This is a genomic window from Dyella marensis, assembly GCF_049532885.1.
GTDB lineage: Bacteria > Pseudomonadota > Gammaproteobacteria > Xanthomonadales > Rhodanobacteraceae > Dyella_D > Dyella_D marensis.
This window is the reverse complement of the sequence record NZ_CP064029.1, coordinates 4,602,525-4,713,934: the sequence shown is the minus strand read 5'-3', so window position 1 is coordinate 4,713,934 and position 111,410 is coordinate 4,602,525. Positions and strand designations below refer to the sequence as shown.

The following is a 111,410-nucleotide window of genomic DNA, read 5'->3' as shown; positions in this document are numbered from 1 at the left end:
CGCGCCGTACGCCGGCTGCGCCATGGGCGAGTACTTCCGCGACCGCGGCGAAGACGCGCTGATCATCTATGACGATCTGTCCAAGCAGGCCGTGGCCTACCGCCAGATCTCGCTGCTGCTGAAGCGCCCGCCGGGCCGCGAAGCCTATCCGGGCGACGTGTTCTATCTCCACTCCCGTCTGCTCGAGCGCGCCGCGCGCGTGTCGGAGGAGTACGTCGAGAAGTTCACCAACGGTGAAGTGAAGGGCAAGACCGGCTCGCTGACCGCGCTGCCGATCATCGAGACCCAGGCCGGCGACGTGTCCGCCTTCGTGCCGACCAACGTGATCTCGATCACCGACGGCCAGATCTTCCTCGAGACCGACCTGTTCAACGCCGGCATCCGCCCGGCCGTGAACGCCGGTATCTCGGTGTCGCGCGTGGGCGGTTCGGCGCAGACCAAGATCGTCAAGAAGCTGTCCGGCGGCGTGAAGCTGGCCCTGGCGCAGTTCCGCGAGCTGGCTGCGTTCGCGCAGTTCGCCTCGGACCTGGACCCGGCCACCCGCGCCCAGCTGGACCGCGGCCAGCGCGTCACCGAGCTGATGAAGCAGAAGCAGTACGCGCCGCTGTCGATCGCCGAGCTTGCGCTCTCGGTGTACGCCGCCGAGAAGGGCTACCTGGACGACCTGGCGGTCGACAAGGTGCTGCCGTTCGAGAAGGGCCTGCATGCGTTCTTCCACCAGAACCACGCCGAGCTGATGAAGAAGATCGTCGCCACCGGCGACTGGAACAACGACATCGAAGCCACCTTCAAGTCCGGCCTGGACGAGTACAAGAAGACCGGTAGCTGGTGAAGTACCGGGAATAGGGAATAGGGAATCGAAGAGCGCGAGCTCGCATCCCTGTTCCCGATTCACCATTCCCGATTCCCCCGAGCAAGCGCAGCGAGCGAGAACATGGCAGGCGGACGCGAAATCAAATCCAAGATCAAGAGCACGCAGAACATGCGCAAGGTGACGCGCGCGCTCGAAATGGTCTCGGCATCGAAGATCCGCAAGGCGCAGGATCTGATGAAGGCCTCGCGCCCCTATGCGCGCCAGATGCGCAAGGTGATCGCGCACGTCGCCCAGGCCAGCACCGACTTCAGCCATCCGTTCCTGGTGCAGCGCGAGAAGGTCGCGCGCGTCGGCTACGTGGTGGTGTCGACCGACCGCGGCCTGTGCGGCGGCCTGAACTCCAACCTGTTCCGCCGCCTGCTGCCGGCCATCCGCGAGTGGCAGGACAAGGGCGTCGAGGTCGACGTGGTGGCGGTGGGCCAGAAGGCCACGCAGTTCTTCCGCCGCATCAAGGGCGTGAATCTGGTCGGCAGCGTCACCCACCTGGGCGAGAAGCCCAAGCTCGAGCAGCTGGTGGGCGTGATCAAGGTGGTGCTGGACGCTTATACGGCCGGCAAGCTGGACCGCGTGTTCCTGGCCTACAACGACTTCGTCAACACCATGACGCAGAAGCCGACCCTGGACGCGCTGCTGCCGCTGCCCCTGGTGGCGGCGGAGCTGGAAGCGCACCAGTCGGCCGGCGAGTCGGCCTATGCCGGCATCAAGCTCGAACAGTCGCACGACTGGGACTACATCTACGAGCCGGACGCCGCCACGGTGCTGGAGTACGTGCTGGGCCGCTACATCGAGTCGGTGGTCTACCAGGGCGTGCTGGAGAACCTGGCCAGCGAGCATGCCGCGCGCATGGTCGCCATGAAGGCGGCCTCGGACAACGCGAGCAAGGTCATCGGCGAGCTGACGCTGGTCTACAACAAGGCCCGTCAGGCCGCGATTACCCAGGAAATCTCCGAGATCGTGGGCGGCGCCGCGGCTGTATGAGTGCGATCATCCATGATCGCTAAGATCAAACGGGCGGCCATCCATGGCCGCACTCTTCACTAAAACCACGCGACCAGAACGGGCGCGGTTAAACCAGACATTCAAAGATCCATCCGGAGCATTTCCATGAGCCAGGGTAAAGTTGTACAGATCATCGGCGCGGTCATCGACGTCGAGTTCGCACGCGATCAGGTGCCGCAGGTTTACGACGCGCTTAAGATCGACGGCACCGACATCACGCTGGAAGTCCAGCAGGTGCTCGGCGACGGCGTGGTGCGCACCATCGCCCTGGGTTCGCCGGACGGCCTCAAGCGCGGCCTGGCCGTGCGCAACACCGGCGAAGGCATCAAGGTGCCGGTCGGCAAGGCCACCCTGGGCCGCATCATGGACGTGCTCGGCAACCCGATCGACGAAGTCGGCCCGATCGAAGCCGAAGACCAGTGGGTCATCCACCGCGAAGCGCCGTCGTACGACGACCAGGCGCTGGCCAACGAGCTGCTGGAAACCGGCATCAAGGTGATCGACCTGGTGTGCCCGTTCGCCAAGGGCGGCAAGGTCGGCCTGTTCGGCGGCGCCGGCGTGGGCAAGACGGTGAACATGCTGGAGCTGATCAACAACATCGCGACCCAGCACTCGGGCCTGTCGGTGTTCGCCGGCGTGGGCGAGCGTACCCGCGAAGGCAACGACTTCTATCACGAGATGCAGGACGCGGGCGTCGTCAAGATCGACAACCTGCCCGAGTCCAAGGTGGCGATGGTGTACGGCCAGATGAACGAGCCGCCGGGCAACCGCCTGCGCGTGGCGCTGACCGGCCTGACCATGGCCGAGTACTTCCGCGACCAGAAGGACGAGCACGGCAAGGGCCGCGACGTGCTGTTCTTCGTCGACAACATCTACCGCTACACGCTGGCCGGTACCGAAGTGTCCGCGCTGCTGGGCCGCATGCCGTCCGCGGTGGGCTACCAGCCGACGCTGGCCGAGGAAATGGGCGTGCTGCAGGAGCGCATCACCTCGACCAAGACCGGTTCGATCACCTCGATCCAGGCCGTGTACGTGCCCGCGGACGACCTGACCGACCCGTCGCCGGCCACCACCTTCGCGCACCTCGATTCCACCGTGACGCTGAGCCGCCAGATCGCCTCGCTGGGCATCTACCCGGCGGTGGATCCGCTGGACTCGACCAGCCGCCAGCTCGACCCGAACGTGGTCGGCGCCGAGCACTACGACGTGGCCCGCCGCGTGCAGGGCACGCTGCAGCGCTACAAGGAACTGAAGGACATCATCGCGATCCTCGGCATGGACGAGCTGTCCGAGGAAGACAAGCAGCTGGTGTACCGCGCCCGCAAGTGCGAGCGCTTCTTCTCGCAGCCGTTCCACGTGGCCGAAGTGTTCACCGGCGCCCCGGGCAAGTACGTGACGCTGAAGGAAACCATCCGCGGCTTCAAGATGATCGTCGACGGCGAAGTCGACCACATCCCGGAGCAGGCGTTCTACATGGTCGGCGGCATCGACGAGGCCATCAAGAAGGCCGAGGACATGGCCGCGAAGAAGGCGGCTTGATGGTGAGGGAATAGAGAATAGGGAATAGGGAACAGTAAGAGCCTCGCAACTGAGCGCGCTTCTCCCGATTCCCTATTCCCGACTCCCTATTCCCTAGCGAGCGAAGCGAGCAAAAACCAATGAGCCATACCCTTCGAGTCGACATCGTCAGCGCCGAGGCCGAGATCTTCCACGGCGAGGCGACGATGGTGATCGCCACCGGCGAAATGGGCGAGCTGGGCATCGCGCCCCGCCACGCGCCGCTGATCACCCGCCTCAAGCCCGGCCACGTCGACGTGGTGCTGGCCAACGGCGAGCGCCAGCAGTTCTGGGTCTCCGGCGGCATTCTCGAAGTGCAGCCGCAGGTGGTGACCGTGCTGGCCGATACGGCCGCGCGCGCCGCCGACCTGGACGAAGCGGCCGCGCAGCGCGCCAAGCAGGAAGCCGAGGACGCCCTGGCCAACCGCACCGACGCCGAGGACATCGCCGAGGCGCAGGCCAAGCTGGCCCAGGCGCTGACCCAGCTGCAGGCGCTGGAGCGCCTGCGCAAGAACCTCAAGCACTGATCTCCCGCGCCGGCCACGGCGGAAAGAGATATGCGGAACGCCGGCCTTGTGCCGGCGTTTTCGTTTGGGCATGTTGCGCCGGTGCATCCGAGGGAGCCGCGCGTGGCAAAGCGTTTCCGCATCGTGTCATCGGGTCTGGCGGCATGCCTTGCCGCCTGCGGCCAGGTGCCGCCACAAACATCGGCCACGCGGCCGCAGGGCGATGCCACCTGGCATGCCGTGGTGCCCGCAGGCACCGCGCGCTACGAGCTGGCGCTGGGCGAAGTCTCCAGCGGCGCCGCGCCCGAGCATCGCGTCACGCCCGTGTATCCGGCCTCGCTGCTGGCAAGCTGCCCGCCGCCCGAAGAAGTACGCGCGCTGTTCATCGTCAGCGCCACGGGCAAGGTCGACGACGTGCGCATCGACGACGAAGCCAGCGCGGGCGCCGACCGCCGCCTCTATATCGCCGCGGTGAAGGCGGCCGCCAGCCAATGGTTCTTCCTGCCCTTGAAAGTCGAACGCTGGGCCGCCGACGCCAACGGCGAAAGCCACCTCGTCGACAGCCAGGCGCGTCCGTTCAGCCTCGCCTACGATTTTCACTTCGAATGCCACGGAGGTGCGGCGCGCGTCACGGCCGGCGACGCTGCGTCAGCCCCCGGTCATGGAGCGAAATGAGCGGCTGCTATCCTGCTTCGCTGACCCAGGCTCCAAGGGACCGACATGAAGAACATGCCCCTGCACGTCATTGTCCTCGCCGCCGGCGAAGGCAAGCGCATGAAGTCCAAGAAGGCCAAGGTGCTGATGCCGCTCGCCGGCCGCCCGCTGCTGGCGCACGTGCTGGCCGCTGCGCGCGCGCTGTCGGCGCAGCAGATCCACGTGGTCTACGGCCACGGCGGCGACCAGGTGCTCGCCGCCTTCGAAGGCCAGCCTGACCTGCGCTGGGTGCTGCAGGCCGAGCGCCTGGGCACCGGCCACGCCGTGGCCCAGGCCCTGCGCGACGTGCCGGACGATGCCGCGGTGCTGGTGCTGTACGGCGACGTGCCGCTGACCCGGCCGTCCACCCTGCAGCGCCTGATCGATACCGACGAAGCGCTCACCGTGCTCGCCACCCGCGTGGCCGACCCGAAGGGCTACGGCCGCGTGCTGCTGGACGGCAACGGCTTCGTGCGCGCCATCGTGGAAGAAAAAGACGCCAGCGACGAGCAGCGCGCGATCGACCGCATCAACACCGGCATCGTCGCCGCGCACGCCGCCGCACTGAAGCGCTGGACCGCGAAGCTCGACCGCAACAACGCGCAGGGCGAGTACTACCTCACCGATATCTTCGCGATGGCCGCGGCGGAAAACCGCCCGGCCTTCTGCGTGGAATGCGACGACGAGATGGAAGCGGCCGGCGCCAACAATCCCTGGCAGCTGACCGAACTCGAAGCGGTCTACCGCCAGCGCGCGGCCAAGGCGCTGGCGCTGGAAGGCGTGCGCATCGCCGATCCGGCGCGCATCGATATCCGCGGCCGCGTCACGGTGGAGCGCGACGTGGACATCGACATCGACGTGATCCTGGAAGGCGACGTGCAGCTGGGCGAGGACGTGCGCATCGGCGCGTTCTGCCGCCTGAAGGACGTGCAGCTCGCCGCCGGCACCGTGGTGCAGCCGCACTGCGACCTGGAAGGCGTGGTCACCCACGGCCCCTGCACCATCGGCCCGTTCGCGCGCCTGCGCCCCGGCACCGAGCTGGCCGCCGGCGTGCACGTGGGCAATTTCGTCGAGACCAAGAAGGCGAAGCTGGGCGAGGGCAGCAAGGCCAATCACCTGAGCTATCTGGGCGACGCGGTGATCGGCGCGAAGGTCAATATCGGCGCCGGCACCATCACCTGCAACTACGACGGCGTGAACAAGAGCGTCACCCGCATCGACGATGGCGCGTTTATCGGCTCCAACAGCGCGCTGGTGGCGCCGGTGCGGGTGGGCGAGAACGCGACGATCGGCGCGGGCTCGGTGATCACGCACGATGCGCCGGCCGGGCAATTGACCGTGGCGCGTGGACGCCAGGCCACCTTGCATGGGTGGAAGCGTCCCGAGAAAAAATGAGCTTTGTCCTCACTGGATGCCGGCCTGCGCCGGCATGACGGTTTTTGATCGTCATTCCGGCGCAGGCCGGAATCCAGTAGCGAAGCGCCACATGGAGTGAGCGGCCCCAGAGCGTTGCTCTTTCCGCCAAAATGATCCAAAGACAAGGAGTGTCTTGCATGAACTTCCCCCTGCGCCTCTGTGCTGTGCTGCTTTCATCGCTGGCCGTCGTCGCCACTGCCGGCGATGCGCCGCACCGCGCACTGACCGGCCCGCCCTCGCACTACCTCTCCGTCTCCGGCAAGGACTATCGCCTGGCACCGGCGCATCCTCGCGACGCCGCCGGCCATGCCATCGACGGCGTCCATGCCACGCGCATCGAAGTCCAGGATGGCGAGGGCGACTGGGAAACGGTGCAGGACAACGAACTGCCCGCACTCGCCATCGCGGCTCCGCCGGAACTGCGCGACAAGCTCGACTGGTTCTACGCCAACGCCACCGGCTGGCTCGCCGTGCCGCGCGGCTGGAAACCGCAGCGCACGGCGGTAGGCGTCGACGGCAATACCGTCTTCAGCTTCGTCGCGCCGGAAGGCGCCGAAGCGGGATGGATGAGCTGGGAACTGTTTCCCGCCTGCCTGGGCTGCATCTACGAAGCGGCGCAGGGCGTGTTCCCCGGCGCGCACAAGCAGCTCGATACGCTGATGGAAACCTCGACGCCGGAACCGGTGCTCGAACCGAAGCCGGACCAACTGCAGCGGCTGGACCGCTGCACCGCGCGCCTCGCCTACCGCGTGCCGAAATCGCCGCCGGTGCGCGCGCTGATGGTGCTGGACCAGACCGGCGATCCGTTCTTCCGCGAACTGGCGATCGCCGCACCGGCTTCCTCGGCAGCGGTGGCGGATTTCCTGCTCGCCTCGTTCAAGGACGCGCACGGTGGCTGCGGCAAGCCCTGATCAGGCGTAGCGCCAGCCGTCGATCTCCACCAGCAGTTCGCGGCGGCAGACGTCGCCGTGCAGCAGCAGCACCGGTACGCCGGGCAGGCGCGCGGCGAGGAAGCCGAGCACGCGCGGCGCATCCGCCGCATGGCGCACATAGGCCTTCAGCGGCGAATGCGTGTCGAAGCCGGCCGGCATGCCGGCGTGCGCCAGCAGCGTTTCCAGGTTGGCCAGCGTTTCGGCCAGCTGCGCATCGAGGTCGTCCTCGTGCGCGGAACTGTGGCCGACCACCGCGGCGGTGCCGGAAATCGCCAGCACGTCCTGGCCCGGCAGCGACATGGCGCGGGCGAAGCTCGGCGGCGTGCGGCCGTACTGGCGCGGATAGCGCCAGGCGCTGACCTGGCGCGGATTCTCCACGCGCTGGCCGGGCTGGTCGCAGGCCAGCAGATAGACCTGCAGCTGCTGCTCGCCAGCGCGATGGCCAGCTCCATGATGGCCCGCTCCATGATGGCCAATCGCCGTGGCGGCGGGAAAGCCTTCGCGGAAGAACTCGCCCATGCCGGCCGCGCGGCCTTCGCAGAACAGCTTGTAGCGCTCGGCGTCGCCGTCGCCCTGGTTGATCGCGCCGAGGTAATTCCAGATGCGCTGCACGTGCTGTTCCGGCCGGCGCGCGAGGAATTCGCGCAGCAGGCGGTAGGCCAGTTCGGCGGTAGCGCGCGGGCCGCCATGCGCGTGTTCGTCCAGGTCCACCGCGGCGAACAGCCAGCCCGCGCCGGCGGACCAGCGCAGCGCGCCTTCGCGGCCGTGTTCGACTTCGCCGTCGACCTGCCAGACCTCCAGCGGCGTCGGCGCCTCCATGCCTTCGAGCGGCACGGGCAGATAGCGCGGATCGTCGTGCAGCGGCGCGCCGGCGCCGAAGCCCAGCGCGGCCAGCGTGCCGGTTTCGGCCAGCACCGCGGCCAGGGCCTCGTGGCGGTAGGAGATGCGGGGGGCGCGCCTTTCCAGGGCGGCCGGCTGGATGCTTTCTGAACCGGGAACCATGCACCGTAACCAGGGACGACAAGGCCGCCATGTTACACTGCCGCCCCATGCCAGCCGGGGGGGAGGGCATGTCCAGAGCAGTACGGAACGAGCATGGCAGAGCAGACCGCGGCACAACGTGAACTGGCGATCCTGATCGTCGAGAGCCTCAACCTGGAAGACCTGCAGCCCGGGCAGATCGACCCCGACACCCCGTTGTTCGGCGGCGAGCTGGGCCTGGATTCCATCGATGCGCTGGAGATCGCGCTGGCGGTGTCCAAGCAGTACGGCTTCCAGCTGCGTTCGGACAATCCGGACAACCGCGCCATCTTCGCCAGCCTGCGCTCGCTCGCCGAGCACATCGAAAAGCACCGCGCGGCCGCCTGAGCCATGCCGGCGATGCCCGCACGCCCGGCATCGTTCCCACGTTTGCGCACGCGCATGCCGGTGGCTGCATGAGCCCGACCTATCGCACCTGCGTGCGCATCGATCCCACGCATCCGTCGCTGCCGGGCCATTTCCCCGGCCAGCCGCTGGTGCCCGGCGTGGTGCTGCTGCAAGCCGTGGCGGACGCGTTGCGCGCCTGGCGCGGGCAGCGCCTGGCGCGCATCGCCGAAGCGAAATTCATGGCGCCGCTGCTGCCCGGCGAAGAGGCCGAGCTGCTGCTGAGCGAAAGCGGCGCGCGCGTGCGCTTCGAACTGCGCCGCGGCGAGCTGCTGCTGGCGCGCGGCGCGATCGAAGGCGAGGCGGCATGACCGAGCATTGGCAAAGCCGGCCCGAAGGCGGCGGGCGCTTCGCGCTGTGGCTGATCCGCAGCATCGCCCTGCATGGCGGGCGCGGTTTCGCGCGGCTGTTCCTGTATCCGATCACGCTGTACTTCTACTGGCGCCGCAAGCTGGAGCGCGAGGCCTCGCAGGCTTTCCTGGCGCGCGTGCTGCCGCATCGCGTCACCGCCTGGCATGTGCTGAAACACATCCACTGCTTCGCCTCGACCATGCTGGACCGCGTCTTCCTGCTGGCGCGCGGCGAGCGCGGCTTCGCCATCGAAGTGGAAGGCCTGGAGGCGCTGAGCCGCTACATGGACGAAGGCCAGGGCGTGCTGCTGTTCGGCTCGCACCAGGGCAGCTTCGAGGCGCTGCGCGCGATCAGCGCGCGCCGTCCCGAGGTGAACCTGCGCGTGCTGCTGGACAAGCAGAAGACGCCCGCGCTCACCGAACTGCTGGAAGCGCTGGCGCCGGAGATCGGCGACAAGGTCATCGACGCGTCGCAGGACGGCACCTCGGTCGCCATGCAGATGGCCGAAGCCTGCGGCCAGGGCGCGCTGGTGGCGATGCTGGCCGACCGCGGCCGCGAACACGAAGTGCTGCGCCGCGCCGAGCTGCTGGGCAGCCCCGCGCCGTTCCCGATCAGCCCCTGGCTGCTGGCGCATACGCTGCGCGTGCCGGTGGTGCTGTGCTTCGGCCTGTACCTGGGCGGCAACCGCTATCGCCTGGTCTTCGAAGCCTTCGCCGACCGCGTGGAGATCCCGCGCCCGGGCCGTGCGCAGGCGCTGGACGCGGTCATCGCCCGTTATGCGCAGCGCGTCGAGCATTACATCCACGCCGCCCCCTACAACTGGTTCAACTTCTATGATTTCTGGCAGCAAGACACTGGCGCTCCTGTTCGGCCTGAGCCTGTCGTGCTGGGCGAACGCCCAGGAGCCTGAGGCGCGCGCGGCCGGGTCGAGTTCGGCCGATGCACAGGCGCTGATCGCTTCGCTGGCCCGTCCCGCGCCGTCGCGCACGCCGTTCGCCGAAGCCCGCTTCATGAAGGTGCTGGAACAGCCGCTGGTGGTCTCCGGCGAACTGGCCTGGCTGGGCGGCGATCGCCTGGAGCGCCGCGTGGAGAAGCCGGCCAGGGAAACCGCCACCATTGCCGACGGCGAGGTGACGCAGCAGCGCGAAGGCCGCAAGCCGCGCAGCTTCTCGCTGCGCCGCGCGCCGCAGCTGCAGGTGCTGCTGGACAGTTTCGTGGCCCTGCTCGGCGGCGATGCCGGCCGGCTCAACCAGGCCTTCGACGTGCGCCAGGAAAGCCATGCCGGCGGCTGGACCCTGACCCTGGTGCCGCGCGATGCGCGCGTGGCGAAAGCCATCGCCAGCATCCAGATCGACGGCCGCGGCGGCGAGCCGCGCTGCATGCGCATGCAGGAAGCCGACGGCGACCTGGCCGTGGACCTGCTCGGCGACCTGGCCGCGCGCATGCCGGCGGCGCCGACGCGCGACGCCCTCGCGGCGCTGTGCAAGGGCGGCTGAACGTGAAGCGCGGCGTGCTGCTGGCCGTGTGGCTGCTGGCGCTGGCCGGGCTCGGCCTGCTGGTGTCGCAGCGGCTGAAGGTGAGCGGCGACCTGCGCGACTTCATGCCCGCGCCGGTCGATGCCGATCAGCGCCTGCTGATGGAGCAGGTCGGCGACGGCCCCGGCTCGCGGCTGCTGCTGCTGGCGATCGATGGCGGCGACGACGCGGCGCTGGCTGCGTTGAGCCAGGGCCTTGCGGGTGCGCTGCGTCCTGATCCGCGCTACACCCAGGTGCTCAACGGCAGCTTCGACCTCACCGCGCTGGACGAAAAGCTGCTGCCGTACCGCTATCTGCTTTCGCCGACGCTGGATCAACAGCGCTACGACAAGGCCTTCCTCGCCGACCAGCTCGACCAGCGCCTGGACGATCTCTCTTCGCCCGCCGCCGCGCTGCTGAAAGGCCTGCTGCCGCGCGATCCCACGCTGGAAGTGCTGAAGCTGGCCGAACGCTGGACGCCCGCGCGCACGCCGGAGACGCGCGAAGGCGTGTGGTTCTCGCCGCGGCGCGAGGCGCTGCTGGTGGTGCAGACGCGCGCAGCGGGTTTCGATCCGGCGGCGCAGGGCGAGGCGGTGAGCGGGATCGAGCAGGCGTTCCATCGCCTGCCCGGCGCGGGCGGCGCGCGCCTGACCATCAGCGGCCCCGGTTATTTCAGCGTGGTGGTGGGCGAGCACACGCGGCGGGAGGCGGAGTGGATCGGCAATGTGTCCACCGCCGGTTTCATCCTGTTGCTGCTGCTGGCGTATCGCAGCATCGGCTCGCTGCTGCTGTCGGCCTTGCCGATCGCCAGCGCGGCGCTCGGCGGCATCGCGGCGCTGGTGCTGGCGTTTCCGCAGGTGCACGGCATCACGCTGGCCTTCGGTTTCACCCTGCTGGGTGTGGCGCAGGAATACCCCATCCGCGTGCTGAGCCACCGCCGCGCGGGCGAGGACGCCGTGGCCAGCGTGCGCGGCCTGTGGCCGCTGCTGCTGACCGCCATCGCTTCGGCGTGCATCGCTTATCTGGCCTTCTACGCCTCGGGCGTGAACGGCCTGCAGCAGCTGGCCGTGTTCACCATCACCGGCCTGCTGGTGGCCGGCCTGTGCACGCGCTATCTGCTGCCGCGCCTGCTGCCGGCGCAGGTGCGCGACGTGGCGCAGATGCCGTGGCTGGCACGCGCGCGCCGTTTCTTCGACCGGCTGCCCCGTCCGCGCTGGCTGCCGGTGCTGGTGGCCGTCGCCATCGTGGCCGCGCTGGCGCTTGCGCCCGGGCCGTTCTGGCAGAACAACCTCGCCGCGCTGACGCCGCTGCCGCAGGACCTGCTGCAGCGGGATGCGCGCCTGCGCGAAGCCCTGGGCGCGCCGGACGTGCGCTATCTGCTGGTACTGCAGGCGCCCGATGCGCAGGGCGTACTGCGCCTGTCGGAGCAGCTGGAGCCGAAGGCCACCGCGCTGGTAGCCGGGCATGCCGCCGATGCCATCGAACTGCCTTCGCGCTATCTGCCAAGCATCGCCACGCAGCAGCAGCGCCAGCGCCAGTTGCCCGATGCCGCCAGCCTGCGTGCCGCACTCGCGGAAGCGACGCAGGGCATGCCGTTCCGCAAGGATCTGTTCGAGCCGTTCGTGGCCGATGTCGAGCAGGCGAAGACCTTGCCGCCGTTGACGCCGGAAGTCTTCGCGCAAAGTGCGCTAGGCCAGCGCTTCGCCGCGATGCTCGTGCAGCGCGAAGGCCAATGGCTCGGCCTGGCGACGCTCAGCGGCGTGCACGACGTGGCCGCGCTCGAAGCACTGGCCAAGGACAGCGGCGGCAACGTGCGCGTGCTCGACCTGAAAGCCGCCGCCGAATCGCTGGTGGCCGATTACCGCGTGCGCATCCTGCATGCGCTGGCCATCGCCGCGGTGCTGCTGGTGCTGACCGTGTCGTTCGCGCTGCGCGGCTGGCGCCGCGCCTGGCGCGTACTGGCGCCGATGACGCTCGCCACCTTCCTGGTGCTGGCGGTGGAGCGCGCGGCCGGCGTGGAGATCTCGCTGTTCCACCTGGTGGCGCTGACCTTGGCCGCCGGCCTGGGCCTGCACTACGCGCTGTTCTTCGAGCGCGATACGGACGACGCAGCCGAACAGCGCCGCACCCTGCACGCCACCCTGGTATGCGTGGCTTCCGCGCTGCTGGTGTTCGGCATGTTCGCCTGGAGCAGCATCCCGGTGCTGCGCGCCATCGGCCTTACGGTGAGCCTGGGCGTGGCCTTCCATTTCTGCCTTTCGACCCTGATGGCGCCGCATGCTCGACCGGACTGACTGGGCCCGGCTGATTCCGCATGCGGGCCAGATGTGCCTGCTCGATGCGGTGCTCGCGTGGGACGCCGCCACCATCCACGCCATGAGCGAAGGCCATGCCGCCGCGGCGCATCCGCTGCGTTCCACGCACGGCTTGCACGCACTGCACTTGTCCGAATACGGCGCGCAGGCGATGGCGGTGCACGGGGCGTTGAGCGCCAGGGCGCGCGGCGACACCGCGGTGCGCCAGGGGCGTCTGGTCAGCCTGCGCGACGTGGTGCTGGCGGTGGAGTACGTCGACCCGCAAAGCGGCCGGCTCGACATCCACGCGGAACAACTGTTCGCCGACGAAGCCGGCGCGCAATACGCGTTCCGCGCGGAGCAGGCCGGGCGCGTCCTGGCCAGCGGACGCGCCGCGGTGATCTACGTCGCCGGCTGACTCAGCGCGCCGGCGCCGCCGTATCGAACACGATCGGCCGGCTCGCGCGCGAACGCCGGTAGCTGGCCCACACCTCGCCGTAATGCAGCACGCGGCCCACCGTGTAGGTGGTGATGCGCACCACGTCGCGCACCGGATTGAAATGGCTCAGGCGGAACTCGCCCTGGTAGCGCGAGGCGATCGGCACCGAAGCCATCCCTAAGCCCTTCTCGCGCGAGGCGGCGATCAGGATGGCCGCTTCGAACACGAAGTTCTCCGCGGGCAGTTCCACCAGGTCCAGCGCGGCGCGCGGATACCAGCGCTGGCCGCTCTGCGTGTCGGCCACCGGCTGCGCGCAGGCCCAGGAAATGCCCCAGTCGGCGATCGCGTTGGCGATGCGGCGGGCCTTGGGCTGCTGTGCTTTGTCGAGCAGGCGGGCGCCGATCACGATGTGGTGCGGATAGCGCTGCGCGGCGGCGACGATGCGCGGCACGTCGCTGGCCAGGTGCTGGCCGTCGCCGTCCATGGTCACCACCGCGTCGAAGCCCTGGCGCAGCGCTTCGCGGAAACCGGTGCGCAGCGCCTCGCCCTTGCCGCGGCGCCGTTCGTGGCGCAGCAAGGTCACCGGCAGGCGCGCGACGATGTCCGGCGTGCGGTCGTCGGAGCCGTCATCGACCACGATGACCGGCGCGCCCAGCGCGATCGCCGCGCCGACCACGGATTCGATGGCCGCCTCTTCATTGAGGCAGGGGATAAGTACACACCAAGGGTTGGCCCGGACATTCAAGCGACGTTCTCCATGAGGATTTCCAGGCCGAGCCCTCCCGCTGCGGCCATCTGACAATGACGATCCCGGCCCGCCAGAACGACAAGCAGCGGCAGCGCCGCGGCGGCCGTGGCATTGGCCTCGCTCCAGGCGGCCGGCAATGCGCCGCCGTCCATAGGCGTTGCCGCGCGCGGCGCCAGCTGCAGCGACAGCGTGGCGAGCGTGCGCGGCGAGGTTTCCGGTGCGAGCACGAAGGCGCAGCCGAAGGCCTGGGTACTGCGGGTGATCGGCGCCAGCGGACCGGCGCCGGCGACGTCGCTGCACACGAACAGCACCGGGCGCTGGTCGGCCAGCGCCATGGCGGCCGCTTCCAGCAGGCCGGCGCCGGTGCTGTCGTGCCAGGCGCACACGGCCGAGGACGGCGCGTGGCAGCCGGTGGCGATGGTCCAGTAGCCGGCGGCGGCGTTGTGCACCGAGTTGTGGAAGCGCGTGGGCGACAGCTCGGTCGGCGCGTGCGCCAGCGTCTCGCACATGTAGTCGGTGATGCTCAGGTCGCCGAAGGCGGAGCCGAACACGCAGGCCAGCTCCGCCGGCGCGCGTCCGCTCATGGCCACCGCCTGGCCGGCCACTTCGACGGCCAGCAGCACGCTTTCCGGCGCGCGCCGGCGTTCGTTCGCCGGCAGCGTCGATGCGGGCGGCTTGCCCGCAGGCGCGGGCGGCGGCGTGCCCTGCAGCTGCGCGTGCAGCGCGGCGAAATCCGCCAGCTGCGGCGACCACAGGCCGATGCCTTCCACGTGAACCCGCATGCTCATGCCGCCGCCTTGCCGAACGCGAGGCAGGCATTGTTGCCGCCGAAACCGAAAGAATTGCTCAAGGCGATGCGTACGTCGCGTCGTTCGCCGCGCCAGGCGAACTGCGGTCCGCAGGCAGGGTCCGGCTCGTCGCCGCCGAGGTTGCCGGGCACGAAGCCGTGTTCCAGCGCGAGCAGGGCGAACGCGGCCTCGACGATGCCGGCCGCGCCCAGGGTGTGGCCGGTATAGCCCTTGGTGGAACTGGCGCGCGTGCTGGCCGGGAAGATGCGGCCGATCAGCGCGGCTTCGACTTCGTCGTTCTTCAGGCTCGCGGTGCCGTGCAGGTTGATGTAGTCGACCTGCGCGGCGTCGAGGCCGGCGCGCGCCAGCGCATCGCGCAGCGCCAGCTCGGCGCCGAGTCCTTCCGGATGCGGCGTGGACATATGGTGAGCGTCGCTGGCTTCGCCGTAGCCGAGCAGGCGCGGCGCGGCGGGCGCGGCCCCGGCGCGCTCGAGCAGGGCGAAGCCGGCGGCCTCGCCCAGCGACAGGCCGCGGCGCGCGCGGTCGAACGGGCGGCAGCGTTCCGGCGATACCAGTTCCAGCGAGTTGAAGCCGAACAGCACGCTGCCGCACAGCGTGTCGACGCCGCCGACCACGGCGGCATCGACCAGGCCTAAGCGGATCAGCCGCTCGGCGCTGGCGAACACCTTGGCGCTGGACGAGCACGCGGTCGACACCGTCAGCGCCGGCCCCTGCAGGCCCAGCGCTGCGGCGACGAAGGCGGTGAGCGAGTGCGGCATGTGCACGCCGGAGCGCTCCAGGTCGGCCGGCATGCGGCCGTTTTCCAGGCGCCGGTAGCCTTCCTCGGTGGCGCCGATGCTGGCCGTGGAGGTGCCCAGCACCAGCGCGATGCGCGCGGCGCCGTAGCGCGCGATGGCCGCTTCGGCCTGCGCCAGGAAGCCGTCCTGCTGCAGGCCCAGCCAGGCCAGGCGGTTATTGCGGCATTCCCAGGCGGCGAAGGCGGCGGGCAGGGGCGCGTCCTCGACGCCGTCGACGCGGCCGATCCAGCAGGCCAGCGGTGCGTCGCCGAAATCGTTGGGGCGCAGGCCGCCGCGCGCCGCTTCGAGCGCGCGAAGGTGATCGGCAACGCCGTGGCCCAGTGCGGACGTCACGGTGTATGCACTGACGGCAAGTGGATGAATGGGTTGGGGCATCGCGGGAGCCTAGCGGGCGGCCGCTGGGTGCGCCCAGTGCGGCCGGTTCTTGCGTTCATATTTCCGCCTATTTTTTTCCATTGCGGCTTTCATAAGCCTTGCCCACACTGCTGGCCTTTTGCCGGACCCAGCCTTGTCCTCCCTGCCCGCACCCCTCAGACGCGGCCCCTGGCGCCATGCGCGCCGGCGTGACCTGGTGCACGTGGCAGTGGTAGTGGGCGCGGCGATGCTGCTGAGCCTGGGCCTGGTGTGGCTCGGTTATCTGCTCTACGTGTGGCGGGTGGCGGCGCGCAGCCCGCTGGCGCCGCCGCAGCGGCGCGACCTGCTGGTGTTCGGCCGCAAACTGATCGGCGACCGGCCGGAGCAGGACTACCAGCAGCGCCTGGCCCGCGCGCTGGCCCTGGTGCATGAAGGGCGCGTGGAGCGCATGTTCCTGCTCGGCGGCTGCAGCGGCGGCCGCATCAGCGAGGCGGAAGCCGGCCTGGCCTGGCTGCGGGCGCACGGCCTGCCGGACGCCGTGGCGCCCAGGCTCGAACAGGCCTCCACCGATTCGCTGGACAACCTGCGCCACGCCCGCAGCCTGCTGCGCCACGACGATCCCGGCCATGCGATGCCGCCGGTGGCGCTGGTGACCAGCCGCTATCACCTGCCGCGCTGCCTGCTGCTGGCGCGCTGGCTCGGGTTTACGGCGAGCGTGCCGGTGGCGGCGGAGGAACGCCTGCGCCTGGACCGCCGCATCGCGCTGCGCCTGCTGGCCGAGGCGGCCTATGTGATGTGGATCGACCTGGGCCTGCGCTGGGCGCGGCGCATCGGCCATGCGCGGCTCTTGATGCGCGTGCGCTAGGGCGCGGCGCACGGTCGCAGTCCCGGCGCCGGAGGGCTTGCTAAGCTCGCGGTGTTTTCCCCTCCCCGGACGCCTAGATGAGCCAGCAAACCGACCGAGTCGAACAGTTCCTGCGCGCATTGCAGGACCGCATCTGCGCAGCGGTCGAACAGTTGGACGGCAAGGCGAAGTTCGTCGAGGACGCCTGGACGCGCCCCGCCGGCGGCGGTGGCCGCACGCGCGTACTGCGCGACGGCGCGGTGTTCGAGCAGGCCGGCGTGAATTTCTCGCTGGTGCACGGCAGCCAGCTGCCGCCCAGCGCCACCGCGCACCGGCCGGAGCTGGCCGGCGGCGGTTTCGTCGCCACGGGCGTGTCGCTGGTTCTGCATCCGCATAATCCTTATCTGCCGACCACGCATGCCAACGTGCGTTATTTCGAGGCGGGCAAGGACGGCCTGGAGCCGGTGTGGTGGTTCGGCGGCGGCTTCGACCTCACGCCGTTCTATCCTTTCGACGAAGACGTGGCGCACTGGCATACGGTGGCGCGCGACCTGTGCGCGCCGTTCGGCGCCGACGTCTATCCGCGCTATAAAAAATGGTGCGACGAGTATTTCTATCTCAAGCACCGCGCCGAGACGCGCGGCGTCGGCGGCCTGTTCTACGACGACTTGAACGAAGGCGGCTTCGAGCGCTGCTTCGATTTCACCAAGGCCGTGGGACAGGGTTTCCTCGACGCCTACCTGCCGATCGCCGAGCGCCGCAAGGACACGCCGCATGGCGAGCGTGAACGCGAATTCCAGCTGTACCGGCGCGGGCGCTACGTGGAATTCAACCTGGTCTACGACCGCGGCACGCTGTTCGGGCTGCAGTCGGGCGGGCGCACCGAATCGATCCTGATGAGCCTGCCGCCGCGCGTGCGCTTCGAATACGCCTATACGCCGGAGCCGGATTCGGCCGAGGCGCGGCTGGCGGATTACCTCAAGCCGCGCGACTGGCTTTGACAAAAAAAGCGGGCGGCCCGGTCGGGCCGCCCGCATCGGTGGATCAGTCGTCCGAGGACGGCATGTCGCCGGAGAACTTGGTCGGCGTGGCGCCCTTGATCGTGCCGACCTGGGCGCTGTCGCTGATCTGCAGGATCACCTCGCGGCGGAATTCCAGCGTGCCCTGCACCACGGCGTGCGGGCCGATCACCACGTGCGGCGGGCGGTTGTTGCTGTTGAACCAGCCGCTGGGCTTGTCGACCAGGATGCCGCCTTCGACGCGCGAATTGGCGCCGATGTAGATGCTGCCGTTGACCGTCTCGATGCCGTGGCCGATATGGCCGCCGTCGAGGTTGATGCGGCCGTTGACGTTGCCGACCTTGCCGGCCACGTCCGCGCCCTTGCCCAGGCGAATCGCGCCATTGGTGGTGCTGACTTCGCCGCTGACCTTGGCGCCGGCGCCCAGCGTGGCCGAGCCGTTGACCGTTTCCACCTCGCTGGCCTGCGCGCGCTCGCCCAGTTCCACCGAACCGTTCACCGTGCTGGCCTTCTGTACCACGGCGCGCTCGCCCACGTGCACCGAGCCGTTGACTGAGCTGACGTCGCCGGCCTGCTGGCCGGCCTCGACGCGGACCGCGCCATTGACCTTGTCGATATCGTTGTCCCGGGCCTGGGCGGCCAGCGGCAGCGCGAGGACGAGGGCCAGGGTGAGCAGGGTGCGGCGCATGGCGGAACTCCTTGAGTGAATGACCTGCCTAGGATGCTCCGCCGCGGCACGGGGTTTAGCATGACCTTCGACAGGGGCGCGATTTGACGGGCAGCAGGGCGGCCTGCACCATCCGGTCTTTCCCCGCAGCCCTTTCATCGCCATGCACAAACTCGTACTGATCCGCCACGGCCAATCCCAGTGGAACCTCGACAACCGCTTCAGCGGCTGGGCCGACGTCGACCTCACCGCGCAGGGCATGGAAGAGGCCAGGGAAGCCGGGCGCCTGCTGAAAGAGGCCGGCTACAGCTTCGACGTGGCGCACACCTCGGTGCTCAAGCGCGCGGTGCGCACGCTGTGGGGCGTGCAGGACGAGATGGGCCTGATGTGGATCCCCGTGGTCACCGACTGGCGCCTCAACGAGCGCCACTACGGCGCGCTCACCGGCCTCAACAAGGCGGAGACCGCGGCGAAGTTCGGCGAGGACCAGGTCAAGGTATGGCGCCGCAGCTACGACATCCCGCCGCCGGCGCTGGAGCGCGCGGACAACGAGTCGGTGCAGGACCCGCGCTATGCGGGCCTCGATCCTTCGCTCATTCCCGACACCGAATGCCTCAAGGACACCGTGGCCCGCGTGCTGCCGTACTGGCACGACGCGCTGGCGCCGGCGATCCGCTCCGGCCAGCGCGTGGTGGTGGCCGCGCACGGCAATTCACTGCGCGCGCTGGTGAAGTACCTGGACGGTATGTCGGACGACGACATCGTCGAGCTCAACATCCCCAACGGCGTGCCGCTGGTGTATGAGTTCGACGAGCACCTCAAGCCGCTGCGCCACTACTACCTGGGCGACGCCGAGGCGATCGCGGCGAAGATGGCCGCGGTGGCCAACCAGGGCAAGGCGAAGTAAGCGCCGCGCCGCGCGGGTGACACGCGTCACCCGCGATGGCTGTGCGGCGTCAATCGCCGTGCAACACCGCGGGCGTTAGGCTGCGCCAACTTCCACCGACGAGTGCCGGCCATGATGGCTCCGAACATGATTCCCGCGCTGATGGTTCCACTGGCCGCGTTCGCCATCTACCGGCGCGTGCGCGGCAATTTCGGGCCGCAGCCGATCCGGCGCAAGCGCATGATGGCGCGCGTGGCCATCTTCGCCGTGCTGGCCGTGGTGTTCGCCCTGACGGGCCTGTACGACCCCATGCTGCTGGCGGGACTGGCCGGCGGCATCGCCGGAGGGGCGGTGCTGGGCCTGGCGGGCCTGCGCCTGACCCGCTTCGGGCAGAACGAGCAGGGCGCGGACGTCTATATCCCCAACCCCTGGATCGGCGCGGCGCTCACCGTGCTGCTGATCGGCCGGCTGGCCTGGCGCTTCCTCGAAGTGATGCCGCAGATCAAGGATCCCGCGCTGGCCGCGGCCGCGGGCCACGCGCCGCCGGTGGGCAGCCCGCTGACCCTGGCGGTATTCGGGCTGATGGTGGGCTACTACCTGGTGTATTTCATCGGCCTGCTGGTGCACCACCGGCGCTTCCAGCGCGAGCGCGGCATCGCCGCCTCGGCCGACTGAGCGGGGGCGCCCTCAGAGCGCGTCGTTGTCCAGCTCGCCGGTGCGGATGCGGATGACCTGGTCCAGCGCGCTGACGAAGATCTTGCCGTCGCCGATCTTGCCGGTGCGCGCGGCCTGGGAAATGGCTTCGACCACGCGGTCCAGCTGCTCGTCCGCCACCGCCACTTCCAGCTTGATCTTGGGCAGGAAGTCGACCACGTATTCGGCGCCGCGGTAGAGCTCGGTGTGGCCCTTCTGGCGGCCGAAACCCTTCACCTCGGTCACCGTGATGCCCTGCACGCCCACTTCGGCCAGCGCCTCGCGCACGTCGTCGAGCTTGAAGGGTTTGATGATCGCCACCACCAGCTTCATGGGAACCTCGTCACTTAAGGCAGCGGGCGGCAGGCGCCCCCGGGGAGCGGCATTTTGCCCGTCCCGGGGCGGATTTGTCGCCTGTGACGATGGTGTGTAGGAAAATCCCTACATAAAGCAGCGGAGCAGGCCGATGGCGTACAAACTAGGCATTTACTTAGACTTCTTTCCGACGAGTTCGAGGTGCTATCCATGATGGATAGGCAGGATATCGATCAGCTTGCCTTACGACTTGCCTCGTTGGTTCCGCCAGGATTGGCTCAGGCGCATGAGGACCTCCGCGCCAACTTTTCCGATGTCCTTGCGCAGGGACTGCGCCGCCTCGACCTAGTCACCCGCGAGGAGTTTGACGTCCAGAGCCTCTTGCTCGCCCGTACGCGAGCCAGAGTGGAAGCCTTGGAGCGACGAGTGGCCGATCTGGAGGCGCTCGCCGCATCGCGCGGGGGCTAGCCCTTCTCCCTCCCGGGAGCCGTCCCCGGTCCGTCACCCTCACCCCGAGAACGACCGGGGGCGGTCATTCTCTTTGCCCGCTCCGGAAACGCCGTCGCCATGAGTCTTGCCGTCACCCTCAGTCGAGCCCAGGAGGGGGTGGCCGCGCCGCAGGTGATGGTCGAGGTGCATCTTTCCGGCGGCCTGCCCGGCACCAATATCGTCGGCCTCCCCGAAGCCGCCGTGCGCGAAGCGCGCGACCGGGTGCGCGTGGCGATCCAGAACACCGCCTTCGAATACCCCAACCGCCGCGTCACCGTGAACCTGGCCCCGGCCGAGCTGCCGAAGGACGGCGGGCGTTTCGACCTGGCGATCGCGCTGGGCATCCTCGCCGCCGGCAACCAGGTGCCGCGCGAGCGGCTCGACAACTGCGAATTCCTCGGCGAACTGGCCCTGTCCGGCGCCTTGCGCGGCGTCTCCGGCGTATTGCCCGCGCTGATGCGCGCCCGCGCACGCGGCCGCAAGGTGGTGGTGCCGCGCGCCAATGCGGCGGAGGCGGCGCTGGTGTCCGATGCCGACGTGCGCGTGGCCGATTCGCTGGCCGAGGTCTGCGGCTGGCTGCGCGGCGTACAGGACCTGCCCACCCCAGCCGCCGCCCCCGCCAACGACGAGCTGGCCGGCGACGGCCCGGACCTGCGCGACGTGCGCGGCCAGCGCCATGCGCGCCGCGCGCTGGAAATCGCCGCCGCGGGCGGCCATCACCTGCTGCTGGTCGGTCCGCCCGGCACCGGCAAGACCATGCTGGCCGAACGCCTGCCCGGCATCCTGCCGCCCTTGAGCGAATCCGAGGCGCTGGAAACCTGCGCCGTGCTGTCGGTAGCGGGGCAGGCGGTGGAAGCCGGGGAATGGCGGCGCCGGCCGTTCCGCGCACCGCACCACACCGCGTCCGGCGTGGCCCTGGTCGGCGGGGGTTCGCAGCCGCGGCCGGGGGAGATTTCGCTGGCCCACCATGGCGTGCTGTTCCTGGACGAACTCCCCGAATTCAGCCGCCACGTGCTGGAAGTGCTGCGCGAGCCGCTGGAATCGGGCTCGATCGTGGTCTCGCGCGCGGCGCGGCAATCCACGTTTCCGGCGCAGTTCCAGCTGGTCGCGGCGATGAACCCCTGCCCCTGCGGCTATGCCGGCGATCCGCGCGAACGCTGCCGCTGCACGCCGGACCGGGTGCAGCGCTACCGCGGCAAGATTTCCGGCCCGCTGCTGGACCGCATCGACCTGTGCGTGGACGTGCCGCGCCAGCCGCTGAGCGAACTGGGCGCCGCCCGCGGCGAGCACGACGAGGATTCCGCCACCGTCCGCGCCCGCGTGATGAAGGCGCGCAACCAGGCCTTGCAGCGCGCGGGGCGCAGCAACGCCGAGATCAACACCCGCGAACTGGAGCGCGACTGCGCCCTGGCCCCGGCCGAGCGCGCCTGGTTCGAGGCCGCGCTGGAACGGCTCGGCCTGTCCGCCCGCGCCTATCACCGCACCTTAAGAGTGGCCCGCACCATCGCCGACCTGGACGGCGGGGCGGCTTCGCTGGCCCGCGCGCATCTGGCCGAAGCGCTGCAGTACCGCCGTTTCTAGCCTTGCCGGCCAGGCTGCCGGGCCTGATCCGGCGAATTTGTGTACCGATCAGTATTGACTTGGGTCCGATACGGGCTAATATCTGCACCGACGAGTTCTCTTATGGACTCCGTCCCCCGCCACCCCGGTATCGGTCCCTCCCTCCCTCCCCCCGTCCGATACCGGGGTTTGGCCTTTCCCCCGCCGAACCTTCTCGTTTCGTTCCGGAATACTCCTATAGCGTCCACGCCTGGCCGCCTGGACACTGCGCGCCCTGCCGGCGCGGGTACCCTGTTGCCGCACTCGACGAAGGAACGCGAATGAGCACGCTCCAAATCAGCCTGATGCTCGCGGGCATGCTCGGCATCGGCTTCCTGGCGCAGTGGCTGGCCTGGCGCGTGCGGCTTCCCGCCATTCTGTTTCTGCTGCTGGCCGGCATCCTGCTGGGGCCGGTCTCCGGCCTGCTGCAGCCGGACCGCCTGCTCGGTGAGCTGCTGTTTCCGGTGGTGTCGCTGGCGGTGGCGGTAATCCTGTTCGAAGGCAGCCTCACCCTGCGTTTCGACGAGCTGCCCGGCATCGGCCATGCCGTGCGCGGGCTCGTCAGCTATGGCGCCGTGGTGGCGCTGGTGCTGCTGGCCGTCGCCGGCCATTACTTCGCCGGGTTGCGCTGGGAACTGGCCTGGCTGTTCGGTGCGCTCACCTGCGTCACCGGCCCGACCGTGATCGCGCCGATGCTGCGCACCTTGCGGCCGAATGCGCGCATCGCCAACACCTTGCGCTGGGAAGGCATCGTGATCGACCCGCTCGGCGCGCTGTTCGCCGTGCTGATCTACGAAGCCATCGTGTCGCGCCACCAGGGCCACACCATCGGCGTCTTCCTGGCCACCGTGGTGTGCGGCAGCGTGGCCGGCGCGCTGGCCGCCTGGACCATGGGTTTCCTGCTGCGCCGCCAGCTGATTCCCGATTACCTGCAGAACTTCGGCGTGCTCGCCGCGGTGCTGCTGGCGTTCTGTCTTTCCAATGCGATCGAACACGAATCGGGCCTGCTCACCGTCACGGTGATGGGCATCGCGCTGGGCAACATGCGCGGCGTGCATATCGACGACATCCTCGACTTCAAGGAAAGCCTCACCACCTTGCTGGTCTCCACCTTGTTCATCCTGCTCGCCGCGCGGCTGGAATGGCCGCTGCCGGACGGCATGCTGTGGGCGGGCATCGCGATCTTCATCGCGGCGCAGCTCATCGTGCGGCCGCTCACCGTGGCCATCTCCAGCATCGGCAGCGCGCTGAACTGGCGCGAGCGCGCGCTGATCGCCTGGGTGGCGCCGCGCGGCATCGTGGCGGCTTCGGTGTCCGCGCTGTTCGCGCTGAAGCTCGAAGCGCTGGGCATGCAGGATGCGCGCGCGCTGGTGCCACTGGTCTTCATCCTGATCATCGGCACCGTGGTGTTGCAGAGCGCCACGGCGCGTCCGCTGGCACGCTGGCTGAAGGTGTCGGAGCCGGACCCGAACGGCGTGCTGATCGCCGGTTCCGACAGCGTCGCGCGCGCCATCGCCAAGGCATTGAGCGATGCGGGCTTCCGCGTGGTGCTGGCGGACGACGCCTGGGAAGGCGTGCGCATCGGGCGCATGGAAGGACTCGGCACCTTCTTCGGCAACCCCGCCTCCAGCTATGCGGAACGCAATCTCGACCTCACCGGCATCGGCACCCTGCTGGCGCTGTCCACCCAGCGCGAGCGCAACTCGCTGGTGTGCGTGCACTACCGGCAGGAATTCGGCCGCGACCGGGTCTACCTGCTGCGCGTGCTGCCGCCGCAGGAATCCAACGGCCGCGCCATGCTCGCCGGCACCTTGATGGCGCCGCCGCTGTTTGCCGAAGACATGACGCACGCGCGCTTCGCCGAGCTGCTTGCGCAGGGCTGGCGCATCAAGTCCACGCGCCTGTCGGCCACCTTCGACTGGCCGCATTTCATCGAGCAGTACGGCTCCGGCACGGTGCTGCTGTTCGGCGTGGACGAGAAGAGCGTGCTGCGCGTGGTGTCCGCGCATCGCGAGGTGGAGCCGCGCCCCGGCTGGCTGGTGATCGCCCTGGTGCCGGCCGAGTAAGCGTCCCTGCATGGCGGGAGCCGGCGGGCGGACCCGCCGGCTCCCGCGCCGGCATCCCTGCCGGCGCCACGCCAAGTGGTGCTGGCCCGATCAGGCCGCCGAAGCGCGCCGTGCGTGGAACTGCGCTTCCTCGGTGGAACCCTTCAAGGCCGTGGTGGACGACTGCCCCTGCTGGATCGCCTGCGTCACCTGGTCGAAGTAGCCGGTGCCCACTTCGCGCTGATGCTTCACCGCGGTGAAGCCGCGCTCGGCAGCGGCGAACTCGCGCTCCTGCAGCTCCACGAAGGCGCTCATCTGGCGGCGCGCATAGCCGTGGGCCAGGTCGAACATGCCGTAGTTGAGGCTGTGGAAGCCGGCCAGGGTGATGAACTGGAACTTGTAGCCCATCGCCCCGAGCTCGCGCTGGAACTTCGCGATGGTGGCGTCGTCCAGGTTCTTCTTCCAGTTGAAGCTGGGCGAGCAGTTATAGGCCAGCAGCTTGCCGGGGAACCGCGCATGGATCGCCTCGGCGAACTTGCGCGCTTCTTCCAGGTTCGGCTTGCTGGTCTCGCACCACACCAGGTCGGCGTAAGGCGCATAGGCCAGGCCGCGGCTGATCGCCTGCTCCAGGCCGGGACGCACGCGGAAGAAGCCCTCCACGGTGCGCTCGCCGGTGACGAACGGACGGTCGTTGTCGTCGATATCGGAAGTGAGCAGGTCCGCCGCATCCGCGTCGGTGCGCGCCACCAGCAGGGTGGGCACGCCCAGCACGTCGGCGGCCAGGCGCGCGGCGGTGAGCTTGTCCACCGCTTCGCGCGTCGGCACCAGCACCTTGCCGCCCATATGGCCGCACTTCTTCACCGAGGCCAGCTGGTCTTCGAAGTGCACGCCGGAGGCGCCCGCTTCGATCATCGCCTTCATCAGCTCGAAGGCGTTGAGCACGCCGCCGAAGCCGGCTTCGGCGTCGGCCACGATCGGCACCATCCAGTCGATCTCGTCATTGCCTTCGGCGTGATGCAGCTGGTCGGCGCGCAGCAAGGTGTTGTTGATGCGCTTGACCACCTGCGGCACCGAATTGGCCGGATACAGCGACTGGTCCGGATACATCTCGCCGGCCAGGTTGGCGTCGGCGGCGACCTGCCAGCCGCTGAGATAAATGGCCTTGAGGCCGGCCTTCACCTGCTGCATGGCCTGGTTGCCGGTCAGCGCGCCCAGCGCGTTGACGAAGTCTTCCTGCTGCAGCGATTTCCACAGCCGCTCCGCACCCTGGCGGGCGATCGAATGCTCCACCGGCACGGTGCCGCGCAGGCGCACCACGTCGGCGGCGGTGTAGTTGCGGCGCACGCCGTTCCAGCGCGGGTTGTTCTGCCAGTCGAGGGTGAGCTGGTCGGCGGTGGGCAAGGCGTTCTTCATGAGATGACTCCTGGTAACAAAGGGCTTCGATGCGTCGCGCTCAGGCGAGGCGGTCGTAGGCGGGCAGGGTGAGGAAGTCGCCGAGCTGGGCGGCGTGCGTGAGCGAGGCGAGCAGCGCCGCGGCGTCGTCGGCGCGCGCGGCGCCGGGATGCGTGCTGGCGCGCAGGCGGTGGGTGTGCGCCGCGAGCGCCTGGTCGAACAGGGCGAAATCGATCGGTGCGTGATCGGTGAATTCCACGCCGCCGTGATGCAGCCACTGCCACAGCTGGGCGCGCGCGATTTCCGCGGTGGCCGCGTCTTCCATCAGGTGATGGATCGGCACGCAGCCCAGCCCGTCCAGCCACGCGGCGGTGTAGCGCAGCGCCACTTCCACGTTGTTGTCGAAGCCGGCGCGGCTGATGGTGCCGGCGCAGGGCGCGATCAGCTGGTCGCGCGACACCTGCACGTCGGCGCGCGCCACGTTGAGCTGGTTCGGCGAGGGCATGTACTTGTCGAAGATCTCGCGCGCCACCGGCACCAGCGCCGGATGCGCCACCCAGGTGCCGTCGTGGCCGGCCTGCACTTCGCGCAGCTTGTCGGCGCGCACCTTGGCCATGGCCGCTTCGTTGGCGGCTTCGTCGCCCTTGATCGGGATCTGCGCCGCCATGCCGCCCATGGCGAAGGCGCCGCGGCGGTGGCAGGTCTGGATCAGCAGTTCCGAATAGGCCTTCAGGAACGGCACCGTCATCAGCACCTGGCCGCGCTCGGGCAGCAGGCGGTCGCGGTGGCCGCGCAGGGTCTTCAGGTAGGAAAAGATGTAGTCCCAGCGGCCGCAGTTCAGGCCCACCGCGCGCTCGCGCAGCGCATGCAGAATCTCGTGCATCTGGAACACCGCCGGCAGCGTCTCGATCAGTACGGTGGCCTTCATGCAGTTCGCCGGCAGGCCGAGTTCGTCCTCGGCGGCAGCCATCACCTCATGCCACAGCGCGGCTTCTTCCATTGCCTCCAGCTTGGGCAGGTAGAAGTACGGGCCGCGGTCGCGCTGCTGCAGGCTACGGGCGTTGTGGAAGGCGTACAGGCCGAAGTCGACCAGGGCGCCGGACATCGGCTCGCCGTCCACCGTCAGGTGGCGCTCCGGCAGGTGCCAGCCGCGCGGGCGGACCACCAGCACGGCCGGGTCGTGGCCAACGCGGTAGGTCTTTCCCTCCGGCGAGGTGTAGCCGATGGTGCCGTTCACCGCGTCGCGCAGGTTGATCTGGCCGTCGAGCTGGTTGGCCAGCGTCGGCGCGCTGGAGTCCTCGAAGTCGGCCATGAACACCTTCGCGCCGGAATTGAGCGCGTTGATGATCATCTTGCGCTCGACCGGGCCGGTGATCTCCACGCGGCGGTCCTGCAGGGCGGCGGGGATCTTGCCGACCGTCCAGTTGCCTTCGCGGATGGCGCGGGTGTCGGCGCGGAAATCCGGCAGCACGCCGGCGTCGTAGCGGGCCTGCCGGGCACGGCGGGCGGCCAGCAGGTCCAGGCGGCGCCGGTTGAAGCGGCGGTGCAGGCCGGCCAGGAAGGCCAGGGCCGCCGGGGTCAGGATGCTCTCGTGGCCGGGACCGGTCCGGCCTTCGATCCGGACGGACGGCTGGGGCAGGCGTTCTTGGGGGACGGCCATGGCGCTTCTCCATCGATGACGATGGGGCGACACTAGGTCGCCGAGCTTGGCTTTGACAAAGCGAATGTTTCAATTTTAGATATTGGCAATGCTAATGATCTTTCCAACTCATTGAGCAAAAAGCCGTGCCGAAGGCGTCCGACAAGCTGAACAAGCCTCGCAAGGGCCGCAAATCGACTCCGCGGCGCCGCGCCGGCGACGTCGCCCCGGCCGAGGGCACCGCGCGCTTCTACTACAAGGGCAACCGCCAGAAGCAGCTGCGCGCCTTCGTCTACACCGTAAAGCTGGGCACCCTCACTCGCGCCGCCGAGGCGCTGTACCTGTCGCAGCCCAGCGTGAGCCTGCAGCTGCAGGCGCTGGAACGGGAGCTGGGCACGCGCCTGCTGGAGCGCAGCCGCCGCCGCATCAACCTCACCGATGCCGGAGAAGCCCTGTACGAGCTGGCGCGCCCCCTGGTGGAAGGCTGGGAATCGCTGGACCGCGACTTCCAGGCCAAGGTGAAGGGCCTGCAGAGCGGCCGCCTGACCATCGCCGCCGGCACCTCCACCATCCAGTACCTGCTGCCGGACCTGGTGCGCCGCTACCGCGAGCGGTACCCGGCCGTGCAGCTGCAGCTGGCCAACGTCACCGGCAAGGACGGCCTGGCCCTGCTGCGCGCGGACGAGGCGGATTTCGCCGTGGGTTCGATGCTGGACGTGCCCAACGACATCGCCTGGGCGCCGGTCTACCACTACGACCCGATGCTAATCACGCCGCCGGATCATCCGCTGGCGGGCAAGGACAGCATCCGGCTGGAGGATCTCTCGCCCTACGGCCTGATCCTGCCGCCGCAGCGCCTGTCGACGTACCGCATGGTGGACCTGGTGTTCCAGCAGCGGCAGGTGCCCTACCAGGTGGCGATCGAGGTGGGCGGCTGGGACGTGATCAAGGAATACGTCGCGATGGGCTTGGGGATCTCCATCGTCACCGGCATCTGCATCACCGAGGCCGACCGCGCGCGTTTGGCCGTGCGCAATCTGCGGCAGTACTTTCCGCAGCGGGCCTACGGGGTGGTGATGCGCAAGGGGAAATTTCTAAGCGCGGAAGCGCGGGCCTTTATCGATCTGATCCGGCCTGGCCTGCTGACCCATCGCGATTACGACGAATCGGGGCATTCCGAACGGTAGGTTGGGGTGAGCCGCAGGCGAACCCCAACCTCGGGCGCATCGCGTCGTTGGACGTTACTGCTGCCGCTGCATCGCCAGCCGGATACCGAAGCCCAGCAGCACCGTCCCGCACGCACGATCCATCCACTGCCCGAAGTGCGGCCGCGCATCCAGCAGCCGGTGCACCTGGCCGCCCAGCATCGCCAGCACCATCGACCACACCAGGCCGACGCCGATAAAGCTCAGGCCCAGCACGGCCAAACCCCACTGCGGATGCGCCGCCTGCATCGACACGAACTGCGGCAGGAAGGCGAGGAAGAACAGCGCCACCTTCGGATTCAGCACATTGGTCAGCATGCCCTGGCGGAACGCCGCGCCCAGGCCGCGGCCGCGCGTCACCGTCGGCTGCCGCGCACTCTGCTTCGCCAGCAGCATGCGCACGCCCATCCACACCAGATACGCCGCGCCCAGATACTTCAGCGCCGCGAACGCCAGCGCCGAGGTCATCAGGATCGCCGAGATGCCGAGCACGGCCGCCAAGGTATGCACCAGGCAGCCCGTATTGATGCCCAGCACCGCCGCCACGCCCACCGTGCGGCCTTCGCGGCCGCTGCGGGCGAGGATGTAGAAGGTGTCCAGGCCGGGGGTCAGCGCCAGCGCGATGCAGGCCAGGACGAAGGCGCCGAAATGCTGGATGCCGAGGGATTCCATCGGGTCACTCCGTATTGCGGTGCTTGCCGCGATAGGGGCGGAACAAGGCGCGGATCTTCAGCATGTCCGCGTCGTGGTCTCCCGTGGCGTGTACCACCGGCCCCAGGGTGAAAGTCTTGGTCGGATAGTCGATAAACAGCGTCTGGATCGGCACGTTCGCCTCGTGCGCGATGCGCAGGAAGCCGGACTTCCATTCCTTCACCTGCTTGCGCGTGCCCTCGGGCGTGATGCCCAGCCACATGCGCTCGTTCTGCTGGAAACGCTCCACCATCTGCCCCACCACGTTGAGCGCGGCCTTGCGGTTGATCGGGATCATGCCGATCGGGCGCAGGATGATGCCGAGCGGGCCGTCCAGCACCTCGCGCTTGATCATGATGTTGATCTCGGCGCCCACGCCGATCTTCATCAGCAGGCCCCACAGGCCGTCCCAGTACGAGGAATGCGGCGCGCCGATCAGGATCAGCTTGGGCACGTCCGGCAGCTCGCCCAGCAGGCGCCAGCCGCTCAGCCGCAAGATGCCGCGCGACAGCCACGGCCAGAAGCGGCTCTTGAGCCTGGGCGCCGAGGGCGGCGTCGGCGGGACCACGGGTGGGCTCATTCGGAACTCCAGTTGCGCGAGCGCGTCTGCTTGATCTTCCCGCGTTGCTGCTTGCCGGCCAGGCGGCGCTCCTTGGAGGCGCGCGACGGCTTGGTGGCGACGCGCGGCTTGGGCGGCACCAGCACGTCGCGGATGATCTCGACCAGGCGCTCGCGCGCGTCCTCGCGGTTGCGGCCCTGGTCGCGGAAGCGGCGGGCCTGGATCACCAGCACGCCGTCGTCGGTGAGGCGGCGGTCGCGGCGCGCCAGCAGGCGTTCGCGCACGGCGTCGGGCAGCGACGGCGAATGCGCCACGTCGAAGCGCAGTTCCACCGCGCTTTCGGTGCGATTGACGTGCTGCCCACCGGGGCCGTCGGCGCGCAGGAAGCGCTCGGTCAGCTCGGTCTCGGGCAGCGCTAGGGAACGGCTGACGATAAGCATGGCGCGCAGTGTAGCGGGGGCCGGGCGGGCCGCCCACCGGCGCTCAGGGAATCCCGGGCAAGGCCCAGCCGAAGCGCTCCAGCACGCCGGCGAAGGCGGCATCGAGCGGCGCTTCCAGCCGCATCGGCGCGCCGCTGAGCGGATGCGCGAAGCTCACCCGCCACGCATGCAGCAGCATGCGGTGGCAGCCGAAGTACTGCTTGTACAGGCGATTGTGGTCGCTGCGGCCGTGCTGGCAGTCGCCGATCACCGGATGGTGGATGTGCGCCATGTGCTTGCGGATCTGGCGGAAGCGGCCGGTCTCCGGTTCCGCCAGCACCATCCCGTAGCGCTGCTGCGGATAGCGGCCCAGCGCGATCGGCACCTCCACCGTGGCCAGGCGGCGGTAGCGCGTGCGTGCGTCGCGGCGCGGGCCGGTGTCGCGCGATCCGGGCAGCGGATAGTCGATCAGCGCGGCTTCCGGCTCCGGCCAGCCGCGCACTACGGCGAGGTATTGCTTGTGCACGTCGCGGCCCATGAACTGTTCGCCCAGCGCCGCGGCGACTTCCGCCGAGCGCGCCACCAGCAGCACGCCGCTGGTGGCGCGGTCCAGCCGGTGCGCCAGGTTCACGGTGCCGCCGACCTGCTCGCGCAGCAGGTCGATCAGGAACTCGTCGGCGGGGCCGACCAGCTTGGAGCGATGCACGGCCAGGCCCGCGGGCTTGTTCACCGCGATCAGGGCGTCGTCCTGGTAGATCAGTTCGAGCACGGTCATGCGTGTGGCGCGTGCTTCAGCGCCTCGGCCACGCGGCTGCGAACGCGCACAGGCCGGCCACGGCCGCGACGACCGGCAGCCACGCGCCATGCTGCGGCGCCTGCGTCCACAGCAAGGTGGCGCTGACCAGCAGCGCACCGCCGAGCAGGCCGGCGCCGAGCGTGCGCTGCTGCCGGCGCGAGGCTTCCTGGCGCTGCGCCAGTTCCAGCGGATCGGCCAGCCCGCGCTGTTCGCCGCGCGCCACCTGGCGCAGCGCGTCGCGGATCAGTTCCGGAAACTGCGGCGCCGCATGGAACCATTCCGGCAGCCGCTTGCGCACTTCGCGCAGGGTGCGGCGCGGGCTGTAGCGCTCGCGCAGGATGCGCTTGAGCACCGGGTGCGCCACCGCCCAGATATCGATATCCGGATCGAGCATGCGGCCCACGCCTTCGATATTCAGCAGCGTCTTCTGCAGCAGGATCAGCTGCGGCTGCAGGGTGAGCTCGAAGCGCCGCGCGGTCTGGAACAGCTTGACCACCAGCTCGGCCAGCGAGATCTGCGACAGCGGACGGGTGAAGTACGGCTCGCACACCGTGCGCACCGCCGCTTCCAGTTCGTCCATGCGCACGGTGTTGGGCATCCAGCCGGCATCGACGTGCAACTGCGCGATGCGCGCGTAGTCGCGCTCGAACAGCGCGATGAAGTTCTGCGCCAGCCAGTACTGGTCCGCTTCCGGCAGCGAACCCATGATGCCGAAGTCCAGCGCGATGAAGCGCGGCTCGCCGGTGCGCGCCACGTCCACCCAGATGTTGCCCGGGTGCGCGTCGGCGTGGAAAAAGTTGTCGCGGAACACCTGCTCGTAGAACACGCGCACGCCCTTGGCGGCGAGCGTCTTGCGGTCCACGCCGGCGGCGTCGATGGCGGCGACGTCGTCGCAGCTCACGCCGTTGACGCGCTCCAGCGTGAGCACGCGTTCGGCGGTGAGTTCCCAGTGCACTTCGGGCACGTAGAGATCCACGCCGCTGTCAAAATTGCGCCGCAGCAGGCTGGCGCTGGCGCCTTCGCGCTGCAGATCCAGCTCGTTCTCCAGCATCTTCTCGACTTCGGCCACCACGTCCAGCGGGCGGATCTTGTCGGCGTTCGGATGCCAGCGCTGCGCCAGCTCGCCCAGCGAATGCAGCAAGGCGACGTCGCGGGCGATGCGCGCGTCGATGCCGGGACGCAGCACCTTCACCACCACCTCGCGGCCATCCGGCAGCGCAGCCGCGTGCACCTGCGCGATCGAGGCCGAGGCCAGCGGCGTTTCGTCGAAGCGCGCGAACAGCTGCGTCACCGGCGCTTTCAGTTCGCGCTCGACGATGGCGCGCGCCTCGGCGCCGGGGAAGGGCGGTACCTGGTCCTGCAGCAGGGCCAGCTCGTCGGCGATGTCGCCGGGCACCAGGTCGCGCCGGGTCGACAGCACCTGGCCGGCCTTGACGAAGATCGGGCCCAGCTCGGTCAGCGCCAGGCGCAGGCGCGCGCCGCGCGGCAGATTCGCCACGTCGGCGCGCGGCCTGGCCAGGAACGGGCGCAGCAGTTTCAGCGGGCGGAACAGATGGGCGGCGTCGACCAGCTCGTCGAGCCGGTAGGCCAGCAGCACCGAGGCGACGCGCAGCACGCGCGGCACGACTTTCAGCGGCGTCACGCGGCGTTTCCTTTGAGCTTCTGTTCCAGCCGCGCCAGGCGCGATTCCAGGCGTTCGCTGCGTTCGCGCAAGCCGTCCACGCCGTCGAGGAAACCTTCCACTTCGCCCGGCGCCGCGGCCACGCGCACTTCGTCGCGCAGCCAGTCGGCGGTGTCCTCGGCCAGGTGGCTGCCGCTTTCGCGCGCATGCGCCAGCGCTTCGCGCACGGCCTTGGCCAGCGGCACGCCGAGCACGTCGCCGAAGGTGCGGGTGAAGGCTTCTTCGAAATCAGGGGCGAACTTCGCGGCGAGTTTTTCCAGGCGGCGCGCCAGTTCCGCATCGCCGGCGATGTCCACCTTGCCCGGCGCCACGCCTTCGTCGTCGCGCCGCAGCGCCATCGCCAGCAGGCTGCCGGGCGTGGCGCGCACGCGCAGCTGGCTGTCGTCGCGGCCGGGGCCGACCTGCAGGCGGCCTTCGTGCACGGTGATCGCCAGGGTCAGCGCGGGGCCTTCCAGATGCAGCTGCACGCTGCGTCCGTCCAGCGCGGACAGGCGCTGCACGGTGTCGGGATCGAGCGAGAGCACGTGGTTCAGCGCGGTCTCGAGCGCGCGGCCGGCGATCACGCGCAGCGGGCGCGGCAGCAAGGGGCGGGGAGCGGGTGCGGTCATGGGCCGGCATTGTAGCGGCAGGGCGCGCGGACTCGCCCTGCGGCCGGTCAGCCCGCGCCGTCGAAGCCCAGCTGGCGCCATGCCTCGTACACGGCGACGGCGACGGTGTTGGAGAGATTCAGGCTGCGGCTCTGTGGACGCATCGGCAGGCGCAGGCGGCAGTCTTCCGGAATCGCATCCAGCACCTCGCCGGGCAGGCCGGCGGTTTCGCAGCCGAACAGGAAGGCGTCGCCGGGCGCGTAGCGCGCATCCACATGGGCGACGCGGCCGCGGGTGGAGAAGGCGAACACGCGCGGATGCGCCAGGGCGGCGAGGCAGGTGTCCAGGTCGTCGTGAACCGCGAGGCTGGCGTACTCGTGGTAGTCCAGGCCGGCGCGGCGCAGGCGCGCATCGTCGAGTTCGAAACCCAGCGGCCGGATCAGGTGCAGCGAGGCGCCGGTGTTGGCGCAGAGGCGGATGACGTTGCCGGTGTTCGGCGGGATTTCGGGATGGAACAGGATGACATGCAGCATCCGGCCATTATCTGTGCGGGGCGCCCGCCGGAACAGCGCCCCGTCCGGCGTTCAACCGCCCAGGCGGGGACAGACCACGCCATCGGCCGGCAGCAGGCACTGCGCATGGGCGGCCGGGGCGAGCTGGCCGGCGCTGCCGCTGGCGGCCAGGCGGATGGCGTCGGGCGAGGCATTGACCATCGCCACCAGCAGCAGGGCGCACACCAGCAGGCAGCCGGCGAACAGACCGCGCAACATCAGGGCTTCGAATTTCATGGGGTGTCTCCGACAAGGCTTGGGGTCCTGCGTCCTTGGAATGGCAAGCGCCGTGCCAAGCCCGGCCGGATCACAAGGGCTTGATTTGGCGGAACTTAGGATGCGCGGCCGGATCTGTTCCGCTGTCCGCGGACACTGTGCGCACGCCAGCGGACACTGTCCGGACGCCCGAGGTGTCCGATCGGCCGTCCTTTCGGGTCAATCGGCCGAAGGTCATTTGCGGTTCCCCCCATGCATGACTAGCCTCGGAGGTTCTGTGAAACAGGAGGTTCATCCATGCGCAAGCCCCTTGCCCTGCTTATTGCCGGGCTTCTGTCCGCCGGAGTCGCCATGACAGCGCCCTCGCCATCCCTGGCCGCCCCGGCCACGCAGACCGTCCCCGAGATCGCCTATACCCGCTTCACCCTGCCCAACGGGCTGACCGCGGTGGTGCACGAGGACCACAAGGCGCCGGTGGTGGCGGTGAGCATCTGGTACCACGTCGGTTCCGGCGACGAACCCAAGGGCAAGACCGGCTTTGCGCATCTGTTCGAGCACCTGATGTTCTCCGGCTCGGAGAACCACAAGGGCACTTACTTCGCCCCGTTCGAGCTGGCCGGCGCCACCGACATGAACGGCACCACCTGGTTCGACCGCACCAATTATTTCGAGACGGTGCCGACCACCGCGCTGGACATGGCGCTGTGGATGGAATCGGACCGCATGGGCCACCTGCTCGGCGCGATCGGCCAGAAGGAGCTCGACACCCAGCGCGGCGTGGTGCAGAACGAGAAGCGCCAGGGTGAGAACCGCCCCTACGGCCGCGTGGACCAGAACATCCTGTCCAACACCTACCCGGCCAACCACCCGTACCAGCACGACACCATCGGCTCCATGAAGGATCTCGATGACGCCTCGCTGGCCGACGTGAAGCAGTGGTTCCACGACTACTACGGCGCCGCCAACACGGTGATCGTGCTGGCCGGCGACATCACGCCGGCGCAGGCCAGGGAAAAGCTCACCAAGTATTTCGGCGACATCCCCGCCGGCCCGCCGGTGCCGCGCCAGCAGCCGTGGATCACGCCGCTGGCCAAGTCCAGCCGCGGCGTGCAGCACGACCACGTGTCGCAGCCGCGCGTCTACCGCACCTGGGTGGTGCCGCAGCTGGGCACCGACGACATGGTCTCGCTGGACCTGGCCTCCACGGTGCTCGGCGGCGGCAAGACCTCGCGCCTGTACCAGCGGCTGGTCTACCAGGACAAGCTCGTCGACGACATCTCCGCCAGCGTCTCGCCGTTCGCCCTGGCCAGCCAGTTCCAGATCCAGGCCGACGTGCGCGAAGGCGTGGATCCGGCCAAGGTCGAAGCGGCGGTGGCCGACGAGCTGAAGAAATTCCTCGCCGACGGCCCGACCCAGGACGAACTGGATCGCGCCAAGGTCGGCAACCGCGCTTCGTTCGTGCGCGGCCTGGAGAAAGTCGGCGGCTTCGGCGGCAAGGCCGTGATCCTGGCCGAGGGCCAGGTCTATCGCGGCGATCCGGGCGCCTACAAGAAGGACCTGGAGCGCATCGACGGCGCCACCATCGCCAGCGTGAAATCCGCTTCGGCCAAGTGGCTGGCCAAGGGCGACTACCTGCTGACCGTGCTGCCGGCCGGCGACGGTTTCGATCCGGACCAGGAAGACGCCAAGGTCGTGGCGCTGCCGGATGCGCAGGGCCGCCCCGACGCCAAGCTGCCGGCCGCGCAGCAGTACAGCGTGGGCAAGAACGAAGTGGACCGCGCCAAGGGCGTGCCGCAGGTCAACCAGTTCCCGGACCTGAGCTTCCCCAAGCTGGAGCGCGGCAAGCTGAAGAACGGCATCGAAGTGGTGCTGGCGCAGCGCCACACCGTGCCGGTCACGCAGATCCAGTTGCAGTTCGACGCCGGCTACGCGGCCGACCAGGGCCACAAGCTCGGCACCGCCAGCTTCGCCACCACGCTGATGAACGAGAGCACCAAGTCGCTGGACTCGGTGGAAGTGTCCAAGCGCAAGCAGCGCCTGGGTGCGATCACCAGCATCGGCTGCGGCCTCGACACCTGCACCGCCTCGCTCAATGCGCTCAACGATCAGCTGAAGCCTTCGCTGGAGCTGTTCGCCGACATCGTGCGCAACCCGGCCTTCAAGGCCGAGGACATCGAGCGCGTGCGCGGCCAGTGGCTGGCCGGCATCGCGCAGGAGAAGACCCAGCCGACGGGCCTCGCGCTGCGCACGCTGCCGCCGCTGCTGTACGGGCAGGGCCATGCGTACGGCATCCCGTTCACCGGCACCGGCACCGAGGCGGCGATCAAGTCGCTCACGGCGGACGACCTGGCCGGCTTCCAGCGCAACTGGCTGCGGCCGGACAACGTGAAGATCCTGGTCGCTGGCGACACCACGCTGGAACAGATCATTCCGCAGCTCGACGCGGTGTTCGACGACTGGAAGGCGCCGGACAGCGCGCTGCCGAAGAAGAACATCGCCAAGGTCGCCGCCCAGGCCAAGCCGCGCGTGTTCCTGATCGACCGGCCGGATGCGCCGCAGTCGCTGATCCTCGCCGGCCTGCTGGCGCCGTCCAGCAAGGCGCCGAACGACATCGACATCGACGTGGCCAACGGCGCCTTCGGCGGCAGCTTCACCTCGCGCCTCAACATGAACCTGCGCGAGGACAAGCGCTGGGCCTACGGCGCCTTCAGCTTCCTGCGCGATGCGCTCGGCCAGCGGCCGTTCCTGATGTATGCGCCGGTGCAGACCGACAAGACCGCCGAGTCCGCGCGCGAAGTGCAGAAGGAAGCCGTGGCCGTGGTCGGCGCCAAGCCGCTCACCGCGCAGGAAGTGGACAAGATCAAGTCGTCCAACGTGCGCGGCCTGCCGGGCAGCTTCGAGACCACCGCGTCGGTGCTCGGCGCACTCAGCGAGATCGTGCAGTACGGCCGTCCGGACGACTACGTGCAGACCCTGAAGCAGCACACCGAGGCGGTGAACCAGGCCAGCGCGCAGAAGGCGATCGGCGAGATCGTCCATCCGCAGGCGCTGACCTGGGTGATCGTCGGCGACCTCAGCAAGATCGAGCAGCCGGTGCGCGCGCTGAACCTGGGCGAGGTGCACGTGATCGACGCCGACGGCAAGCCGGTGGCGGCCAAGGCGGCGCCGAAGGCCAAGGCCGGCAAGTAAGCGAAGGGCGGGAGGCGTTGCCTTCCGCCGTTCAGCCGGGCGTGGGCTGCCGTCATCGCCGCACGTTACGATGGGGGCCGGGCAGGGGACTGCCCGGCCCTTCTTACTGGACATCCATGGAGTCACCCATGCGCAAGACCCTGCTGCTCGTTCCCGTGGCCCTGCTGCTCGGTGCCTGCACCTGGGGCATCACCCTGGACGATGCCGCCAAGAACGTCCGCACGGTATGGAGCGGCGACGTGTCCTCCTGCCATGAGCTGGGCAAGGTCACCGTGTCGGTGATGAACCGGGTGGGGCCGATCAACCGCAACGACATCAAGGTGCGCGACGAGCTGGAAGTGATGGCGCGCAACGAGGCGGCCAAGATGCACGCCGACACCGTCAAGCCGCTGGCCGAGCCGTCCGAGGGTTCCCAGCCCTGGGGCGCCTACCAGTGCGGCGCCAACCGCCCGTCCGCCGGCCGCCCGGGGGCGGCCCCCGCGCCGGCGCAGTCGGCCGGCGGCAATACGGAGACCTTCCCGATCAAGGGTTGAGACACGCCGCAAGCCATTGGAAATACGAGAAAAGCGCCCCCATCGCGGGGCGCTTTTTTTGTGCCCTGGAAAAAGCCGGTTGCGCCGGTTCTCTCACAGGCATAATATTCACAAATAAGTTGTACATAAATGTACTAAATGATCGATCCCCGCCGAGATCCGCGCATGAGCAGCTTCGCCCCCACCGAGCAGCGCCTGGCCATCACCTGCCGCCGCTATCCCCAGTTCCCGCGCGACCCGGCCGTGCTGGTGCGCCTGGTCAAGCACATCTACAAGCGCGTGCACGACGAGGCCAACGCGCTGCTCAAGCCGTTCGGCATCAACCATCCGGAATACAACCTCCTGATGATGCTGTACGGCACCGAGGGCTATACGCTCAATCCCTCGCAGCTGGCGGACGCGGCGGGGGAGAAGTCCGCCAACATCACGCGGCTGACCAACGAGCTGTGCGACAAGGGCCTGATCGAGCGCACCGCCAGCGACGAGGACCGCCGCAAGGTCACGCTTACGCTGACGGCGAAGGGGCTGACGATGATCGAGAGCTTCCTGCCTGGCATCTGCGGCCTGCTCGAACGGCAGGCCGGCGGGCTGCAGCCGCGCGAATCCGCGCAGCTGGAGCGGCTGCTGAAGAAATTCCTCGACCACGTGGACCCGGCCTGAGGCCATGGCTCCCGAAACCGCACCCGCCGCCCCGCGCTGGGCCTGGCTGCCCGCCTTCCTCGCCGAGGAGCAGGTGTCGTGGGTGTTCGTGGCCAAGACCCTGCTGGCCATGTACGTCACCTGCTGGCTGGCCATGCTGTTCCAGCTGGAGCAGCCGGCCACGGCGATGATCACGGTGGCCATCGTCATGCATCCGCAGAGCGGCATGGTGCTGGCCAAGAGCTTCTACCGCGCGCTGGGCACCTTCGCCGGCAGCCTGTTCGGCCTGGTGCTGATGAGCCTGTTCCCGCAGCAGCGCGAACTGTTCCTGCTGTGCCTGTCGCTGTGGGTTGCCATGTGCGCCGGCGGCGCCACGCTGTACCGCAACTTCGCCGCCTACGGCTTCGTGCTGGCCGGCTATACCGCGGCCATCGTCACCCTGCCGGCGGTGAGCAATCCGCTCAACGTGTTCGACTCCGCGGTGATGCGCGTGAGCGAAGTGATGCTCGGCATCATCGTTTCCGGCGTGGTCAGCGACGTGATCCTGCCCGAGCGCCTGCGCCCCCTGCTGCGCCGCAGTGCGCGCGAGCATTTCGCGCACTTCATCGACTTCGCGCGCGGCAGCACCGGCGGGGCCATCCCGCGCCGCGAGATGGAGAAGGCGCACCTGCGCTTCGTGCGCGCCGCGGTGCAGCTGGAAGACCTGCGCGCCTCGGTCATCTTCGAAGACCCGGAAGCGCGCGCCCGCAGCAGCCGCATGCGCCTGCTCAATCAGCGCTACATGGCCGCGTCCACCAGCTTCCAGTCGGCGCATCACCTGATCAACCGCCTGCAGCGCGCCGGCCGCGACAACGTCGCCGCCGCGCTGATCGCGCTGTACGCGCCGATCGGCGAAGCGCTCTCGCCCGACCCCGCGCAGCAGCAGGACCCCGCCGTGCTCGCCCCGCGCCTGAAGGCCTGCGAAGACGTGCTGCCGCCGCTGGCCGCGCGCCTGCGCGCGGAACTGCCGGCCGACGCCTGGCTGGAGTTCGACACCGGCGCCGGCCTGCTGCGCCGCTTCTGCAGCGAGATGCGCGACTTCACCGCGCTGGAAGCCTCGCTGCGCGAAGGCAATCTCAAGGGCGCGGTGGAGATCGTGCACTTCCGCCGCGGCAACGACGTGCCCGGCGCCGCGGTGAGCGTGCTGCGCACCTTCCTCACCATGGCGGTGCTCAGCGTGTTCTGGCTGAGCAGCGGCTGGACCTACGGCTCCAGCGCCATGCTGCTGGCCACCATCTTCAGCGGCCTGTTCGCGGCGTCGGCATACCCGATGATCGCGGTGACCAATACGCTGGCCGGCTATGTCAGCGGCATGGTCGGTGGTTATCTGGTGACCTTCTACGGGCTGCCCGGCGGCGACGGCTTCGCCATGCTGATCATCGCCACGCTGCCGTTCCTGCTGATCGGCCCCTACCTCACCACGCGCAACCAGACGTTGCCGGGCGTCGGTGCGGGCTTCACGCTGGGCTATGTGTACATCCTCGCGCTGAAGAACCCGATGGTGTACGACCCCACGCGCTTTCTTAATGACGCCATCGCCCAGGTCGTCGGCATAGCCATGACGGCGGTGTTTTTCATCTTCGTGCCGGCGGTGACCGGTTCGCTGTGGCAGCGCCGCCGCCAGCTGGTGCAGCTGCGCCACCAGGTGGTGCTGGCGGCGAACGCGCCGCTGCCGGGGCTGCTGTACAGCTTCGAAAGCATCAACCGCGACATCGTGCAGCAGGTGGTCAACTACACGCGCCCCGATACCGACGAGTCGCGCAGCCTGCTGGCCTGGGCACTGTCGGTGCACGAATGCGGCCGCGCGGTGATCGAGCTGCGCCAGGACGTGGCGCGCAGCGGCATGCCGCATTCGGTGGTGGGTCCGGTACAGGACGCGGTGCACGCCATCGGCGCGCTCTACGCGCAGCCCGGCGCGGAGCGCTGGCGCCTGGCCGATCAGAGCGTCACTCACGCCATCGCCATCACCAACGCCCACCTGGCGCAGTCGCCGTCGACCTGCCAGGCCGCGCTCACCCACCTCTACCTGTTGCGCAGCGCGCTGCGCGACGACGAATCGGCCATGGCGCCCTATATCGAGGCGAACAAGGCCGCGGAGACTCCCCATGCCGCATAGATGGATACCTCATGAAGTCGCGCTCGCCGACGCCCTGGTGCCCGGCCTGCTGGTGGTCTTTATCGGCTGCCTGCTGGCGCTGTGGCTAGTCGATACCGTGGTCGGCCGCTTCGGCCTCTATCGCTTCGTCTGGCATCCGCCGCTGTTCCGGCTGGCCCTTTTCGTGTGCATGTTCGGCACCGCCGGACTGCTGCTGTTTCCCTGAGCCCGCAACCATGAAAATCACCTCGCTGCTCCGTTTCGCCCTTACCGCCGCCGTCGTCGTCATCGCCGCGCTGCTCGGCCATGCGCTGTGGCGCCACTACATGTATTCGCCGTGGACGCGCGATGGCCGCGTGCGCGCCGAAGTGGTGCGCATCGCGCCGGATGTCTCCGGCCTGGTCACCCGCGTTGCCGTGATCGACAACCAGCAGGTGAAGAAGGGCGACCTGCTGTTCTCCATCGACAAGCCGCGCTTCGAATACGCCGTGGCCCAGGCCCAGGCCAATCTCGCCGCGGCCGAAGCCAGCGCGCGCGCCGCCGGCGCCAATATCAACGCGGCCCTGGCCAGCGCCGCCGCGCGCAAGGCCGACTACGAGATGGCTTCCTCGCAGGCGCAGCGCCGCCAGCGCCTGGGCGACGTGGTCTCGCAGGAAGTGCGCGCCGACGCGCAGTCCTCCGCCAACGCCGCGCGCGCCACCTGGCAGCAGGCCCAGGCCAGCGGCAACCAGGCCAGCGCCGCGCGCCAGCAGGCCGAGGCCGCGGTGGAGCAGGCACAAGTAGCGCTGGACCGCGCCAAGCTCGATCTGGAGCGCACCGACGTGCGCGCGCCGGTCGACGGCTATGTCACCAACCTGGATATCCGCGTCGGCGACTACGCCTCCACCGGCTCGCCGCGGCTGGCCCTGATCGACAGCCACAGCTACTACATCTACGGCTATTTCGAGGAAACCAAGCTGCCGCACCTGCGCGTGGGCGACCCGGTGCACATCCGCCTGATGGCCGGTGGCGCGCGGCTGGACGGCCAGATCACCGGCATCGCGCGTGGCATCACCGACCGCGACAATCCCACCGGCAGCGACCTGCTGGCCGACGTGAACCCCACTTTCAACTGGGTGCGCCTGGCTCAGCGCGTGCCGGTGCGCATCGCCATCGACACTGAACACCTGCCGCCGGACGTGCTGATCGCCGCGGGCATGACCGCGACGATCGAGGTGCAGCCGCGCGCGGATGGACGCAAGCCGGTCGACTGAGCGGCGTAGGTTGGGGTGAGCGCCAGCGAACCCCAACGTTGCGCGACGTTGGGATTCGCCTCCGGCTCACCCCAACCTACGGTCAGCGCGGCGCTACGTCGCGCAGGCGCATGTCCAGCACCTTGCCGCCATCCAGCGTGAGCTTCAGCGGCGTGCCTTCCGGCAGATTCATGACGGCATCGCGCAGCTCGCCCAGTCCGATCGACTTCGCCGCTTTACCGTTCACCGCGACGATGAAGTCGCCCGCCTTCAGTCCGGCCTCGGCGGCGGGACTGCCGGCCAGCACCCAGCTCACCTTGTAGCGATCCGGCTGCGCCGCCGACTTGCTGGCGCGGAAGCCGGCCATCGCGTACTGCGCCGGCACCGGCGGTTTGCGCGGCAGCAGCACCATCTCCGCGCGGCGGTAATCGAAGTGCACGTTGAAGCGCGACAGGATGTCCTGCCCGATATTGCCCGCCTCGGTGGGATTGCCGGTGGCGCCGGCATCGGCGCGGGTCAGCATGGCCACCACGTTGTCCAGCTTCTGCGTGCCAAGCTGCAGGCCCTGCGCATGCGCGAAGTGCGCGGTGAACAGTCCGCCCACGCCGCCGGTCGGCGCCGGTGCGCCATGCTCGTAATGTGCGGCGATGCCGTTGCGCGCGGCCCACTGCGGGAACAGCAGGGTCAGGCCGCCATTGCCGGTATCGATGCCGAACACGCCCTGCTTGCCGTCGAGGCTGGCGTCGACCAGCGGCATGTCGTAGGTGAACGTCACCGGCAGCCGCTCGCCGTGCTCGGCCGGCGGTGCGTCGCCGCGGTCGTAGGCCTGCAGCACCAGCTGGTTCTTGTCGTAGTCGAAGGTCACCGCGAAGCGCTCGAAGATCTCCAGGCCAAGGATGCCGGCGATCGGCTCGCGCCCTTCGCCGCGCTCGTAGAACTCGTGCGGGTAGGGCATCACCAGGAAGGCGAGGTCGCGGATGTCCGCGCGGCCCATGCCGAGATGGCCGACCCGCGCATAGGCCATTTCCATCGAACCCGGCCCGGAGCCGGTGCTCACGCCCGCGCCCTGGGTGGCGAGGCCAAGCTTCTTCGCCGCATCGGTGGTGAGGATGGCGTGGCCGCCGGTGTCGAGAATGAAGGGCATCGGGCCCTTGCCATCGATGCTCGCATCGACCAGCAGGAAGCCGCCTTCCAGATGCATCGGCACCGTGGTGCGGCGTGCATCGCCGGCCATGCTCACGTCGCGCACCGTGTTGTCGGGACGCGCCAGCGCATCGGCCGGCGCGCGCTCCAGCCAGCGGTAGCTCTGCACGATGTCGGTGCTGCCGTTGTCCTCGCCGCCGCCGGCGGTCACCGCGCTGGCGGTGATGCGGAACGGCAGCTGCACGCCGTCGACGTCGCGATAGTCGGCGAAGGCTTCCGTCGCCAGCAGGAAGGAGCTGGCATAGGTGGCGTGGTCCAGGCGATGCGTGGCCGGATCCAGCCACAGCGTGATCGCGCGGCCGCCGGCCGGCGTGGCTTCCAGGCGCTGGTAGCGGTGGCCGTTGGCGTCCGCATCCGGCAGGCGGCGATAGCCTGTGCGGTCGTCGGCGGCGAGGAAGGCGAAGCGGCGCAGCCAGTCTTCGTTGGCGGCGACGGTCGCGGCCTCGGCCGAGTCGTAAGGGTGGCTGAGGCCGGTGATGTCCTGGTGCCAGCGGCCTTGTGCGTCGGCGCCGTCGGCGCGGGTGAACAGCGGCGTCTTCGCGTGTTCGGCGTAGTGGCCGTTGCGCAGGTCCACCGCCATGCGCCACTCGCCGGTAAAGCCGTCGGCGTCTTCGCGGCCTTGCGCGAGCAGCGCGCCGTGGCGGCGCCAGGCGTCGGCGCCATGTGCGTCGCGCAGCTGGCGCAGCAGGGTGTCGGTGTCGTCGGCGCAGGCCAGCGTGGGCAGCAGCAGGCCGGCGAGCAGCAGCAGGCGGGGCAGGGATGGTTTGAGCATGGTTCGTCTCCGTGGCGTACGGAACCCATGCTGCCGGCCGCGTCGCGTGCCGACTAGGACGAACCTGAGGTATCAGGACGCGTGTTGCGTTTTATGCCGGTAGTCACGCGGCGTCTGGCCGGTGACGCGCTTGAATACGCGGGCGAAATGGCTCTGGTCGGCAAAGCCGGCGCCGGCGGCGACCTCGGCGATCGGCCGCTCGCCATCCGCCAGCTCGCGGCAGGCCTGGCGGATGCGCAGCGTGCGCCGGTAATCACCGACCGACATGCCCTGCGCCTGCTGGAAGCGCCGCGCCAGATGCGCCGGATGCACGCCGGCCAGCCGGCCCAGCTCCGGCAGCGACAGCTCGGCCAGCGGGTCGTCGTGCAGCCGCTGCAGCACCTTGGCCAGCCAGGCGGGGCGCTTGTCCTCGCGCTCGTTGCGGCAGGCCAGGGCGACCAGTTCGAACACCGCCGATTGCAGCGCCAGCGGCGCGGCATCGTCATCGGCCGCCAGCTCGCGCTCGATGCGTGCCAGCAGGCGTGCGGCGTCGGGCAGGCGCAGTGCGCGGTAATCGCCGAGCAGCCGCTGCAGGCCGCCGCTGTCGGCCAGTTCCTGGCCCGGGAAGATGCTGAGGCAGCGCGCGCCGCGCGGCGAAAAACGGTTGGCGTGGCGATGGCCCCGCGGATGCGCCAGCAGCAGGCCGGGCGCGCAGTCGGTATCCGCGCCGGACGCCTGTTGTGTATAGGCGCCGTCGGCGACCAGGCACAGATAGGCCTCGTCATGCTCGTGCAGCGGCAGCACGCCTTCGCCCGCATATGTGGTGGCGGTGACCAGCATGCCGCCGAACGACTGGCGGTGCTGCGGGGATCCGAAGTTGGCGCGCCCTAGGTGCTGCATGGCTTGCAGTGTACGGAGCCGCGGCGCGGCGCCGCGTGCCGTTGGTCAGGGGCCGAGCTGGGCCGAAGCCCAGGCGGCGACGGCCTGCGGGTGTTCCAGATGCAGGTGATGGCCGCCCTGCAGGTGGCTGACCGCGATGCCGGCGACGCAGGCCGCACGCTGCATCATCGGGCCGCTGGGCAGGTACGACGTGGCCGGTTCGGCCAGCAGCAGGGCGGTGGGCGCGTCGATGCCGCGCAGCAGGGCGTGCACCTGCGTCTCGGCGAGGCGCAAGGGCGAGGTGCGGGTAAGCCGCGGATCGCTGCGCCAGCACCAGCCGTCCGCCACTTCGGCCAGGCCGCGCTCGACGATCGGCCGCGCCAGCTCCGCGCGCAGGCCGCCGGCGATGGCGCGGGCGGCCACGGCCTGCTCGATATCGCGGAACACGCGCAGCCCCTTGCCGTTCGGCGCGGTGGCGATGCCGTCGCGGAAACGCTGCAAGGTATGCGTGCCGTCGTCGCCGAGCGGCCCCAGCCCTTCGATCAGCAGCAGGCGATGGACGCGCGACGGCGCCGCGGCCGCCGCCAGCGCGGCGATGCCCGCGCCGAGCGAATGGCCGAGCAGGTCGAAGCGTTCCAGGCCCAGCGCATCGGCGGCGGCCAGCACGGCGCGCACGTAGTCGACGAAGTGGTAGTGCAGGCCGGGCGGCAGGTGATCGGAGTGGCCATGGCCCGGCAGTTCCAGCGCAATGACCTGGCGATGTGGCGCCAGCAGCGGCGCGAGGCGTGCATAGCTGCCGGCATTGTCCAGCCAGCCATGCAGGGCCAGCAGCGGCGGCCGATGGCCGCCGCCCCAGACCAGCGCGCGCAGCGCCAGCGCCGGCAGTTCGATCGCGCGCTCGGCGGGGCCGCTCATGCGCCGCCGCGTTCCGGCCAGCCCTGCATATGGCGCAGGGCCAGTTCGGCCAGGCTGTCCACCTGGTGCCGGCTATGGTTGAGCGCGGGGATATAGCGCAGCTCCTGGCCGCCGGCTTCGAGGAAGAAATCGCGGTTCTGCATCGCGATCTCCTCCAGCGTTTCCAGGCAGTCGACCGCGAAGCCGGGGCAGGCCACGTCCAGCCGCTTCACGCCCTGCGCCGCCAGTTCGCGCACGGTGGCGTCGGTGTACGGCTGCAGCCACGGCTCGCGGCCCACGCGCGACTGGAAGCTGACGATCAGCTGCGCCGGTTCCAGGCCCAGGCGCGCGCGCAGCAGCGCCGCGGTGCGCTGGCATTGCAGGAAATACGGGTCGCCGGCTTCCGTGTAGCGCTGCGGAATGCCGTGGAAGGACAGCAGCAGCCGGTCGCCGCGCCCGTGTTCGCGCCACCAGCCTTCGATGCTGCGCGCCAGCGCTTCGATATGGCCGGGGTCGTCGTGATAGTCGTTGACCACGCGCAGCTCCGGCGGCCAGCGCAGCGTCTTGAAGCTGTCGGCCACCGCATCCAGCACCGAGCCGGTGGAGGTGCCCGAATACTGCGGATACAGCGGCAGCACCAGCAGCCGGCGCACGCCTTCGCGCATCAGCTGCTCGATCTGCGCGGCCACCGTGGGCTGGCCATAGCGCATGGCCAGGGCCACCTTGACCGGCCCCGGCATGCGCTGCGACAGGGTTTCCTGCAGCGCGGCGGCCAGCGCCTCGCTGCCCACCCGCAGCGGCGAGCCCTGCGGCGTCCACACGCGCTGGTAGGCATGCGCCGAGCGCGGCGGCCGGATGCGCAGGATCACCCCGTGCAGGATCAGCCACCACAGCCAGCGCGGATACTCGATCACGCGCGGATCGCCGAGGAACTCGGCCAGATAAGGACGCAATGCGCGCGCAGTCGGCGCTGCGGGCGTGCCCAGGTTGACCAGCAGCAATCCGGCCTTAACCGGCAGGTCATCGGAAAGTCCGGTCAGGCCGGTATAGTGGCTGAGAGGCATGGTAGCGACGTGGACAATTCAACCATGAAGTGTGCCACAAGCCATCCGGCGCCCCCTGTGACCCGCGGTCGCGGGCGCTACTGACGGAACCCGTACAGGAGTCACCCATGTTCAAAGCATCGCTGCGCCGCCTGCTGCTCGCCGCCCTGGTTCTGCTGCCGGCCATGGCCGTCCACGCCGAGGACCCGCCGCTGGTGCGCGCCGAGAACTCGGTGCGCGTGCTGAAGGAGATCATGGAGGCGCCGGACAAATCGATCCCGGTCGACCTGCTGAAGGAAGCCCACGCGATCGCGGTGATCCCCGACATGGTCAAGGCCGGCTTCATCTTCGGCGGCCGCCGCGGCGAGGGCCTGATCTCGGTGAAGAGCCCGGACGGCACCTGGTCCAACCCCAGCTTCATCTCGCTCACCGGCGGCAGCGTCGGCTTCCAGGCCGGCGTCTCGTCCACCGATGTGATCCTGGTCTTCCGCACCCAGCGCGGCGTGGATTCCATCGTCAACGGCAAGTTCACCCTGGGCGCCGACGCCGCGGCCGCGGCCGGCCCGGTCGGCCGCACGGCCACCGCCTCCACCGATTCGCAGTTCAAGGCCGAGATCTACTCCTACTCGCGCTCGCGCGGCCTGTTCGCTGGCGTGGCCCTGGATGGCTCCGCCCTGCGCATCGACTACGACGCCAACGAAGCCATCTACGGCAAGGGCATCACCCCGCGCCGCATCTTCGAAGGCGGCGTCAGCAATGTTCCCTCCCAGGTCGTCGATTTCCGCGACCGCCTGGAGGAGTACACTCAGCGATGATTCGGAAAGGCCGGCGTACCCGCGTGCGATCGTTTTCCGGTCTTCTTCCGACTTGAGGCCATCCCCATGAGCATGACCCATCTCCTTATCCTGCTGGTCGTCGTAGTGCTGATCTTCGGCACCAAGAAATTGCGCAATATCGGCTCGGACCTCGGCGGCGCCGTGCGCGACTTCAAGAAAGGCCTGGACGGCGGCGAAGAAAGCGCCGGCAGCAGCAAGCCCAAGGACGAGCGCCTGCAGGCCGACCCGCCGCCGGCCAGCAGCCAGAGCCAGTCGCAGCACGACCACAGCGAAACCAAGTAAGCCCCGGCGGATCCTCAAGGCATGATCGAGATCAGCTTCGGCAAGCTGGTGCTGCTGGCGCTCGTCGCGCTGATCGTGCTCGGCCCGGAAAAACTGCCCCACGCCGCCCGCACCGCGGGCGCCCTGCTGCGCCGCGTGCGCCTGGGCTGGGACAGCGTGCGGGCCGAGGTGGAGCGCGAGCTGCAGTTGGAAGAAATCAAGCGCCAGGCGCGCGAGGCGGCGGACCGCGCCCAGGCGGCGCAGTCCGAGCTGGACGCCACGCTGCGCAAGGTGCGCGACGCCGGCGCCGAAACGGTCGGGCCCGCCACCATCGCGCCGGCTTCCGGCGAAACCATGCCCGTGAAGGAGGAGCCGGCCCTCGGCTCCGAGACGCCACCCAAGGATCCGAAGGACTCCCCGCATGGCGGCGCCTGAGCAAGAACAAGAACCCGACGCAGTCGAAGAAGGCCTATTCTCCCACCTGATCGAGCTGCGCTCGCGCCTGATGCGCGCGATCGTCACCATCGCCCTGGTGCTGCTGGCGCTGATCCCGATCGCCAACCGCCTGTACGCGGAGCTGGCTGCCCCGCTGGTGGCGCGCCTGCCGCAGGGTGCGCATCTGATCGCCACCGAAGTGGCCAGCCCGTTCGTCACGCCGCTGAAGCTGGCCTTTTACGCGGCGCTGTTCATCAGCATGCCGATGATCCTGTACCAGCTGTGGGCCTTCGTCAGTCCCGGCCTGTACAAGCACGAGAAGCGCCTGGCGCGCCCGCTGCTGGCGGCGGCGCTGGTGCTGTTCTACACCGGCTGCGCGTTCGCCTATTTCCTGGTGCTGCCGGCGGCGTTCCGCTTTCTTACCGCGGTGACGCCGGAAGGAGTGGAGATGATGACCGACATCACCCACTACCTCGACTTCGTGATGCTGATGTTCTTCGCCTTTGGCCTGTGCTTCGAGGTGCCGGTGGCGGTGGTGATCCTGGCCGCGATCGGCGTGGTGAACCTGCAGCAGCTGCGCGACGGCCGGCGCTACGCCATCGTCGGCGCCTTCACCATCGCCGCCTTCATCACGCCGCCGGACATCACCTCGATGATCATGCTGGCGGTGCCGATGTGCTTCCTCTACGAAGTCGGCCTGCTGGCCGTGCGCTGGCTGGTGAAGCCGGCGGCGGCGACGCCGTGAGCGGGTCCGGGCGCGCGGCGGAACTGATCGCCGAGCTGCGCCTGGAGCCGCATATCGAAGGCGGCCACTACCGCCGCTTCCACACCGCCATCGCACCGCATGGCGAGCGGCCGGCGCTCAGCGCCATCCATTACCTGATCGCCGCCGGCCAGGTCGGCGCCTGGCATGCGATCGACGCCGAGGAAGCCTGGCACTACGTGGAAGGCGATCCGCTGGAGCTGCTGATCTACCACCCCGCCGAGCGCCGGCTGGAACGCCACCGTCTGGGGCCGCTGGCGCAGGGCGCCGTGCCAGTGCGCGTGGTGCCGGCGAACGCCTGGCAGGCTTCGCGTCCGCTGGGCGCCTATACGCTGGTGACCTGCACGGTGGCGCCGGCATTCGAGTTCGGCGGTTTTCGCCTGCTTGCCGACGAGCCGTTCGCCAACACCTTGCGGCAACAGCTGGCGTAGGTTGGGGTGAGCCGCAGGCGAACCCCCAACGATGCCACGCGCCTGAAGGTGGCGACGTTGGGGTTCGCCTGCGGCTCACCCCAACCTACGTCAGAATTCCAGCTGCGCACCCAGCATCGCGGTGCGCCCGGGCGAGGGTTCGTAATAGCGGCCGTTGCTCTCGTTGACGATCACCGAGCCGATCACGCGGCGGTCGAACAGGTTGTCCACGCGCGCGCTCAGGTGCAGCTTTGCCGTGCCCAAGGCCAGGCCGTAGCCGATATCGGCGCCGGTCAGCACATAACCCGGCGCGCGTTCGCTGCCGCGGTCGTCGACCGTCACCGCGCCCACGCCCTGCCACTCCACGCCCATGCGCCAACCCAGGGCGCCGCCGCGTTCGATACGCAGCGAGCCGTAATCGTCGGGAACGCCGGGAATACGCGTGCCGGCGGGAATACGCACCGCCGGCGTGCCGCTCAGGAACGCGTCGCGGAAACGCGCCTGCAGATGCGTCGCGCCCAGCAGCATCCGCCAGCCGCCGCCGAGCTCGCCCTGCAGCGCAAGCTCCGCGCCCTGGCGCCGGCTGCGCCCGATATTGCGATAGCTGGAACGCCCGCCGCTGTTGCTGGCCACCGCCAGCTCGTGGCGCGTATCGGCGCGGAACAGCGCCGCTTCGAGCTGCCAGTCCGCCGCGGCCTGCCATTTCATGCCCAGCTCGCCCTGGCGGCTGCGCGCCGGCTGCAGGTCGAAGGCCAGGCCGGCGCCGCCGTCGGTGCGGTAGCCGAGTTCGGCGAAGGTCGGCGTCTCGAAGCCTTCGCCGTAGCTGGCGTAGAAGCGCAGCCGTTCGCCGGGGCGGTACTGCAGGCCGAGCACCGGCGTGGTCGCGCCGTAGCTCATGCTGCCGCTGTCGTCCGGATTGCCGGGCGCGATGTAATGATCGGTCGCGCGAAAGCGCACCTCGCTGTGGCGCACGCCGGCCAGCAGCGACCATCGCTCGGCGAAGCGCCAGTAGAGCTGCGCGTAGGGATCGAGATTCCACACCCGGTCGTCCTCGTCGCGGCGCAGCCGGCCGCTGACGCCGAGCACGCTGCCGGCGAAATTCTCGTAGCCGCGGCGGCGCTGCTGCTGGTCGTCCCAGGACAGGCCGAGCACGGCTTCCAGCGGACGGCCGGCGAGTTCGGTGCGGCGGGTCCAGCGCGCGTCCAGGCCGCCGTAACTCGTATCCAGATCCACCACGCCGCCGGCGCTGAGCGGATTGCGCTGCGCCGCCACCGGCACGGAAAGCATCTGCTGCACGCCGCGCTCGCCGTAGTAGGCCATCAGGCGCCATTGCGTATCGGCATCGGGCGACAGCTCGTAGATCGCGCCGCCCTGCGTCTGGTGCACGCTTTTGCGGGTGTCGAACTGGTCGGCGGCGGCGATCGCCTGGCGCGGATCGGCCATGGCCTGCGCTCGGGTCAGCCCCAGCGGATCCTGCGCCTGCGGCAGGGCCATGGTGTTGAGCACCACGGTCAGGTGCCCGCGATTCCCAAGCTCGAAACCGAGCCGCGCATTGCCGGATTCCCGCTTCGCGCGGCTGTGCTCGCGATAGCCGTCCGTCTGGAAGTGCGACAGCGCGAGGTTGTAGTCGAAGCCGCCGTCCTTGCCGCGCGTCGACACGCCCACCCGCGCCGTGCCGTTGCTGCCGCCGAACAGGCCCACCCGCGTCACCGGCGGGTCGCTGCCTTCGGCGCTCCACAGCTGCACCACGCCGCCGGACGCATTGCCGTACAGCGCCGAGAACGGGCCGCGCAGCACTTCCACCCGCTCGGCCGCATCCAGGCTGAAATGCGAGACCTGGCCCTGGCCGTCCGGCATGGTCGCGGGAATGCCGTCCGCATACAGCCGCACGCCGCGCACGCCGAAGGTGGAGCGCGCGCCGTAGCCGCGCAGCGAGATCTGTTCGTCCTGCGCGTAGTTCTGGCGGTCGCGCGCCAGCACGCCGGGCACGCCGATCAAGGCCTCGGAAAGATTCACGCCCGGCTTGCCGCTGTCGCCCGGCGCCACCACCACCACGCTGAGCGAGGCGGGCAGGTCCAGCGGCGGAATATCCAGCCGCGTGGCATTGACCCGCACCGGCGGCAGTTCGGTGGTGTCGTCCGCCTGCGCCGCGCAGGCCAGGCACAGCAGCAGGGCGCTCGTGATTATCGACTTGCCGCTGCCGCGCATCGCCGCTCCGAACCGGAAGACCAGCCCGCGATGGTAGGGGATGCGCCGTGACCGGTCAGTGGCGTCGTTCCGCCTCTCGCCACGTTCAGCCCGCCCCCGCATAATCGCGCGATGCCACATGCCCGCTGCTCCGTCCGCCTGATCGGTGCCATCGCCCTGTCGTTCGCGGCGCTCGCCGGCGTTCCCGCGCACGCGCAGGAAAAGACCAGGGCCGAACAGGCCGAGGCGCAGAAGAAGCTGGCCGAAGTGCGCAGCAAGATGGAGGAACTGGCCAGGGAGCAGGCCGAGACCGCGAGCAAGCGCGACTCCGCCAATGCCGAACTGGCCAAGCGCGCCAACGCCGTGGCCGGCGCCGCCAAGGCGGTGCGCCAGACCGACGCGGAACTCTCTTCCAAGCAGCGCGAGCTGGAAAAACTGCAGCAGGACCGCGCCGCCCTGCAGAAGAACCTCGACGGCCAGCGCGCCGCGATTGCCGATCTGCTGCGCGCCACCTACACCCTGGGCCGCGGTTCCGACCTGCGCCTGCTGCTGGGCGACGACGACGTGGCGCGGGTGGCGCGCGCGCTGGCCTATTCGAAGTACTTCCAGGAAGACCGCGTCCAGAAGGTGCAGAAGCTGATGGGCGACCTGGCCCGGCTGCAGGACCTGGAAGCGCGCATCGCCACCGAACAGCAGGCCCTGCAGGCCACCAAGGCGCAGCGCCAGGAGCAGGCCAAGGCGCTGGAGCAGCAGCGCGCCGAACAGGCCAGGCTGGCCGCCCAGACCGACGCCCAGTACAAGGACCAGGGCGAGCGCCTGGCCCAGCTCAAACAGAATGCGCAGTCGCTCAACAGCCTGGTCGACAAGCTGCAGAAGGCCATCGACGACGCCGCGCGCGAGGCGGCCAAGGCGGCCCGGGCCAACCCGGCCGCGCCCAGCGTGTCGCCGGGCAAGGGCAGCGCCAATATCCGCGGCAACCTGCCGTGGCCGGCCAACGGCGTGGTCAACACCTATGGCAACGGCGTGCTGATCAAGGCCGGCGGCGGCAGCGAAGTGCGCGCGGTGGCGCGCGGCCGGGTGGTCTATGCGGCCTTCCTGCGCGGCTACGGCATGCTGCTGATCCTCAACCACGGCGGCGGCTGGATGAGCATGTACGGCAACAACGAAACCCTGCTGCACGGCGTGGGCGACGAGGTCGACGCCGGCCAGGCGGTGGGCACCGCGGCGGCGCCCACCGGCGTCAATACCGGCGTGTATTTCGAACTGCGCCAGAACAACAAGCCGGTCGATCCGCGCAGCTGGTTGTCACGCCAGCGTTGACGCGGGGCGTACGCCGCAGCAGGCTAGCCTGCGTTGAATTCCGGTGTCCCCCCGTGGTCCAAGCGGCCTGCCGCCGTCCGCGGTGCACCCCCAAGCTTTCCCGGAGCAAGTTCATGCGGTTTTCCTCCCTGACCCTCGTCGCGCTGCTGCTGGCGGCCCCCGCGCTGCCGCTGCAGGCCCTGCCCGCGAAGGGCGCCAAGCCGGCGGCCGAGCCGGCCAAGGCCGCTTCCGCCGCCGCGCCGGACGCGGTGGACATGGACGACATCCGCAACTTCAGCCGCGTCTACGAGATGGTGCGGCAGGCCTATGTCGAGAAGGTCGACAACAAGACCCTGATGAAGGCCGCGATCAGCGGCATGCTCACGGGCCTCGATCCGCACAGCGAATACCTCGACAAGGACGGCCTGGCCGAACTGAGCGAAGACACCACCGGCCAGTACGGCGGCTTGGGCATCGAAGTGCTGCAGGTGGACGGCACCCTGCGCATCGTCGCGCCGATCGACGACACCCCCGCTTCGCGCGCCGGCATCAAGCCGGGCGACACCATCGTCAAGATCGACGGCACGCCGGTCGACTCGGAAAACATCGACGACATGTTCAAGAAGCTGCGCGGCGACCCGGGCAGCAAGATCGTGCTGAGCATCCTGCACGAGAAGAGCGACAAGCCGGTGGACATGAGCCTGGTGCGCGAGCGCATCTCGGTCACCAGCGTGAAGGTGCGCGAGCTGGAGCCGGGCTATGCCTACGTGCGGCTCAGCCAGTTCCAGGACGACACCGCCGCGGACCTGGAAAAGAAGCTCGGCGAGCTGGTCAAGAAGAACGGCGCGCAGCGCGGCGTGGTGCTGGACCTGCGTTCCAATCCCGGCGGCCTGCTCACCGCGGCCGTGGGCGTGAGCGACGAGTTCCTCGACAGCGGCACCATCGTCACCACGCGCGGCCGCCTGCAGGACGCCAACCTGAGTTTCAGCGCGCATCCGGGCGACCTGCTCAACGGCGCGCCGATGGTGGTGCTGGTGGACAACGGCACGGCCTCGGCGGCGGAGATCGTCTCCGGCGCGCTGAAGGACAACCACCGCGCCCTGATCATCGGCCGGCGCACCTTCGGCAAGGGCGTGGTGCAGACCGTGCTGCCGCTGGATGCCGAGCATGCGGTGAAGATCACCACCGCGCGCTACTACACGCCCAGCGGCACCTCGATCCAGGCCGAAGGCATCAAGCCGGACATCGCCCTGGCCGACCTGGCGGTGAACAAGGCCGACAGCGCCGCCAGCCTGATCGGTTCGGAAGCGGACCTGCGCAACCACCTCGCCAACGAGGACGGCAGCAAGGACCGCAAGGCGATCGACAACGACGGCAGCGCCGAGAACGCCGAGCTGGCCACCAAGGACTATGCGCTGTCGCAGGCACTGAACGTGCTGAAGGGCCTGTCGCTGAACCGCGGCAAGGCCGTGCAGACCGCCAGGCAGTAAGGCTTCGGCGTGGCCGCAGCGTGAAAGAAAGCGCCGCCTGCGGCGCTTTCCGCTTTATTACGCCAACCTCCAGTTGGCACGCGTTACCATGCGGGCCTTCTATTGCCCCGGCGCGATCATGGCCAAGCTCTATTTCTACTATTCGGCAATGAACGCCGGTAAGACCACCACCTTGCTGCAGAGCGCCTACAACTATCACGAGCGCGGCATGCGCACGCTCATCCTCACGCCGGCGCTGGACAACCGCTACGGCGAAGGCGTGGTCGCCTCGCGCATCGGCCTGAAGGCCAATGCGCGGCGCTTCCGCCCCGACGAAAACCTGCTGGCGCTGGTGGAGGCCGACATCGCCGCGCGCGGGCCGCTGCATTGCGTGTTCATCGACGAGGCGCAGTTCCTCGCCAAGGCGCAGGTGTGGCAGGCCAGCGACGTGGTGGACAAGCTCAACATCCCGGTGCTCGCCTTCGGCCTGCGCACCGATTTCCGCGGCGAGCTGTTCGAAGGCAGCCGCTATCTGCTGGCCTGGGCCGACAACCTGGAAGAGATCAAGACCATCTGCCATACCGGCCGCAAGGCCACCATGGTGGTGCGCGTGGACGAACACGGCCGCGCCGTCACCGAAGGCCCGCAGGTTGAGATCGGCGGCAACGACCGCTATGTCTCGGTCAGCCGCGCCGAATTCAAGAAGATCACCGAAGGCCACGGCCGCATCGAATTGCAGCAGCCGGTCTTGCCGCTGGGCGAACACTGACCCGCGACGCGGCATGGCCGCCCACCACAAGGAATTCCCCATGAATGCACCGATCCGCATCCCCGCCTGGCAGCGTCCCCACTGGCATCCCGGCGGCGAGGAGATCTACCTGCACTACTACGTGTTCGGGAATTTCCAGAACGTGCGCGTGCCTTCCGCGCCCTATGGCAGCGATGGCCTGCCGCACGGCATCGAGGTGAGCAACCACCATCATTCGGCGCTGCGCTCGTGGGAGGGCTATCCGCTCAAGGGCGAGCTGGGCCGTTTGTTCAAGGATGAAGCGCCTGACGCCTACCGCGCCGCGGTGGATGCGCCGCAGGTGATGATCCTGCGCGGCACCCTGCCGGACCAGGGCGACGTGGGTTATCTGCGCGACACCCTGGGCGTGGTGGCGGGCCTGCTCGATATCGGCGGCGTGGCCGTGCTCGATCCGCAGATCGTCACGCTGTTCGGCGCCGATGCCTGGCGCAGCCATTACCTGGTGCGCGACGGCGCGCCGATCCGCAACCACCTGCTGATCCTGCGCGACGACGAAGACAACGGCGACGGCTACTGGATCCGCACCCGCGGCATGCGCAAGTTCGGCCGTCCGGATGTGAGCCTGCGCCATGTGCCCGAAGGCGACAGCGACCGCGCCGGCATGCTGTGCGAGCGGCTGGCGGAGATGCAGGCGCTGGGTGCGCACTTCGTCGACGGGCAGGCGCTGGAAGCCGACGGCCTGCGCGGCTTCGTGGCGAAGCTCGGCGGCAGCGCGGTGGAAGCGCCGTTCTACAACACCTACGTCGAATTCCGCTGGCCGCATTGAACCTGGCCGCCAAGTAGGTTGGGGTGAGCGCAGCGAACCCCAACGATGCGCTGCGTTTGAAGGTCGCCATGTTGGGGTTCGCTGCGCTCACCCCAACCTACGCCGGACCTTGCGGGCCGGAGTTTATTTCTGGCAGCGCGGGCACCAGAACGTCGAACGCTGCCCCAGCACCACCTGGCGGATCGCCGTGCCGCAGGTCCGGCACGGCTCGCCTTCGCGGCCGTACACCTGCAGCTCGCGCACGAAGTAGCCGGGCATGCCGTCCGGATTGATGAAGTCGCGCAGCGTGGTGCCGCCACGCTCGATCGCCCAGGCCAGGATGCGCTTCACCTCGGCGGCCAGGCGCGCATAGCGCGCACGCGAGACGGAACCGGCCGCGCGGCGCGGATCGATGCCGGCGGCGAACAGCGCCTCGCTCGCATAGATATTGCCCACGCCCACCACCACGGCGTTGTCCATCAGGAACAGCTTCACCGCCGCCGTGCGGCCGCGCGACATCCGCCATAGCAGGTCGCCGTCGAAGTCGTCGGTGAGCGGTTCCGGGCCGAGGTTTTCCAGCAGTTCGTGCGTGGTGCCCGGCGCTTGCCACAGCAGGCAGCCGAAGCGCCGCGCGTCGGTGAAACGCAGCACGCGCGCCCCGGTGGCGGCGGCTTCCAGCCCGAGATCGACGTGGTCGTGCTTGCCCACCGGCGCATCCGCCGGCAGCACGCGCAGCACGCCGGTCATGCCCAGATGCAGCAGCGCGCTGCCGACAGCGGTATGCAGCAGCAGGTATTTCGCGCGGCGCTCGACGTCCTCGATGCGCTGCCCCGGCAACAGCTCGCCGATCTCCGGCGGAATCGGCCAGCGCAGATCCGGCCGGCGCAGCACCACCGAGGTGATGCGCCGGCCGATCAGATGCGGGGCGATGCCGCGCCGGGTGGTTTCGACTTCGGGCAGCTCAGGCACGGCGCGCGCTGCTCAGGACCAGTCGGCGTGGAAGCTGCCCGGACGGTCGATACGCTCGAACGTATGCGCACCGAAGTAATCGCGCTGCGCCTGCACCAGGTTCGCCGGCAAACGTTCGGCGCGGTAGCTGTCGTAGTAGGCGATCGCCGAGGCGAAACCCGGCACCGCCACGCCGGCCTGCACCGCGGCGGAGACCACGTCGCGCAGCGCCTGCTGGTATTGCGCGGCGATATCGCGGAAGTACGGATCGAGCAGCAGGTTGGCCAGCGCCGCGTCGCGCGCGTAGGCGTCGGTGATCTTCTGCAGGAAGCGCGCGCGGATGATGCAGCCGGCGCGGAAGATCTTGGCGATGGTGCCGTAGGGCAGGTTCCACTTGTACTCGTCGGAAGCCGCGCGCAGCTGCGCGAAGCCCTGCGCATAGGAGACGATCTTGCTCAGGTACAGCGCGCGGCGCACCGATTCGATAAACGCCGCGCGATCGCCCGCGAACGGCTTCGCGTCCGGACCGGCCAGCACCTTGCTCGCGGCGACGCGCTCGTCCTTCAGCGCGGACAGCAGGCGCGCGAACACCGATTCGGTGATCAGCGGCAGCGGCACGGCCAGGTCCAGCGCGCTCTGGCTGGTCCACTTGCCGGTGCCCTTCTGCGCGGCGCGGTCGAGGATGATGTCGACCATGGCCTTGCCGGTGTCCGGGTCTTTCTTGCCGAAGATGGCGGCGGTGATGGCGATCAGATAGCTGTCGAGTTCGCCCTGGTTCCAGTCGGTATAGACCTTGCCCAGCTCTTCGTTGGACAGGCCCAGCACCTGCTTGAGCACGGCGTAGCTCTCGGAGATGAGCTGCATATCGCCGTACTCGATGCCGTTGTGCACCATCTTCACGTAATGGCCGGCGCCGTTCGGGCCCATGTAGGCCACGCAGGGTTCGCCATCCGGCGCGCGCGCGGCGATCTCGGTCAGCACCGGCGCCACCAGGTCGTACGCATCGCGCGGGCCGCCCGGCATGATCGACGGTCCGTGCAGCGCACCTTCCTCGCCGCCGGACACGCCGGTGCCGATGAAGTGCAGGCCGGCGTCGTTCAATTCGCGTTCGCGGCGGATGGTGTCCTGGAAGAAAGTATTGCCGCCGTCGATCAGCACGTCGCCTTTATCCAGCAGCGGCTTCAGTTCCGCGATGGTGGCGTCGGTGGGTTCGCCCGCCTTCACCATCAGCAGGATGCGCCGCGGCTTCTGCAGCGAGTCGACGAAGTCCTGCACGCTGTAGGTGGGCACCAGGCGCTTGTCCGGATGCTCGGCCATGACCTCGTCGGTCTTCTCGCGGCTGCGGTTGTAGATGGCCACGGTGTGGCCGCGGCTCTCGATGTTGAGCGCGAGATTGCGGCCCATCACGGCCATGCCGACGACGCCGATGACAGGTTGCTCGACCGAACGATTCATGCGGATGCTCCCAGGGAGGATGACGGGAATGCCTCGGATATGGGGAGGTCGCCGGGGCATGCAAGGTGCCCCGCATCATACGCAGGCCGGTGCGCGCTCAGGGCGCCTTGGCGGTATTCGCCTTGGCCGGGCGCGGCGTGAAACGCACCGGGACCAGGGCCACGCGATCGCCCGCGCGCACGTAGCGCAGCGGGCCGGTGACGGCGACTTCGCCGAAACCCAGCGCCTGCCCGTCCAGCGTCAACACCACCGGCGGCGGCGCCAGGCCGATCTTCGCCGGATCGAATTCCGCCAGCGGCCGCCAGCTCTGCACCGGCGCGGCGGCGGTGGCGGCGAGATCTTCCAGGCGGCCTTCGTCGACCGGCAGGGTGGTGCCGTCGACGGCCTGCCAGTGGCCATCGCGCCTGGCGTAGTGCTCGGTGACGCCGCCGTGCCAGGCAAGGTCGATGCGCTGCACCGCGGCCGGATCGAGATCGAGCAGGCTGCCCAGTGCCTGCGCGCGGTCGTGCCGCCATTGCCAGCCGGCGCCGGCCAGCAGCGCTGCGGCGATCGCCACGAACACCAGCGTGCCGCGCTTCATGCGCGGCGCCGGCGCCAGGCGATCAGCCCGCCGAGCAGCAGCAGGCCCAGCGGCAGCGCCAGCAGGAAACCGAACGTGACCGCGTTCAACTGGCCCTGGCTGAGCTGCATCGCGCGGTCCGGCGCGCCGCGCGGCGGCAGGTTGACCAGGGCGTCGTCGCCCAGCAACCAGTCGAACACGCGCTCGCCCAGCGCGCGGTTGCCGCCGTTGCCGAGGAACGTGTTGGAGAGGAAATCGCCGTCGCCGATCATCGCCACGCGCTGCTCGCTCTTGTCCGGGCTGGGCGAGAGGCGCGCGAAGGTCAGGCCGAAATCGAGCGGGCCTTTCAGCTCGCCGGCATCGGCGTCGTAGCGGATGCTGCTGCTGCCGTCGTTGCCGATCGGCTGGAATTCGGTCCAGCTCTGCGGCCCCGAGCGCAGGAACGGCTGCACTTCCCACTCGCCCCGGCGCGCCAGCGCCAGTGCCGACACCTGCGGGAACAGCGTGGTGAGCGTGAGGCCGCGGGTGATCGCATGCACGGGATAGCTGCCCACGGTGATCAGGCGCGGGTCCTTCAGGCCCAGCGCGGCGCCCTGGCCGTCCACCAGCACGCCGGGCAGCACGTGCACGCCCAGCGCATCGGCCAGCGGCTGCAGGCCGAGGTCGTCGTTGGACGGCTCGGTCAGCCACAGCAGGTTGCCGCCGGCGGCGACGTAGTCGGTGAGCGCCTTTACCGCGCCTTGCGGCAGCGCCAGCGTCGGTCCGGCCAGCACCACCAGGTCGGTGTGCTGCGGCACCGCTGTCACCTGCGCGAAGTTCAGCGGCACCGCGCGCATGCCGCGGCTTTCCAGCTGCGTCATGAACATGCCCAGGTCCGCATTGGCCTTGCCGTCCGCGCGGCGCTCGCCGTCGCCGGTGACGAAGGCCACGATGCGCTCGCCGCCGCGCGCCAGGCGTTCCAGCGCATTGGTGAGGCTGCGTTCGGACAGCTCGTCCAGGCGCTCCTCGCGGTTGCCGTAGTGCAGGATCAGCGCGCCGTCGACGGTGATGCCGAGCTCGCGCATCTTCGCCGGGTCCTGCTGCGGATCGACGAAGCGCAGGGTGAGGTCGTGCTTGAAGCGGCGGTAGCGCTCGATAAAGCTGGCCACCGTCTGGCGCAGGTCGCCCTGCGGGTTCGCATAGCTGACGATCTCGACCGGGCCCTTGAGCGCGTCGAGCACGGCACGGCTTTCGGGCGAGAGGCTGGAGCGGCTGTCGTGGCTCCAGTCGGCGACGTAGTCGTGGCGATAGGTGAGATAGCCGGCCGCGCCCGCGGCGGCGAACAGCGCCAGCGCGAACAGCCAGCCGCGCAGGGTTCCGGTCAGGCGCATCAGCCACGCCCCTTGTCGGCGGCGACGCGGCGTATCGCCAGCGTCAGCGCGATGGCGATCACCAGCGCGAACCAGGCCAGGTCGGCGCTGGATACCAGGCCGCGCAGCAGGGCTTCCAGGTGCGTGCTCAGCGACAGCCAGTTCCACAGCCCGTTGCCGATGCCGGCCTTCTGCGCCGCCAGGTTGGCGGTGAACAGCGCCAGCCCCAGCGTCAGGCTGGCGGTGGCGGCCACGGCCGGCAGCGAGGCGAAGGCCGAGCAGGCCACGCCGAGCGCGCCCAGCGCGGCGAGCGTCAGCGCCAGGCCCAGCACGGCGGCGGCGAACTTGCCCCAGTCCAGTTCGGTGCCGTGCGCCAGGCTCAGCGGCATGGCCACCGTCAGCGCCAGCCAGCCCAGCAGCCACAGCAGCACGGCCAGGTACTTGCCCAGCACGATGGCCGCCGGCGAGGTGCCGCTGGAGGCCAGCAGGGGCAGGGTGCCGTTGGCGCGGTCGCCGGCCAGGGTCGACATGGTCAGCAGCGGCACCACCAGCAGGGCCAGCTCGGTGAGGCCGAACGGCAGCACGCCCATGGTCAGCGTGCTGCCCAGCAGCGGGACGCCGACCAGGTCGGTATAGCCGGGGCCGCCGGGCAGGGCGGCCAGCTTCACCTGGTTGTCGAGGAAGCTGCCCAGCAGCAGCACGAAGCGCCAGGCCAGCTGGGCCAGGGTCAGCGCGGCCAGCACCCAGGCCAGGGGACGGACCAGCAGGCGGCGCAGCTCCAGGCGGGCCACGGACAACGTCGAACTCATGCGGCCTGGTCCTTCCCGCTCATCGCGATCTCGAAAAACGTCTGTTCCAGCGCCTCGTGCCCGCCGTCCAGCGCGGCATCGTGGCGCAGCTGGCCCTCGTGCAGGATCGCCACGCGGTCGCACACGGCGGTGGTTTCGGCCAGCAGGTGGGTGGACAGGATCACCGCGGCGCCGGCGGCGGCTTCCTCGCGGATGACTTTGCGCAGCGCGGCCACCTGGACCGGGTCCAGCGCATTGCCGGGTTCGTCCAGCACCAGCAGCTTCGGCTTGTGCAGCACCGCGCAGGCCAGGCCCAGCCGCTGGCGCTGGCCCTGCGACAGCACCCCGGCCAGGCGGCGCAGCAGCGGGGCCAGTTCCAGGCGCTCGATGGTGGACTCGCAGGCCTGCTTCAGTCCGCTGGCGCGTAATCCGCGCAGGCGGCCATGGGCTTGCAGATGTTCCAAAACGGTCAGTTCCGGCCAATGCGGGGCACGTTCGGGCAGCCAGCCGATCAGTCCGCGGGCCCGTTCCGGGTGCTCGGCGAACACCTCTCCGTCCAGCTCGATATGGCCTTCATGCGGCTGGAGCGCACCGGCGATCATGGCCAGCGTGGTGGACTTGCCCGCCCCGTTGACGCCCAGCAGGCCAAGGATCTGGCCGCGGTCCAGCGTCAGGCTGAGACGCTCCACGGCCGGACGCCCGGCGCGCAGGCGCCGAACCTGATCAAGCTTTAACAGGGGGTATGGCAGAGTCATTGCATGATTGTCACGGCGCCCCCACCGTTTGAACAGACGGCGGGGGCGTTCTTGCGCGCTGAAACACGTTCTGCGGCATCGTGGCGCAGGCATGATTTCCCATGCTGGTGGGTACGGAAACCCTCGATTAGACTGACTTTTCACCCTACTGAGTGTTTCCCATGCTCGACGCAGTGCTGAACTTCCTGTCCAACGGCCTCACCGGGGCCAGTTGGGTCGCCATGCTGGTCTTCCTGCTGGTGATGACGCAGCTCACCATCTTCACGGTGACGCTGTACCTGCACCGCAGCCAGACCCATCGCGGCGTGGACTTCCACCCCGCCCTGGCCAACTTCTTCCGCTTCTGGGGCTGGCTCACCACCGGCATGGTGGTGAAGGAGTGGGTGGCCGTGCACCGCAAGCACCACGCCAAGGTGGAGACCGAGGAAGATCCGCACAGCCCGCAGATCTACGGCATCAAGAAGGTGTTCTGGGACGGCGTGTCGCTGTACCGCGACGCCAGCTACATCAAGGAAGACCTGGAGAAGTACGGCCGCGGCACCCCGGATGACTGGATCGAGCGCAAGCTGTTCGGCGGCCACCCCTACTGGGGCCCGACCCTGATGCTGCTGATCGACCTGGCGCTGTTCGGCGTGATCGGCGCGGCCATTTGGGCCGTGCAGATGATCTGGATCCCGTTCTGGGCCGCCGGCTTCGTCAACGGCATCGGCCACTGGTGGGGCTACCGCAACTTCGAGAGCGCCGACACGGCCACCAACCTGGCGCCGTGGGGCGTGTGGATCGGCGGCGAAGAGCTGCACAACAACCACCACGCTTTCCCCAGCTCCGCCAAGTTCGCCCTGCGCAAGTGGGAGTTCGATATCGGCTGGGCGGTGATCTGCGCCCTGCGCGCGGTGGGCCTGGCCAAGGTGATGCGCGTGGCGCCCACCCTGGACATCCGCCCGAACGTGCACCTGCCCGACGCCGAGACGCTGAAGGCCGTGCTCACCCATCGCTTCCAGGCGATGACCGACTACTACCGCGGCGTGATCGTGCCGACCCTGCGCGACGAAGCCCAGCACGCCGGCGAAAGCCTCAAGGCGATGCCGCGCCGCATGCGCCGCTCGCTGGCCGACGGTGGCCGCTGGCTGGACAACGAAGGCCGCGAGCGCCTGCAGGCCGCCCTGGCCAAGCGCCCGACCCTGCGTACCGTGTGCGATTTCCGCACCCGCCTGGCCGAACTGATGGAACAGCGCGGCGCCGAGCAGAGCCTCAAGGGTCTGCAGCAGTGGATCGCCGAAGCCGAGCAGAGCGGCATCCGCGTGCTGCAGGACTTCGCGCAGCGCCTGAAGGGTTATGCGGTGAGCGGCGCGGCTTAAGCGCGGCGCCTGTCGACATAAAAAAGCCCGCCGATCGGCGGGCTTTTTTTTATGGGCGCTTGTCCGCCACGTACTAGCCACGGATGATCGCGCGATGCCCGAGCCTCTCTTCCCCGTCTTGATCGGTCCGGCCGACTGGCCGCTGCTCGCCGCGCCGGTGCGGCGCATGCACGGCGGCGCGGCTTCGCTCAGCGCGCACGGCGTGGCGCAGGTCGACGGTGCACGCCATCCCTTCGCGCGCCTGCTGCGCCGCGTGCTCGGCCTGCCGGAACCCGGTGCGGACCAGGCCATCGCGCTCAGCATCGAACGCGTGGAAGGGCGCGAAACCTGGACGCGCAGCTTCGCCAACGGCCGCATGCGCTCCACCCTGGAACGCGCCACGGACGGCACGCGTCTGCGCGAACGCCTCGGCCCGGTCTCGCTGTACTTCGCCCTGCGCCGCGACGGCGACGCGATCGACTGGCAACTGCAGCAGGGCCGACTGCTCGGACTGCCGCTGCCGCGTGCCATGTTCGGCAGCGTGTTCTCCCGCAGCCTCGCGGAAGACGGGCGCTACGTGTTCCATATCGATACGCGCCTGCCGTTGCTCGGGCAGTTGATCGCCTACCGCGGCTGGCTCGACATCGACTGACTTACTCGAACGTTTCGACGCCCGTGCGCAGCGCATAGCCGTCGAAACCCGCTTCGATCTGTTCCAGTGTCAGCAGGCCCACGCATGGCGTCGCGCCTTTGGCGTCGATCCGTCCATCCGCCATGCGGCGCGCCAGCACCACGGCAGGCGTCACCGGCACCTGCGGGCCGTCGCCCGCGTCCGCGCTCAGCCACCAGCGCAGTTTCAGCGGACGCCCATCGGCGGCGATGCCGCCCAGCTCCACCGTCATGCCGCCTACCTCGGAGCCGAAGCGCAGAAACAGCTCGCTGAAGCGCCGCAGTGCGGGCGCATACGCGGCCAAGTTACGGATCAAGCCCAGCCGCACCAGCACCGCCGCGCACCAGGTGCCACCCTGCAGCAGCGGCAGTTCGAGGCCGGCGCGGAACATCACGGTGCGTACCTGCCGATAGCGCGCGGGGAACAGATCCAGGTCCGGAATCTCGCACGCGCCCACGCGCCGCCGGCCGAACGGAAAGCGCTGCATGCGGCTGTCCATCCAGCCATGCGTCACCTGCCAGCGCCCATCGCGCCATACGCGGATCGGACGGCCGCAATAGCCCAGGATCGACGCCACCGTGGCGTCGCCGCGCGGCGTCCGGTTGCCGGGGTTGATGGTGTGCTCGATCGTTTCCAGCATGGCGAAGCGCGGCAGCAGCGCATCCACGGCCGCGGCGCTCAAGGCCGGCACGCTGGAGGCGCCGGTGACCAGCAGTCGCCCCGCCGCCAGCGCGCGTTCGTGCAGGCGTTCGATACCGGTGACGAAGCCGCGGCCATCGGCCAGGTCGACATAGTCGCTGCCCGCGGCGAGGCAGGCTTCCGCCACGCGATAGTCCTGGCCCTGGAACGGGCCGGCGGTGTGGATCACCAGTTGCGGCTGCAGCGCGGCGAGCGCCGCGGCGAAGCGCGCATCGCCGGTGTCGAGCGTGGCGATGCGGACGGAGGGATCTTCAAACGACGCGCGCATCGCTTCCAATGCATCGCGCCGCCGCCCGGCCAGCACCAGTTCGAAGCGCGCATCGCGCGCCAGCCGCTGCGCCACGCGCGAACCGAACACGCCGGTCGCGCCGATCACCACCACCCGCAAGGCCATCCCTGGGCTCCGCTCGCCAAAGCGGGCATTACAGCATGACCTGGGGGTGGCCCTAGGTAGGGATCGACCTAGCTAGGCCGTGCGGCGGCCCATCGGGTTTCATGCGATGCACAGGGTTTCCACGGTCCGGAGCAAGATCATGTCCAGCGTCAACGTCGCGTTCGCCGGTGTCGATATCCAGCGCTTCCTCGGCCTGGCCGAACACAACCCGGTGCTGGATCCGAAGATCGGCCCCGACAACAGCGCGCCGAACCGTTCGCTCTACAACAACGCCAACGGCCAGCCGGACTTCTCCAACAGCAGCCAGCCCAATCCCAATGACGTGAAGCAGGAAGGCTACGGCGACTGCTATTTCGACGCGAGCATCGCGGCGCTGGCGCAGCAGCATCCGGATCAGATCAAGAACATGATCCACGACAACGGCAATGGCACCTTCACCGTGACCTTCCCGCACCAGAAGGACAACAGCGCCGGCAACCTGTGGGGCTTGTTCGGCGACGACTATCACGACGTGAAGATCACCGTCAGCGACAAGGACCTGCCGTCCAACGGCACCAGCTCCAGCGACGGCACCGCCAAGTGGCCGGAGGTGCTGGAAGCGGCCTACGCCAAGATGCAGGGCGGCTACGACGCGATCGGCAACGGCGGCCATCCCGCCGATGCGATGAGCGCGCTGACCGGCAAGAGCGCCGATGCCTATTCGCCGAAGGACGGTGCCGGCAAGATCGAGCAGGCGCTGAAGGACGGCAAGCTGGTGACCATCGCCACGCCCGAATCCGACGGCGATCAGGCCGGCATGGAAGCCGGCAAGAATCCGCACGGCCTGGTGGGTGGCCATGCCTACACGGTGACCGGCGTGTGCACCGGGCCGGATGGCAAGAAGTATCTGGAGCTGCGCAATCCCTGGGGTTTCGATCAGCCGCAGAACATCCCGCTCGACCAGATCAACGACGGTTCGATCGATGAAGTGGAGATCGGCAACGCCTGAGCCATGCGCCGCGCTGTGATGGCGGTCATCCGCCATCGACAAACCGCGTGGCAAGCTCGACCGATGAACGTCATCGATGCAGGCCAGTTCAAGGCGAGGCGCCCCAGCGCGGGGCGCCTTGTCGCGTTCGCGGCGCTGCTGCTACTTTCGGCCGGCACTTCCGCAGGGTCGACGCAGGCAGGGAAATCCATGTCCAGCTCCAGCGATCAGCACCAGGCCGCCTCGGCGCAAGTCCCCGCAGACATCGAGATCCTCCGCGGTCGCGCCGGCGTGATCGGCCGCTCGCGCGTGGGCGTGTCGTCCATCGTCGCCACGCCGCCGCCGTTCCAGGGCGCGATGCCCGGCGCGCGCGCCACCTTGATCGAAATGCGCGACGCGCCGATGCACGTCGAAAGCACCATGGTGCTGGGCGAGAAGATGCTGCTGCCGCTGGCCGACGGCCTGCATCGCGTGAGCAAGCTCGCCACGCCCAGCGAAAGCGACCGCCAGGGCCATGTGGCGATCGACGCCGAAGCGGCGCGTGCGGGTTCGCCCAATACGGTGTTCGCCAGCGAGGAAGGCCGGCTGCGCATCGGCGGGCCGGAAGTGAAAGCCGCCTACGACCTGCGCGTGCTGGCATGGACGCCGGACAAGCACGCGCCGCAGAGCGCCACCGTCGAGTGGCTGACCGCCGCCTTCCCGCGCGACAGCGTGCCGGCGCAGCAGATCCGGCAGCAGGTGGTGAAAGCGGGCGACCGGCTGCAGGTCGGCAGCGCCACGCTCACGGTCAAGGCCGTCGAAGGCCAGACGCAGGACCATCCGGCCTGGATCGAATTCGAGCTCACGCCCGGCGCTTGAACGCGGCGCTGCGGCTTCCCCCTACATGACTAACAGCATGGCGGTGCCGCTGCTCGCAGCGGTGTAACTTCCTACGGTCGCGCCCGCCATTCGGGGCGCCCCTCCAGGAGACCGCACGATGCCGTCCGCCAACCCCAGGGCACTCGCCCTTGCCGCCGCCTTGCTCGCCTGCCTGCCCGCCGTCGTGCTGGCCGGCTACGACAAGCCGCCCGAGCCGCTGCTGGATCTGATGCACGCGCCGCTGCCGGCGATCCCGATGCTCGACCCCACCCGCTCGCGCATGCTGCTGGTCGAGCAGTCGCAGTACCCGCCGATCGCGCGCGTGGCCGAGCCTTATCTCAAGCTCGCCGGCCTGCGCATCGAGCCGGCCAATCATGCGCGGCACGATGCGTCGAGCGGCTACGGCATCCGCACCTGCCTGAAGAGCTTCACCGTGGAAGACGTGGCCAGCCACAAGCAGCTGCCGGTGACGCTGCCGGCCGACGCCTGCCCGAGCGCGCCGCAGTGGTCGCCCGATGGCCGCCGCTTCGCCTTCGCCAACACCACGAAGGAACGCACCGAGCTGTGGCTGGGCGATGCGCTCACCGGCCAGGTGCGCCGCGTGGAAGGCGTGTGGCTCAACCCGGTGATGGAAGACGACGTGCAATGGCTGCACGGCAGCGATTCGCTGCTGGTGAAGCAGGTGCCGGCGAATCTCGGCGCCGCGCCGAAGGTGAGCGAGACCTCCGGGCCGGAGATCAAGGAATCGATCGGCGGCAAGGGCGAGAGCAGCACCTACGAAGCCCGCGACACGCTGGGCAGTCCCGAAGACGAAGCCTTGTTCGAGTACTACGGCACCGCGCAGCTTGCCGTGGTCGACGCGGCCAGCGGCAGCGTCAAGGCGGTGGGCAAGCCGGGCGTGCTCGCCGGTGTGTCCGGCGCGCCGGATGGCGAGCACGTGCTGGTGGAAACGCTGAAGAAGCCGTACTCGTACGTCACCACCTACGAGCGTTTTGCCCGCGACGTCAGCGTGCTCGACGTGCGCACCGGCCAGTCCACCGCGATCGCTTCGCTGCCGGTGGCCGACCGCGTGCCGGTGCGCGGCGTGCCGGTGGGGCCGCGCGATTTCGACTGGCGCGCCAACGCGCCGGCCACCCTGGTATGGCCGGAGGCGCTGGACCAGGGCGACTGGAAGGTGAATGTCCCGCAGCGTGACAAGGTAATGCTGTGGAGCGCGCCGTTCAGCGGCAAGCCGCAGGAAGTGGCGCGCACCACCCAGCGCTACAGCGGCATGCGCTGGCTGGCGCAGGGCGACGAGCCCTTCGTCTACGAGTACGACGCCAACAAGCGCTGGATCCGCATCACGCGCATCGACGTCGCGCATCCCTCGAAGCCCGCGCGCACGGTGTGGGATTACTCGATGGACGAGAACTACAAGCAGCCCGGCTCGCTGCTGATGCAGCAGCTGCCGAACGGTGCGCGCGTGGTGCGGCAGGAAGGCGATTACGTCTACCTGGCCGGCACCGGCGGCACGCCGCAGGGGGACCGGCCTTTCCTCGACCGCTACGCCTTGTCCAGCGGGCGCACCGAGCGCCTGTTCCGCGGCGACGGCGCGGATCACTACGAAAGCGCGCTGGCGGTGCTGCCGGGCGGCGAGCGCTTCATCACCGCGCGGCAGTCGCCGGCCGAGCCGCCGAACCTGTTCCTGCATGCGCTGGGCGCGCCGGTGAGCGACGCCAAGCCGGGCGAAGCGGTGTTCGCTTCAAGCAGCGAGGCGATCACGCATATCGCCGACCCGACGCCGCAGGTGCGCGGCATCGCCAAGCGGCTGGTCACCTACAAGCGCAAGGATGGCGTGGAACTGTCGTTCACCCTGTACACGCCGCCGGGCTACAAGGAAGGCACGCGCCTGCCGGCCGTGCTGTATGCCTATCCGCAGGACTTCGCCGACCCGAGCAAGGCCGGGCAGGTGAGCGGATCGCAGCAGAAGTTCGATCTGCTGCGCGGCTATCGCCTGCTGCTGCTGTCGGGCTACGCCATCATCGACAACGCGTCGTTCCCGATCGTCGGCGATCCGCGCACCGCGTACGACACCTATGTCGAGCAACTGGTGATGGACGCGCAGGCCGCGGTGGACAAGGCCGTGGAGCTGGGCGTGGTCGACCGCGAGCGCATCGGCGTCACCGGCCACAGCCACGGCGCGCTGATGACCGCCAACCTGCTCGCGCATACCGATCTGTTCCGCGCCGGCGTCGCCACCAGCGGCGGCTACAACAAGGACCTCACCCCGTTCGGCTTCCAGAACGAGCGCCGCTCGCTGTGGCAGGCGCCGCAGGTGTACGAGCAGGCTTCGGCTTTCTTCAATGCCGACAAGATCAAGTCGCCGCTGCTGATCATGCACGGCATGGACGACGCCAACCCCGGCACCGAGCCGGTGCAGTCGCCCAAGCTGTTCCAGGCCATCCGCGGCCTGGGCGGCACCACGCGCCTGGTGATGCTGCCGCACGAGCCGCACTGGTATACGGCGATGGAGTCGAACGAGCAGGAGGTGTACGAGATGCTCACCTGGTTCGACAAGTATGTGAAGAACGCCGCGCCGAAGGAGCAGGGCAAGGCCGCGCCTTGAAGTCGATGCCGGCGTGGGCGTTTCGTCGGCGCCGGCATCGTGCCGCCATGCTTGAAGGAGCGCGGATCCCGCGCTCCGATGTCAGTGATCGCCGTAGTGGAACTTGCAGCTGATGATGAAGATGCACTCGCCATCGAAGGCGTAGACCAGGCGATCCTTCTTGTTGATGGATCGGGACCAGAAGCCGGCCAGGTCGCCGCTCAAAGGGTGAGGATCGCCCAGGCCGTCGTTCGGAGTCCTCTGCGCCTCCTTGATGAGGGCATGTATTTTCTTCGGGGTTTTCTTGTCTTCGGCCCAGTCCTGGTAGTCCTTCCAGGCTTCGTCCGTGAACTTGATACTTCGTGCCATCAAGCGCGCTCCTTTGCTACTCCTCGATCAGCGTGCGCTTCCTGGCCTTGCCCGCCTTGAACTGAGCGATGGACCTGGCGAGGTGATCGCGGTTGGCTTTGTTGCTGAGCAGGTGCACGGTGTCCGCCATCGAGTTGTAGTCCGCCAGGGACATGACGACGGCGTCTTCGTGATCGCGGCGATGGATGATGGTGATGGAGCAGTCGCTTGCCACGGTATCCAGTACCTCTTTGAGGTTGTTACGGGCGTCGGAAAAACTGACGACTCGCATAGGGTTCTCCTGTCTTGCCGGTGGCTTTGATGCTTTCTTTGACTTGTGCATGTTATTGCACAAGTCAAGTTTAGGGCATGTCCCAAAGCCGCAACAAGCAGTCAGCTGATTCCCTATGGCTTGCCCAGGCTATTCGCCAGGCCTGACCTCAAGCCAGCGTTGCGGCCGAAATTCAGACAAAAAGAGGCTCCGCAAGGCGAAAAAAAACCCGCCACATGGGCGGGTTTTTCATAAGGCATGGATCCCGGCCTTCGCCGGGATGACCCGCTAGGCGCGGGTCACTTGATCTTGCCTTCCTTGTAGATCACGTGCTTGCGGACCACCGGATCGTACTTCTTGAACTCGAACTTGTCCGGGGTGTTCTTCTTGTTCTTCTGCGTGGTGTAGAAGTGGCCGGTGCCGGCGGAGGAGATCAGGCGGATCTTGTCGCTCTTGCTCTTGGACATGGCTTAGGGCTCCTCAGATCTTCTCGCCGCGGGCACGCAGGTCGGCGATCACGGCCTCGATGCCCTTCTTGTCGATGGTGCGCAGCGCCTGGTTGGAGACGCGCAGTTTCACCCAGCGGTTCTCGCTGGCGACCCAGAAGCGGCGCTCGTGCAGGTTCGGCAACCAGCGGCGACGGGTCTTGTTGTTGGCATGCGAGACGTTGTTACCAGTCTGCACACCCTTTCCGGTGACTTGGCAAATACGGGCCATGATGACCTCCGTGGATTCTGTAGACCGCCCGTTGGCCAGGGCGACATCGGCCCAGCGGCGCCATGCGCCACGCGATGCTGGAGGGTGCTGCTTTCCGGGGGCTGCCGTGAGGTCCGCATCGCGTCGCGGACGTGCCCGTAAGGCCGGGCCGGCATGGCCGAGCCGGGAATTCTCTCAGAAACCCGGGGGCTTGCGCAATCTTTAAGCAGTTCCAGGGCTTGGGAGGCGGTCCGAAAGTCCGGATAGTTCGCATGGCGGCCTGCCGGGATGTATGGAACAATCGGCCTCTTTGTCCTTTTCCGTAATCCAGATCGAGGGGTTTCACAGATGGCAGACGTCAACGCCAACGGCCAGGCCGGCCAGCCGCAGCTGGTGCTGCAGAAGATCTACGTCAAGGATGTGTCGTTCGAGGCGCCCAACGCTCCGCACATCTTCCAGGAGATCGGCGAGACCGACCAGCAGCCGCAGGTCCAGCTCAACCTGGGCCAGCAGGCCACGGAACTGGGCAACGACCTGTACGAAGTGGTGCTCAGCCTCACCCTGACCTGCACCCTGGGCGAGCGCACCGCGTACCTGGCGGAAGTGAAGCAGGCCGGCGTGTTCGGCGTGTCGGGCTTCAGCGAGGCGGACCACGCCGGCATCATCGGCAGCTACTGCCCGAACCTGCTGTTCCCCTACGCCCGCCAGGTGATCTCCTCGCTGGTGATGGAGGGCGGCTTCCCGCCGTTCCTGCTGCAGCCGATCAACTTCGACGCGCTCTACGCCGAGCAGCAGCGCCGCAGCGCCGGCGGCGACGAGGCTCCGGTCCTCAACAGCTGAGCCGCTTCCATGGCTGAACGTCCGACCCTGGCGGTCCTGGGAGCCGGCTCGTGGGGGACGGCGCTCGCCGCCCTCACCGCGCGCAATGGCGTGCCGACCCGTTTGTGGGGCCGGGACGCCGCGGCGCTGGCGGCCATGGCCGAGAGCGGGCAGAACCGGCGCTACCTGCCGGACATCCAGCTGCCCGCGGAACTGCGCTACGAAAGCGACCTGGCCGCCGCCGTGCGCGGCGCCGGGATCGTACTGATCGTGGTGCCCAGCCACGCCTTCGCCTCCATGCTGGACGAACTGGCGCCCCTGCTCGACGCCGGCGCCGGCGTGGCCTGGGCCACCAAGGGCTTCGAGCCCGGCACCGGCCGCTTCCTGCACGAGCTGGTCGACGAGAAACTGCCCGGCCGCGCCGCGGCGGTGATCACCGGCCCCTCGTTCGCCAAGGAAGTCGCCCTGGGGCTGCCCAGCGCGGTCACCGTGCATTCCGACGACGAAGCCTTCGCGCAGCAGCTCGCCTCCATGCTGCATGCGCCGAATTTCCGCGCCTATTCCGGCGGCGACGTGCTCGGCGCGGAGCTGGGCGGCGCCATGAAGAACGTGCTGGCGGTGGCCACCGGCGTGGCCGACGGCATGGACCTGGGCCTGAACGCCCGCGCCGGCCTGATCACCCGCGGCATGAACGAGATGCTGCGCCTGGGCGTCGCGCTCGGCGCCCGTCCGGAAACGCTCATGGGCCTGTCGGGCCTGGGCGACCTGGTGCTGACCTGCACCGGCGATCTCTCGCGCAACCGCCGCCTGGGCCTGGCGCTCGGCCGCGGCATCGCCATCGACGAAGCCGTGCGCCAGATCGGCCAGGTGGTGGAAAGCGTGGTGACCGCCGACGAAGTGGCCCGCCTCGCGGCCAAGCATGGCCTGGACCTGCCGATCAGCGGCGGCGTGCGCGCCGTGCTGCACGGCGAGGTGACGCCGGTGGAAGGCGTGCGTGCGCTGATGTCGCGCGAGCAGAAGCCGGAATATCCGCAGGGACTTTTCGGGGTCGCTTGACCCTTTCCATGCATCGCGTTCACGCCCGCAGAAAAAATCGGGCGTGAAGGCGCGCATCTGCACATCGGCCTTGCTAAGCTCGGTCTTTTGGTCTTCCCGGCGGACCGCACGCGCATGCAGCAACCCGACGAGAAACGCCTCGCCGAACCGGTTCCTCCGCACCATGAGGAGCACGCGGAGCCGCTGCCCGCCGTCTGGCGCCGCCTGCTGGACGAAAGCGCCGCCGCGGCCGCCGCCGAGCGCGGCGTGCTGGGTTTCTTCCTCGACGCCATTCCGGAAGAAGGCGCGCCCTACGTGCGCCTGGAACTGGCGCCGGTCCTGCTGACCGTGGCCGAGCAGGGCCGCTTCGCGCGCCCCGCGCCGCTGGACAGCCGCCATCTGGCCAACCTGCCGCTGGAACCACCCGAGCAGCGCCTCGCCGCCACCGTGCTGGGCCTGCCGCAGACCGTGCGCAAGAGCCGCAGCTATGCGCGCCTGGCCGGTCACGTCGGCGACACCTTGCTGGCCGAAGTGCTGGACACCGCGCCGTGCTTCCTCGGCGGCCTGGCCGGACTACGCCTGTCGCGCGGCAAGGGGCATCTGCTCAACTGGCATTGGCATCTGGAAAAGGACGGCAGCCAGAAGCTGCTCCCCGCGCTGCCGGCCAACCAGCGCCTGGTGCGCATCGACGGCCTCTGGTACCTCGACGCCGAGCGCGCGGAGCTAGGCCACCTGGAAGCGCCGGCCGGGGAAACCCTGTGGCTGGATCTGCCGGCGCTGAAGCACGAGGACAGCGCCACCCTGCGCGACGCGCTGCCCGGCAGCCGCGTCGCCCATCGCGTACCGGCGCCGCAGGTGTTCGACGAACTGCGCCGCGCGGAACTGGCGCCGCGCCCGGTGCTGATCCTGCACGCACTCACCCGCCATGCGCGTCTGGCCGCCGGCACGCCGCCGCTGGCCTATGCGCGGCTGGCCTTCGACTACGCCGGCGAACGCCTGCCCGGCCGCGGCGGCGAGCCGCTGGTGCGCCGCGTGCGCCACGGCACCCTGGTGGAGATCACCCGCCGCCGCGCGGAAGAACTCACCGCGATGGAGCAGCTCGAACGCGCCGGCCTCACTCCCGGCGTGGACACCGAAGGCCTGCCCTGGGATCTCGCCGACACGCTGCCGGAAGACGCCTGGCTGTTCCCCGGCAAGGGCTATGCCGGCGCGCTCGAAGTGAACACGCCCGCGCGCTGGCTGGCGCTGCGGCCCAAGCTGGAGGCGGAAGGCTTCCTGCTCGAGTACGCGCCCAGCTTCCCGTTCGAGGTGCTGGAAGGCCCCGTGCAGTGGTACGGCAATGCGGTGGAAGACGCCGACGACCACGCCTTCGACCTGGAAATCGGCATCGAGCTGGAAGGCAAGCGGCACAACCTGCTGCCCGCGGTGGCGCAGGCGCTGGCCGAGCACACGCTCAATCTCAGCCCCGCGCCGAACGAGCCGGAAGACGCCGTGTGGTACGCGCCGGTGGACGAACGCCGCCGCGTGCCGGTGCGCCTGAAGGAACTGCGCGGCCTGCTGGCGCCGCTGGCCGAATACCTGGAAAAGCCGCGCAAGAAGCTGCATCTGCCGCGCGTGCAGGCCGGCCGCCTGGAAGAAATCGTCGAGGCGCTGCCGGTCGGCGCCGCCCTGGAAGCACCGGAGCAGCTGCGCGGCTTCACCGCGCGCCTGCGCGACGCCGCCGAGCGCGCCAGCGACGCGGTGCCCGAAGGCCTCACGGTGGAGCTGCGCCCGTACCAGCGCGAAGGCCTGCGCTGGCTCAATGCGCTGGCCGAGGCCGGCGTCGGCGGCGTGCTCGCCGACGACATGGGCCTGGGCAAGACCCTGCAGCTGGTCACCCATCTGCTGGCGCTGAAAGAACGCGGCGCGCTGACCCAGCCGGCGCTGATCGTGGTGCCGACCAGCCTGATTCCGAACTGGCAGGCGGAGATCGCGCGCTTCGCACCGGCGCTCAAGGTGCTGGCCCTGCATGGTCCGCAGCGCGGCGGCGATTTCTCGCAGCTGGGCGCGCAGGACATCGTGCTGACCAGCTACGCGCTGCTGCCGCGCGACGTGGTGGCGCTGCGCAAGCAGCCGTTCGCGCTGATCGTGCTGGACGAGGCGCAGCAGGTGAAGAACCCGCGCACGCAGGCGCGCCGCGCGGTGCTGAGCCTGCGCGCGCCGCGCTGCATCTGCCTGACCGGCACGCCGCTGGAAAATCACCTCGGCGAACTGTGGTCGCAGGTGGACCTGGCCGTGCCCGGCCTGCTCGGCGACGAGGGCGCGTTCCGCCGCCACTACCGCGTGCCGATCGAAAAGCAGCACGACACCGAATGCCAGGACCGCCTCAACCGCCGCCTGGCCCCGTTCATCCTGCGCCGGACCAAGTCGCAGGTGGCCTCCGAACTGCCGCCGAAGACCGAGATCACCCGCCGCGTGGTGCTGGAAGGCCGCCAGCGCGAACTGTACGAAAGCCTGCGGCTGTCGCTGGCCGAGGAATTGCGCGAGGTGATCGCGCAGCGCGGCATCCAGCACAGCGGCATCGTGGTGCTCGACGCGCTGCTGAAGCTGCGCCAGGTGTGCTGCGATCCGCGCCTGGTCAAGCTCGAGGCCGCGCGCGGCGTGCGCGATTCGGCCAAGTTCGACCTGCTGATGGACATGCTGCCCGCGCTGCTGGCCGAAGGCCGCAAGGTGCTGCTGTTCTCGCAGTTCACCGAAATGCTGCGACTGATCGCCGGCGAGCTGGACCGCCGGCGCATCCACTACGTGATGCTCACCGGCGAGACGCGCGACCGCGCCGAACCGGTGCGCCAGTTCCAGGAAGGCGACGTGCCGCTGTTCCTGCTGTCGCTGAAGGCCGGCGGGGTGGGCCTCAACCTTACCGCCGCCGACACCGTCATCCACTACGACCCGTGGTGGAACCCCGCCGCCGAGGCGCAGGCCAGCGACCGCGCGCACCGCATCGGCCAGGACAAGCCGGTGTTCGTGTTCCGCCTGATCACCTCCAACACGGTGGAGGAACGCATTGAGGAACTGAAGGCGCGCAAGGCCGAGCTGGCCGAGGCGGTGCTGGAAGGCGGCGGCACGCGCGAGCGGCTCAGCTTCGACCAGGAAGACCTCGACGCGCTGCTCGCGCCGGGTTGATCGACGCATGAGCGACCGCGGCTCGCGTTGGGACGAGGTGTACCGGAGCAAGGGCGCCGACACGGTGAGCTGGTACCAGGCGCGGCCGGTCATGTCCCTGGCCTTGATCGAACATGCCGGCGTGGTCAAGGGCGCTCCCGTCATCGACGTGGGCGGCGGCGCTTCGTCGCTGGTCGATCACCTGCTGCACGAAGGCTATGCGGATCTGGCCGTGATGGATCTGTCGGACAGCGCACTGGCCACTTCGCGCGAACGCCTGGGCGAGCGCGCCAGCCAGGTCGACTGGATCGCCGGCGACGTGCTCGCCTTCGCGCCGTTGAAGCGCTATGCGTTGTGGCACGACCGCGCCGTGTTCCATTTCCTGGTGAGGACCGACGACCGGCGCCGCTATCTCGAGGCGCTGCACCGTGCCTCGCAGGTAGGCACGCAGGTGGTGATGGCCACGTTCGCCGAAGACGGCCCGGAACGCTGCAGCGGCCTGCCGGTGGCGCGCTACCGCGCGGCCGAATTGCATGCCGCGTTCGGCGCGGATTACGAGCTGGTGGAAAGCACGCGCGAAACGCATCGCACGCCGGGCGGGGCGGAGCAGCACTTCACCTGGGTACGCATGCGGCGGGTGCGTTAGCTCGTCATCCCGGCGCAGGCCGGGTGGGCATGGCGACATCGCCTGATTTTCGCGTAATGCCTCGAAGCTCTTTGCTCGTCATCCCGGAGCAGGCCGGGATCCAGTGGCGACATCGCCCGATTTTCGCGTAATGCCTCGGAGCTTTTTGCTCGTCATCCCGGCGCAGGCCGGGATCCAGTGGCGACATCGCTTGATTTTCGCGTAATGCCTCGGAGCTTTTTGCTCGTCATCCCGGCCGGCGCCGGGATGACCAGCTGTGAGCGTGAAGTTGCTTGCTACTGCGCCCTCGTGCGCAGCAGCGCGTCCACTGCCTGCTGCTACTGCGGAGAACCGGGCTGGGATTGCGGCGCTTCCTCGCCCAGCTTGCGCTGCACGGCGTTATTCCATTCGTCCGAACCGCCGTCGGGGCCATGTCCGTCGCCATCGCTGATGGCCAGCCGCTGGTCCACCCACTGATACCACTCGTGCGAACCCAGCGATGCGTTGGCCGGTGTCGCCGCGGAGGACTGCGGCTTGGGCTGGTGGTCCGGTTGCGGCGCCTGCGGCGCGGAACAGGCCGCCACGAGCACGGCCAGAGGCAGAAAGACAATTCGACGCATGACAGCTACCCCGAAAACTCCGAGGGTTCAGCCTAACGCCGCCAGCGGGCGCGGCGGTGAATCGTGCCTGACAAGCGTGGGCGCTCAGGCGCCGTCGAGCACGACGGTGCCTTGGTGATACAGGATCTTCCATTCGTCGCCATCCCGCCGCCAGATCGTCGACCTGCGCGTCACGCGCGTCCCTTGATGCAGCGTGTAGGTGACCAGGTAGGCCTGTCCGTCGATCGGCGTGCAGCGGAAATCCTCCAGCTCCAGCGGCTCGTGGAGCCAGCCGTCGCGATGGCGCTGTTCCAGCATGTCGAGCACGAAGCCGCGCTCGTAGCGGCGGCCCGATGCGCCGACCTCGTGGAAGCCCGTTGCCGTCATGCGCTCGAAGTCGGCGCGCGCATGGCCGAACTCCTCGCAATGGAAGATCGGCTCGCGCCGGCGCAGCTGCGCGCTCACCTCGTCGATGCCGTTCGCCATGCGCGTCAAAGCCTCGCGGCCACTTCGTCGATATGCTTGAGCAGGTCGGCGGGGTCGTCGTATACGCGCAGCGCGCCGGAGCGGGCGAGTTCGTCCTCGCTGTAGCCGCCGGACAGCAGCCCCACGCCGAGCGCGCGGGCGCGCTGCGCGGCCAGCATGTCCCAGATGCTGTCGCCGATCACCAGCGACTGTTCGATATCCACGCCGAGCTTTTCCGCCGCGGCGAGGAACAGATCCGGATCCGGCTTGGCATGGCGCACCTGGTCGCGGGTGATCACCGGCACCTTGGACGGATCCACGCCCAGCGCCGCGATATTGTGCGCGGCCGTGGCCATGCGCCCGCTGGTGGCGATGGCCCAGGGATAGCCCTGCTCGGTGAGATAGGCGAGCAGTTCGCGTGCGCCGGGCAGCGGCCGCACCAGGCCCTGGGTGTGCTGGCGGTTGAACGCTTCGACGTGGCGCTGATGCAGCCGCGCCAGGCGCTCCTCGGTGATCTCCAGCCCTGTCTCGCGCAGCAGGATGTTGGTGAACAGGCCGCCGCTCATGCCGATCTTGCGATGGATGCGCCACACCGACAGCTCCACGCCCTCGGCATCGAGCGCTTCCTTCCAGGCCAGCACGTGCTGGTAGACGCTGTCGATCAGGGTGCCGTCGAGATCGAACAGGAAGGCGGTGCTGCTGCGGGCGCGGTGCATGGCGGGGCTCCGATGGGGCAGGGGGCACACAGTGTCGCCCATCTGGTGGGAGCGGTGCATGGTGGCTGTCGATGCGCTGCGCATGGGGTGTTATGGAACCTGCTCGGCAGGGCTGCATTCGGTGTAGACGATCTGGCAGTCGCTGGTTTTCTTCCGGCAGCGCTTCATGGAGATCGCGGAAGCTTCGTCCACGGTCATGGCGCTGCTCATGGAGGAGTAGGTGGCGCCCCAGGCGACGGCTACGCATTGGTCGCGGTAGGTGAAGTCGATCCGGCAATCAGGGCTGGCGCATCGTTCCATCGCGTTACGTTGGGCAATCGATTGGCTCAGCTCGCCGAAGGAAACACCCATCTTCTGCGTGGTATTGCTGGTCGCGATGGATCCCCATCGCGACAGGTAGCGCACGGGCGGAGCTGGCGAGGCGTTGGCGCGACAAGGCCCTCCGCCCATGTTGTACAGGCCCGGGCCTCGCGGACCTTCCGGACGCCATTGGCAGGACTGGGCCAGGGATTCCTTACAGGTCACAAGCAGGACAACCAGCACGGACCATTTGCATAGGAGCGTCGTCATGGGCTTTCCGGGGTGAGAGCGACAGGCGCCCGTGAAGGATCCGGCCCGCGATCGGTGAATGACGCATGGGCGCGGGGAGAACGCTTGATGACGTCTTCGTTCGCGCTGGCGCCATGGCTGGACCCGCGCGTTGCTCCGACCACTTCCGGCGGCTTCATCCTTCCGGCGGTGTCGCCATTCCTCGGCTGATCGCCTTGCGCGTGGCCCTGGTGAGTGCGCACAGGCTGCGGTTGCGCGGCGGGGACCTGTTCATTTGAGGTGTTTCCGCCAAACATCGAGTAAGCGCTGAACTGCCCCAGCGTTCCCATGAAAAACTCGGCCGTCATCTGCGGCACCGTCACGATCAGCAAGGTCATGATCAAACCCAGCCCGCCCTGCTGCAGCGCCATGCTCGACACGCCCTCGGCCATCTGCAGATCGACCGCGCCGTTGCTCAGCCTCTGCACCGCCGCATGGAGCAGCCGGTCCGCCCAGAACGCCGCCGCCACCGCGCACACCATCTTCAACGCCACCGAGGTCATCACGGCCGTGACCGCGAGCCGGAACAGCGAGCCCACGCAGTACTGCAGCCAGCGCCGGAAGACCGGGCGCGTGGCCTGGAACAGCAGGCACATCACCGCCAGCGGCGCCATGGCCATGAGGAACCGCAGCACGATCTGCATCAGCATCAGCAAGGTGCCGCCCACCACCACCGGGCCGGCGGTGCCGATGCCGGCGAACCACAGGCTGCGCTCCCTGGCGGATGCGATGGCGGCATCGCCGCCGGTGGGCAGGGTGTCGATGCTGGACAGCGCGAACTGCATCCAGCCCAGGCTGGCGCGGATCTGGCCATCCATGTCCTGCTCGCCGCTGACCAGCACGCTGATCAGTTGATCCAGTTCGTTGATCCGCGCCGCCATCCACGGATTGCCCATGCTGGCGGCGGTGACGGCGAATACGATCAGCGCCGCGCGCCCGGCATCCGCCACCAGCCCCATCATCGGCTCGCGTGCGCGCCCGCTGACGATGCGATAGCCGTGCAGCAGGATCCACGTGGTCAGCAGCGGCAGCGCGAACAGCGCCAGCAGCGAGCCGAGGCGTTCGGCCATGCCGGCGGTCCATTGGGTGATCAGGCCATCGTCGTCGAGCAGGAAGTCGCGGATGGCGGAGAAGAACACCACGTGGCCCATGTCGCCGGAAGGGGCGAAGAAGGCGATGGCGCCGGTGGGCATGAAGTCGTCCATGACACGGAGCATCGGCATGCGCCTATCGATGCCTGGCGGCGTCGAGCGCCTGCCTCAGCGCAGCACCCTGGATCAGCATGCCGGCCAGGCCGCCGGCGTCGGCCGGAGCGCTCGCAAGCGCCTGCCCCGTGAGCTGCGCCTGCTGCTCGCGCACGGCCTGCCCCAGCGTGGCGTATTGGTCGAGCGCCGCCCGGGCGCCATGCACGTCCTGCCCCAGATTGGCCTGGAAGGCCTGCACTTCGATATCGAACGCCTTGAGTCCACCGAGGTCGTCCGAACCTGCCTGGGTGATGCGCCGCGCCAGGATGGCCCGCATCTCCTGCCCGCGCCGTTCGATCAGCCGGTTGAGATCGACCAGCACGTTGTAGCGCCGGTTCTCCAGCCGCAGCAGCATCCGGCAGAACACCTGCTGCTGCCGCGCGAGCGTGCCCGCCTGCACGGGGCAGCGCTGCACCATGCCGTCGTCCTCGCCGCGATGCTGCAGCGGCGCGCCGGCTAGGAACGATGGCCCCGCCTGCACCACATTGAGCATGGTGAAGTACTGCTGCTGCCACTGCGCGAACTGCTGCTCCCACTGCAGCCATTGCTTGGCCCAGGCCTCGGTGCCGATGCGGTTCTGTTCCACGTCCACCACGGCCCACTGCGCCATGCCGTTGGCGATGGCGCAGCAGAAGAGGAGCAGCGCCGCGAGTCCGCGCATCCACCCGGCATGACCGGCTCCCGATCGCATGTGCTGCTCCCGCGGCTGTGGCTGTTGAAGCCAGATGCCGCATTGAAGCCGCAGCGCAAGGCGCTTCGCTATCGGACTAGGACGAAAGTGCGGACACCCCTTGCCGTTCTGCGAAGCGCATTCCAATCACGGCGCACTCCGGCAACCCTCGTCGCCGGCCGTCGTCGCCGCCCGCACCGCGCGCATCTCGCCAGGGCACATGCCCTGGATCCGCTTGAACAGCCGATAGAACGCCGCCTTGCTCGCATAACCCACCTGCTCGGCCACGTCGGCCACCGACAGCCGCGGGTCCTGCAGCAGCCGCTCGGCCAGATGCATGCGCCAGTAGGTGATGTACTGGCCCGGCGGCATCTTCATCAGCTGGGTGAAGCGCTGGGTGAAGGACGAGCGCGACATGCAGGCCAGCGCCGCCATGGTCTGCACGCTCCAGCCGCGGCCGGGGTCTTCGTGGATGGCATTGAGCACCTTGGAAATGCGCCGGTCCGAAAACGCGGTGAACAAGCCGAGGTTGGCGTCGGAACGCTTCGCGTAGTGGCAGATCGCGATGGTGAAGAGAATCTCGGCGAGCTTGTTGAGGATCACCCCGCGCCCGGTGATGCTGGACTGCGAGACCTCGATCATCGCGTTGGAAATCCGCCGGTAGACATCGCCCGCGTCGCCGGGGCGGATCACGAACCAGGGCGGCAGCACTTCGTGGAACTGCCGGTGCCAGCCGCCGGTGAAGTAGAGGCGGCCGCGCAGCAGGCTGGGGCCATGGATCTGCAGGCCGATCGCCTTGAGATCCCCATGGACGTCGAACGAGGCGATCAGCAGGTCGCCGGGATCGAGCCGGATGGGCGTGTCGATCGAACCGCCATGTACCTGGCAGGCATGCACGCCCGCCATATGGAACAGCCCGCAATACTGCCTGGACGGTGCGTGCTGCTCGTCCATGTCCTCGCCCTGGATGTCGACATGGACCAGCGACAGGTCGAGCAGGGTCTCCAGCGAGTGGATGAGGTCATCGCGATGGTGTCGCTTGACAAGGGACGTTTTCAGCTCGGTGTACATACGGATGTCCTTCCTCTTTGCTTCGTCGGCATGGCGTTGCGCGAGGTTCGTTCATGCGCTTGCGGCTCCAGTTGGCGGAACGATGGGGATGAGTAACTAAGAATTTTCTCAGTTGCTGATGACCCGGATCGGGTGCCGCGCGATGCGGCGTGGTACTTCTTGCCTGATGCGGGCGCTCACATTCTATGGAGTCGCGCCGGAAGATTTCGTTCCCCTGCGCCGCATCAAGCTCACGCCTTGTTGTCCATGCAGATGCTTCGAAATGATCGATAGCGCGGTTACCGTTGAGCGATGAGAGAGATGCGAAAGTAACGAATCGCAAGCTGTCTATGGATGCTTCGCAGCTTTATCAGACACATCTGATTGGATCGATGCTGATAACTCATTAGGGAATTTTCCTAGCAAGAATGCAGTGACTTTCTCGGCGAGAATCCGTTGGCCTTTCGCCGTCGGATGCAGCCCGTCCCAGAAGAAGTAGTCCTCGGCGCGCGTGCATGCCGGACGCGGGCTTTGCCTGCTGACATAGGCCAGGGCGCTGCCGTAATCGACCTGCAGGCAGGAGTCGGTGAAGTTGGCGAGGCCGTAGCCCCCGGGGTTGGCGCCCACTTCGTCGAGCAGCGGCGTGCTGTCCATCAGGGCCAGGCGCGCGTCGGCATGCTTTTTCTGCAGGCGAGCGACGATGAGGCTCAGCTTCTGGTTGTAGCTGGCCACATCCTTGGCCACGGTGGCCTTCTTGCTGGAGGTGCGCAGGCCCGGGGCCAGGGTGAGGTCGGGCAGGTTCAGCACCAGCAGATGCTTCGCGCCTTGCGCGATCAGTGCGCTCAGCGAGGCTTCGACATGCTGCGCCACGCTCTCGGCGGAGCGGCCGTAGTTGATCAGGTCGTTGGCGCCGATCCACAGCGTGAACAGCGTCCGCGCCGGCTGGTAGTTCCTGGCGGAGCGCATGTACTGCGTCCAGGAGGCCACCTGCTCGCGCAGCCCGGGTATCACCAGGTAGCGGTCGCCCGCCGCGCCGCCTACCGACCAGTTGTACAGGGGCAGGCCCAGCCTGGCGGCCACTTCTTCATTCCACAGCGGACCGTTGCTGAAACGGCCCAGCAGCCAGCTCTTGCGATGAGGCATCTTCCACAGCGAACCGTTGTACAGGTTCATCGTGTCCGACAGGCTGTCGCCAAAGCTCACGATACGGTCGATCGACGTTCCGCCATCCTTCTTGCCGTTCGTCCAGATCAAATAGTTGAAGGAAATCCGGTTGTCGGCCGCATGCAGGTCGAACAGCGCGGCGGGGCGGTTCCTCTGCCGCAGCGTGTCCCGGCAGATGCGTTCCAGCTCGGCGCGCGCGACGGTGGTGTAGAACATGTTCCGCCAATCGAACGCGAAGCTGTCGTACCAGTAGCCGGGCAGCTTGTAGTAGCCGCCTTGCTCCGTGCGCGCCCATTCGTAGCCGGATTGCGGATCGAGGTCGCTGGCGTTCTTGCGGTACCAGCAGCGCACGTAGGTGTAATCGCGATCGAGCGCGGCGCGCAGCAGCGAGCGCTGGTGGCGTTCGAGGGGAGCTTCCGGCCCTTCGTCGGAGATCTGCCGTCCGTCATAAGCGGTGGGCTCGTCGTCTTCGTGGTCCGCGGCCGACTGTCCATGGGCCGGGCCGAACAGGCCCAGCAAGGTGGCGAACACGATCAATCGCAGGCATGGTTTGCTCATGGCTATGGCTCCGTCGGCGACGCACGGGTTCATGCCCGGCGGGCCGCAAGGCCGCAGATGCACCTGTGTGCTTGCGGCGGTGGAAGCAATGCGGGCGGCGAAGTTACGCACCCGGATCGCGGATCGGGAACGCGATGCCCGACTCGAGAGGCCGCCGGTTCGGCGACGGCATGGAAGGATTCTTATGCCGGCATCGGCGCGGCTCCATCGCCTGCTGCCCTGCCTGCGGTGTCCGCCTGTCCGAGAGCGCGCACGCTACAGCCGGCGGACAGCCCGCCGTCAGCCATGCTTAGGGTTTGCGCGCGGCCTCAGCCGGCGAGGAAGCGATAACCCACGCCGGGTTCGGTCTTCAGCCAGCGCGGCTCGGCCGGATCGTCGCCCAGCTTCTGGCGCAGCTTGCCCAGCACGATGCGCAGGTAGTGCGTGTCCTGCACGTGGGTCGGCCCCCAGATCTCGCGCAGCAGTTGCTGCTGCGTCACCACGCGGCCCGCATGGCGCAGCAGCATCGCCAGCACGGCGTATTCCTTGCGCGTGAGCGCGAGCGCTTCGCCGTCGAGCTGCACTTCGCGCCGCGCCAGGTCGATGGCGAGGCGGCCGTCGTCGTAGCGCTGCGCGGCCGGCTCCGGTTCGCCCGGGCGGTTGCGCAGCAGGGCGCGCAGGCGCGCCATCAGCTCCTGGATGCCGAACGGCTTGGTCACGTAGTCGTTGGCGCCGGCATCGAGCGCGCGCACCTTTTCGCTCTCGGCATCGCGCACGGAGAGCATCAGCACCGGCACCTGGGTCCACTGGCGCAGTTCCTTCAGCACCTCGTGGCCTTCGCGGTCGGGCAGGCCGATGTCCAGGATCACCAGGTCGGGCGAGCGCGTGGCCGCCTTGGCCAGGCCTTCCTCGGCATTGGCGGCGAGCACCACCTCGTAGCCTTCGGCGCGCAGGCCGATGTCGAGGAATTTGCGGATCTGCGCCTCGTCGTCGATCACGAGCACGCAGGGTGCGGCAGCGGTCATCAGGGCGGCGTCGGCAGCGGCAGGGTGATGCGAATGGTGGTGCCCGCGCCGTCGCCGGGCAAGGCCTCCACCGAACCGCCGTGCGCGCCGATCATGCCGCGGCAGATCGCCAGCCCCAGGCCGGTGCCCTGCGGCGCGCGGTCGCCGCGCGAGACCGAATAGAACATGTCGAAGATCAGCGCCCGCTCGTCCTCGGGAATGCCCGGGCCGCGGTCGCTCACGTCCAGAACGAGTTTTTCGTCCTGCGTGCGCACCAGCACCCGTACCGCCTCGCCCGGCGGCGAGAAGCGCGCGGCATTCTCCAGGATATTGAACAGCGCCTGCTCGATCAGCGCCGGATGCACGTACAGCAGCACCGTGCCGGCCGGCAGCATGGTGTCCACCTTCAGCTCCGGGAACAGCTTGTGCAGCCGGGTGACCGCGGCGGCGACGATCTCGGCCACGTCGGTCCAGTCGCGATTGAGCTTGAGCGTGCCGTGGCCCAGCCGCGTCATGTCCAGCAGGTTCTGGATATAGCGGTCCAGGCGCTGGCCTTCGCCCAGGATGGCGTCGAGCAGCTCCTGGCGTTCCTCGCGCGGCAGCTGCTCGCCATAGCTGGACAAGGTGCCGGCCGAGCCGATCATCGAGGCCAGCGGCGAGCGCAGGTCGTGCGAGACGGAAGACAGCAGGGCATTGCGCAGCCGCTCGGTCTCGCCCTGCACGCGCGCGCCTTCCAGTTCCTCGGCCAGGCGTGCGCGCTCCAGCGCCTGGCCGATGTCCTGCACCATCGCCATGGCCAGGCTGCGCTGGTCGGGCGAGAGGTCGCGCTGTTCGGGCGGGAAGCGCATCGCGGCGACGCCCAGCGGGCGGCTTTCGCTGCCCAGCGGCAGCACCCAGCAGGGCGCGGCGTTGAGCGTGTCGGTGTAGCGCCCGGCGGCTTCGGCGTGTTTCTCGCTCCAGTCGGCGGCGCCCAGGTCCTGCGCGGTCAGGCGGAAATCGCGCGGCGATACCGAGGCCACCTGCAGCACGCGGCCGGGATCGCGCATCAGCACCGCCGCATCGCAGCGCAGCGCGCGCGCCAGCGCCGCGGCGCCGACGTCGCGGATGCCGCTGGCGTCGGTGCTCGCGGTCAGCCGCTGGCCCAGCGCCAGCAGGGCGCGCGCCTGCGCGTGCGCCGCGCGCATCGACTCCACCTGGCTGGACAAGCGCGTCGCCAGCCGGCTGCACACCAGCGCCGCGACGAAGAACAGGCATACCGCCAGCACGTCGTCGAAGTTGGCGATCATCAAGGTGTAGCGCGGCGGCGCGAAGAAAAAGTTGTAGCCGACGAAGCACAGCGTCGCCGCATACACCGCCACCGCCATGCGCGTGCGTACCGCCACCACCAGCACGGCGGTGAGGAAGATCAGCGCCAGGTTCGCCACCGACAGATAACGGTCGGCGATAAAGGCCAGCACGAAGGCGACCAGCGCGGCGAGGGTGGCGTAGATGTACTCGCCGCGCCGCCCGCGTCCGCCCGGCATGCGCAAGCGCAGCCGCGACTGGGCGCGCTCGGTCGGCGTGGCGATGATGGTCAGTTCCAGATGCGCGCCGCGGCGCAGCAGCTGCTGGGTGAGCGAGCGGCCGAGCATGCGCGCCAGCGGGCGCTCGCGCGTGCGGCCGAGCAGGATCTGGCCGACGCCTTCGCGGTCCGCATGCGCCAGAATCTCGTCGGCGATCGTATGGCCGCGCAGCACGATGGTTTCGCCGCCCAGGCGCCGCGCCAGGCGCATCGCGGCATCCAGCTGCTCGCGGCGCTTGCTGTCCAGGTCCGCGCCGGTATCGACGAAGGCCACGCTCCACGGCGCGCCGCGGCGCTCGGCGATGCGCCGCGCCACGCGCACCAGGTATTCGCTCTGGCCATGGCCGTCGATCGCCGCCAGCACGCGCCGGCGCACCGGCATGGCGCCGCCGCGCGCCAGCATGTGGCCGCGCAGGTCGCTGTCGACGTGGCCGGCCACGGTATCCACCGCCAGCTCGCGCAGCGCGGCCAGGTTGGTCGGCGAGAAGAATGCATCCAGCGCGGCGGCCGCGGTTTCCGGCACGTAGACCTTGCCCTGCTTCAGCCGCCCGATCAGTTCGCGCGGCGGCAGGTCGACCAGCACGATGTCGCGCGCGCGGTCCAGGAAGGCATCCGGCACGGTTTCGCGCACGGTGACGTTGGTGATGCGCCGCACCTGGTCGTTGAGGCTTTCCAGGTGCTGCACGTTGAGCGCGGTGTAGACCTCGATGCCGGCATCGAGCAGCTCGGCGATGTCCTGCCAGCGCCGCTCGTGCCGCCCGCCGGGCAGGTTGCGATGGGCCAGCTCGTCGACCAGGATGACCGCGGGCTTGCGCGCCAGTGCGGCGTCCAGGTCGAACTCGCTGAAGTCGCGGCCGCGGTATTCCACCGGCCGGCGCGGCAGTACTTCCAGGCCGTCGACCAGCGCCTCGGTCTCGGCGCGGCCATGCGTTTCCACCAGCCCGATCACCACGTCCACGCCTTGGCGCTTCAGCTCGCGCGCCGCGGACAGCATGGCGAAGGTCTTGCCCACGCCGGGCGCGGCGCCGAGGAAGATCTTCAGGCGGCGGTGACGCTCCTCCTGCACGCTGTCGAGCAGCGCGTCGGCGCGCAGTTCGCGGGAGAGGTCGGACATGGAAGCAGGCAGTCCTTGAGGCGTGAACGCATTGTAGGTTGGGGTGAGCCGCAGGCGAACCCCAACGGGGCGATACGCCTCAGGGCGGCGATGTCGGGGTTGTCACCCCAACCTACAGCCGGTCCAGCGCCAGGTTCAGTTCCAGCACATTGACCCGCGGCTCGCCCAGCACGCCGAACTGCCGCCCGCTGGTGTACTGCGCCACCAGCTGCTGCACCCTGGCCGCGTCCAGGCCGCGCGCCTTGGCCACGCGCAGCAGCTGGTACCGGGCCGCGGCGGGGCTGATTTCCGGATCCAGCCCGCTGCCCGATGCCGTGACCAGCTCCACCGGCACCGGCGCCGTGTTGCCCGGGTCGGCGGCGCGCAGCGCATCGATGCGCTGCTTGGCGGCATCGGTGAGCGCGGGGTTGGTCGGTCCCTGGTTGGACGGCGTGGACGAGGCGCCGTTGTCGGCCATCGGCGACGTCGCCGACGGGCGTCCCCAGAAATACTTCGGCTCCGTGAAGGACTGGCCAATCAGGCGCGAGCCGACCGGCTTGCCATCTTTGGCGATCAGGCTGCCATTGGCCTGCGCCGGAAACAGCAGCTGGGCCAGGCCGGTGGCGGCCAGCGGATAGAGCAGGCCGAGGAGCGCGCTCATCAGCACGAGCAGGCCGGCGGCATTGAGTATCAGGCGTTTCATGCGCTTTGCCTCAGTAGTGCAGGATCGCGTCGACCAGGGCGGTCGTCTGGTGGTTCTTGCGCCCGCCGTCGTAGGCGGGGAAGTCATAGGCGTGCTCGTAGCGGATCTCCGGGCGGATCTCCAGGTCCTGCGTCACCCAGTGCGTCATGCCCACGGTATGGCTGGAGTAGCGGGTGGCGAAACCGGTGCGCTGGCCCTGCAGGTCGCGGTAGAACTCGTTGCGCACCGACAGCATGTTGCTCGGGCTCAATTCGAAGTTCAGATAGTTGACGATGCCGAAGGCGGCGCTGCGGCCGAGCGGAAAGTCCGGCGCTTCGCCGAGCGGGAAGCCCGGCTTGCCGGTCGGCGCGTGCGACTGCGAAGGGTCGGTGGCCAGTGCCTGGTCGCGCACGTAGATGCGGTAGGTCTCGGTCAGCATGTGCACGCTGGGCGAGAAGCGGTGGCCCCAGGTGAGCACGAATTCCTGCAGGTTGTTGTAGGTCTGCCTGGCGTGGTTGTACGACTCGACGCAGGGATACAGCATGTCGTCGTTGGACTTGGACACCCACCGCACGCAGGCCTGTGCGCTGAGCTTGCTGGTGCTGTCCCAGGGAGCCGAATCGTCGCCGCCGTGCACGCCCAGCTGCAGCGTCCACTGATCGTTCAACTTGGTCGTGGTGAGCACGCCCACGTTGGTATAGGCATCGACGGTGTACAGGATCGAATGCGTCAGCAGGTAGTTGTTGGGCGAGAACTGCGCCTCGATGTCCGGCAGCGAAAGGTAGCGGCCGGCGGTGACCACCATGCCCTGCGCCACCCACGGAATGTACAGGTCGACATAGGCGATCATCGGGTCGTTGCCGTAGATCTTGCCGTTGAGCGCGCTGTCCGGCCGCGGGTGATGCAGCAGCTGGTCGCTGGTGATGCCCTTCATGGTCGTGTAGTGGTAGTCGTAGCCGTACAGGTCGTCGAAATGAAAACCCCAGTCGATATGGTCGGTCTGCACGGTGTCCGGCACGCGCTGGATGCGGAACAGGAACTGGTTGAACTCGACCCGGTTCGGACGGGTGGCGTAGGACAGCGGATAGTTGGTGTGGCTGGACGAACTGATGTTCATCGACGGATTGATCCAGCCGTACACCTCGATGCGGTTGTCCTGCATCCAGTGGCCCAGGCGGGTGCAGGCCAGGGCCTTCTCCAGCGGGTACTGCGCGTTCTCGTTCGGCACGCCGATGGGGTATTCGACGCCGCCGAGCTGCCATTCGGCGGACGGGAACGGCGGCGAGGAAAACGGCGAGTCCATGCCGCGGCGCCTGGCTGCCGGCGCGTTCGGGTCGGCCGGCTGCGCGTCTTCGCGGTAGGCCGCGGCCAGGCGCGAAAAGAACCCGGCGGAGCAGTCGCTGCTGGCGGCAACGGGCGCGCCCGGCGCGGGGCCCAGGTCCGAGGCCGCCATGGCTTCGCCGGCGGGTGCCAGCGCCAGCAGTAGCGCAAACGCGAGTGCCTTCTTGTGCTGCATAAAGTCCTGTGAAAACCGGTCCGCAAGGACCGCCTTGTCTGTGTGGGAAAGTGGGTGAATCAAAAGAGCATGGTTCAGATGCCGGCGTAGCCGCCGAGCACATATTCGTCCTGCTCGGGCGTCATGGCCGCGTCACGGCGCGCGTCGCGCGAGCGCGCCGGCAGCGCGATCACCACGTCGCAGGCGGAATCGTCGGCCGACAGCCGCAGTTCCACGTTGTCGTGGTCGGCGTCGGGCAGGGACACGGAAAGCTTCAGGGTCTGCATGGAACACATCTCCTCGTGATGGATCGCGCTCAGGCCAGGCCGAGCAGTACCAGCAACAGGTCGATCAGCTTGATGCCGATGAACGGCACGGCGATGCCGCCCAGCCCGTACACCAGCAGATTGCGGCGCAGCAGCGCGCCCGCGCCCAGCGCGCGGTACTTCACGCCTTTCAGCGCCAGCGGAATCAGGAACACGATGATCAGCGCGTTGAAGATCACCGCCGACAGGATCGCGCTCTGCGGCGTCGCCAGCTTCATCACGTTCAGCGCATTGAGCGCGGGATAGGTGGTGGCGAAGGCGGCCGGGATGATCGCGAAATACTTGGCGATATCGTTGGCGATGGAGAACGTGGTCAGCGCGCCGCGCGTGATCAGCATCTGCTTGCCGATCTCCACCACCTCGATCAGCTTGGTGGGGTTGGAGTCCAGGTCCACCATGTTGCCGGCTTCCTTGGCCGCCTGCGTGCCGGTGTTCATCGCCACCGCCACGTCGGCCTGGGCCAGCGCCGGCGCGTCGTTGGTGCCGTCGCCGCACATCGCCACCAGGCGGTTCTCGGCCTGGATCTTGCGGATCAGTTTCAGCTTCGCTTCCGGCGTGGCTTCGGCGAGGAAGTCGTCCACGCCGGCCTCGGCCGCGATGGCGGCGGCGGTGAGCGGGTTGTCGCCGGTGATCATGATGGTCTTGATGCCCATCCGGCGCATTTCGGCGAAGCGCTCGCGGATGCCGCCCTTGACGATGTCCTTCAGCTCGATCACGCCCAGCGCGGTGCTTCCTTCGACCACGATCAGCGGCGTAGCGCCGCGGCGCGCGACGTCTTCGGCCATGCGCTTGACCAGTGGCGGCAGGTGGCTGCCGGCGGCGTCCAGATAGCGCTCCACCGCGTCCAGCGCGCCCTTGCGGATGCGGCGCTCGCCCACGTCGACGCCGCTCATGCGGGTCTGCGCGGTGAACGGCACGAACACCGCGTGGCTTTCTTCGAGGTGGCGCTCGCGCAGGCCGAAGCGCTCCTTCGCCAGCACCACCACGCTACGGCCTTCCGGCGTTTCGTCGGCCAGCGAGGCGAGCTGCGCGGCATCGGCCAGGATCGATTCCTCCACGCCCGGCGCCGGCATGAAGGCCACCGCCTGGCGATTGCCCAGGGTGATGGTGCCGGTCTTGTCCAGCAGCAGCACGTCGACGTCGCCCGCCGCTTCCACCGCGCGGCCGGAGGTGGCGATCACGTTGGCGCGGATCATGCGGTCCATGCCGGCGATGCCGATGGCCGAGAGCAGGGCGCCGATCGTGGTCGGGATCAGGCACACCAGCAGGGCGATCAGCACGGTGAGGGTGATCGGGTTGCCGTGGCCGCTGGCCTGCACGCTGTAGATCGAATACGGCAGCAAGGTGGCGCAGGCCAGCAGGAAGATCAGGGTGAACTTGGCCAGCATGATGGTCAGCGCGATCTCGTTCGGCGTCTTGCGCCGCGCGGCGCCTTCCACCATCGCGATCATGCGGTCGAGGAAGCTCTCGCCCGGGTTGGCGGTGATGCGCACGATCAGCCAGTCGGACAGCACCCGCGTGCCGCCGGTGACCGCGCTGCGGTCGCCGCCGGATTCGCGGATCACCGGCGCGGACTCGCCGGTGATCGCGCTCTCGTCCACGCTGGCGGCGCCCAGCACCACCTCGCCGTCGCCCGGCAGCTGCTCGCCGGCATCGACCAGCACGTAGTCGCCGGTGCGCAGCTCGCTGGACGGCGCGAACGTCACCGCCGCGTCGCGCTGCGGCGCGGCCAGCTTCTTGGCGATCACGTCCTTGCGCGAGCCGCGCAGCGCGGCGGCCTGCGCCTTGCCGCGGCCTTCGGCCAGCGCCTCGGCGAAGTTAGCGAACAACAGGGTGAACCACAGCCACAGCGACACCCAGAAGATAAAGCCGGTGGGCGCCTCGCCATGGCCGGCCAGCGCCTGGCCCCACAGCAGAGTGGTGAGCACGCTGCACACGAACACCACGAACATCACCGGGTTGCGGAACTGCTGGCGCGGCGACAGCTTGCGGAACGAGTCCGCGACGGCCTTGAGGATCAGATCGCGGTCGAACGAGCGCGCCGCTTGGACGTGCACAGATTGAGCGTGCGAAGTCATCGAACGGTATCCCTATGAATCAATGAGCCGACATCAGGAACTCGGCAATCGGGCCGAGCGCCAGCGCAGGCAGGAAGGTCAGCGCGCCCACCACGATCACCACGCAGGCCAGCAGGGTGACGAACAGCGGCGTATGCGTGGGCAGGGTGCCCGCCGAGGGCGGCACGTGGCGCTTGGCGGCCAGCGAGCCGGCCATGGCCAGCATCGCGATGGCCAGCGGGAAGCGGGCGATGAACATGCACAGGCCGGTCAGCACGTTCCAGAACGGGGTGTTGGCGGAAAGGCCGCCGAACGCGCTGCCGTTGTTGTTGGACGCGGAGGTCACCGCATACAGGATTTCGCTGAAGCCATGCGCGCCCGGGTTGGCGACGCCCGCCACGCCGGCCGGCGCCATCACCGCGACCGCCGTGCCCACCACCACCAGCGCGCAGGGAATCAGCACGGCCAGGCTGGCCATCTTCATCTCGTGTGCTTCGATCTTCTTGCCCAGGTATTCCGGCGTGCGGCCCACCATCAGGCCGGCGATGAACACCGCCACCACCGCGAAGGCGAGCATGCCGTACAGGCCCGAGCCCACGCCGCCGAAGATCACCTCGCCCAGCTGCATCAGCCACATCGGCACCAGGCCGCCCAGCGGCGTGAGCGAGTCGTGCGCGTTGTTCACCGCGCCGCAGGAGGCGGCCGTGGTGATGGCAGTGAACAGGCCGCTGGCGGCGATGCCGAAGCGCGTTTCCTTCCCTTCCATATTGCCGCCGGACTGCAGCGTGCTGGCCTGCTGGTCGACCGCCAGCCCATGCAGCGCCGGGTTACCGGCCTGCTCGGCGGCCACCGCGCCGATCGCCAGCGGCACGAAGATCAGCAGCATGGTGGCCAGGATCGCCCAGCCCTGGCGGCGGTCGCCGACCAGCACGCCGAAGCTGTAGCACAGGCCGCCGGGGATGATGAAGATCGCCAGCATCTCCAGGAAGTTGGCGAACGGCGTCGGGTTCTCGAACGGATGCGCCGAGTTGGCATTGAAGAAGCCGCCGCCATTGGTGCCCAGCTGCTTGATCGCGATCTGCGAGGCAGCCGGACCCATCGGCAAGGTCTGCACCGTGGCTGGCGATTCCTTAGTGAGCGGGTTGCCCTTGGCGTCCTTCAGCGGGTTGCCGTCGGCATCCTTGAGCTGCTCGACCTGGGTGATGTGCTGGGTCAGCGGCACGTCGACATAAGGCTTGAGGTTCTGCACCACGCCCTGCGACACCAGCAGCAGGCTGAGGATCAGCGAGAACGGCAGCAGGATGTACAGCGTGCTGCGCGTCATATCCACCCAGAAATTGCCGATCGACAGCGAGCTGCGCCGCGAGAAGCCGCGCACCACGGCAACCAGCACCGCGATGCCGGTGGCCGCCGACAGGAAGTTCTGCACGGCAAGGCCCAGCATCTGGGTCAGATAGCTCATGGTGCTTTCGCCGCCGTAGCCCTGCCAGTTGGTGTTGCTGGCGAAGCTGATGGCGGTGTTCATGGCCGAATCCGGCGACACCGCGGCAAAGTGCTGCGGGTTCAGCGGCAGCCATTGCTGCACGCGCTGCAACAGGTACACGGCCAGCAGGCCGAGCATGTTGAACACCAGCATGGCAATGGCATAGCGGCGCCAGCCCATGTCTTCCTCGGCGCGGATGCCGGACAGGCGATACAGCAGCCGTTCCACCGGTGCGCCGAAGCGCGTCACCCGGTTGGGCTGGTCGCTGAAGACCTGCGCCATATAGCTGCCGACCGGCTTGATCAGCAGCAGCAAGACCACGAGGAACACCGCGATCTGGATAAAGTCATTGGTGGTCATTCGAACCACTCCGGCTTGAGCAGGGCCACGCACAGGTAGCCGAGCAGGGCCACCGCGATCACGGCGGCCACGGCGTAGAAGAAAGTCATGGGGGGATTTCCGCGAAGGGTGCGATCAGCGGCCTCGGCCCAGCCGGTCGCAGATCAGCAGGAAGCCGATCGTGGCGGCGAAGAGCACGAAGGAGAACAGCAGATAGAGAGCGTCCATGGCGAACGTAGGTACCGGCAATGCAACGGCGGGTATTGTCGAAATGCCGGTATAAGAAAGGGGTAGTGGATTGGGGGTGGGGCGTATAGAACGCGTAAAATTTCGTGCCTTGCCTCAGTCCCCAAGTCCGAACTCTTCGCCCCTCCGGGGAGAAGATGCCGGCAGGCAGATGAGGGGGCGGGGCTCGCCAAGACGGATCGACGAAGCGTCGCTCGCCTTCCACTCCCGCTTCACCGCTCCGCCCGACCCCTCACCCCGACCCTCTCCCCGGAGGGGAGAGGGAGGCGGCACGTTGAACCTTCGTGCCATCCTTAAGTCCGACCACCGTCCCCGATCCCCCGGAGTTCCGACAAATGCGCCTGGTCCCCCTTGCCCTTTGCCTGGCGTTGCTGGTGTCTCCTGCATTCGCGCAGGAAGCGCCACCCGCTCCCGCCACCTCCGTCACCAACCTCGAATCCGTCGTCGTCAGCGGCGTCGTCCCCGGCCCCGGCCTGTGGAAAGTCAGCAAGGGCGATCACGTGATGTACGTGCTCGGCACCTTGTCGCCGCTGCCCGAACATATGCAGTGGAAGACCGACGAAGTGGAAGGCGTGATCGCGGCCTCACAGGAAGTGCTGTCGCCGCCGTCGGTATCGATCAAGCCGAAGGCGAGTTTCTTCGGGAAACTTTTCCTGCTGCCGTCGCTGATCGGTGCGCGCAAGAACCCGGATGGAATCACTCTGCAGCAGGCCTTGCCTGCCGACGAGTACGCGCGCTGGGCCACGCTCAAGCAGAAATACATCGGCAGCGACCGCAGCGTGGAAAGCTGGCGCCCGATCTTCGCCGCCGTCGAGCTGTACGAGAAGGCGATCAAGCGCAGTGGACTCAATGCGTCGGGCGGCGTGAAGGACGCCGTGCGCGAGCTGGCCAAGAAGCACGGCGTGAAAGTCAGCGCCACGCGCTACGAGATGGTGATCGAGGAACCGCGCGCGGCACTGAAGACCTTCAAGACTTCCTCGATGGAGGACAAGCAGTGCTTCAGCCAGACGCTGGACACCGTCGAGCACGGGCTTGGCCAGGTCACCGCGCGTGCGAATGCCTGGGCCGTGGGCGATATCGAGGAGTTGCGCCATCTGCCGATGAACGACCAGCGCGAAGTCTGCATCGAGGCGATCACCGGCGCGGGCTTCGCGGAGAAACTGGGCTTGAAGGATGTGCCGGGGAAGGTGCAGGCGACCTGGATGGCGGCGGTGGATCGCGCGATGTCTGCGAATGCGCAGACGTTTGCGTTGCTGCCGATGGAAGAAGTGCTGTCGCCGAAGGGTTTGCTGGCGAAGTTGAAAGCGCGCGGTTACACGGTGACGGCGCCGGATGAGGATGACGCGGCGCCGTCAAACTGACGACGATTCGAATCGGATTCGCCCTACAGACAACCCTAAGTTGCTCTGCTAGCGTGTTTGCGTTGTCCGCGTAGTGTTTCAGGACGTGTCGCGGACAACCATGGCAGCAATGTCGTGAGAGCGCGGGCCGAGGGTGTAACGAGCACCCCCGACCCGCTAACCATCACCAACTTGTAGGGAGTCGATCATGGCTAAGCCAGATCATACGTCACTCGCACGCTCGCCGATTCCCTGGGCGACATCTCCACCGGCTGACCGGGCCGTCCGCTCTCTTCGCGGACACGGTTGAAGAACGCGCTGCGCGATGCAGGCGCATTTGCGGATGCAGTGGTTGCAGGTGCGCGCCGAAGAGCATTCGACGATCGATGCCGAGAGCGACGCTTCCTAGAACAATCCAGCGACACCCTCTCATCCCCCTCTCCCCTCCGGGGAGAGGGTCGGGGTGAGGGGTCGGGCGGAGCGGTGAGCGGAGGGTCGAGAAAGCTCAAAAGCTTTTCTTCACTTCGTAGAAGCCTTACCGCGAGCACCCGCCCCTCATCTGCCTGCCGGCATCTTCTCCCCGGAGGGGCGAAGAGTTCTTCGTAGGAGGTTATTTCAGCAAGGTGCGGGTCTCTCCCGGCGCCAACCCATCCAACGCATATCCACCCACACTCACCCGTATCAACCGCAGCGTCGGAAACCCCACCGCCGCCGTCATCCTGCGCACCTGCCGATTACGCCCTTCGCGCAAGGTCACACTGATCCAGCTCGTCGGAATACTTTTCCGGAACCGCACCGGCGGCTCGCGCATCCACAGCCATGCCGGCTCGTCCGCATGCTCCGCACCCGCGGGCAAGGTCGGCCCATCGTTGAGCGTCACGCCAGCGCGCAGCTGCGCGATGGCTTCATCGGTAACGGCGCCATCCACCTGCACCAGATACGTCTTCGGCTGCTTATGCCGCGGATCGGTCAGCTGGTGCGCCAGGCGCCCGTCGTCGGTCAGCAGCAGCAAGCCTTCGCTGTCGTAATCCAGCCGCCCGGCCGGATACACATCCTTCTGCCGCACGAATTCGGCCAGCGTCCGCTTGCCCCCTTCGGGACTGAACTGGCACAGCACGTTGAACGGCTTGTTGAGCGCCAGCAGCATGCGCCGCGCTCAGTGCGCGGCGGTCTGCGTGGTGGCTTCCGGTTTGACGAAGCGCAGGGTCATGCGGTCGGACTCGCCGATGGCCAGGTACTTGGCCTTGTCCTGCTCGCCCAGGGTGAGCGTCGGCGGCAAGGTCCACACGCCCTTGGCGTAGTCCTTGGTGTCCTTCGGATTGGCGTTGACCTCGCTCTGGCCTTCCAGCTTGAAGCCGGCGTCGGTGGCGAGCTTGATCACGAAGGCGGTGGGCAGGTAGCCGCTGTCCTTGATGTCTTCGAGCCTGGCGCCGTCAGCGGCGCGATGGTCGACCACGCCGAGCACGCCGCCCGGGCGCAATGCGGTGTAGAAGCCTTTGAACATGGCGGGGGCGCTGTTGTCCTCCACCCAGTTATGCACGTTGCGGAAGGTCAGCACCATGTCGGCCTGGCCCGCGGGGCCGAACGAGGGCGCCTTGGGGTCGTATTCGACGATCTGCGCCTTGCCGTAGTGTTCCGGGTCGGCCGCGAACTTCGCGCGCAGGCCGCCGTCGCCCGCTTCGCTGCCGGACTTCTTCACCGCCGCGGTGTAGCTGCCGTTGTCCTTCAGCAGCGGGGCCAGGATCTCGCTGTACCAGCCGCCGCCGGGGGTGATCTCGATGACTTTCAGGTCCGGGCGGATGCCGAAGAACTGCAAGGTGCCCTTCGGATGCCGGTAGACGTCGCGCGCGCGGTTCTTCTCCGAGCGCCAGCTGCCGGCCAGCACGTTGTCCAGCTGCGACGAGGTGAAGTCGGTGGCGGTGGTCGGCGGCACCAGGCCGCCGGCGGGCTGGTCCTGCTGCGCGTCCAGGGCGGCGGCGGGCATGGAGTTGCCGGTGCATGCTGCAAGCAGGGCGGCGGCGAGCACGGCGGCGAAGGGGCGGATCGTCGGCATGGGGGCGTTTCCGAAAAGTGCCTGTTGGAGGCTAGCACGCGTTTTCGTGCCGGCCATGTATACGTTTGGTCGATGGACAGTGAGTGCTGCGTGTAGGTAAGGAGGTTCCAGAACCTGGCGCGCCAACGCTCAAAAAAACGCCGGCCCTGGCGGCCGGCGCGCGCATTCTAAGGCAAGGCGGCATGGGCGGCGGCGCGGCGGCTCGACGCATCCGCCATGTCCCGCGCATAGGCCTCGGCCTCGCAGCGGATCCAGTCGCGGAAGATGCGCAGCCCCGCGTGTTCCAGCGAACGCCGCGGATACACCAAGTAATACGCCTCGGTGATCGGCAGGTAGCGCTCGCCCAGCACGTGCAGCAGCCCGGCGGCCACCAGCGGCCGCGCGGTGACCATGCGCCCCAGCGCCACGCCCATGCCTTCCAGCGCGCCGCGCTGCAGGGCGTCGGTGGTGTCGAACTGCGCCACGTAGCGCGGCGGCGGCGTGCCGCCGAATACCTCGAACCAGTCGCGCCAGCGGTTGCCCGGGTCGCCCAGCAGGGGCCAGGCGCCGAGGTCGTCCGGGTCGGTGCCGCGCATGCGTTCCAGCAAGGCCGTGGAGGCGACCGGCGCGATCCACTCGCCGAACAGATGCTCGCTTTCCACGCCTTCCCACACGCCGCGGCCGTAGCGCACGGCGGCGTCCACCGGGTCGCGCTCGAAATCCACCAGCAGCGAGCTCGATTGCAGGTTGAGCTCCAGCTCCGGATGCGCCGCCACCAGCCGCGCCAGCCGCGGCACCAGCCAGCTGCTCATCACGCCGGGGCTGGCGCTCAGGGTCAGCGCTTCCTCGCGGCGGCAGCGGTAGCTGGTCATGGCGCGGTCGATGCCTTCGAAGTGATGCCCCACCGCTTCGAGCAGGCGGCGCCCTTCGGCGGTGAGCTGCACGCCGCGCGGGCCGCGGTCGAACAGCTTGCGTTCCAGGCGCTGCTCCAGCTGGCGGATCTGGTGGCTGAGCGCGCTGACGGTGAGGTTGGCCTGCTCGGCGGCGCGCGACAGATTGCCCAGGCGCGCGGCGCTGACGAACTGCTGCAGAAGGTCCAGCGAGATACGTGGCATCTTGAATATCCCTCAAGGCTGGCTTGCGAATATATCGCTTTGTCGCGGCCTGGCGGCTGTCTATCTTGAGCGGACCGCCAGATGGCGGACACCCGGGAGGCTGCCATGAGTTCGATCTGGAACGACCTGCTGTTCCTGCACGGGCATATCGCCGATGCGAACCTGGCGCGCCGGCTGGCGGCGGTGCCGGACACCGAAGCCCAGCCGCGCGAGCCGGCCAGGCACAAGGAAAAGACGCCGCGCACGGAGCGCATGGAGGTGGCGCGGATCGCCGCTTGCGGCAACGGTGCCTGCACGCCGACTTGAATTGCCCCGGATCGGGCGGCAAGTTTCCTGGATCGCTCCCCCGCTACAGGAAACGCAGCCATGCAACATCGCCGCCTCGGTCGTTCCGATCTTTCCATCGCGCCGCTCGCCTTCGGCGGCAATGTGTTTGGCTGGAGCGTGGATGAAAAGCGCTCGTTCGAGTTGCTGGACCAGTTCGTCGACGCCGGCCTCAACCTGATCGACACGGCGGACGTCTATTCCGCCTGGGCACCCGGCAACCGCGGCGGCGAATCGGAAACCATCATCGGCAAGTGGCTCAAGCAAAGCGGCAAGCGCGACCGCGTGGTGATCGCCACCAAGGTGGCGAAGTGGGTGGAGCACCGCGGCCTGTCGCCGATGAATATCCAGCAGGCGGTGGAAGGCTCGCTCAAGCGCCTGCAGACCGACCATATCGACCTGTACCAGGCCCACGAGGACGACGCGAGCGTGCCGCTGCACGAGACGCTGGGCGCGTTCGGCCGCCTGATCGAGCAGGGCAAGGTGCGCGCCATCGGTGCCTCCAACTACAACGCGGACCGCTTTGCGGAGGCGCTGGAAGTTTCAGCGCGCCATAACTTGCCGCGCTACGAGAGCCTGCAGCCCGAGTACAACCTGGTGGCGCGCGGCGGCTACGAGCAGGCGCTGGAGCCGCTGGTGCTGAAGGAGCAGGTGGGGGTGATCAATTACTACGCGCTGGCCAGCGGCTTCCTCAGCGGCAAGTACCGCAGCGAGGCGGACCTGGGCAAGAGCGCGGCGCGTGCGGGGGCGGTGCAGAAGTTCCTCAATCCGCGCGGTTTCGGCGTGCTTGCCGCCTTGGACGACGTGGCGAAGGCGCATCGGGCGACGCCGTCGCAGGTGGCCTTGGCATGGTTGATCGCGCGGCCGGGGATTACGGCGCCGATCGCGAGTGCGACGAATGCGGATCAGCTTAATGAGCTGCTGGGGGCGGTGCGGGTGCAGTTGAGTGCGGATGAGGTTGCGCAGTTGGATCTCGCAAGCGCCTGATCGAAGCAACTCTTCGCCCCTCCGGGGAGAAGATGCCGGCAGGCAGATGAGGGGCCGGGGCTCGCCACGCGATATCAGCGGAGCAAAAAGCTTTTGAGCTGTTCGCGAGATTCAGCGCGCCGCTCCGCCCGGCCCCTCACCCCAGCCCTCTGCCCGGAGGGGAGAGGGAGCAAAGGTGCGGTGCCTTGGAGTTCACAACCCGAAAAACTTCTCCGCCGTCGCCGTACTGTTCGCCGCCGTGACTTCCACCGGCTCGCCGCGGTCCCGCGCGATCTCATAGCAGATATGCCGCAGATACATCGGCTCGTTGCGCCGGTGGCTGGGCTGCGGCTTTACCGTGCGCGGCAGCAGGTACGGCGCGTCGGTCTCGATCATCAGCCGGTCGGCCGGAATCTCCTTCACCAGCTCGCGCAGATGCGTGCCGCGGCGCTCGTCGCAGATCCAGCCGGTGATGCCGATATGGCAGTCCAGCGCCAGGTAGTCGCGCAGCGCCTCGCCGGTGTCGGTAAAGCAATGCACCACCGCCGCCGGCACGCGGTCGCGGTAGCGGCGCAGCAGGGCGATGAAATCCTGGTGCGCGTCGCGCTGGTGCAGGAACAGCGGCTTGCCCAGGTCGGCCGCGATGCGCAACTGCTTCTCGAAGACGTCCAGCTGCACCTCGCGCGGCGAGTAGTTGCGGTGGTAGTCCAGCCCCGTCTCGCCCACCGCGCGCATTTCCGGCTGGGTGTGCAGTTCGCGCAGCAGCGCGTCGGTGGCGTCGTCGTAATCCACCGCATGGTGCGGATGTACGCCGGCGGTGGCGTACAGCTCGCCGGGGTGGCTGCGGGCCAGTTCCAGCGCATGCACGCTGGCCTCGCGCGAGGCGCCGGTGACCACCATGCGCGTCACGCCATGCTCCCGCGCGCGGGACAGCACCTCGTCGAAGTCGTGGCGGAAGGATTCGTGGGTGAGGTTGGCGCCGATGTCGAGCAGGTGCATGGGGGCTGGGGTCGCAAAAGCGTGCATTGTCTCCGAGCCCTCAAGCAGGAGCAAAGCTAAGCCCCTCTCCCCCGGCGACCCGAAGGTAGTCCCTGTGGGAGAGAGGGGTTGGGGTGAGGGTTCGGGCGGAGCGCGAGAGTGAGGTGCACCGCTCCGGCCGAACCCTCATCCGCCTGCCGGCACCTTCTCTCCCACGGGGACTACCTTCGGGTCGCCGGAGGGAGAAGGATTCACTCCCCCAAGTCAATCCGTACCTGGCGCTCATCAGTGCCCCTCCCTCCGAAAAATTCCTACGAATTTTCGTGCCCCGTCGACATTTCCTTCGGATTTGTCTTGTTAGCGTGAACCCGGGTCCACCAGTTCCGGTTGACCCATCTCTTGATCGGGGGAGGCCGGGCTCGCCAGCCCGGCGGTCGATCTGCGCGCTCTGGGGAGGGCGCGCCGGCCGTACATCCTCGGGGGCACCTCCGTTCATTCAATCCATCCAGACCAAGTAGATAGAGGGAGTTCGAATGAATCGTTCGCATATGAAGCTGCTGGCCGCCTCGCTCGCCCTGGCCCTGGGCCTGCCCGCCGCGGCCATGGCCGCCGACGACATTGCCGGCAACACCCGTTTCGATCTCAGCTCGGTACAGGAAACCGCGACTTACGACCGCTTCGTGGTGGTCTACCGCGACGGCAGCACCGAGCGCGGCAATGCCGGCGCCGCGGTGCAGGCCATGTCGGCCGCGGCCGGCAAGGCGAAGCTCGTCGATGCGGTGCAGTTCGGCGGCCGCGCGCTCGGCCTCAACTACAAGCGCAAGCTGGCCAGCGGCGGCGATCTCGTCACCACCTCGCGCCGCCTGAATGCGGCGGAGACGCGCCAGTTCGTGCAGCAGATCGCCGCCGACCCGGCGGTGGAATTCGTGCAGCCGGACTACCTGCGCCAGGCGCTGGACAAGCCCAGCAAGGTGGTGCTGCCGCAGGGCGCGGCCACCTTCACTACGCCGAACGACCAGTACTTCGCCGGCTACCAGTGGGATTACCTTGCCGCCGGCGGCGCGGCCTTCGCCGACGCCAGCCTGGGTACCAGCGTGGCCAACTGGGGCGGCGCCAACATCAAGCAGGCGTGGACCCTCGCCGACGGCACCGGCGTGATCATCGCCAGCCTCGATACCGGCGTCACCAACCATCCGGATCTGGACCTGACCCTGGCCAACGCCGGCTACGACTTCACCAGCACCGCCCTGGTCTCCGGCCGCAGCACCGACGGCCGCGTGGCCGGCGGCTGGGATACTGGCGACTGGACCACCGGCAGCAAGTACCTCGCCAGCAACGGCGGCTGCGTGGATTCCACCCATCCGGCCGAAGACAGCAGCTGGCACGGCACCCACGTGTTCGGCACCGCCGGCGGCGAGAAGACCAACAACACCACCGGCATGGTCGGTACGGCGTTCGGCGCCAAGGTGTTGCCGGTGCGCGTGCTCGGCCACTGCGGCGGCTACGACAGCGACATCGCCGACGCCATCACCTGGGCCTCGGGCGGCCACGTCAACGGCGTGCCGGACAATGCCAACCCGGCCAAGGTGATCAGCATGAGCCTGGGCGGCAGCGGCACTTGCACCTCCAGCAGCGTGACCGGCAAGGCGATCAGCGGCGCGATCAGCCGCGGCGCCACCGTGGTGGTGGCGGCGGGCAACAGCAACGCCAACGTGTCCGGCTTCTCGCCGGCCAGCTGCCCGGGCGTGGTTGCCGTGGCCGCCACCGGCATCACCAGCCGCCGCGCGTTCTACTCCAACTACGGCAAGGGCATCACGCTCGCCGCGCCGGGCGGCGGCGTATACGCCAACGACGGCTCCAGCGGCACGCAGGCGACCACCGGTTTCATCTGGTCGACCATCGACTCCGGCACCACCACGCCGTCCGGTTCCACCTACGGCGGCATGGCCGGCACCTCGCAGGCCACGCCGCACGTGGCCGGCGCGGTGGCGCTGATGCAGAGCTATCGCTTGTCGCTGGGCAAGTCGCTGCTCAGCTCCACACAGATCGCTTCGCTGCTGAAGTCCTCGGCGAGCGCGCCGCACGTGGCGGCCAGCGGCAGCAAGCCGATCGGCGCGGGCATTCTCAATGCCTATGCGGCGGTGCAGGCGGCGGGCGCGCAGCCTTGAGCTGACGTTGCGCAGTCGTAGAAGAAGCGAAGGCCGGCGCGCGATGCGCCGGCCTTTTTTCTGCGCAGGCGATGGCTGTCGCGGCGCATAAAACTTTTTCGCAATTTCTTATTGACGCACGCAAGAAGGCACTGATAGTTTCGCCAACGCGCCAATGATTTGACGCACGCATCACGCATCGCGAAGGACGTGTCGCATCTTAAGGAAGCATGGCGGGGGCCATGTGCACGTGTCCGATTCGAAGCGCAACGCTATCGAGGGGAAAACACATGGCACATGAGCAAGGGCCGCTGCCGGCCTTCGGCGTTCTTTGTCCTGGATCCGGCCATGGCGGCCGATGGCGAATACGCCCGCATTAAACCTTCCGTTCTGAATCACGGCTGCCTTCGCCGGTAGCCGCGGACGGCCATTCGTTCGATCTGCACACCGAAGGCGCCAGCCATCGGCGGACGCGTGCGGCCGCTCCAGACGCATCGCTGCAACCCACACCGCAGGCCGGGCGTACGCGCTCGGCCATCGAAAAGTCGGCGCCGGCCTTCGCTGCCTGCGCTGTTGTTCGCGGAGCCGGCCGACGGTTCCGCCGCCTATGGGAGGAGTACAGATGGAAAACACGGGAAAGATCCAGGCCATGGGCCTGTTGCTGATGGCGGTGTTCGCCACGGCAAGCATGGCGGGGGAGGGACGCACGGCCGCGCCGGCGTCGACGCAGAACCAGCAGGTGACCTTCCGCGATCCGGCCACTGGCCGCACACGCACGCCGACCGAAGCGGAACTGGCCGAGCTGTCGCGCATCGCCGCACAGGAAGCCGCCACGCAGCCGTCGATCGGTCCGGCCACCGAAGCCGATGCGCGCGCCACGCTGCGCAAGGTGCGCCTGAGCACGGGGCTGGAAGTCACCGTGATGGACGTGCCGCAGAGCCTGGAAACCTCGGTGGTGGCCGAACGCGGCGCCGACGGCAAGTACCGCGTGCACCACGCTGGCGACGAACCGCGCGCCGCGGCGCCGGAGGTGTCGCAATGATCGCCTGCAAGCCTCTGTTCAAGGCCCTGCTCGCCACCGGCCTGCTCGGCCTGGCCAGCGCCGCCGCCGCCGCGGACATCCGCATCATCAATCTCGACGCCGGCACCGGCAAAGGCCTGGACGATCCCACGCCGGTCGCGCCGATCGGCGGCAATCCGGGCGTGACCCGCGGCGAGCAGGCGCGCATCGCCTTCGACTACGCCGCCTCGCTGTGGAGCGCGGTGCTCAAGAGCGGCGTGCCGATCGACATCAACGCCAGCTTCCAGAAACTCGCCTGCACCGCCACCGGCGGCACGCTCGGTTCCTCGCGCGCGCTGTCGATCACCGCCTTCAGCGCCACCAACCTGCCGGCTGGCGCCAAGGCCGACACCTGGTACCACATCGCACTGGCCAACACCCTGGTCGGCGAAGACACCAGCCCCAACAACGCCGACGTGCAGATGCAGTTCAACGGCGCCATGGGCACGCCGGGCTGCCTGGAAGGCATGCAGTGGTACTTCGGCCTGGACGGCAATACGCCGGCCGGCCAGTCCAACTTCCTCAACGTGATGCTGCACGAGATGGCGCACGGCCTGGGCTTCTCCGGCTTCAACAATCTCACCACCGGCAAGCCGCTGCTGGGCAACGACGGCGTGGCGCGCCCGGACATCTATTCCAGCTACGTGTACGACAACGGCGCGGCCATGAAGTGGTACGACATGACCGACGCCCAGCGCGTCACCTCCGCCTTGAACGATGGCCATCTGGTCTTTACCGGCCCGAAGGTCAAGGCCGATGCGCCGCTGGCGCTGGGCACGCGCGCTGCGCTGATGGTGAGCGCGCCGGCCGCCGCCGCCGGCGAATACCTGTACGGCCAGGCGCAATTCGGGCCGGCGGCCAGCGTGGCCAACTTCAACGGCAGCGTGGTGCGCGCGGTCACCGGCGCGAATGCGGAAGGCTGCGCGGCGTTCGACAACGCTGCCGCCGTGGCCGGCCATATCGCCCTGGTGGATCGCGGCACCTGCGGCTTCGCGGTGAAGGCGCGCAATGCCGAAGCGGCCGGCGCCACCGGCATGGTCATCGCCAACAATCAGGCCGGCAACGATCTGATCACGCCGGTAGGCGATGGCGGTGCGCCGATCAATATCCCGGTGGTGGCGGTGTCGCAGAACTCCGGCATCACGCTGAAGGCCAACCTCGCCGGCCTGGCCATCGCCATGAGCACGGTGCCGGCCGGCATCGACGCGGCAGGCAATGTGCAGATCTACGCGCCCAAGACCCTGGTGGTGGGTTCGTCGTTCTCGCATTTCGACACGCGCCTGTCGCCGAACGCACTGATGGAATACGCCGAAAGCGCGGACCTGAAGGGCCATATCGACGTGGACCTGACGCCGTCGCTGTTCATCGACGAAGGCTGGCGCGTCAACGGCGGCAGCCAGCTGCTGCGCACCTGCGACACCGGCGTGCCGGCCTGGGTGCCGGGCGGCGTGATCGTCGGCGCCAATATCTCCGCGGAAGCGAAGAAGCTGGCCAAGGCTTCGGCCACGGTGGGCGACTACGCGGCGGCGATCCGCGCGCATGCGGCCAAGCTCGCCACCGACGGCCTGCTCACCGCGCCGCAGGCCAGCAGCCTCAATGCCTGCCTCAGCGATGCGGAAATCGCCAAACAGTACGACAACTGGCGCCAGGGCGGCACCGGCGCACCGGCGGTGGTGGACATGGCCAACGGCCAGACGCTGACCGCACAGGCCGGCGCGGCCGGCAGCGAGCGCATCTACACGCTGGTGGTTCCGGCCAACGCGCGCACGCTGAACATCCGCACCTTCGGCGGGTCCGGCGACGTGTCGCTGTACGTCAAGGCCGGCGCCGAGCCGACCGCGGCCAGCAACGACTACCGCTCGGTGCACGTGGGCAACAGCGAAACCGTGCTTACCGCGCGGCCCGCGGCCGGCACGTATTTCATCAAGGTAGCGGGCGACAAGGCCTACGCCGGGGTGAGCGTGCAGGCCAGCTACAGCCTGTAAGAGCGATGCGGCATCGCGGTATCCGCGCTGCCGCATTCCATGGAACGCAAGCGGGGGACGCCGCGACGGCGCCCCCGATGAATGCAGCGGCATGGACCGTGGCGCGCGAACGCGCCGCCGCGGGCGCGTGCCCGGACGACATCAGGGAGTGCCACTCGTGAACAAGATTTACAGCAAGGTCTGGAATGCGTCGCTCGGCGTGCTGGTCGTCGCCAGCGAGCTGGCCAGCGCCCGCGGCAGGCGCGGTGCCTCCCGGCGCCTGCGCGCCTCGGTGCTGGCGGCACCCCTGGCCGCGTGCATGGCGCTGTGTGCCGGCGGCGCGCTGGCGCAGAGCACCACCACCGCCGGCACCGGCGCCACCGCCAACGGCGAGCGCGGCACCGCGGTGGGCGAGAACGCGCTGGCCGATGCGCAGGACAGCACGGCAATCGGCGCAGGCAGCGCGGCCTTCGGCATCGGCGCCACCGCGCAGGGCGCCAGCAGCATCGCCAATGGCGCGGAGAGCGTGGCGGTGGGTTATCGCAGTTTCGCCAACGATGCGAACGGCACCGCGGTCGGTGCGAATGCCAATGCGTTCGGCATCGGTGCGTCTGCGTTCGGCAATGGCGCGAATACCAATGCGGACTATGCGACGGCGGCGGGTTACGGCGCGGTCGCTTCCGGCAAGAACAGCGCGGCGTTCGGCGCGGGTGCGCAGGCGGCGGGTGCTGGCAGCGTGGCGATCGGCGGCAACGCGGTCGACGAAGACGGCGCGGCCTTGTTGAACGATGCCAACGGCCAGCCGATCACTACCGCGGCGAGCAGCGCGGGCGTCGGCGGCACGGCGGTCGGTGCGAGTGCGAAGGCGAGCGCGCTGGGCGCTTCCGCGTTCGGTCTGGGCGCCGAAGCTTCCGGCTCGTTGAGCACGGCGCTCGGCACCCTGGCGGCGGCGAGCGGTTCGCAATCCGTCGCTATCGGCTATGGCTCGTCGGCGACCACGGCGTCGAGCGTGGCGCTGGGCGCGGGTTCGCAGGCCACGCGCGCGAACACCGTGTCGGTGGGCAAGGCCGGCGCGGAGCGGCAGATCGCCAATGTCGCGGCCGGCACGCAGGCCACGGATGCGGTGAACAAGCAGCAGCTCGATACGGCCGTGCAGGGCACGACGGCCAGCCATTACTTCGCCGCCGACGGCGCGAAGGACGGCAGCGACGATGCTGCGGCGTTCGGCGTGCACAGCGTGGCCTCCGGCGCCAGCAGCATCGCCAACGGCGAAGAGAGCGTGGCGGTGGGTTATCGCAGTTTCGCCAACGATGCGAACGGGACGGCGGTGGGTGCGAATGCCAACGCCTTCGGCGTGGGCGCCTCGGCGTTCGGCAGCGGCGCCAACACCAATGCCGACTATGCGACGGCAGCCGGTTATGGCGCGGTCGCCTCTGGCAAGAACAGCGCGGCGTTCGGTGCGAATGCCCAGGCGGCAGGCGCCGCGAGCGTGGCGGTTGGCGGCAACGCGGTCGACGAAGACGGTGCGGCCTTGTTGAACGATGCGAACGGCCAGCCGATTACCACGGCCGCCACCAGCGCCGGTGTCGGCGGCACCGCGGTGGGTGCGAGTGCCAAGGCCAGCGCGCTGGGCGCTTCCGCTTACGGTCTGGGCGCCGAAGCTTCCGGCTCGCTGAGCACGGCACTCGGCACGCTGGCGACGTCCAGCGGTTCGCAGACTGTCGCCATCGGCTACGGCTCTTCCGCCACCGCGGCATCGAGCGTGGCGCTGGGCGCCGGCTCGCAGGCCACACGCGCCAACACCGTATCGGTGGGTAAGGCCGGCGCGGAGCGGCAGATCGCCAATGTCGCGGCCGGCACGCAGGCCACGGATGCGGTGAACAAGCAGCAGCTGGATACCGCCGTGCAGGGCACCGCATCGAATCACTACTTCACCGCCGACGGTGCGAAAGATGGCAGCGACGATGCCGCAGCCTTCGGCGTGCACAGCGTGGCTTCCGGCGCCAGCAGCATCGGCAACGGCGAAGAGAGCGTGGCGGTGGGTTATCGCAGCTTCGCCAACGATGCGAACGGCACGGCCATCGGCGCGAATGCCAATGCGTTCGGCGTGGGTGCTTCGGCGTTCGGCAGCGGCGCCAACACCAATGCCGACTATGCGACGGCAGCCGGTTACGGCGCGGTCGCTTCCGGGAAGAACAGCGCCGCGTTCGGCGCGGGTGCGCAAGCGGCAGGCGCCGCCAGCGTGGCGGTCGGCGGCAACGCGGTGGACGAAGACGGCGCGGCACTGCTGAACGATGCCAACGGCCAGCCGATCACCACGGCCGCCACCAGTGCCGGCGTCGGCGGCACGGCGGTCGGTGCGAGCGCGAAGGCGAGCGCGCTGGGCTCATCCGCTTACGGTCTTGGCGCCGAAGCCTCCGGCTCGCTGAGCACGGCACTCGGCACGCTGGCGACGTCCAGCGGCTCGCAATCCGTCGCCATCGGCTACGGCTCTTCCGCCACCGCGGCATCGAGCGTGGCGCTGGGCACCGGCTCGCAGGCTACGCGCGCGAACACCGTGTCGGTGGGCAAGGCCGGCGCGGAACGGCAGATCGCCAACGTCGCCGCCGGCACGCAAGGCACCGATGCGGTGAACCTCGCCCAGCTGCAGGGCGCGGTGAGCGCGAGCGTCGGCAATGCGCTGACGTACGACGCGGCGGACAAGAGCCAGGCCACCCTGGCCGGCGCCAGCGGCACGCGCCTGTCCAACCTCAAGGCCGGCGCGCGGCGCGACGATGCGGTGACGGTTGGCCAGGTGCGGGACGTGCTGCGCCTGATCGGCGGCAACGCGGATGTCGACGGCAACGGCGCCCTGGTCGCCAGCGCCTTCACCGTGCAGGGCGGCAGCTATACCAGCGTGTTCGACGCGATCGGCGCGCTCAATGGCTCGGTCAGCAACATCTACGCGGGCATCGGCGATCTCAATAACCGCCTCGCCGCGCTGGATCAGCGCGTGACCACCGGCGACGGCAGTTTCGGCGGCCGGCTGGCGGTGGATGGCACAGGGCCGGCGAGTGTCGCAACGGGTTCGAAGGGCGTCGCGCTCGGTGCGGGCGCGGCTGCCGGCGGGGATCACGGCACGGCGATCGGCAGCGACAGTTACGCGGCCGGCCCCAACGACACCGCGATCGGCGGCAACGCGAAGGTCAACGCGGATGGCAGCACGGCGGTCGGCGCCAACAGCACGATCGCCGCCGTCGCCACCAATGCGGTGGCGGTCGGCGAAAGCGCCAACGTCACCGCCGCCTCGGCCACGGCCATAGGCCAGGGCGCATCCGCCAGCGCCGCCGGTGCGGTGGCGCTGGGCCAGGGTGCGGTGGCCGATCGCGCCAATACCGTGTCGGTCGGCAATGCGGCCACGCAGCGGCAGATCGTCAACGTCGCCGCCGGTACGCAGGCCACGGATGCGGCGAACGTCGGCCAGGTGGAAGAAGCGCTGACCACCGCCAAGAGCTATGCCGATGCCGGCGACCGCCAGACGCTGACGCAGTCGAAGGCCTACACCGACCAGAAGCTCGGCAGCTTCGCCAGCAGCAGCGACCTCAGCGCCCTGCGCGAACACGTCGACGGGCAGTTCCGCTCGGTCAATACGCGCGTGAGCCGCGTCGGCGCGATGGGCACGGCGATGGCGCAGATGTCCTTCAGCACGCAGGGCATCAATACGGAGAACCGCGTGGGCGTGGGTGTCGGCGGCTACCGCGGGCAGGCTGCCTTGTCGGTGGGTTATTCCAGGCAGCTTTCGCCGCGGGCGAATCTCACCTTCGGCGCGGCGGTGGCGGGCGGCGGGGAAAGCTCGGGCGGCGTGGGCCTGGGCGTGGGCTGGTAAAACCGCGCATCGGGCGGAGAACTATCCGTCGGATGCCGCAAGCTGGTCAGCTTCACCAAGGCCGGTGCGCCATGCACCGGCCTTTTTTTATAGCGGCACTTGCTCCTTAGGAATGTCCGAAAGTCGACGAACCGTGAAGGCACTTCACGGACTTCGCTGTCCATAATCGGGTCGCCATGCCGGGTCTGCTCGGGCATGGAGATCGAGCGTTTCGCCATCGCGCGCGGCCGGATACCCCACGGTCGCGCGGCATGTCCCATCGCCCTTCGACCGCACCGCCGGCCTCCGCCGGCGGCGGGCAAGTGCGGCCGCTCGAACGTCCGCGCCCCAGCAGTTTCCGCGCGGCGCACTTCATCGGATTGAGGAGTACAGGTTTTGAAGAACGAGACAAGCACGCACGCTCTGGGCCTGGCGCTGATCGCGCTTCTGGCGACGGCGGCATCGGCGGCGGAGCAGCCGGCGAAGGCGCCGGCGGCGACGCAAAGCCATCAGGTCGTCTTCCGCGACCCGCTTACCGGCGAACTGCGCGCGCCCACCGACGCGGAGATGGCGCGGCTGCAGCGCGCCACGCAAGGGGATCAGGCCTTGCTGCGCGCGCTCGGCACGCCGGCGAAGGCCGACGAGCGCCTGCGTTGGCGCGAAGTCGATCTCGGCAACGGCAGCAAGGGCAAGATCGCGACACTCCCCGACCGCTTGCAGAGCCGGCTGGTGATGGAGCGCGGTGCAGATGGCGAATATCGCATGCATCACGCGGCCGGTGCCGCCGCTGCCGCGCCGGAGGCCACCCCATGAGCCGGCGCAAACCATGGCTGATGCTGCTGGCCGGCGGTCTGATGGCCGCAGCGGGTGCGGCGCCGGCGGAAATCCGCATCAACAATCGCGATGTCGGTACCGGCACGGGACTGGACGATCCGGCCGCCGCGGCGCCCGTCGGCGGCAACCCCGGCAAGACCCGCGGCGAGCAGGCGCGCATCGTCTTCGAATATGCGGCCTCGCTGTGGGGCAGCGTGCTGAAGAGCCGCCCACCGATCATCGTGGGCGCTTCGTTCAAGAAGCTGGCATGTACTGCCGATGGCGCAACGCTGGGCCAGGCAGGCCCCGCCAACATTTTTACTTTCGCTTCGGGGGCGGGTATCCGGCCGGGTGTCGCTTATCACATCGCTTTGGCCAAGGCGTTGAGCGGGCGGGATCTGACTCCCGGGGCGGTGGACATCAATGCCGCGTTCAATGGCGCGATCGGCACGCCGGGATGCCTGGAAGGGTCGGGCTGGTACTTAGGCCTGGACGGCAACACACCGCGCGGCCAGAGCAACTTCCTCAACGTCGTATTGCACGAGATGGCGCACGGCCTCGGCTTTCTCGGCTTCGGCGATGTGGAAACCGGAGCGCCGGCGATGGACGGCGATGGTACGCCAGTGCCCGACATCTATTCGCTGTTTGCCTACGACAATGCCAAGGGCAGGCGGTGGTACGACATGTCCAACGCCGAACGCGCCAGCTCGGCGTTGAACGATGGGCATCTCGTCTTCACCGGCGCTAACGTCAGGGCCCATGCGCCGCTGGCGCTGGGTACGCGCAACGCGTTGCAGGTGACCGCGCCTGCGGCGATTGCCAAGGAGTACGGCTTCTCCCCGCTGGCGCTTGGCCCGGCGGCGACTCCCGCCAATTTCAGCGGAACCGTGGTACGCGCGGTGACCGGAAGCAATGCACAAGGCTGCAGCGCTTTCGACAACGCCGCCGCGGTGGCGGGCCATATCGCGCTGATCGACACCGGCACCTGCGACGGCGTGACGAAGGCGCGCTTCGCGCAGGCGGCCGGAGCCACCGGCGCGATCCTCGCGTACGACCCGGCCGGGCCTGACGTCTCGATCCATGCCGGCGCCGGTGTTGCGGTCACGATTCCGACTTTGCTGCTGGAGCAGGCCGAGGCCGATGTGCTCAAGGGGAATCTCGCCGGCTTGAGCGTGGCCATGCGCGCGGTGCCGGCGGGCATCGATCCGTCCGGCTACGTGCAGCTCTATGCGCCCAGGACGGTGCGGCCCGGTTCTTCCTTCTCGCATTTCGACACGCGTCTTTCGCCCAATGCGCTGATGGAATTCGCATTGAGTCCCGATCTGAAAGGCCATATCGACCTGGACCTGACCCCGTCGCTGTTCCTGGACGAAGGCTGGCGCGTCAACAGCGGCGGCCAATTGCTCGGTACCTGCGATACCGGCGTGCCGACCTGGGTGCCGGGCGGCGTGATCGTGGGCGCGAATATCGCGGCGCAGGCGAAGATGCTCGCGACCACGT

106 protein-coding genes (2 of these 106 cut by a window edge) are annotated in these 111,410 nt (G+C 68.8%); 54 read left to right on the top strand and 52 right to left on the bottom strand.

Annotated elements, in window-relative coordinates; all coding sequences use genetic code 11:
• The 7 genes from atpA to ISN75_RS20615 form a co-directional block, all read left to right on the top strand.
• Nucleotides 1-832: the 3' portion of a F0F1 ATP synthase subunit alpha gene (gene atpA / locus ISN75_RS20645; protein ID WP_167253302.1), read on the top strand. It extends 719 nt beyond the left edge of the window; the window shows 832 of its 1,551 coding nt (coding positions 720-1,551); the start codon falls outside the window, past its left edge; its stop codon occupies nucleotides 830-832.
• A 102-nt stretch (nucleotides 833-934) separates the two neighbouring features.
• The gene (atpG, locus tag ISN75_RS20640; protein ID WP_167253304.1) at nucleotides 935-1,852 is read left to right on the top strand and encodes a F0F1 ATP synthase subunit gamma; all 918 of its coding nucleotides are present in this window, start codon (nucleotides 935-937) and stop codon (nucleotides 1,850-1,852) included.
• A 126-nt stretch (nucleotides 1,853-1,978) separates the two neighbouring features.
• Nucleotides 1,979-3,412, top strand: a complete 1,434-nt coding sequence (gene atpD, locus ISN75_RS20635; protein WP_026635370.1) for a F0F1 ATP synthase subunit beta — start codon at nucleotides 1,979-1,981, stop codon at nucleotides 3,410-3,412.
• Nucleotides 3,413-3,531: 119 nt separating this feature from the next.
• On the top strand, nucleotides 3,532-3,957 hold the full coding sequence (locus ISN75_RS20630; protein WP_026635371.1) for a F0F1 ATP synthase subunit epsilon: 426 nt from the start codon (nucleotides 3,532-3,534) through the stop codon (nucleotides 3,955-3,957).
• Nucleotides 3,958-4,059: 102 nt separating this feature from the next.
• Nucleotides 4,060-4,611, top strand: a complete 552-nt coding sequence (locus ISN75_RS20625; RefSeq protein ID WP_343817968.1) for a hypothetical protein — start codon at nucleotides 4,060-4,062, stop codon at nucleotides 4,609-4,611.
• 45 nt (nucleotides 4,612-4,656) lie between these two features.
• The gene (gene glmU / locus ISN75_RS20620) at nucleotides 4,657-6,024 is read left to right on the top strand and encodes a bifunctional UDP-N-acetylglucosamine diphosphorylase/glucosamine-1-phosphate N-acetyltransferase GlmU (RefSeq protein WP_168648363.1); all 1,368 of its coding nucleotides are present in this window, start codon (nucleotides 4,657-4,659) and stop codon (nucleotides 6,022-6,024) included.
• Nucleotides 6,025-6,182: 158 nt separating this feature from the next.
• Complete coding sequence (locus tag ISN75_RS20615; protein WP_343817965.1) at nucleotides 6,183-6,956, top strand: DUF4850 domain-containing protein; 774 nt, start codon at nucleotides 6,183-6,185, stop codon at nucleotides 6,954-6,956.
• On the opposite strand, the gene ISN75_RS20610 is transcribed toward ISN75_RS20615, so the two are convergent.
• Entirely contained in the window at nucleotides 6,957-7,979 is a 1,023-nt protein-coding gene (locus ISN75_RS20610; protein ID WP_343817963.1) for a pteridine-dependent deoxygenase, read from the bottom strand.
• A gap of 93 nt (nucleotides 7,980-8,072) precedes the next feature.
• On the opposite strand from ISN75_RS20610, the gene ISN75_RS20605 reads away from it, so the two are divergent.
• The 6 genes from ISN75_RS20605 to ISN75_RS20580 all read left to right on the top strand — a co-directional run bounded on the left by ISN75_RS20605 (nucleotide 8,073) and on the right by ISN75_RS20580 (nucleotide 12,979).
• Nucleotides 8,073-8,345, top strand: coding sequence for a phosphopantetheine-binding protein (locus ISN75_RS20605; protein ID WP_167253312.1), 273 nt, complete (start codon nucleotides 8,073-8,075; stop codon nucleotides 8,343-8,345).
• 68 nt (nucleotides 8,346-8,413) lie between these two features.
• Nucleotides 8,414-8,713 (top strand): hydroxymyristoyl-ACP dehydratase, encoded by a 300-nt coding sequence (locus tag ISN75_RS20600; protein ID WP_214572836.1) that lies wholly within the window; start codon nucleotides 8,414-8,416, stop codon nucleotides 8,711-8,713.
• The gene (locus ISN75_RS20595) at nucleotides 8,710-9,663 is read left to right on the top strand and encodes an acyltransferase (protein WP_167253316.1); all 954 of its coding nucleotides are present in this window, start codon (nucleotides 8,710-8,712) and stop codon (nucleotides 9,661-9,663) included. Before ISN75_RS20600 ends, ISN75_RS20595 begins: the two co-directional genes overlap by 4 nt.
• On the top strand, nucleotides 9,587-10,249 hold the full coding sequence (locus ISN75_RS20590; protein ID WP_243867899.1) for an outer membrane lipoprotein carrier protein LolA: 663 nt from the start codon (nucleotides 9,587-9,589) through the stop codon (nucleotides 10,247-10,249). The genes ISN75_RS20595 and ISN75_RS20590 overlap by 77 nt, the downstream gene beginning before the upstream one ends.
• A 2-nt stretch (nucleotides 10,250-10,251) precedes the next feature.
• Entirely contained in the window at nucleotides 10,252-12,561 is a 2,310-nt protein-coding gene (locus tag ISN75_RS20585) for an MMPL family transporter (RefSeq protein WP_343817956.1), read from the top strand.
• Nucleotides 12,545-12,979 carry a phosphotransferase gene (locus tag ISN75_RS20580; RefSeq protein WP_343817954.1) on the top strand — a complete coding sequence of 145 codons (435 nt, stop codon included), beginning with the start codon at nucleotides 12,545-12,547 and terminating at the stop codon, nucleotides 12,977-12,979. Before ISN75_RS20585 ends, ISN75_RS20580 begins: the two co-directional genes overlap by 17 nt.
• 1 nt (nucleotide 12,980) lies before the next feature.
• On the opposite strand, the gene ISN75_RS20575 is transcribed toward ISN75_RS20580, so the two are convergent.
• From ISN75_RS20575 to ISN75_RS20565, 3 genes are read right to left on the bottom strand one after another with little or no spacing between them, the layout of a single operon-like run.
• Nucleotides 12,981-13,745 carry a glycosyltransferase family 2 protein gene (locus ISN75_RS20575; protein WP_167253322.1) on the bottom strand — a complete coding sequence of 255 codons (765 nt, stop codon included), beginning with the start codon at nucleotides 13,743-13,745 and terminating at the stop codon, nucleotides 12,981-12,983.
• Nucleotides 13,742-14,536: a beta-ketoacyl synthase chain length factor gene (locus ISN75_RS20570; protein WP_343817952.1), complete on the bottom strand. Its 795-nt coding sequence runs from the start codon at nucleotides 14,534-14,536 to the stop codon at nucleotides 13,742-13,744. The genes ISN75_RS20575 and ISN75_RS20570 overlap by 4 nt, the downstream gene beginning before the upstream one ends.
• Entirely contained in the window at nucleotides 14,533-15,729 is a 1,197-nt protein-coding gene (locus tag ISN75_RS20565; RefSeq protein ID WP_343817950.1) for a beta-ketoacyl-[acyl-carrier-protein] synthase family protein, read from the bottom strand. Before ISN75_RS20565 ends, ISN75_RS20570 begins: the two co-directional genes overlap by 4 nt.
• A gap of 202 nt (nucleotides 15,730-15,931) precedes the next feature.
• Between ISN75_RS20565 and ISN75_RS20560 the strand changes: the two genes are divergently transcribed.
• Complete coding sequence (locus ISN75_RS20560) at nucleotides 15,932-16,573, top strand: YdcF family protein (protein ID WP_343203564.1); 642 nt, start codon at nucleotides 15,932-15,934, stop codon at nucleotides 16,571-16,573.
• Nucleotides 16,574-16,650: 77 nt separating this feature from the next.
• A complete protein-coding gene (gene hemF, locus ISN75_RS20555) occupies nucleotides 16,651-17,553 on the top strand; it encodes an oxygen-dependent coproporphyrinogen oxidase (protein ID WP_167253326.1) in 903 nt (300 codons plus the stop codon).
• Nucleotides 17,554-17,596: 43 nt separating this feature from the next.
• Here hemF and ISN75_RS20550 read toward each other — a convergent pair whose 3' ends face one another.
• Entirely contained in the window at nucleotides 17,597-18,259 is a 663-nt protein-coding gene (locus tag ISN75_RS20550) for a hypothetical protein (protein WP_167253328.1), read from the bottom strand.
• Between the two features lie 142 nt (nucleotides 18,260-18,401).
• Between ISN75_RS20550 and gpmA the strand changes: the two genes are divergently transcribed.
• Together gpmA and ISN75_RS20540 are read left to right on the top strand one after the other, a co-directional pair.
• Nucleotides 18,402-19,145, top strand: a complete 744-nt coding sequence (gene gpmA, locus ISN75_RS20545; RefSeq protein WP_343817946.1) for a 2,3-diphosphoglycerate-dependent phosphoglycerate mutase — start codon at nucleotides 18,402-18,404, stop codon at nucleotides 19,143-19,145.
• Between the two features lie 111 nt (nucleotides 19,146-19,256).
• On the top strand, nucleotides 19,257-19,799 hold the full coding sequence (locus ISN75_RS20540; protein ID WP_343203697.1) for a DUF1453 domain-containing protein: 543 nt from the start codon (nucleotides 19,257-19,259) through the stop codon (nucleotides 19,797-19,799).
• 12 nt (nucleotides 19,800-19,811) lie between these two features.
• On the opposite strand, the gene glnK is transcribed toward ISN75_RS20540, so the two are convergent.
• Complete coding sequence (gene glnK / locus ISN75_RS20535; protein ID WP_167253333.1) at nucleotides 19,812-20,150, bottom strand: P-II family nitrogen regulator; 339 nt, start codon at nucleotides 20,148-20,150, stop codon at nucleotides 19,812-19,814.
• 192 nt (nucleotides 20,151-20,342) lie between these two features.
• Here glnK and ISN75_RS20530 point away from each other — a divergent pair, with 192 nt between their 5' ends.
• From ISN75_RS20530 to ISN75_RS20520, 3 genes are all read left to right on the top strand, one after another.
• Entirely contained in the window at nucleotides 20,343-20,600 is a 258-nt protein-coding gene (locus ISN75_RS20530; protein ID WP_167253335.1) for an accessory factor UbiK family protein, read from the top strand.
• Between the two features lie 99 nt (nucleotides 20,601-20,699).
• Entirely contained in the window at nucleotides 20,700-22,202 is a 1,503-nt protein-coding gene (locus ISN75_RS20525) for a YifB family Mg chelatase-like AAA ATPase (RefSeq protein ID WP_343817943.1), read from the top strand.
• Between the two features lie 299 nt (nucleotides 22,203-22,501).
• The gene (locus ISN75_RS20520) at nucleotides 22,502-24,286 is read left to right on the top strand and encodes a sodium:proton antiporter (protein WP_343817941.1); all 1,785 of its coding nucleotides are present in this window, start codon (nucleotides 22,502-22,504) and stop codon (nucleotides 24,284-24,286) included.
• Nucleotides 24,287-24,376: 90 nt separating this feature from the next.
• Here ISN75_RS20520 and aceA read toward each other — a convergent pair whose 3' ends face one another.
• Nucleotides 24,377-25,678 (bottom strand): isocitrate lyase, encoded by a 1,302-nt coding sequence (gene aceA / locus ISN75_RS20515; protein ID WP_343817939.1) that lies wholly within the window; start codon nucleotides 25,676-25,678, stop codon nucleotides 24,377-24,379.
• Between the two features lie 40 nt (nucleotides 25,679-25,718).
• Nucleotides 25,719-27,317 carry a malate synthase A gene (aceB, locus tag ISN75_RS20510; RefSeq protein ID WP_343817937.1) on the bottom strand — a complete coding sequence of 533 codons (1,599 nt, stop codon included), beginning with the start codon at nucleotides 27,315-27,317 and terminating at the stop codon, nucleotides 25,719-25,721.
• Nucleotides 27,318-27,442: 125 nt separating this feature from the next.
• Between aceB and ISN75_RS20505 the strand changes: the two genes are divergently transcribed.
• Nucleotides 27,443-28,483 (top strand): LysR substrate-binding domain-containing protein, encoded by a 1,041-nt coding sequence (locus ISN75_RS20505; RefSeq protein WP_167253345.1) that lies wholly within the window; start codon nucleotides 27,443-27,445, stop codon nucleotides 28,481-28,483.
• A gap of 54 nt (nucleotides 28,484-28,537) precedes the next feature.
• On the opposite strand, the gene ISN75_RS20500 is transcribed toward ISN75_RS20505, so the two are convergent.
• Genes ISN75_RS20500 through ISN75_RS20465 form a run of 8 tightly spaced genes read right to left on the bottom strand, consistent with a single transcriptional unit; the run spans nucleotide 28,538 to nucleotide 34,021 of the window.
• Nucleotides 28,538-29,173 (bottom strand): LysE family translocator, encoded by a 636-nt coding sequence (locus ISN75_RS20500; RefSeq protein ID WP_167253347.1) that lies wholly within the window; start codon nucleotides 29,171-29,173, stop codon nucleotides 28,538-28,540.
• 4 nt (nucleotides 29,174-29,177) lie between these two features.
• Entirely contained in the window at nucleotides 29,178-29,771 is a 594-nt protein-coding gene (locus ISN75_RS20495; RefSeq protein WP_168648354.1) for a 1-acyl-sn-glycerol-3-phosphate acyltransferase, read from the bottom strand.
• A complete protein-coding gene (gene arfB, locus ISN75_RS20490) occupies nucleotides 29,768-30,190 on the bottom strand; it encodes an alternative ribosome rescue aminoacyl-tRNA hydrolase ArfB (RefSeq protein ID WP_167253351.1) in 423 nt (140 codons plus the stop codon). Before arfB ends, ISN75_RS20495 begins: the two co-directional genes overlap by 4 nt.
• 43 nt (nucleotides 30,191-30,233) lie before the next feature.
• Nucleotides 30,234-30,944 carry a pseudouridine synthase gene (locus ISN75_RS20485; RefSeq protein ID WP_208399642.1) on the bottom strand — a complete coding sequence of 237 codons (711 nt, stop codon included), beginning with the start codon at nucleotides 30,942-30,944 and terminating at the stop codon, nucleotides 30,234-30,236.
• Between the two features lie 16 nt (nucleotides 30,945-30,960).
• Nucleotides 30,961-32,607: a ubiquinone biosynthesis regulatory protein kinase UbiB gene (gene ubiB / locus ISN75_RS20480; protein ID WP_343817933.1), complete on the bottom strand. Its 1,647-nt coding sequence runs from the start codon at nucleotides 32,605-32,607 to the stop codon at nucleotides 30,961-30,963.
• Complete coding sequence (locus ISN75_RS20475) at nucleotides 32,604-33,254, bottom strand: ubiquinone biosynthesis accessory factor UbiJ (RefSeq protein WP_167253355.1); 651 nt, start codon at nucleotides 33,252-33,254, stop codon at nucleotides 32,604-32,606. Before ISN75_RS20475 ends, ubiB begins: the two co-directional genes overlap by 4 nt.
• A 47-nt stretch (nucleotides 33,255-33,301) precedes the next feature.
• A complete protein-coding gene (gene trmL / locus ISN75_RS20470) occupies nucleotides 33,302-33,766 on the bottom strand; it encodes a tRNA (uridine(34)/cytosine(34)/5-carboxymethylaminomethyluridine(34)-2'-O)-methyltransferase TrmL (protein WP_167253357.1) in 465 nt (154 codons plus the stop codon).
• A 51-nt stretch (nucleotides 33,767-33,817) separates the two neighbouring features.
• Nucleotides 33,818-34,021 carry a hypothetical protein gene (locus ISN75_RS20465; protein WP_167253359.1) on the bottom strand — a complete coding sequence of 68 codons (204 nt, stop codon included), beginning with the start codon at nucleotides 34,019-34,021 and terminating at the stop codon, nucleotides 33,818-33,820.
• Between the two features lie 330 nt (nucleotides 34,022-34,351).
• On the opposite strand from ISN75_RS20465, the gene ISN75_RS20460 reads away from it, so the two are divergent.
• From ISN75_RS20460 to ISN75_RS20435, 6 genes are all read left to right on the top strand, one after another.
• Nucleotides 34,352-37,189, top strand: coding sequence for a M16 family metallopeptidase (locus ISN75_RS20460; RefSeq protein ID WP_423385100.1), 2,838 nt, complete (start codon nucleotides 34,352-34,354; stop codon nucleotides 37,187-37,189).
• A 128-nt stretch (nucleotides 37,190-37,317) separates the two neighbouring features.
• Nucleotides 37,318-37,722 (top strand): DUF4156 domain-containing protein, encoded by a 405-nt coding sequence (locus ISN75_RS20455; RefSeq protein WP_167253363.1) that lies wholly within the window; start codon nucleotides 37,318-37,320, stop codon nucleotides 37,720-37,722.
• 165 nt (nucleotides 37,723-37,887) lie between these two features.
• Nucleotides 37,888-38,382, top strand: a complete 495-nt coding sequence (locus ISN75_RS20450) for a MarR family transcriptional regulator (protein ID WP_167253365.1) — start codon at nucleotides 37,888-37,890, stop codon at nucleotides 38,380-38,382.
• A gap of 4 nt (nucleotides 38,383-38,386) precedes the next feature.
• Nucleotides 38,387-40,516, top strand: a complete 2,130-nt coding sequence (locus ISN75_RS20445; RefSeq protein WP_343817924.1) for an FUSC family protein — start codon at nucleotides 38,387-38,389, stop codon at nucleotides 40,514-40,516.
• Complete coding sequence (locus ISN75_RS20440) at nucleotides 40,506-40,721, top strand: DUF1656 domain-containing protein (protein ID WP_208399643.1); 216 nt, start codon at nucleotides 40,506-40,508, stop codon at nucleotides 40,719-40,721. Before ISN75_RS20445 ends, ISN75_RS20440 begins: the two co-directional genes overlap by 11 nt.
• A 10-nt stretch (nucleotides 40,722-40,731) precedes the next feature.
• On the top strand, nucleotides 40,732-41,748 hold the full coding sequence (locus tag ISN75_RS20435) for an HlyD family secretion protein (protein ID WP_168648348.1): 1,017 nt from the start codon (nucleotides 40,732-40,734) through the stop codon (nucleotides 41,746-41,748).
• A gap of 82 nt (nucleotides 41,749-41,830) precedes the next feature.
• Here ISN75_RS20435 and ISN75_RS20430 read toward each other — a convergent pair whose 3' ends face one another.
• The 4 genes from ISN75_RS20430 to hemH form a co-directional block, all read right to left on the bottom strand.
• Nucleotides 41,831-43,702, bottom strand: coding sequence for an aspartyl protease family protein (locus ISN75_RS20430; RefSeq protein ID WP_343817922.1), 1,872 nt, complete (start codon nucleotides 43,700-43,702; stop codon nucleotides 41,831-41,833).
• A 72-nt stretch (nucleotides 43,703-43,774) separates the two neighbouring features.
• Nucleotides 43,775-44,581, bottom strand: coding sequence for a helix-turn-helix transcriptional regulator (locus tag ISN75_RS20425; RefSeq protein ID WP_343817920.1), 807 nt, complete (start codon nucleotides 44,579-44,581; stop codon nucleotides 43,775-43,777).
• 45 nt (nucleotides 44,582-44,626) lie between these two features.
• Nucleotides 44,627-45,475: an alpha/beta hydrolase gene (locus tag ISN75_RS20420; RefSeq protein WP_343817919.1), complete on the bottom strand. Its 849-nt coding sequence runs from the start codon at nucleotides 45,473-45,475 to the stop codon at nucleotides 44,627-44,629.
• Complete coding sequence (gene hemH, locus ISN75_RS20415; RefSeq protein WP_343817917.1) at nucleotides 45,472-46,518, bottom strand: ferrochelatase; 1,047 nt, start codon at nucleotides 46,516-46,518, stop codon at nucleotides 45,472-45,474. The genes ISN75_RS20420 and hemH overlap by 4 nt, the downstream gene beginning before the upstream one ends.
• Nucleotides 46,519-46,625: 107 nt before the next feature.
• Here hemH and ISN75_RS20410 point away from each other — a divergent pair, with 107 nt between their 5' ends.
• The 5 genes from ISN75_RS20410 to ISN75_RS20390 all read left to right on the top strand — a co-directional run bounded on the left by ISN75_RS20410 (nucleotide 46,626) and on the right by ISN75_RS20390 (nucleotide 49,223).
• Nucleotides 46,626-47,312 carry a lipid-binding SYLF domain-containing protein gene (locus ISN75_RS20410; RefSeq protein ID WP_167253380.1) on the top strand — a complete coding sequence of 229 codons (687 nt, stop codon included), beginning with the start codon at nucleotides 46,626-46,628 and terminating at the stop codon, nucleotides 47,310-47,312.
• Between the two features lie 66 nt (nucleotides 47,313-47,378).
• Nucleotides 47,379-47,615, top strand: coding sequence for a Sec-independent protein translocase subunit TatA (gene tatA / locus ISN75_RS20405; RefSeq protein WP_167253382.1), 237 nt, complete (start codon nucleotides 47,379-47,381; stop codon nucleotides 47,613-47,615).
• A gap of 21 nt (nucleotides 47,616-47,636) precedes the next feature.
• Complete coding sequence (gene tatB, locus ISN75_RS20400) at nucleotides 47,637-48,029, top strand: Sec-independent protein translocase protein TatB (protein WP_343817914.1); 393 nt, start codon at nucleotides 47,637-47,639, stop codon at nucleotides 48,027-48,029.
• Nucleotides 48,016-48,774 (top strand): twin-arginine translocase subunit TatC, encoded by a 759-nt coding sequence (gene tatC, locus ISN75_RS20395; protein ID WP_167253386.1) that lies wholly within the window; start codon nucleotides 48,016-48,018, stop codon nucleotides 48,772-48,774. The genes tatB and tatC overlap by 14 nt, the downstream gene beginning before the upstream one ends.
• Nucleotides 48,771-49,223, top strand: a complete 453-nt coding sequence (locus ISN75_RS20390) for a cupin domain-containing protein (RefSeq protein ID WP_343817911.1) — start codon at nucleotides 48,771-48,773, stop codon at nucleotides 49,221-49,223. Before tatC ends, ISN75_RS20390 begins: the two co-directional genes overlap by 4 nt.
• A 90-nt stretch (nucleotides 49,224-49,313) precedes the next feature.
• Here the strand turns inward: ISN75_RS20390 and ISN75_RS20385 are convergent, their stop codons facing one another.
• The gene (locus ISN75_RS20385; RefSeq protein ID WP_343817909.1) at nucleotides 49,314-51,410 is read right to left on the bottom strand and encodes a TonB-dependent receptor; all 2,097 of its coding nucleotides are present in this window, start codon (nucleotides 51,408-51,410) and stop codon (nucleotides 49,314-49,316) included.
• A gap of 111 nt (nucleotides 51,411-51,521) precedes the next feature.
• On the opposite strand from ISN75_RS20385, the gene ISN75_RS20380 reads away from it, so the two are divergent.
• The 4 genes from ISN75_RS20380 to ISN75_RS20365 all read left to right on the top strand — a co-directional run bounded on the left by ISN75_RS20380 (nucleotide 51,522) and on the right by ISN75_RS20365 (nucleotide 55,731).
• The gene (locus ISN75_RS20380; protein ID WP_167253393.1) at nucleotides 51,522-52,709 is read left to right on the top strand and encodes a murein hydrolase activator EnvC family protein; all 1,188 of its coding nucleotides are present in this window, start codon (nucleotides 51,522-51,524) and stop codon (nucleotides 52,707-52,709) included.
• 113 nt (nucleotides 52,710-52,822) lie between these two features.
• Nucleotides 52,823-54,178 carry a S41 family peptidase gene (locus ISN75_RS20375; protein ID WP_167253395.1) on the top strand — a complete coding sequence of 452 codons (1,356 nt, stop codon included), beginning with the start codon at nucleotides 52,823-52,825 and terminating at the stop codon, nucleotides 54,176-54,178.
• A gap of 118 nt (nucleotides 54,179-54,296) precedes the next feature.
• Entirely contained in the window at nucleotides 54,297-54,926 is a 630-nt protein-coding gene (locus tag ISN75_RS20370) for a thymidine kinase (RefSeq protein WP_167253802.1), read from the top strand.
• Nucleotides 54,927-54,966: 40 nt separating this feature from the next.
• On the top strand, nucleotides 54,967-55,731 hold the full coding sequence (locus ISN75_RS20365) for a hypothetical protein (RefSeq protein WP_343817907.1): 765 nt from the start codon (nucleotides 54,967-54,969) through the stop codon (nucleotides 55,729-55,731).
• Between the two features lie 123 nt (nucleotides 55,732-55,854).
• Here the strand turns inward: ISN75_RS20365 and mutM are convergent, their stop codons facing one another.
• From mutM to ISN75_RS20335, 6 genes are all read right to left on the bottom strand, one after another.
• A complete protein-coding gene (mutM, locus tag ISN75_RS20360; protein ID WP_343817905.1) occupies nucleotides 55,855-56,679 on the bottom strand; it encodes a bifunctional DNA-formamidopyrimidine glycosylase/DNA-(apurinic or apyrimidinic site) lyase in 825 nt (274 codons plus the stop codon).
• Between the two features lie 12 nt (nucleotides 56,680-56,691).
• Nucleotides 56,692-58,113 (bottom strand): NADP-dependent phosphogluconate dehydrogenase, encoded by a 1,422-nt coding sequence (gene gndA / locus ISN75_RS20355; RefSeq protein WP_343817903.1) that lies wholly within the window; start codon nucleotides 58,111-58,113, stop codon nucleotides 56,692-56,694.
• Between the two features lie 97 nt (nucleotides 58,114-58,210).
• Nucleotides 58,211-58,693 (bottom strand): hypothetical protein, encoded by a 483-nt coding sequence (locus ISN75_RS20350; RefSeq protein ID WP_167253403.1) that lies wholly within the window; start codon nucleotides 58,691-58,693, stop codon nucleotides 58,211-58,213.
• Nucleotides 58,690-60,042 (bottom strand): GldG family protein, encoded by a 1,353-nt coding sequence (locus ISN75_RS20345; protein ID WP_167253405.1) that lies wholly within the window; start codon nucleotides 60,040-60,042, stop codon nucleotides 58,690-58,692. The genes ISN75_RS20350 and ISN75_RS20345 overlap by 4 nt, the downstream gene beginning before the upstream one ends.
• The gene (locus ISN75_RS20340) at nucleotides 60,042-60,830 is read right to left on the bottom strand and encodes an ABC transporter permease (protein ID WP_343817900.1); all 789 of its coding nucleotides are present in this window, start codon (nucleotides 60,828-60,830) and stop codon (nucleotides 60,042-60,044) included. The genes ISN75_RS20345 and ISN75_RS20340 overlap by 1 nt, the downstream gene beginning before the upstream one ends.
• Nucleotides 60,827-61,564 carry an ABC transporter ATP-binding protein gene (locus ISN75_RS20335; protein ID WP_167253409.1) on the bottom strand — a complete coding sequence of 246 codons (738 nt, stop codon included), beginning with the start codon at nucleotides 61,562-61,564 and terminating at the stop codon, nucleotides 60,827-60,829. Before ISN75_RS20335 ends, ISN75_RS20340 begins: the two co-directional genes overlap by 4 nt.
• 161 nt (nucleotides 61,565-61,725) lie before the next feature.
• Between ISN75_RS20335 and ISN75_RS20330 the strand changes: the two genes are divergently transcribed.
• Together ISN75_RS20330 and ISN75_RS20325 are read left to right on the top strand one after the other, a co-directional pair.
• Nucleotides 61,726-62,922 (top strand): DesA family fatty acid desaturase, encoded by a 1,197-nt coding sequence (locus tag ISN75_RS20330; protein WP_167253411.1) that lies wholly within the window; start codon nucleotides 61,726-61,728, stop codon nucleotides 62,920-62,922.
• Nucleotides 62,923-63,016: 94 nt separating this feature from the next.
• On the top strand, nucleotides 63,017-63,553 hold the full coding sequence (locus ISN75_RS20325) for a DUF4166 domain-containing protein (protein WP_343817897.1): 537 nt from the start codon (nucleotides 63,017-63,019) through the stop codon (nucleotides 63,551-63,553).
• 1 nt (nucleotide 63,554) lies between these two features.
• On the opposite strand, the gene ISN75_RS20320 is transcribed toward ISN75_RS20325, so the two are convergent.
• A complete protein-coding gene (locus tag ISN75_RS20320) occupies nucleotides 63,555-64,664 on the bottom strand; it encodes a saccharopine dehydrogenase NADP-binding domain-containing protein (protein ID WP_167253415.1) in 1,110 nt (369 codons plus the stop codon).
• A 139-nt stretch (nucleotides 64,665-64,803) separates the two neighbouring features.
• Between ISN75_RS20320 and ISN75_RS20315 the strand changes: the two genes are divergently transcribed.
• The 3 genes from ISN75_RS20315 (at nucleotide 64,804) to ISN75_RS20305 (ending at nucleotide 69,094) form a co-directional block, all read left to right on the top strand.
• On the top strand, nucleotides 64,804-65,652 hold the full coding sequence (locus ISN75_RS20315) for a C2 family cysteine protease (protein ID WP_343817894.1): 849 nt from the start codon (nucleotides 64,804-64,806) through the stop codon (nucleotides 65,650-65,652).
• A 189-nt stretch (nucleotides 65,653-65,841) separates the two neighbouring features.
• Nucleotides 65,842-66,489, top strand: coding sequence for a hypothetical protein (locus tag ISN75_RS20310; RefSeq protein WP_167253419.1), 648 nt, complete (start codon nucleotides 65,842-65,844; stop codon nucleotides 66,487-66,489).
• A gap of 118 nt (nucleotides 66,490-66,607) precedes the next feature.
• Complete coding sequence (locus ISN75_RS20305; protein ID WP_343817892.1) at nucleotides 66,608-69,094, top strand: S9 family peptidase; 2,487 nt, start codon at nucleotides 66,608-66,610, stop codon at nucleotides 69,092-69,094.
• A gap of 81 nt (nucleotides 69,095-69,175) precedes the next feature.
• Here ISN75_RS20305 and ISN75_RS20300 read toward each other — a convergent pair whose 3' ends face one another.
• From ISN75_RS20300 to rpmB, 4 genes are all read right to left on the bottom strand, one after another.
• Complete coding sequence (locus ISN75_RS20300; RefSeq protein WP_343817891.1) at nucleotides 69,176-69,442, bottom strand: Txe/YoeB family addiction module toxin; 267 nt, start codon at nucleotides 69,440-69,442, stop codon at nucleotides 69,176-69,178.
• Nucleotides 69,443-69,458: 16 nt separating this feature from the next.
• On the bottom strand, nucleotides 69,459-69,713 hold the full coding sequence (locus tag ISN75_RS20295) for a type II toxin-antitoxin system Phd/YefM family antitoxin (protein ID WP_167253425.1): 255 nt from the start codon (nucleotides 69,711-69,713) through the stop codon (nucleotides 69,459-69,461).
• A gap of 278 nt (nucleotides 69,714-69,991) precedes the next feature.
• On the bottom strand, nucleotides 69,992-70,159 hold the full coding sequence (rpmG, locus tag ISN75_RS20290) for a 50S ribosomal protein L33 (protein WP_026635435.1): 168 nt from the start codon (nucleotides 70,157-70,159) through the stop codon (nucleotides 69,992-69,994).
• Nucleotides 70,160-70,172: 13 nt separating this feature from the next.
• The gene (gene rpmB / locus ISN75_RS20285) at nucleotides 70,173-70,409 is read right to left on the bottom strand and encodes a 50S ribosomal protein L28 (protein ID WP_167253427.1); all 237 of its coding nucleotides are present in this window, start codon (nucleotides 70,407-70,409) and stop codon (nucleotides 70,173-70,175) included.
• Between the two features lie 327 nt (nucleotides 70,410-70,736).
• Here rpmB and secB point away from each other — a divergent pair, with 327 nt between their 5' ends.
• From secB to ISN75_RS20265, 4 genes are all read left to right on the top strand, one after another.
• Nucleotides 70,737-71,228 (top strand): protein-export chaperone SecB, encoded by a 492-nt coding sequence (gene secB, locus ISN75_RS20280; protein ID WP_167253429.1) that lies wholly within the window; start codon nucleotides 70,737-70,739, stop codon nucleotides 71,226-71,228.
• A 9-nt stretch (nucleotides 71,229-71,237) separates the two neighbouring features.
• Nucleotides 71,238-72,263, top strand: coding sequence for an NAD(P)H-dependent glycerol-3-phosphate dehydrogenase (locus ISN75_RS20275; protein WP_167253431.1), 1,026 nt, complete (start codon nucleotides 71,238-71,240; stop codon nucleotides 72,261-72,263).
• Nucleotides 72,264-72,377: 114 nt separating this feature from the next.
• Nucleotides 72,378-75,404: a DEAD/DEAH box helicase gene (locus tag ISN75_RS20270; RefSeq protein WP_167253433.1), complete on the top strand. Its 3,027-nt coding sequence runs from the start codon at nucleotides 72,378-72,380 to the stop codon at nucleotides 75,402-75,404.
• A 7-nt stretch (nucleotides 75,405-75,411) separates the two neighbouring features.
• Nucleotides 75,412-76,029, top strand: coding sequence for a class I SAM-dependent methyltransferase (locus tag ISN75_RS20265; RefSeq protein WP_343817886.1), 618 nt, complete (start codon nucleotides 75,412-75,414; stop codon nucleotides 76,027-76,029).
• A gap of 317 nt (nucleotides 76,030-76,346) precedes the next feature.
• On the opposite strand, the gene ISN75_RS20260 is transcribed toward ISN75_RS20265, so the two are convergent.
• From ISN75_RS20260 to kdpF, 16 genes are all read right to left on the bottom strand, one after another.
• On the bottom strand, nucleotides 76,347-76,628 hold the full coding sequence (locus ISN75_RS20260) for a hypothetical protein (protein WP_343817884.1): 282 nt from the start codon (nucleotides 76,626-76,628) through the stop codon (nucleotides 76,347-76,349).
• 84 nt (nucleotides 76,629-76,712) lie between these two features.
• Entirely contained in the window at nucleotides 76,713-77,093 is a 381-nt protein-coding gene (locus ISN75_RS20255) for a DUF4440 domain-containing protein (RefSeq protein WP_168648331.1), read from the bottom strand.
• A gap of 5 nt (nucleotides 77,094-77,098) precedes the next feature.
• Nucleotides 77,099-77,788 carry an HAD family hydrolase gene (locus ISN75_RS20250; protein ID WP_168648330.1) on the bottom strand — a complete coding sequence of 230 codons (690 nt, stop codon included), beginning with the start codon at nucleotides 77,786-77,788 and terminating at the stop codon, nucleotides 77,099-77,101.
• A 90-nt stretch (nucleotides 77,789-77,878) separates the two neighbouring features.
• Entirely contained in the window at nucleotides 77,879-78,358 is a 480-nt protein-coding gene (locus tag ISN75_RS20245) for a DUF4189 domain-containing protein (protein ID WP_168648329.1), read from the bottom strand.
• Complete coding sequence (locus tag ISN75_RS20240; RefSeq protein WP_343817881.1) at nucleotides 78,355-79,599, bottom strand: type IV secretion system protein; 1,245 nt, start codon at nucleotides 79,597-79,599, stop codon at nucleotides 78,355-78,357. Before ISN75_RS20240 ends, ISN75_RS20245 begins: the two co-directional genes overlap by 4 nt.
• Nucleotides 79,600-79,603: 4 nt before the next feature.
• Nucleotides 79,604-80,281 (bottom strand): hypothetical protein, encoded by a 678-nt coding sequence (locus tag ISN75_RS20235; RefSeq protein WP_423385099.1) that lies wholly within the window; start codon nucleotides 80,279-80,281, stop codon nucleotides 79,604-79,606.
• A gap of 156 nt (nucleotides 80,282-80,437) precedes the next feature.
• Complete coding sequence (locus ISN75_RS20230; protein WP_168648326.1) at nucleotides 80,438-81,361, bottom strand: helix-turn-helix transcriptional regulator; 924 nt, start codon at nucleotides 81,359-81,361, stop codon at nucleotides 80,438-80,440.
• 327 nt (nucleotides 81,362-81,688) lie between these two features.
• Nucleotides 81,689-83,062, bottom strand: coding sequence for an SGNH/GDSL hydrolase family protein (locus ISN75_RS20225; protein ID WP_343817876.1), 1,374 nt, complete (start codon nucleotides 83,060-83,062; stop codon nucleotides 81,689-81,691).
• A 308-nt stretch (nucleotides 83,063-83,370) separates the two neighbouring features.
• A complete protein-coding gene (locus ISN75_RS20220) occupies nucleotides 83,371-84,066 on the bottom strand; it encodes a response regulator (RefSeq protein ID WP_167253451.1) in 696 nt (231 codons plus the stop codon).
• Nucleotides 84,066-86,720 (bottom strand): sensor histidine kinase, encoded by a 2,655-nt coding sequence (locus tag ISN75_RS20215; protein ID WP_167253453.1) that lies wholly within the window; start codon nucleotides 86,718-86,720, stop codon nucleotides 84,066-84,068. Before ISN75_RS20215 ends, ISN75_RS20220 begins: the two co-directional genes overlap by 1 nt.
• A gap of 112 nt (nucleotides 86,721-86,832) precedes the next feature.
• Nucleotides 86,833-87,402 carry a potassium-transporting ATPase subunit KdpC gene (gene kdpC, locus ISN75_RS20210; protein ID WP_168648323.1) on the bottom strand — a complete coding sequence of 190 codons (570 nt, stop codon included), beginning with the start codon at nucleotides 87,400-87,402 and terminating at the stop codon, nucleotides 86,833-86,835.
• A gap of 10 nt (nucleotides 87,403-87,412) precedes the next feature.
• On the bottom strand, nucleotides 87,413-88,897 hold the full coding sequence (locus ISN75_RS20205) for an outer membrane beta-barrel protein (RefSeq protein ID WP_168648322.1): 1,485 nt from the start codon (nucleotides 88,895-88,897) through the stop codon (nucleotides 87,413-87,415).
• 74 nt (nucleotides 88,898-88,971) lie between these two features.
• A complete protein-coding gene (locus ISN75_RS20200; RefSeq protein ID WP_167253459.1) occupies nucleotides 88,972-89,163 on the bottom strand; it encodes a hypothetical protein in 192 nt (63 codons plus the stop codon).
• Nucleotides 89,164-89,192: 29 nt separating this feature from the next.
• Nucleotides 89,193-91,280: a potassium-transporting ATPase subunit KdpB gene (gene kdpB / locus ISN75_RS20195; RefSeq protein WP_343817872.1), complete on the bottom strand. Its 2,088-nt coding sequence runs from the start codon at nucleotides 91,278-91,280 to the stop codon at nucleotides 89,193-89,195.
• Nucleotides 91,281-91,299: 19 nt separating this feature from the next.
• Entirely contained in the window at nucleotides 91,300-93,102 is a 1,803-nt protein-coding gene (gene kdpA, locus ISN75_RS20190) for a potassium-transporting ATPase subunit KdpA (protein WP_343817870.1), read from the bottom strand.
• Entirely contained in the window at nucleotides 93,099-93,191 is a 93-nt protein-coding gene (gene kdpF / locus ISN75_RS20185; RefSeq protein WP_081805176.1) for a K(+)-transporting ATPase subunit F, read from the bottom strand. Before kdpF ends, kdpA begins: the two co-directional genes overlap by 4 nt.
• A gap of 471 nt (nucleotides 93,192-93,662) precedes the next feature.
• Here kdpF and ISN75_RS20180 point away from each other — a divergent pair, with 471 nt between their 5' ends.
• A complete protein-coding gene (locus ISN75_RS20180) occupies nucleotides 93,663-94,688 on the top strand; it encodes a TraB/GumN family protein (RefSeq protein ID WP_343817867.1) in 1,026 nt (341 codons plus the stop codon).
• A gap of 589 nt (nucleotides 94,689-95,277) precedes the next feature.
• Here the strand turns inward: ISN75_RS20180 and ISN75_RS20175 are convergent.
• From ISN75_RS20175 to ISN75_RS20165, 3 genes are all read right to left on the bottom strand, one after another.
• Nucleotides 95,278-95,814, bottom strand: coding sequence for a pseudouridine synthase (locus tag ISN75_RS20175; RefSeq protein ID WP_343817866.1), 537 nt, complete (start codon nucleotides 95,812-95,814; stop codon nucleotides 95,278-95,280).
• A gap of 9 nt (nucleotides 95,815-95,823) precedes the next feature.
• Entirely contained in the window at nucleotides 95,824-96,720 is an 897-nt protein-coding gene (locus ISN75_RS20170) for a methyltransferase (RefSeq protein ID WP_343817864.1), read from the bottom strand.
• 167 nt (nucleotides 96,721-96,887) lie between these two features.
• Nucleotides 96,888-97,814, bottom strand: coding sequence for a LysR substrate-binding domain-containing protein (locus ISN75_RS20165; protein ID WP_167253471.1), 927 nt, complete (start codon nucleotides 97,812-97,814; stop codon nucleotides 96,888-96,890).
• A gap of 105 nt (nucleotides 97,815-97,919) precedes the next feature.
• Between ISN75_RS20165 and ISN75_RS20160 the strand changes: the two genes are divergently transcribed.
• Nucleotides 97,920-98,120 (top strand): hypothetical protein, encoded by a 201-nt coding sequence (locus ISN75_RS20160; protein WP_168648317.1) that lies wholly within the window; start codon nucleotides 97,920-97,922, stop codon nucleotides 98,118-98,120.
• 60 nt (nucleotides 98,121-98,180) lie between these two features.
• Nucleotides 98,181-99,125: an aldo/keto reductase gene (locus tag ISN75_RS20155; RefSeq protein ID WP_343817862.1), complete on the top strand. Its 945-nt coding sequence runs from the start codon at nucleotides 98,181-98,183 to the stop codon at nucleotides 99,123-99,125.
• Nucleotides 99,126-99,317: 192 nt separating this feature from the next.
• Here ISN75_RS20155 and ISN75_RS20150 read toward each other — a convergent pair whose 3' ends face one another.
• Nucleotides 99,318-100,103 carry a TatD family hydrolase gene (locus tag ISN75_RS20150; protein ID WP_343817860.1) on the bottom strand — a complete coding sequence of 262 codons (786 nt, stop codon included), beginning with the start codon at nucleotides 100,101-100,103 and terminating at the stop codon, nucleotides 99,318-99,320.
• 512 nt (nucleotides 100,104-100,615) lie between these two features.
• Here ISN75_RS20150 and ISN75_RS20145 point away from each other — a divergent pair.
• The 6 genes from ISN75_RS20145 to ISN75_RS20120 form a co-directional block, all read left to right on the top strand.
• On the top strand, nucleotides 100,616-102,250 hold the full coding sequence (locus ISN75_RS20145) for a S8 family serine peptidase (protein WP_167253477.1): 1,635 nt from the start codon (nucleotides 100,616-100,618) through the stop codon (nucleotides 102,248-102,250).
• 601 nt (nucleotides 102,251-102,851) lie between these two features.
• The gene (locus tag ISN75_RS20140) at nucleotides 102,852-103,271 is read left to right on the top strand and encodes a post-PEP-CTERM-1 domain-containing protein (RefSeq protein ID WP_168648315.1); all 420 of its coding nucleotides are present in this window, start codon (nucleotides 102,852-102,854) and stop codon (nucleotides 103,269-103,271) included.
• Nucleotides 103,268-105,274, top strand: a complete 2,007-nt coding sequence (locus ISN75_RS20135; RefSeq protein ID WP_343817857.1) for a PA domain-containing protein — start codon at nucleotides 103,268-103,270, stop codon at nucleotides 105,272-105,274. The genes ISN75_RS20140 and ISN75_RS20135 overlap by 4 nt, the downstream gene beginning before the upstream one ends.
• A 157-nt stretch (nucleotides 105,275-105,431) precedes the next feature.
• Entirely contained in the window at nucleotides 105,432-109,118 is a 3,687-nt protein-coding gene (locus tag ISN75_RS20130; protein WP_343817855.1) for an ESPR-type extended signal peptide-containing protein, read from the top strand.
• Between the two features lie 375 nt (nucleotides 109,119-109,493).
• Entirely contained in the window at nucleotides 109,494-109,910 is a 417-nt protein-coding gene (locus ISN75_RS20125; protein WP_167253485.1) for a post-PEP-CTERM-1 domain-containing protein, read from the top strand.
• A protein-coding gene (locus tag ISN75_RS20120) for a PPC domain-containing protein (protein ID WP_343817853.1) crosses the window boundary here: on the top strand, nucleotides 109,907-111,410 show its 5' portion. 485 nt of this gene lie beyond the right edge of the window; 1,504 of the gene's 1,989 nt are visible here — the first part of the coding sequence; it begins with the start codon at nucleotides 109,907-109,909; the stop codon falls past the right edge of the window. The genes ISN75_RS20125 and ISN75_RS20120 overlap by 4 nt, the downstream gene beginning before the upstream one ends.

Coding starts and splice junctions, on each gene's coding strand:
- ISN75_RS20465 (WP_167253359.1), bottom strand. CDS start 34,021: ATGAAATTCGAAGCCCTGATGTTGCGCGGTCTGTTCGCCGGCTGCCTG.
- ISN75_RS20525 (WP_343817943.1), top strand. CDS start 20,700: ATGAGTCTTGCCGTCACCCTCAGTCGAGCCCAGGAGGGGGTGGCCGCG.
- ISN75_RS20450 (WP_167253365.1), top strand. CDS start 37,888: ATGAGCAGCTTCGCCCCCACCGAGCAGCGCCTGGCCATCACCTGCCGC.
- ISN75_RS20485 (WP_208399642.1), bottom strand. CDS start 30,944: ATGACCGTGCTCGAACTGATCTACCAGGACGACGCCCTGATCGCGGTG.
- ISN75_RS20435 (WP_168648348.1), top strand. CDS start 40,732: ATGAAAATCACCTCGCTGCTCCGTTTCGCCCTTACCGCCGCCGTCGTC.
- ISN75_RS20605 (WP_167253312.1), top strand. CDS start 8,073: ATGGCAGAGCAGACCGCGGCACAACGTGAACTGGCGATCCTGATCGTC.
- ISN75_RS20340 (WP_343817900.1), bottom strand. CDS start 60,830: ATGAGTTCGACGTTGTCCGTGGCCCGCCTGGAGCTGCGCCGCCTGCTG.
- ISN75_RS20320 (WP_167253415.1), bottom strand. CDS start 64,664: ATGGCCTTGCGGGTGGTGGTGATCGGCGCGACCGGCGTGTTCGGTTCG.
- ISN75_RS20160 (WP_168648317.1), top strand. CDS start 97,920: ATGAGTTCGATCTGGAACGACCTGCTGTTCCTGCACGGGCATATCGCC.
- ISN75_RS20530 (WP_167253335.1), top strand. CDS start 20,343: ATGATGGATAGGCAGGATATCGATCAGCTTGCCTTACGACTTGCCTCG.
- ISN75_RS20540 (WP_343203697.1), top strand. CDS start 19,257: ATGATGGCTCCGAACATGATTCCCGCGCTGATGGTTCCACTGGCCGCG.
- tatA (WP_167253382.1), top strand. CDS start 47,379: ATGAGCATGACCCATCTCCTTATCCTGCTGGTCGTCGTAGTGCTGATC.
- ISN75_RS20420 (WP_343817919.1), bottom strand. CDS start 45,475: ATGAGCGGCCCCGCCGAGCGCGCGATCGAACTGCCGGCGCTGGCGCTG.
- ISN75_RS20135 (WP_343817857.1), top strand. CDS start 103,268: ATGATCGCCTGCAAGCCTCTGTTCAAGGCCCTGCTCGCCACCGGCCTG.
- ISN75_RS20215 (WP_167253453.1), bottom strand. CDS start 86,720: ATGTCCGACCTCTCCCGCGAACTGCGCGCCGACGCGCTGCTCGACAGC.
- ISN75_RS20260 (WP_343817884.1), bottom strand. CDS start 76,628: ATGCGTCGAATTGTCTTTCTGCCTCTGGCCGTGCTCGTGGCGGCCTGT.
- hemF (WP_167253326.1), top strand. CDS start 16,651: ATGAGCCAGCAAACCGACCGAGTCGAACAGTTCCTGCGCGCATTGCAG.
- glnK (WP_167253333.1), bottom strand. CDS start 20,150: ATGAAGCTGGTGGTGGCGATCATCAAACCCTTCAAGCTCGACGACGTG.
- kdpA (WP_343817870.1), bottom strand. CDS start 93,102: ATGACCACCAATGACTTTATCCAGATCGCGGTGTTCCTCGTGGTCTTG.
- ISN75_RS20475 (WP_167253355.1), bottom strand. CDS start 33,254: ATGACCGCACCCGCTCCCCGCCCCTTGCTGCCGCGCCCGCTGCGCGTG.
- ISN75_RS20570 (WP_343817952.1), bottom strand. CDS start 14,536: ATGAGCATGCGGGTTCACGTGGAAGGCATCGGCCTGTGGTCGCCGCAG.
- aceA (WP_343817939.1), bottom strand. CDS start 25,678: ATGAAGAACGCCTTGCCCACCGCCGACCAGCTCACCCTCGACTGGCAG.
- ISN75_RS20610 (WP_343817963.1), bottom strand. CDS start 7,979: ATGGTTCCCGGTTCAGAAAGCATCCAGCCGGCCGCCCTGGAAAGGCGC.
- gndA (WP_343817903.1), bottom strand. CDS start 58,113: ATGAATCGTTCGGTCGAGCAACCTGTCATCGGCGTCGTCGGCATGGCC.
- ISN75_RS20150 (WP_343817860.1), bottom strand. CDS start 100,103: ATGCACCTGCTCGACATCGGCGCCAACCTCACCCACGAATCCTTCCGC.
- ISN75_RS20275 (WP_167253431.1), top strand. CDS start 71,238: ATGGCTGAACGTCCGACCCTGGCGGTCCTGGGAGCCGGCTCGTGGGGG.
- ISN75_RS20455 (WP_167253363.1), top strand. CDS start 37,318: ATGCGCAAGACCCTGCTGCTCGTTCCCGTGGCCCTGCTGCTCGGTGCC.
- rpmB (WP_167253427.1), bottom strand. CDS start 70,409: ATGGCCCGTATTTGCCAAGTCACCGGAAAGGGTGTGCAGACTGGTAAC.
- ISN75_RS20580 (WP_343817954.1), top strand. CDS start 12,545: ATGCTCGACCGGACTGACTGGGCCCGGCTGATTCCGCATGCGGGCCAG.
- ISN75_RS20170 (WP_343817864.1), bottom strand. CDS start 96,720: ATGCCGACGATCCGCCCCTTCGCCGCCGTGCTCGCCGCCGCCCTGCTT.
- ISN75_RS20180 (WP_343817867.1), top strand. CDS start 93,663: ATGCGCCTGGTCCCCCTTGCCCTTTGCCTGGCGTTGCTGGTGTCTCCT.
- ISN75_RS20175 (WP_343817866.1), bottom strand. CDS start 95,814: ATGCTGCTGGCGCTCAACAAGCCGTTCAACGTGCTGTGCCAGTTCAGT.
- ISN75_RS20245 (WP_168648329.1), bottom strand. CDS start 78,358: ATGACGACGCTCCTATGCAAATGGTCCGTGCTGGTTGTCCTGCTTGTG.
- ISN75_RS20220 (WP_167253451.1), bottom strand. CDS start 84,066: ATGACCGCTGCCGCACCCTGCGTGCTCGTGATCGACGACGAGGCGCAG.
- ISN75_RS20460 (WP_423385100.1), top strand. CDS start 34,352: ATGACAGCGCCCTCGCCATCCCTGGCCGCCCCGGCCACGCAGACCGTC.
- ISN75_RS20590 (WP_243867899.1), top strand. CDS start 9,587: ATGATTTCTGGCAGCAAGACACTGGCGCTCCTGTTCGGCCTGAGCCTG.
- ISN75_RS20300 (WP_343817891.1), bottom strand. CDS start 69,442: ATGGCACGAAGTATCAAGTTCACGGACGAAGCCTGGAAGGACTACCAG.
- ISN75_RS20325 (WP_343817897.1), top strand. CDS start 63,017: ATGCCCGAGCCTCTCTTCCCCGTCTTGATCGGTCCGGCCGACTGGCCG.
- ISN75_RS20500 (WP_167253347.1), bottom strand. CDS start 29,173: ATGGAATCCCTCGGCATCCAGCATTTCGGCGCCTTCGTCCTGGCCTGC.
- glmU (WP_168648363.1), top strand. CDS start 4,657: ATGAAGAACATGCCCCTGCACGTCATTGTCCTCGCCGCCGGCGAAGGC.
- hemH (WP_343817917.1), bottom strand. CDS start 46,518: ATGCCTCTCAGCCACTATACCGGCCTGACCGGACTTTCCGATGACCTG.
- arfB (WP_167253351.1), bottom strand. CDS start 30,190: ATGCTTATCGTCAGCCGTTCCCTAGCGCTGCCCGAGACCGAGCTGACC.
- ISN75_RS20365 (WP_343817907.1), top strand. CDS start 54,967: ATGAATGCACCGATCCGCATCCCCGCCTGGCAGCGTCCCCACTGGCAT.
- ISN75_RS20295 (WP_167253425.1), bottom strand. CDS start 69,713: ATGCGAGTCGTCAGTTTTTCCGACGCCCGTAACAACCTCAAAGAGGTA.
- trmL (WP_167253357.1), bottom strand. CDS start 33,766: ATGCTGCATGTCATCCTGTTCCATCCCGAAATCCCGCCGAACACCGGC.
- ISN75_RS20330 (WP_167253411.1), top strand. CDS start 61,726: ATGCTCGACGCAGTGCTGAACTTCCTGTCCAACGGCCTCACCGGGGCC.
- ISN75_RS20205 (WP_168648322.1), bottom strand. CDS start 88,897: ATGCAGCACAAGAAGGCACTCGCGTTTGCGCTACTGCTGGCGCTGGCA.
- ISN75_RS20200 (WP_167253459.1), bottom strand. CDS start 89,163: ATGCAGACCCTGAAGCTTTCCGTGTCCCTGCCCGACGCCGACCACGAC.
- rpmG (WP_026635435.1), bottom strand. CDS start 70,159: ATGTCCAAGAGCAAGAGCGACAAGATCCGCCTGATCTCCTCCGCCGGC.
- ISN75_RS20265 (WP_343817886.1), top strand. CDS start 75,412: ATGAGCGACCGCGGCTCGCGTTGGGACGAGGTGTACCGGAGCAAGGGC.
- ISN75_RS20155 (WP_343817862.1), top strand. CDS start 98,181: ATGCAACATCGCCGCCTCGGTCGTTCCGATCTTTCCATCGCGCCGCTC.
- ISN75_RS20615 (WP_343817965.1), top strand. CDS start 6,183: ATGAACTTCCCCCTGCGCCTCTGTGCTGTGCTGCTTTCATCGCTGGCC.
- ISN75_RS20230 (WP_168648326.1), bottom strand. CDS start 81,361: ATGTACACCGAGCTGAAAACGTCCCTTGTCAAGCGACACCATCGCGAT.
- ISN75_RS20240 (WP_343817881.1), bottom strand. CDS start 79,599: ATGCCGATGCTCCGTGTCATGGACGACTTCATGCCCACCGGCGCCATC.
- ISN75_RS20380 (WP_167253393.1), top strand. CDS start 51,522: ATGCCACATGCCCGCTGCTCCGTCCGCCTGATCGGTGCCATCGCCCTG.
- ISN75_RS20630 (WP_026635371.1), top strand. CDS start 3,532: ATGAGCCATACCCTTCGAGTCGACATCGTCAGCGCCGAGGCCGAGATC.
- ISN75_RS20375 (WP_167253395.1), top strand. CDS start 52,823: ATGCGGTTTTCCTCCCTGACCCTCGTCGCGCTGCTGCTGGCGGCCCCC.
- ISN75_RS20225 (WP_343817876.1), bottom strand. CDS start 83,062: ATGAGCAAACCATGCCTGCGATTGATCGTGTTCGCCACCTTGCTGGGC.
- ISN75_RS20600 (WP_214572836.1), top strand. CDS start 8,414: ATGAGCCCGACCTATCGCACCTGCGTGCGCATCGATCCCACGCATCCG.
- ISN75_RS20370 (WP_167253802.1), top strand. CDS start 54,297: ATGGCCAAGCTCTATTTCTACTATTCGGCAATGAACGCCGGTAAGACC.
- kdpF (WP_081805176.1), bottom strand. CDS start 93,191: ATGACTTTCTTCTACGCCGTGGCCGCCGTGATCGCGGTGGCCCTGCTC.
- ISN75_RS20425 (WP_343817920.1), bottom strand. CDS start 44,581: ATGCAGCACCTAGGGCGCGCCAACTTCGGATCCCCGCAGCACCGCCAG.
- kdpB (WP_343817872.1), bottom strand. CDS start 91,280: ATGACTTCGCACGCTCAATCTGTGCACGTCCAAGCGGCGCGCTCGTTC.
- tatC (WP_167253386.1), top strand. CDS start 48,016: ATGGCGGCGCCTGAGCAAGAACAAGAACCCGACGCAGTCGAAGAAGGC.
- atpG (WP_167253304.1), top strand. CDS start 935: ATGGCAGGCGGACGCGAAATCAAATCCAAGATCAAGAGCACGCAGAAC.
- atpD (WP_026635370.1), top strand. CDS start 1,979: ATGAGCCAGGGTAAAGTTGTACAGATCATCGGCGCGGTCATCGACGTC.
- kdpC (WP_168648323.1), bottom strand. CDS start 87,402: ATGAAACGCCTGATACTCAATGCCGCCGGCCTGCTCGTGCTGATGAGC.
- ISN75_RS20250 (WP_168648330.1), bottom strand. CDS start 77,788: ATGCACCGCGCCCGCAGCAGCACCGCCTTCCTGTTCGATCTCGACGGC.
- ISN75_RS20410 (WP_167253380.1), top strand. CDS start 46,626: ATGTTCAAAGCATCGCTGCGCCGCCTGCTGCTCGCCGCCCTGGTTCTG.
- ISN75_RS20565 (WP_343817950.1), bottom strand. CDS start 15,729: ATGCCCCAACCCATTCATCCACTTGCCGTCAGTGCATACACCGTGACG.
- ISN75_RS20550 (WP_167253328.1), bottom strand. CDS start 18,259: ATGCGCCGCACCCTGCTCACCCTGGCCCTCGTCCTCGCGCTGCCGCTG.
- ISN75_RS20335 (WP_167253409.1), bottom strand. CDS start 61,564: ATGACTCTGCCATACCCCCTGTTAAAGCTTGATCAGGTTCGGCGCCTG.
- ISN75_RS20495 (WP_168648354.1), bottom strand. CDS start 29,771: ATGAGCCCACCCGTGGTCCCGCCGACGCCGCCCTCGGCGCCCAGGCTC.
- tatB (WP_343817914.1), top strand. CDS start 47,637: ATGATCGAGATCAGCTTCGGCAAGCTGGTGCTGCTGGCGCTCGTCGCG.
- ISN75_RS20595 (WP_167253316.1), top strand. CDS start 8,710: ATGACCGAGCATTGGCAAAGCCGGCCCGAAGGCGGCGGGCGCTTCGCG.
- ISN75_RS20140 (WP_168648315.1), top strand. CDS start 102,852: ATGGAAAACACGGGAAAGATCCAGGCCATGGGCCTGTTGCTGATGGCG.
- ISN75_RS20520 (WP_343817941.1), top strand. CDS start 22,502: ATGAGCACGCTCCAAATCAGCCTGATGCTCGCGGGCATGCTCGGCATC.
- ISN75_RS20345 (WP_167253405.1), bottom strand. CDS start 60,042: ATGCGCCTGACCGGAACCCTGCGCGGCTGGCTGTTCGCGCTGGCGCTG.
- aceB (WP_343817937.1), bottom strand. CDS start 27,317: ATGGCCGTCCCCCAAGAACGCCTGCCCCAGCCGTCCGTCCGGATCGAA.
- ISN75_RS20445 (WP_343817924.1), top strand. CDS start 38,387: ATGGCTCCCGAAACCGCACCCGCCGCCCCGCGCTGGGCCTGGCTGCCC.
- ISN75_RS20305 (WP_343817892.1), top strand. CDS start 66,608: ATGCCGTCCGCCAACCCCAGGGCACTCGCCCTTGCCGCCGCCTTGCTC.
- secB (WP_167253429.1), top strand. CDS start 70,737: ATGGCAGACGTCAACGCCAACGGCCAGGCCGGCCAGCCGCAGCTGGTG.
- ISN75_RS20235 (WP_423385099.1), bottom strand. CDS start 80,281: ATGCGCGGACTCGCGGCGCTGCTCCTCTTCTGCTGCGCCATCGCCAAC.
- ISN75_RS20145 (WP_167253477.1), top strand. CDS start 100,616: ATGAATCGTTCGCATATGAAGCTGCTGGCCGCCTCGCTCGCCCTGGCC.
- gpmA (WP_343817946.1), top strand. CDS start 18,402: ATGCACAAACTCGTACTGATCCGCCACGGCCAATCCCAGTGGAACCTC.
- ISN75_RS20255 (WP_168648331.1), bottom strand. CDS start 77,093: ATGGCGAACGGCATCGACGAGGTGAGCGCGCAGCTGCGCCGGCGCGAG.
- ISN75_RS20310 (WP_167253419.1), top strand. CDS start 65,842: ATGTCCAGCTCCAGCGATCAGCACCAGGCCGCCTCGGCGCAAGTCCCC.
- ISN75_RS20430 (WP_343817922.1), bottom strand. CDS start 43,702: ATGCTCAAACCATCCCTGCCCCGCCTGCTGCTGCTCGCCGGCCTGCTG.
- ISN75_RS20270 (WP_167253433.1), top strand. CDS start 72,378: ATGCAGCAACCCGACGAGAAACGCCTCGCCGAACCGGTTCCTCCGCAC.
- ISN75_RS20440 (WP_208399643.1), top strand. CDS start 40,506: ATGCCGCATAGATGGATACCTCATGAAGTCGCGCTCGCCGACGCCCTG.
- ISN75_RS20350 (WP_167253403.1), bottom strand. CDS start 58,693: ATGAAGCGCGGCACGCTGGTGTTCGTGGCGATCGCCGCAGCGCTGCTG.
- ISN75_RS20385 (WP_343817909.1), bottom strand. CDS start 51,410: ATGCGCGGCAGCGGCAAGTCGATAATCACGAGCGCCCTGCTGCTGTGC.
- ISN75_RS20315 (WP_343817894.1), top strand. CDS start 64,804: ATGTCCAGCGTCAACGTCGCGTTCGCCGGTGTCGATATCCAGCGCTTC.
- ISN75_RS20165 (WP_167253471.1), bottom strand. CDS start 97,814: ATGCCACGTATCTCGCTGGACCTTCTGCAGCAGTTCGTCAGCGCCGCG.